Source organism: Pseudomonas sp. St386 (genome assembly GCF_018325865.1).
In the GTDB taxonomy this organism is placed as follows: domain Bacteria; phylum Pseudomonadota; class Gammaproteobacteria; order Pseudomonadales; family Pseudomonadaceae; genus Aquipseudomonas; species Aquipseudomonas brassicacearum.
Map to the genome: position 1 here is coordinate 2290242 of NZ_AP021900.1, position 113132 is coordinate 2403373.

The window sequence follows — 113132 nt, forward strand, 5'->3', positions numbered from 1 at the left end:
TAGGGCTGGTTGCCCGCCGCCCGCAGCGAATGCCGGCCCAGCCCGTCGACGATGTGCTGGGCGTATTCCTTGGCTTCGCCGAACAGCACGCCCGCTTCCAGGGCGCGCGGCTGGCCGTAGAACACCGGGGTGAAACTGTGGATGCCCACCACGCGCACCGGTCGGTTGGCGGCCAGGCGCTGATCGATCAACGCCTGCAACCGATCATGGAAGGGATGGAACAGGCGCTGCTGGCGATATTCGCGAGTGGCTTCGTCCAGGGCATGGTTACCCGGAACCTGGTAGATCTCGCTCTGGGCCGGAATGCTGTCGGGCACGTGCAGCGGGCGGTTGAGGTCGATCAACAGCCGTGAGTAATTAGCCGACAGCAACGTTGCGCCGAGGGTTTCGGACAGGCGTTCGGCCAAGGCCAGGGCACCGATGTCCCAGGCAATGTGCTCCTGGGAGGCCGTTTCATCCAGCCCCAGGTCGTTCAGCGCATCGGGAATGAAGCGGCTGGCGTGTTCGCACACCAGCAGCACCGGGTGTTCGGATTCCTCCCGGGCCAGTCGGTAGGGTGGCCTGGTGTAGAGGCCCGATTCAGCACACTCAATAGATTCGTGCATAGTGCTCACAACGCTCGGCAGGTGACAGCGCCTCGGTCAAGGCCAGCTCCTGGGCCTTCAAGGCGAAGTAGGTTTCAACCAGCGGGCCGGGCAGGGTCTCGACCAGCGCCCCGCTGTGGCGCAGGCAGTCCAGTGCCTGGGCCAGGGATGTCGGCAGCGCGATAATGCCACGGGCGTGCCGTTGTGCTTCATCCAGCTCATCGGGTATTTCATCAGTGACAGCGTTCAGGGCCAGTCGTTGCTGGATGCCCAGTCGCCCGGCGATCAACAGCGCTGCCATCGCCAGGTGCGGCGAAGCGGTGGCGTCCATGGCGCGGAACTCCAGGTTGTACTGGTTCGCCAGCGGTTTGCCGCTCAGGCTTACGGTCGGGCAGATGCGCAGCGCCGCTTCGCGGTTGCGCTGTCCCAGGCACGCATAGGACGCGCTCCAGTGATGAGGCTGCAGGCGTTCGTAGGACACCGGTGTCGGCGCGGTCAGCGCACACAGTGCAGGCAGATAGTGCAGCACACCAGCGGCCCAATGCTGGCCGAGGCTGGACAAGCCGTTGCTGCTGGCGGCGTCATGCAGCACCGGGTCCGCGCTCAGATCCTGCAGGCTCAGGTGCAAATGCACGCCGTTGCACACGGCGTTTTCCGCGGTCTTGGGGGCGAAGCTCAGGTCCAGGCCCATTTGCCGGGCGATCTCGCGGGTGATTTCCCGTACGTTCACGGCCCGGTCGGCGGCGGCTACGCCCAAAGTCGGGCGGCAGGTGATTTCGTATTGATGCTGGCCATATTCCGGCAGGAACATTTCCGGCTCGACACCGCCGGCCCTCAGGGCACTGAGCAACCATCCGGCGAATTCGGCCTGCTGGCGCTGGGCCTGGAGGCTGAAGGCCAGGCGATCAGGCTGCGCAGGCGTGGCAACCAGGTTGAATTCATGCTCGAACGCGGCGAAAACCTGCAAGCCCAGTTCGGCGCGATAACGCTCCACTTCGTTCTGCAACAGCGTGCGCGGGCAGGCGTTCCAGGGCCGGCCGTCGGTCTCGCGTACATCGCAATGGATAAAGTCGAGGACGGGCGCCTGGGCGTCGGGGCCGTTGTTGACGGTCACCCGGCTGGACAGGTCCGGCACCAGTCGCAGGTCGCCATAGGCGCCCCAGGGGTTGGTCGAAGCGATGATGTCCTGGGGCGTCAGCGCGCTGTTGGCCGGCACCCAGCCACAACCGGCGGTGACGTAGTGGGGCAATTCATCGCTGGGAAACGAGCGCCCACGGGTCACGCCGATCAGGTCGGTGGTCACCAGGGTCGTGACGGGCAACGGGGCGAGGACGGCGGCAGGATCGAGGCGGCTCATGGCTGCATCTCCTGCAAACGCGCGAGCACGGTGTCGGTATCGGTGATCCAGCAATAGCCCTTGATCGCGTTCAGGCACGCCAGGTGCCGTTGTTCGGTGTAGGTGGCGCAGGCATCTTCCACCAGCGTGACCAGGTAGCCGCGATCGGCGGCGTCGCGCACGGCCATGTCGACGCACTGGTCGGTGACGATGCCGGCGACGATCAAGTGGCGGGTCTGCAGGTTGCGCAGCACATAGTCGATGTTGGTGGAATTGAAAACCCCTGAGGAGGTCTTGGGCAGCACGATTTCGTTTTCCAGCGGCGCCAGTTCGGCGATGATCTGCGCCTCGGGGCTGCCCTTGGGCAGGTGCATGTCCGACAGTTTGTGATCCAGGGAACGGTCGCGGCCATCGGCGGTGAGGCTTTCGATGTGGGTGTGCAACACGTTGTGCTTCCCTTCGCGCATCGCGTTGAGCAAGCGCTGCTGGTTGGGGATGACCTGCTGGCGGGCCCGCTGGATGAAATACTCGGCCTCGCGGGTGTGCAGGTGGGCATCGAATTGCGGTTCCAGCCAGGCGCGTTGCATGTCCACCAGCAGCAAGGCGGTGTGCTGGCAGGTGAACGGCAAATCCCGGGGCGAGCGGTGGGGGAGCGAGAACATCCTTATTTTTCCTCCAACAGGTGCGTGTTGAATTCCGTGCGCAAGGTATCGATGCCTTCCAGGCGTTCGGCCAGCTCGGGGCATTGCAGGGTCAGGCAGGCAATCAGTGCCTCGACCTGGGCCAGCGCTGGCACCAGGCTGTCGAAGGCCGAGATCGATTCCACCGGGGCGCTGATGATCAGGTCGGCCAACTCGCGCAACGGCGAAGCGTAGACGTCGCTGAACAGCACGACGCGGGCGTGGCGCTCCTTGGCCGCGCTGGCCACACGCAGGGCCTGGGCCTGGTAGCGACGGTAATCGAAGATCAGCACCACATCCTGGCGCTGCACGTCGAACAGCCGGTCAGGCAGTTGGGCGTTGTCTTCCAGGGCGAAACAGCCGGCGCGCAACAGCCGCAAATGGTTGAGCAGGTAGTGGGCCAGGAAGCTGCTGAAGCGCCCACCGAAGCAATGCACCTGATGGCGGCTGTCGAGCAACCACTGCACGAGAATGCGCACGTCTTCGGGTTGAGTCAGGGCCTGGGTGTCGATGAGGTGGCGTTGACTGGCGGCCAGGTACTGGCTCCAGGTATCGCCTTGCTGCAATTTGGCCCGCGGTTTCAACAGGGTGCGGGGGGAGCGCAGGCGATGGTCCATGTCACTGAGCAGGGCATCCTGGAATTCGGCGTAACCGCCAAACCCGAGTTTTTTCACCAGCCGCACGATGGTCGGGTCGCTGACGCCGGCATGGTCTGCCAGGCGTGACATCGGGCCGAGGCCGTTGCGTGGGTAGTGATCGAGCAGGGCACGTACGACCTTGCGTTCCGACGGCGTCAAAACCAGGCCGGGATCGGTGATCAGGTCTCTGAGAGGTGGCATCCGTGCTCCTTGCCAGGATGGGTGTTGAATTTCTTTCATAACTCCTGAAAACAGTATTTATGTAGCTGGTGCTACATGTCCAGTGGTTTTTACGTTCCGTTTAAAATGCTCGAATATTGTGCGAAACCCTTGTAGGAGTTGGTCCCGGCTGAGTAGACCAGGTATGTCAGTCGATACTTCTGGCGATGTCGGACATAACGCCTTTTTGTCTCATTTATTTGATTTCGTATAAGGTGCTGTACAACTAAAAGCATGAATATCTCGCCCATGCGACCTTTTCGATTGCCTGAGAATCCAGTGTGCAAGCCACTCGTCTGACCTTGATCTGCCACGCCCGCACCGCCGCCCAGAAGCAGGCGCGCTTTGGCCTGGACGAATCGCTGGACGCCGACTGGCTGGCACGCCGCGCGCAGGTCGAGCATCGCTACCGAAATGTCCGGCAACTGCTGTGCGGGCCGGAACTGCGCACGCGCCAGACCGCCGCGTTGTTCGGCGCCGAGCCCGAGCAGGACCAGGCCCTGGCCGATTGCGATCTGGGACGCTGGCGCGGATTGTCCATCGATGACTTGCTTCAGGCTGAACCGCAAGCCCTGCAGAGCTGGCTCGACGATGCCGAGGCGGCTCCCCATGGTGGTGAATCTGTCGCCCAGTTGTGTCGCCGTGTCGGGGGTTGGCTGGCCAGTCTGGAAACCCGGCCAGGACATCTGCTGGCCGTCACCCACCCCTTCGTGATCCGCGCAGCCCTGGTGAATGTCTTGGGTTGCCCAGCCGCCACATTCAACCGGATCGACATTGAACCGTTGTCCTCCCTCGAATTGCGTTTCAACGGCGTATGGCGATTACGCACCCAGGGACCTGGCCAGGAGTCGCCGCGATGAAGAAATTGTCAGTCATCGGCATTGGGGCCGGCGATCCGGATCACCTGACGATGCAGGCAGTGAAAGCCTTGAACCGCTTGGAGGTGGTCTTTCTCATGGACAAGGGCCCGGCCAAGGACAAACTGTTGGACCTGCGGCGCGAAGTCTGTCGGCGCTACATCGTTGATCGCACCTACCGTTTCGTCGAAGCCTACAGCCCGGAACGCCAACGCGGCGACCTGGACTACAAGGACAGCGTCGAAGCGTTGAACCGCGCTAAACAGGCCACCTTCGAACGCTTGATCAATGAAGAGCTGTCCGACGGTCAACGGGGTGGTTTTCTGGTGTGGGGCGATCCGGCGCTGTACGACAGTACCGTGCGCATCCTGCAGGCGATCCTCGATGCGGGCCGCTGCACCTTCGAATTCGAGGTGATCCCCGGCATCACCAGCGTCCAGGCCTTGGCCGCCCGGCATAAAGTGCCTTTGAACAGCATTGGCGGTTCGCTGGAAATTACCACCGGACGCCGGTTGGCGGCGGGGCAGGTGGGTGATGCGGCGAGTGTGGTGGTGATGCTCGATGCCGAGGACGCCTATCGCCAGGTGAGCGATCCGGATACGCACATCTACTGGGGTGCCTATGTGGGGACGCCGGATGAAATCCTTATCGCCGGCCGCCTGGGGGACGTGGCCGACGACATCGAACGCACCCGTAAGGCCGCGCGCAAGGCCAATGGCTGGATCATGGATACTTATTTGTTGCGTAAACCTCAATGACGCTTGCACATCAACCTGTGGCGAGAGGGCATGTGGGAGCAAGGCTTGCCCGCGATACAGGCGATGCGGTCTTCCAGAAATCGAGGCGCTCATATCGCGAGCAAGCCTTGCTCCCACATATATGCCCTCACCACAGCAGCGTTCGACAGCTTCATCACCAGTAGGCTATTTACCCCCGCCCAAACCGCTCCCGATACACCGACGGCGCCAACCCGACGACGCTGCGAAACGCCACGCGAAAGCTTTCCACCGAGCGGTAGCCGCACAGTTGCGCGATGTTGTCGGTGTTGTCCCCGGTGCTTTCCAGCAACTCGCGGGCCCGGGCCAGGCGTTCATGTTGCAGCCAGGCCTTGGGCGACACGCCGCAGGCCTGGGTGAAATGGCGCAGGAAGGTGCGTTCGCTCATGGCCGCCTGGCTGGCCAGTTCGCGCACCCCGAGGGGTTCGTGCAGGCGTTCGCGGGCCCATTGCATGACACTCGACAGGTCGCTGCGTGGCGTGCGGCTGACCGGCGAGGGAATGAACTGCGCCTGCCCGCCCGTACGTTGCGGCGACATCACCAACCGGCGTGCCACGGCGTTGGCGACCTGGACGCCATAGTCCCGTGCCACCAGGTGCAGGCAGGCATCGATACCGGCGGCGCTGCCCGCCGAGGTGATGACCTGTCCTGAATCCACGTACAGCACATCCGGGTCTACCCGCACGGCCGGAAAGCTTGCGGCCAGTTCGTCGGCGTAGCGCCAATGAGTCGTGGCGCCCAGCCCGTCGAGCAACCCGGCGGCGGCGAGTACGAAGGCACCGGAGCAGATCGACAGCAGGCGCGCACCACGGGCGTGGGCCCTGCGCAGTGCTTCGAGCAACGCCTGGGACGGTGGTTCGCTGCGGTTGCGCCAGCCTGGCACGATGATGGTCCGGGCGGTTTCGAGCAGTTCCATACCGCCATCGGCCAATACCTGGAAGCCGCCCATGGCGCGCATCGGGCCGTCATCGACCGCGACGATCCGATGCGTGTACCAGGGGAAATCGAATTCCGGTCGCTCCAATCCGAAGATCTCGACGGCGACACCGAATTCGAACGTGCACAGGCCGTCGTAGGCAAGAATCGCGACCAGACCAGGGTTAGGCTGCATTTGGCGGAAAATTCCCACAGAGTGTCTTGTGCGCCACTGTAGCGGTAAGCATCGGGGGGATAAAGTCTCTTCACGCCTTATCTATCCTGGAGTACACGCCCATGACCAGCCTGGTTCGCGAAGTGCCTGCTGCCCCCTCCGATATCGCCCTGCAGCATTTCAGCCGTCGCCTGACATTCGAAACTGATTGTTCCGACGTTCACGCCAGCCAACAGGCCGGTGATATCGATTTTGTGCTGGTGGATGTACGCGGACCACTGGCCTACGAACGCGGCCACGTACCCGGGGCGATCAACCTGCCAACCCGCACGCTCACCGCCCAGGCGCTGGCCGCCTATGCCAAGACCACCCTGTTCGTGGTGTATTGCGCCGGCCCGCATTGCAATGGCGCGAACAAGGCGGCAGTGCGCCTGGCAACGTTGGGCTACCCGGTCAAGGAAATGATCGGCGGCGTCATGGGCTGGCTCGATGAAGGCTTTCGCCTGAGCGGCACTGTGGAGCGCATGGCGGACGAGGCGATCAGCTGCGACTGCTGAGACAGCGCAAACAGCTTTTTGTGGGAGCGAGCTTGCTCGCGATGACGGCGGCACATTCGGCATTGAGGCACGCTGACGCACCGCGATCGCGAGCAAGCTCGCTCCTACAGAACTTCGGCGTTACAACACGGCATTAGTGGCTTTTTATAAGTATTTGTCGCCTCAACATAATTCCCCTCCCGAGTGCCCCTCTAGACTCCCGGCCACTTCGGTTTTTGCTGACCGAACGCTGCTTACGAATCTGCCTATAACGATCAATAAAATACCTGCGCACTCAGGAGCGAAAATGAACAAGCTAGCCATGTTCGGTGCCCTGGCACTGTCCGTATTGTCCCTGTCGGCCGTGGCCGAAGAGGCCAAGCCGATCCGCCTCGGGATCGAAGCCGGTTACCCGCCTTTTTCGATGAAAACCCCGACGGCAAGCTGACCGGCTTCGATGTCGATATCGGCGACGCCCTCTGCGAGCAGATGAAGGTCAAGTGCACCTGGGTCGAGCAGGAGTTCGATGGCCTGATCCCCGCGCTGAAAGTGAAGAAGATCGATGCGATCCTGTCGTCCATGACCATCACCGACGATCGCAAGAAAAACGTCGATTTCACCATCAAGTACTACCACACCCCGGCGCGGTTCGTGATGAAGGAAGGCTCCGAGGTCAAGGACCCGCTGACCGAGCTCAAGGGCAAGAAAGTCGGTGTGCTGCGTGCCAGTACCCACGACCGTTTCGCCACTGAAGTGCTGGTGCCCGCCGGGATCAACCTGGTGCGCTACGGCTCCCAGCAGGAAGCCAACCTGGACATGGTTGCTGGTCGCCTCGACGCTATGCTGGCCGACTCGGTCAACCTCGACGACGGTTTCCTGAAGACCGATGCTGGCAAAGGCTTCGCCTTCGTGGGCCCGACCTATGAAGACGCGAAATACTTCGGCGGTGGCGCCGGCATTGCGGTGCGCAAGGGCGATAAGGTACTGGCCGACAAATTCAACGCCGCCATCAGCGAAATCCGCGCCAATGGCACGTACAAGAAAGTGCAGGACAAATACTTCGCCTTTGATGTCTACGGGCATTAATCGGTAAGAGTTGCTGTAGGAGCTGCCGAGCGAAGCGAGGCTGCGATCTTTCCACTGCCAGTTGAGTCCAGAGCGAAAGATCAAAAGATCGCAGCCTCGCTTCGCTCGACAGCTCCTACACAGCTCCTACGCCTAGTCATTCGGAGATTTCATGCAACGCATCGACCATACCCTGCCATGGAGCCACCTGGGCACCGAGCGTCGGCTCAGTGTGTTTCGTTACGGCCATGGCCCGCGCAAGGTTTATATCCAGGCCAGCCTGCACGCCGACGAACTGCCGGGCATGCGTACTGCCTGGGAGCTGAAGCAGCGGCTCAACGACCTCGAGGCGCAAGGCCTGCTCAAAGGGGTGATCGAGCTGGTGCCGGTGGCCAATCCCATCGGCCTGGATCAACATCTGCAAAGCGCCCACATGGGGCGTTTCGAACTGGGCAGTGGCAAGAATTTCAACCGCTCTTTCGTGGAGCTCAGTGCGCCGGTGGCGCAACGCATCGGTGATCGGCTGGGTGACGACCCGGCCGCCAACATCACCTTGATCCGCCAGACCATGGCCCAGGTTCTCGACGAGCTGCCGGCGCCGCTTTCGCAACTTGAAGCACTGCATCGCCTGCTGCTGCGCCATGCCTGCGACGCCGACATCACCCTGGACCTGCATTGCGATTTCGAGGCAGCGATCCACTTGTATGCCTTGCCGCAACAGTGGCCGCAATGGCGCTCCCTGGCCGCACGCTTGAAGGCCGGGGTGGCGTTGCTGAGTGAAGATTCCGGTGGCAGTTCGTTCGACGAGTCCTGCTCCTCACCCTGGTTGCGCCTGGCCAAAACCTTTCCGGCGGCGTCGATCCCAGCGGCGAACCTGGCGACGACGCTGGAGCTGGGCAGCATGGGCGACACTCGCGTGGAACAGGCCCAGGCCAATTGTGAAGCCATCCTCGGGTTTTTGGCCGAGCAGGGTTTTATCGCCGGGGACTGGCCATCCGCCCCCGCCGAATGCTGCGAAGGCTTTCCGTTCGAAGGCACCCAATACCTGTTCGCGCCGCACCATGGTGTGGTGAGCTTCCTGCGTGAGGCCGGTGAATGGGTGGAGCGCGGCGATCCGCTGTTCGAAGTGGTCGATCCGTTGAATGATCGGGTCACCACCGTGCGGGCTGGCACCAGTGGCGTGCTGTTTGCCCTGGACCGCGGGCGCTACACCCAGCCGGGCATCTGGCAGGCAAAAGTCGCCGGGCGTGAACCGATTCGTACGGGGAAATTGAGCAACGACTGATAAGTGCTGTCTACCTCACCGCACGCTTCTTGTCGTGCGGCTATCGAACGATGGAGGAAGATTGATGTTTAAAGCGCTCGCCCTGTTTCTATTGCTGGTCTCGTCCGGGTTGCAAGCCCAACCCTCGCTGCACACGGACTTGCCGCTCAACTACCTGGCCCAAGCCGATGAGCAAGCCGGCAACCGCCCGCTGGTGATCTTCCTGCACGGCTCCGGCAGCAACGAACAGGACCTGTTCGAACTCAAGAGCGAGTTGCCCCGGGATTACAACTACCTCTCGGTGCGGGCGCCGAAGAGCATGGAACAGGACCGTTATCAGTGGTTCGCGAAGACGGGCGACGGTGCCTACGACGGTGACACCTCGGACTTGAAGGCCAGCGGTCAGATGCTGCTGGACTTCATCGACAAGGCTCGGGCCAAGTACTCGACCGATGCGAGCAAGGTCTACCTGGTAGGGTTCAGCCAGGGCGCGATGATGAGCTACGAAGTGGCCCTGCGACACCCCGAAGCCGTCGGCGGTATTGCCGCAATGGGTGGGCGGGTCCTGTCAGTGCTGCGGGCGGAACTGACCCCAGATGAATCGCGCCGGACACTGGCGGTGTTCATCGGCCATGGCACGGCAGACCCGATCATTCCCTACCACGATGGTACCGAGGCCAACAGCTTCCTGAAGACCCTGGCGCTGGAACCGGAATTCCATGCCTACCCGGGCGTCGGCCACAGCATCAGCGCCCTGGAAGTGCAGGACCTGCGGGCCTGGCTGGAGCGGCTCAATCCCTGACTACCCTAAGCCCTTGTGGGGAAACCCTGTGGGAGCCGAGCTTGCTCGCGATAGCGGTGGGTCAGCTTGCGTCAATGCCAGGATGTGCCAACGCCATCGCGAGCAAGCTCGGCTCCCACATTCCCACATGTTCCGGGGCGCTTATTTACCGCTGGCGATCTGTTTCACCAACGCTTCATGACCGGCCTTGTCGCTGGCCCGGGAGATGATCTGCACCACGGCCATGTGCGTGCCGGAGGCACCCAGCAGCGTGGTGTCGAGGGTTGGCCCGCCGCCCTGGGTCGCGCTGGTGTCGAGCTGACGCAGGCCCAGGCCGGTGCCTTTTTGGGTCAGGCTTTTTTCGCTGAGGATCTTGGCGTCCGGCAGGGCCTTGATGCGTTGGGCGGCGAAGTCGGCCATGGTGGTGTCGAGGAATGCACCATCGTCGTCCTTCACATTCGTACCGTTGACGATGGTGTTCTCAGCGGCAATCACCACGGTCCTGCTGGTGGCATTGCTGTACATCGTCCCTGTCGCCCCAGCGGTGCCCTGGGCCACTTCACCAGCGGGTAGCGGCGTCGCCGTGAAGCCCTTGGGCAAGGTGAAGGTGAACTTGCCGCCGAGCATCGACACTTTCTGCGCCGGTGCATCGCCGGCAGGTTTGGCCGGGGCCGCTTGGGCGGATACCACGACCAGGCTGGCGATGGCCCCCAGCAACAGGGCGGCGGCTTGTTTACTCAGCAATGACATTGAAACGCTCCACAGATGGTCGTGCCTGGAGGCCGATCATCCCATGGGCGTCGCACCTGACTCCAGCGCCAGTGCAGAAGAGACCGTCATTTTGGCGAAAGGTGTGCGGTGTCGCCGGGCGGTGGCCGCACCAGCAGGCGTCGGGTCACCAGCAACATGGCCATCGACACCGCGACGCCCAAGGCAAAGGCGGGCATGCCCAGCACCGGCAGGGCGAGGGCCAGGGTCAGGCAGAAGGCGGCGAAGCAATACATGCCGGTGGCCGTCGCCCGCAGCAGCGCGGCGGTGAAGGCCGGTCCCCGGGTTTGTTGGGAGAACACCGCCATGACACTGCCCAACACCGGGAATACCGCCAGCAGCCCGCTCCAGCGCTCGCCCACGGTACTGGCCAGCAGCGTCACCGCCAGGGTCAACAGCGCGCCGGCGATCATGCGCAGCAGCAATTTGTCGGATTTGGCCGCCGGCCCGTTCATCACCGGTCGGACCGTCGGGAACAGATATGGCGCCGCCAGCAGCGCGACCAGGGCGATCAGGCTCGACAACGGCAGCGAAGCCGGTAGCCAGGACAGGATCAACGCCACCAAGGCCCAGACCCCTAGCGCGATGCCCAGCGCCCAGGGCCAGTTGCGATGCTGGGCGACCTGGGCGTACACCACGCAGAAAGCGATCATCGCGAACATCGCCGCCAGTGCCGCGGTCGCCGACTGCGCGGCAAACAGCTCGCCTTGTTCCACGGCCAGGAACAACAGGATCGGTCCCACTACGACGGGCAACCCCGAGAGCCAGCCGGCCACGCTCGCCCCCAACGCCTGCCCGCCCGGGAAATCAGCAGCAGGAACGTGGGAATCACCAGCAATTTGAGCAGCAGCACGCGGTCATCCTTGTCAGTCGTCGAGGCGCCACGTTAGCACCGCCCGCACCGCAAACCCACTGTGGGGGCGAGCTTGCTCGCGATGGCGGCCGCACTGGCACGAAAGACCCTAAGGCTCAACCCCACGCAGCACTGAAACGCCGCGCCAACCCCTCACGCTCGAAGTGTTCGGTGATGAAGTCGATAAAGGCGCGAGTCTTGGCCGGCAAGGACACGCTCGATCACCCGGCCTGAAGCACTCAGTCGGGTTCCACGTCCAATTGCAGGCTGTCGTCTGCCAGGCGTTTGGCTCGCCGGACAATGCCGCTGATGCGTCGGCCTTCGGCATTGAACACCACGAGCTGGGCCTTGTGCAGATCCTTCGGCAGCGGAGGTCGCACGTGCAGCGTGAACCATGGCGGTCTGCCGTCGTCAAGGCGTTTGACGTCGAACTCGCAGCTGACACTTGTGGTATTGCGACCAAACATCGTGTCGAGAGCGTAATCAAGATGAGTGCTGTCGGCAGCAGGGTCGAGGGACATCGGCGGTCTCCTGGATGGGTACGCACGGCTGATGTTCAAGTGATTCTTCCCGCAATGGAAAATTCCATTGAGTGATCTGTAGAGATTAGCCTCAATCTGTGGGAGCAAGGCTTGCCCGCGATGCAGGCGCCTCGGTTCACAAAGGACCGCGTCGACTTAATCGCGGGCAAGCCTTGCTCCACAGATCATTCCCTTCTCCCCAAGAGCCGGGCGGCTGTTGATCAAAGACCAGGCACGCCGTCTTTCCACGCCGACCAGTTTTTCACAATGTCCTGCACCAGCGGGTTGCCGGTGCGGAAGAGGTTTTCCAGCGCCGGGACGAACGCGCCCTGGTCGGCATATTTGAGCAGGTTGTCCACTTCGTTGCCGCCGGGCTCGGGGCGGTCGAAATCGGACCCGGCCCGCAGCACGGCCAGCCGGTTGATGTCCACCCGGCCTTCGCGGCTGGCCCGGAGCAGGGCCTCGTAGGTGGAGTTGTCTTCCTGTTGGGTGGTGCAGTAGACACCTTTGTTATCGGTGAGCAGGCGGGTCCAGACTTCGGCACGCTCGCTCAGGCGCGTACCGGAGAACCAGGTGTTGCCGGCCAGGGTGTCGCAGCGGGTCACCACCGGCGGCTGGTTGGCCGGGGCGTACGGATACTTCAAGCGCCAGGCCGCCGATTCCTTGCTTTCCGCCAAGCTCACCTTCTGGCTGAGGGCAAAGGCCTTGGCTTGCAGGGCCGGGTTGAGTTCGAAGACTTCCGTCTTGTAGTCCAGCGGCGGCTTTTCATTCGGCCCCTTGGTATTGATGCCCAGGTAGCCGGTGGGCCAGTCCTTGGGCACATCCCGCGAATCCAGCTCCCACTGGGTGCCGAACTCCACCAGGTAATGGGCCCAGGCCGTCGTGCCAAGCGTGCCGTGGTGCGGGTTGATGCCGGCGATCCCGGCCACCAGGAAATAGCTTTTACGCAGGTCGACGGTGGGGGAGAGCGCCAGGGCCAGTGTCGAGGCTGCAGCGTTGGTCTGGCCCATGCCGGTGATCAGCAGGCAGACCCGTTCGGCATTGCAGCGGATCGTCGGATACTCGGCGGACAGCCCCGGCACGCGGATTTCAGTCTTGAGTTCGAGGCGTTCGATCCAGTTCTGCGCCTCGGGGGCGAACATCGTGATCAGCATCACTTTGGGTTGAAGCGGCGGCGCGGCCCCGGCAGTCGAGCAGAACAGGGCCGTGCAGGCCAGGCCGATTGAAATAGACAGGCGATTGATCATGTATTCGTGACCTCCATGGATTCGAAGTGGTGCTTCTACGGTTTGCTCAGAATTGATAGCCAACCCCGGCGTAGTATCCCCAGCCATCGGAGCGGGCGCGGAAGTTGCCGTCGCCAAAGTTAAGCTCACTGCCGTCCTGCCAGTTGCCGCCGTTGTGAAAGTAGCGGCCCACCAGCGTAAAGCGCAGGTGCGTGAACGAATACAGCAGGACGTTGGTGGCGACCGTGGCGTTGGCGGTCCGGGCAGGGTTGTCCTTGTGCAGGTCCGAACCGAAATCGAAGTTGGTGAAGCCAATGTAAGTCAGGGATGCGCCGTTGCTGAACTGGCTGATCGGCACGATGTATTTGAGCTGGGCGCGGTAGCCGTCCCAGGAGTATTCATTGCTGGCGCCATAGTTTTCCCACTGATAACGACCATAGAAGTTGGCCGATAGGTTGACCCTCGAGTGGGTGTCGATGTCGGTGCCCAGGCCGCTGTACAAGGTGTTCGCACGATTGGCGCTGTTGCTGCCGTGATCGTAGATCCAGTCGAACGCCACATACCACTCCTTGAACGGACCGATGGCCAGGCTGCGACCGGCAAGGTAGTCGATGGAAATACGCGGTTCGTGCTCCATGAATACGGGGGAACCGTGGTCCCACACACCTTTGTCGTGACTGTTGCCAATGTTGAAAATCTTTGGAATGTCGACGTAGCCATAGAGCTCGAAGGGCCCTTTGCGTCCGAAGTATTCATATTCCAGATAGACATCGTCGACCGGTTGCGGGCCGAAGCTGATGTCCTTGCTGCCGATGAGCGTCAGGTCCTGGTTGTACCAGTCCGACAGGTAAGCGCCTTTTTTCGAGGGGGTAGCCTCGGGGCTGAGGGCTTCGCCCTGGGCGGACGCCTCGGCGGTTTGGGCTTGGGTCGTGGTGCTGAGTAGTCCGGTAACGGCGGTCAGTAGCAGGGCGGCTGCCAATACGCCGGGTGTAGCGCGACACCGGGAAGTGCAGTGCATGGAAAGTCCTTGTTCGTGCGGGCCGAAGCCCGGGTTCCGTGGTTGAAAAAAAGCCATCGATCCGCTAGGTAGGATCGATTGCGCAAACGTTTGCACATGTCGTACCAGTTTTTTGTATTGGCTTGAAATGCATGGGGTTCAGGCTTTTTTCCTGTCCTGTTGGTCAGGCTTGGTGCACCGAATTCGGCAGCGTCGTATGAAGTGGCACCAACGTGTTGCAGTAGCATGTGCTCGACGCGGCACTGAGTCGGTGGCGTTGCTGGTAGAATCGGCCATCTTGACTGACCAGAGGTATGCCCATGAGCGAGCCGATTCGCCTGACCCAGTACAGCCACGGCGCCGGCTGCGGCTGCAAGATTTCGCCCCAGGTACTGGAAGTGATCCTGGCCGGCAGCGGTGCGCAGAACCTTGATCCCAATTTGTGGGTCGGCAATGCGTCCCGGGACGATGCTGCGGTGTACGCCATCGACGAGGAGCGCGGGGTGGTCTCGACCACCGACTTCTTCATGCCGATTGTCGATGATCCTTTCGATTTCGGTCGCATCGCCGCCACCAATGCCATCAGCGATATCTACGCCATGGGCGGTGACCCGCTGATGGCCATTGCGATTCTCGGCTGGCCAGTCAACGTATTGGCCCCGGAAATTGCCCGGGAAGTGATTCGCGGCGGTCGCTCCGTGTGCGACGAGGCCGGTATTCCCCTGGCCGGCGGGCATTCGATCGACGCGCCTGAGCCGATTTTCGGCCTGGCGGTCACAGGCCTGGTACAAAAGCGCCATATGAAACGCAACGACACGGCCACCGCCGGTTGCCGCCTGTACCTGACCAAACCCCTGGGTATCGGCATCCTCACCACGGCGGAAAAGAAAGGCAAGCTGCGCGCCGCCGACGTCGGCCTGGCCCGTGACTGGATGTGCACCCTCAACAAACCTGGCAGCCGCTTCGGCAAGCTCGACGGCGTGACGGCGATGACCGACGTCACCGGGTTCGGCCTGCTCGGTCACCTGGTGGAAATGGCCGACGGCAGCCGACTGACCGCGCGCATCCGCTATGACGCGGTGCCGCGCCTGCCGGGTGTCGAGTACTACCTCGACCAGGGGTGTGTGCCGGGCGGTACGCTGCGCAACTACGACAGTTACGCCAGCAAGGTCGGTCGGGTCCAGGAACTGCACAAGCGCGTGCTGTGCGACCCGCAGACCAGCGGCGGCCTGCTGATTGCCGTCACCCCTGAAGGCGAGGCCGAGTTCCTGCGGGTTGCCGCTGAACTCGGGCTGGCGCTGGAACCTATCGGCGAACTGGTCGAGCGACAGAGTTACGCGGTCGAGGTGTCTTGATGAGCAATGACATCACCGATTACCGCGACATCTTCCTCAACGACCGGCCGATGATGGACACGCGCGCCCCGGTCGAATTCATCAAGGGGGCCTTCCCCGGCGTGATCAATTTGCCGTTGATGACCGACAGCGAACGGCAACGTGTCGGTACCTGCTACAAACAGCAGGGGCAACAGGCCGCCATTGTCCTGGGGCATCAACTGGTGTCCGGCGAAATCAAGGCCGAACGCATCCGGGCCTGGGCCGAGTTCGCCAAGACCCATCCTGACGGCGTGCTGTATTGCTTTCGCGGCGGCCTGCGTTCGCAGATCGTACAGCAATGGCTCAAGGATGAAGCGGGCATTGATTACCCCAGGGTAGGCGGCGGCTACAAGGCCATGCGCACCTTTTTGCTGGACACTGTCGAGCAGGCGGTAGCCCAATGCGACCTGGTGCTGCTGGGCGGCATGACCGGCACCGGCAAGACCGAAGCGCTGGGGCAACTGAGCAATAGCCTGGATCTGGAAGGTTATGCCAACCATCGCGGTTCCAGCTTCGGCAAACGCGCCACCGGCCAGCCTTCCAACATCGATTTTGAAAACCGCCTGGCCGTGGACGTACTGAAAAAACGCGCCAGTGGCATCGAACAATTCGTGCTTGAAGATGAGAGCCGTGCGGTCGGCAGTTGTGCCTTGCCGCTGCCCTTGTACCAGCGCATGCAACAGGTTCCGATGGTCTGGCTGGAAGACAGCCTGGAGCATCGGGTCGAGCGGATCCTGCAGGATTACGTCATCGACCTGTGCGCGGAATTTGTCGCCGTACATGGCGACGAAGGTTTCTCGTTGTTTTCCGAGCGGTTGCTGGCAAGCCTGGACAACATCCACAAGCGCCTGGGCGGTGACCGTCACCGGCGCCTGATGAACATCCTGGAAACCGCCCTGGCCGAGCAGGCCAACAGCGGCGCCGTCGACTTGCATCGCGGTTGGATCGAAGGCTTGCTGCGCGAGTATTACGACCCGATGTACGTGTTCCAACGGGAAAAGAAGGGGCTGCGGATCGAGTTCTCGGGGGAGCAGGCGGCGGTGCTGGAATATCTGCGGGAGCGTGTGGCCCGGGGAGGGTGACCACAGGTTTGATATCCACTGTCAATCCCTGTGGGAGCGGGCTTGCCCGCGATAGCGGTGTTTCAGTCACATCAATATCAATGGGTCTGACGCTATCGCGAGCAAGCTCGCTCCCACAAAGGGAATTAGCGACTGATCAAGTCGGACAGGCTTCCTTGCCATTGTCCAAGCCTTGCTTGTAGCTTTGGCTGGTGAGGCTGGCCTTGCCGTTGTGCCAGGTCAGGGTCAGCACATACAGCGAATCGAAGTCTCCCGAGGCCCAGTCTTCGGTAATGGTTTGCTCCTTGCCGACCGCCTCGCCGGCGACCTTGTTGATCAGCTCCGGCAGGTAGCCATGGGACCAGGCGGTATAGATGGTGGCGTTGTGGTACTTGTCGTGCAGCAGTTCGTCAGCCAGGTCGCTGGTGTCGTTGGCCGAATAATTGATGTTCACCGGCAACCCGAGCTTGATGGCGCTGGGGCTGATGGTCATCAGCGGGCGAATATAACTGTAGGAGTTGTCCTGCTCGCCCTCTTCGACATTGCGGGTCGGGTTGGCCGCGAACACGTAGTCGGCCTTGCCGAATTTTTCCGGCAGCAGGGTGGCCAGGTCGATGGCGCGGTTGAGGCCCTGGCAGTTGAGTTGGCCCAGGCCACCGGCGGGTTTCTCGGCGTGGCGCAGGAACACCAGGGTCTGCACGCCGTCGGCTGGTTGGGCCCGGCTGATGCTGGATTCCAGCGCCAATCCCAGGCCGCAGACCACAAGCAGCGTCGGCAGCAGTAGCCACGAACGGTGTTTGAAGCGTCTGGCGAAATTCAGTGGGTTCATCATCGAATAATTATTCTTCAGCACTCTTGAGTCAGGCTGACAAACCCTGGCAACACGAAGCGGCTGGCCTCGGGTGTTTTCCCTGTCGTTACGCCGCGTTGAATCCTCGGGGCATTGCTCAGAGTCCCTTCAAGCCCTTTGGTTCGATCCTGGCGGGTCCCGGTGCACTGTAAGGCCTCCTGTGGGGAGGTAGGGCGAATGTTAGCGACAGGATGTTGCGGATTTAAGAAGGGCCGATGTGAATTCCGTGACGGGCAGTGATGCCGTCCCGTACATCTTGGATTATCCTCGGGCTTTCCTTCATTTCCGAGCCGACCCCATGCCCGACTTGACCCCATTCCCCATCACCGAAAAGTGGCCTGCCCAGTACCCGGAGTGGATCCAGCTCTACTCCCTGCCCACCCCCAACGGCGTGAAGGTCTCGATCATGCTGGAAGAGATCGGCCTGCCGTACGAGCCCCACAAAGTGGACTTCGCCAGCAACGACCAGTTGTCGCCCGAGTTCCTTTCCCTGAACCCCAACAACAAGATCCCGGCGATTCTCGATCCCCATGGGCCGGGCGACCAGCCGTTGGCTTTGTTCGAGTCGGGGGCGATCCTGATTTATCTGGCGGACAAGAGCGGGCAGTTGCTGGCGCAGGAGTCGGCGGCGCGCTACGAGACGATCCAGTGGCTGATGTTCCAGATGGGCGGGATCGGGCCGATGTTCGGGCAACTGGGGTTCTTCAACAAGTTTGCTGGCAAGGACTACGAGGACAAGCGGCCGCGCGATCGCTACGTCGAGGAAAGCAAGCGCCTGCTCAAGGTGCTCGATGGTCGTCTGCAAGGGCGTGACTGGATCATGGGTGAGCGCTATACCATCGCGGATATCGCCACGTTCCCCTGGGTGCGCAATTTGATCGGATTTTACGAGGCCGGTGATTTGGTCGGTATCCAGAATTTCCCCAATGTGACGCGGGTGCTGGAGCGCTTCCTGGCTCGACCGGCTGTGGCGCGCGGGTTGAAGATTCCGGAATGAGTTAAACCCGACGACTCGCCGATTCGATTACAAGCCACCGGCTGACGTGCATCAATGGCTCGCTGACCTTGCGAGTAGATTATTGCCTGGCCGGTAACACTCTGTTTTCCACCCGCCGTTTGTGCCCTGGCCGGCCAGGGCATAAGCTTTGCTCTTTGTGATCGAGCACCCATTTCTGCCCAGGAGCCCCATGTCCAGCCAGTTCCCCGAAGCACGTCCACGCCGTCTGCGTCGCAATGCAAGCCTGCGCAGCTTGTTCCAGGAAACCGAGTTCACCTTGAACGACTTGGTGCTGCCGATTTTCGTCGAAGAAGAAATCGATGATTTTGTGCCGATCAAGAGCATGCCCGGCGTGGTACGCATTCCTGAATCGAAGCTGGCCGGCGAGATCGAGCGCTATGCCCGTGCCGGCATCAAGTCGGTGATGACCTTTGGTGTGTCCCATCACCTGGACAACGACGGCAGCGATACCTGGAGCGAGCGCGGCCTGGTGTCGCGCATGGCCGGGATCTGCAAAGACGCAGTGCCGGAGATGATCGTGATGTCCGACACCTGCTTCTGTGAATACACCGATCATGGTCACTGCGGTGTGCTCCACGGCGATGAAGTGGACAACGACCGGACCCTGGTCAACCTGGGCAAGCAGGCCGTGGCGGCGGCCCGCGCCGGTGCCGATGTGATCGCGCCATCGGCGGCCATGGACGGGCAGGTCCAGGCGATTCGCCGGGCCCTGGATGAAGCCGGCTTCAGCCAGACAGCAATCATGGCCTATTCCACCAAGTTCGCCTCGGCACTCTATGGCCCGTTCCGCGAGGCCGGCGGCAGCGCGTTGAAAGGCGACCGCAAGAGCTACCAGATGAACCCGATGAACCGCCGCGAAGCATTGCGCGAATCCTTGCTCGACGAGCAGGAGGGTGCCGATGCGCTGATGGTCAAGCCGGCCGGTGCCTACCTCGATATCATCCGCGACATTCGCCAGGCTTCGAACCTGCCGTTGTCGGCTTATCAGGTCAGTGGCGAATACGCGATGATCAAGTTCGCCGCCCAGGCTGGTGCCATCGACGAAGCCCGCGTGGTACGCGAGAGCCTTGGCGCCATCAAGCGGGCGGGGGCAGACCTGATCTTCACCTACTTTGCCATGGACCTGGCGCTGAGCGGGATCTGATCCTGCACTGCCCCCGGAGTTGGCTGTGAGTCCATGTTCACCGCCATTCCCACATGGTTTTAGATGATAGGAGATTCTAGGTACACCACCATTCTCCTGTGGGAGCGAGCTTGCTCGCGATAGCGGTGGGTCAGCTTGTATCAGTGTTGCCCGTGCCGCCGCCTTCGCGAGCAAGCTCGCTCCCACATTGGGCATAGCCCGCATCCACTTTTGATCGTATGGTTGCTCCGGAATAACGAACCCGATGGAGCACTATGCAATTCAACCGATTGATGATCAGCCTTGCTGCGCTGCTGGCCTTGGCCGGTTGTGGCAGCCGTCAGGCGCAGGAGCCTGAGCGTCAGCCTGCTGAGGTCAAGAAACAGATTGTGCAGTTGTTGCCGGCCAAGACTGTGGATCGCGAAGGCTGGGCGACTGACATCTACGTGGCCTTTGCAGCCCAGCAGATTCCCTCTACCACGCAGAACATCTGTGCTGTCCTGGCGGTGACCGAACAGGAGTCGACGTTCCAATCCGATCCGCCAGTGCCGGGGCTGGGCAAGATCGCTCGTCAGGAAATCAACCGCCGGGCGGCGAAGGTGCACATTCCGGAGCTGTTGGTCAGTGGCGCACTCCAGGTGCGTTCGTCCAACGGCAAAAGCTACAGCGATCGGCTCAATGCGGCGCGTAGCGAGAAGGAGCTGAGCGAGATTTTCGATGATTTCATCAGCATGGTGCCGCTGGGCAAGACACTGTTCGGCGGTTTCAATCCTGTGCACACCGGTGGACCGATGCAGGTCAGCATCGCGTTTGCCCAGGCCAATGCGCGCAATTATCCCTATACGGTGGAAGGCTCGATTCGTCGCGAAGTGTTCAGTCGTCGTGGCGGGATGTATTTCGGCATCGCGCATTTACTGGGCTATCCGGTGAGCTACACCGAGCCGTTGTATCGTTTTGCCGATTTCAATGCTGGCTGGTACGCCAGCCGCAACGCAGCTTTCCAGCATGCGGTGAGTGTGGCGTCGGGCATTTCCCTGGCGCTGGACGGCGATCTGATTGCCCATGATTCCATCATGCCAGGCAGTACGGAACTGGCGGTGCGCACGCTGGGCAAGTCGTTGGGAATGCGCAACCCGACCATTCGCGATCAATTGGAGCAGGGTGACAGCCTGGCGTTCGAGGACAGCAAGCTCTACAAGCGCGTGTTCGAACTGGCTGAAAAGGCCGAGGGCAAAGCGTTGCCACGGGCGGTATTGCCGGGGATCGTGCTCAAGAGCCCAAAGATCACGCGCAAGCTGACCACAGCGTGGTTTGCCAAGCGGGTGGATGAGCGTTATCAGCGATGCATGGCGCGAGCGTCGGGGCGTTAACCAGGCGTTGGCGCGTGAAAAAGCCCGGTGGATGAGGCCGGGCTTTTAGGGGGATGGGTTTGGTGCGGGATCAGTCTCAAGCGGTGTATCGGGTAGGCTGCCAGGCAACTCATGCGTGGTTTTCGATCAGGCGATCAGAGCCACCCTCAGCGACACGACGTTCCAGCAAGCGATCGGCACCACCTTCGGCGACGCGGTTTTCCATCAGGCGGTCGGAGCCACCTTCAGCGACACGACGTTCCAGCAGGCGATCGGCACCGCCTTCAGCGACGCGGTTTTCCATCAGGCGGTCGGAGCCACCCTCAGCGACACGACGTTCCAGCAAGCGATCGGCACCACCTTCGGCGACGCGGTTTTCGATCAGGCGATCAGAGCCACCCTCAGCGACACGACGTTCCAGCAAGCGATCGGCACCACCTTCGGCGACGCGGTTTTCGATCAGGCGATCAGAGCCACCCTCAGCGACACGACGTTCCAGCAAGCGATCGGCACCGCCTTCAGCGACGCGGTTTTCGATCAGGCGATCAGAACCGCCTTCGGCGACGACGGGTTGGGACGAGGCGGCAAATACGTTGGCGGCCAGTACAGAGAAAGCGAGGCTGAGGATGACTTGGCGTTTCATGATGGTGTGCTCCGGGGGTGCAGTGGTTTGTGTGGGGCCATTGTTGTCCCGGGCGATCATCAAGAGAACTTCATTGACATGATGGTGAACATCGACGGCAGTGATAGCTCGTTGGCCCGCTGCCGGTCAGCTTGATGGAACACTGACGGGCTCGCGGGCTCTATTGGCTAACGCTTATGCAGGAGGTGCTTTCATGTATCAGTTATTCGGTTGCAGGCAATCCGGCTCTTCGGCGGTGGAGGTTGCCCTGTGTCTCTGTGAGGTGGCTTATCAGCGGGTCGATGCCTATTCGACGCAAGACAACGATGCGGCGAAAGAGCTCGAGGCGCTCAATCCTCTGAAGCAGGTGCCGACCCTGCAGTTGCCAGATGGCTCGGTGCTGACCGAAGCGGCCGCAATCCTGATTCACCTCGGGTTGACCTTTCCCGCATCGAAGCTGCTCCCGCAAGACCCTGCCCAGCGCGCGCAAGCCATACGGGGCCTGGTCTACATCGCGGCCAATTGCTACACGCCCATCGGCATTATCGATTTTCCGGAACGCTGGCTGGACGAGGCGGACGAAGCGACTCGGCAGCGATTGATATCCGGCACGCAGCAACGGCTGTATCGCAATTGGGCGCGGTTTGCCGACCAGTTCCCGGCCCGACCTTTTCTAGGCGGTGACGAACCGGGGGCGCTGGATATCCTGGCGGCGGTGATCACGAAGTGGAGAAACACGCGGGAGGCGATGCTGAGCGCCCGCCCAGCGTTCCACGAGTTGTTGGAGCGCATCGACCACCATCCGCGCGTTGCGCCGGTGCTGTCGCTGCACTGGCCGTTGTAGGCGCTGCCGAGCGAATCGAGGCTGCGATCTTTCCCCTGACGCTTGCGTCTCAAGCGAAAGATCAAAAGATCGTCCGAACGCGGCCCGAGCCTTTGGCAGCGCCTACGGGGTCAAGGGCAGGCTTTGCGTGCAGCCGCCTGTTCAAGAAGGCCGGCAAATTGCCGGACATTTTCCTGATGCGCTGTCACCAGCTCGTCGATACTGGCGCCCGCTGGGGTTTGCAGGCTGCTGCGGCACGTGAGGGGGCGGGCGTCGTTGCCCAGGTTGCGCAGGCGCCATTGCACATCCATGCGGGCATAGCGGCCAGGGATCGAGTCGAAGCGTTGCACGTCTACCCGCAGCAATGATTTCGGTGCGCCAGGGTTGCTCAGTTGTTCGTCCAGGCTGCTGTGCAGTTCATCGGCCAGGCTGGCGCCCCACCATTCGGTTTCCAGGATCGCCAACCCGCTGTTGCCCTGGCGAATGACCATCTGGGTGCGATCCACTTGGGGTGGGACACTGACCTGTTCAATCTGGATGTCCACGCTGGAGCGCGATTGGCCTGCCGGTTGGGCCGGGCTCAGGGTGTGGTAGTGGATCGGATCGCTGCGGCAGGCGCCGAGCAGCAATGCCACGGCAACCAGGGTGAGTTTCAGCGTCAGTGGCATGGGGCGGGCTCCTGTGATCATTCTTTCACCGGCAATGTGAGGTTCTGCGCCGGTGCGTCCTTGGGACGGCCGCGAAGCAGCGATTCGGGATGGCGGCTCAGGTAGTCCGACAGTTCGCGCAGCGAGCGCGACATACGCCCCAGGTCGTCCAGGGTCTGGGTCAGTTGTTCGCGCTGCGGTGAGTCTTCAGCCAGGGTCGAGTTGGCTGATTGCAGGGTCTTGCTGACGTCTTGCAAGGTGCTTTGCACGCCCGGCAGGGTCTTGCTGTTGAACTGGGTCAGGCCTTTGCGCAGCTCCACCAGGTTGCCATCCAGGTTGCCGGCAATGCTCTCCAGTGGCAGTTTGTTGATCCGCTCGATCATCGCCTGCAGTTGTTCCTGCAGTTGCTGGAGACTGCCCGGAATGGTCGGGATACGCACGGGCCGGGCGCTTGGGTCGAAGGCGACTTTTTCCGCCTTGGGGTAGAAATCCAGCGAGATGTACAACTGCCCGGTCAGCAGGTTGCCGCTGCGGGCCTGGGCGCGCAGCCCTCGCTCGACGAAGCTGCCGATCAGGCGGGCGCCAGCGGCTTCGTCGTCTGGATTGTGATTGAGCGACTTGAGCAGTTTTTCATGGGCCTTGCCCAGGCGTTGCGGGTAGATCACCACGCCGACGTTGACCGGAAAGCTGCGCTGTTTCTCATCGAAATCCAGATGGATGGCCACCACCCTGCCGACTTCCACCCCGAGGAACTCCACCGGCGCACCGACGCGCAAGCCGCGCAGCGCCTGATCGAAGCGCAGGGCCAGGTATTGCGCCTTGCCATCAGGCGGGGCGAGGGCGCTCTGCTGGTCGGCAAACAGCTCATAGGTCTTGTCCTCGCTGGCGGGGACGTCGTTGGGGCTGTACTCCGGCGCCCGAAACGCGATGCCGCCCAGCAGCAAGGCCGAGAGCGATTCGGTCTTGACCGCGAAACCATTGGCGCCGACGTTCACGTCCACGCCGCTGACGTTCCAGAACCGGGTGTTTTCGGTGACATACACATCGTTGGGGGCGTTGACGAATACGTCGATGTTGACGCCTTTGCCCTCGGCGTCCAGGGCGTAGGACACCACTTGGCCCACCGGGATCTTGCGCAGATACACCGGCGAGCCGATGTCCAGCGAACCGAGGTCCTGGGAATGCAGGGTGAAGCGCTTGCCCGGTTCGCCGTAGGTGATGGGCGGCGGGTTCTCCAGGCCCGTGAAGGACTTGGCGCGCACTTTCGACTGGCCGGCGTCGGCGCCGATGAAATCCCCCGACAGCAAGGTGTCGATCCCCGAGATACCGCCGGCCCCGATGCGTGGCCGTACGACCCAGAACACCGAATCTTCGTGAGTGAAGGTGTCGGCTGTCTTGGCGAGCTTGACCGTGGCGGTGACGTTCTTCTGGTCCTCGCTCAGTTGCACGTCGGTGACCTGGCCGATGACCACGTTGCGATATTTGACCTGGGTCTTGTTGGCGGTCAGGCCTTGGCCGGTCTTGAAGGTGATGGTGATGGTCGGGCCTTCCTGCAGCCAGTTGTGGACCACCAGGGAAATGCCCACCAGCACCGCGATGATCGGCACGATCCACACCAGCGACACCGTCCAGCGGCGGGTGGTGACGTGGGCGCGGCCGGGGGCGGGTTGCTGCCCGTCAGTGGCTTGCGACTTCATCCATGACCTCCTCGGATGGTTGAGTGTCCCAGATCAGCCGGGGGTCGAAACTCATGGCCGACAGCATGGTGAACAGCACCACGAGGCCGAAGAACAGGATGCCCGGTCGTGGTTCGATGTCGCTCAATGCCTGGAACTTGACCAGGGCCGCCACCAGGGCAACCACCAGCACATCGAGCATCGACCAGTAGCCGATGACTTCCACCAGCCGGTACAGCTTCGCCCGCTGGACCTGGGCCCAGGTGCTGCGCCGCTGTGCGGTCACCAGCAACAGGGTCAGCACCACGAACTTGATGCCGGGCACCGCGATGCTGGCGATGAAGATAATCAGGGCGATGTCCCAGGCGCCACTTTGCCAGAACTCGATGACGCCGCTGATGATGGTGCTGTCGGCGCCTTCGCCGAGCATCTGGGTATTCATGACCGGCAGCAGGTTGGCCGGGATGTAGAACACCAGCGCGGCGAGCATGTAGGCCCAGGTGCGGGTGATGGCGTCGGGTTTGCGTCGATGCAGGGCGGCGTCGCAGCGGGGGCAGGTCTGGGGCTCGTCGGTCATGTCGCAGGCCAGGCCGCAACTGTGGCACAGGCACAGGTCCAGGTCGCGGGCCTCTGGCGGGGTGTCCAGCGGCTGGCCGTTCACAGGCTGTCCCACAGGTCGCGGACATCGCGCCCGGCAATGCGGATCATCAGCAGGCTCAGGGCCGCCAGGGCGAACAGGCCGATGCCCGGGAGCACGTCCAGCAGGCCGGCGAGCTTGATCACCGCCACCAGCGCGCCCAGCAGGCACACTTCCAGCATGCTCCAGGGCCGCAGGGTTTCCAGGCTGCGCATGCACAGGTTGAACCCCGGTGCCCGCCGCTGGAGGTAGGCATGGCCCAGTACCCAGAGCAGGAGCGCCAATTGAAAGGCCGGTGCGATGATGATCGCCACCGATGTCACCAGGGCGATGAAGGTGATCGGCCCATGGCTCAGCGCCACGATGGAATCCCATAACGTCGCGCTGTTGCTCAGGCCCTGGAGGCGGATGCTCATGATCGGGTAGATGTTGGCGAAGGCCCACAGCACCGCTGCCGTCACGCTCAAGGCCAGGCGCTGCTCGATGGTCAGGCCGTTGTAGCGCTGGATCACCGCGTGGCAGCGCACGCACGAAGCTTTCTGGTGCGCGACGAGCACCACCGGCTCGTACACCGCATCGCAATGTTCACAAATGATCAGTCGGTCGGTGTTGGCCATTGGGATGCTCGCAGGAACAACCCCTTCAATATAGAAGTGCCTTGAGAATGAGCAACCCGACCGAATGGATCATTCCCCGCGAATGTATTGCTCCAGTTGTTTGATCAGATCGGCCTGTTCGGCGATGGCTTCCTTGACCAGGTCGCCGATGGACAGCAGGCCGACCAGTTTGCCGTCCTCTACCACTGGTAAATGCCGCAGGTGTTTTTCGGTCATGATGCTCAGGCAGGTCTCGACGTTCTGGTGCGGGTCGATGGTGATCACGGGGGAGACCATGATGTCACTGACCTTCGTGCCCACCGATGAGCGCCCGCGCAAGACCATTTTGCGGGCATAGTCGCGCTCGCTGATGATCCCCAGCACTTCATCGTTCTTCACCACCAGCAACGCACCGACGTTCTTCTCGGCCATGCGCATCAGGGCCTGCAATACCATGTCGTCCGGTGAGATGGTGTGCACTTGCTGGTTCTTCTCGTCTTTTATCCGGAGCAACTGCGCGACGGTTTTCATGGGGGGCCTCGGGTGTTGTTTTTGCTGGTTGTTAAAGCATCGTAGACCCAACGGCGCAGAGCAAGCGGTAAAGCGGCGGCCAGTCGTCCAAAAGCGTCATTACCGGGGGATTTCCCACCGATGTGATGCCATCCAGCATTGTGGCGAGGGGCGTCCCTCTGTGGGAGCAAGCCTGTGGGAGCAAAGCTTGCTCGCGATGAACGATGACACGGTCTAGCAGTTGAACCGCATCGCGGGCAAGCCTTGCTCCCACAAAGGAATAAATCCCCTCGCCACAGGGTAGAATCGTCGCCTACGTAGAATTCGAGGTTGCAGCGGTGGATTTACAGCAGGGCTTCGTCCTGACCCGGCATTGGCGCGATACCCCGGCCGGCACCGAAGTCGAGTTCTGGCTGGCGACCGACGCCGGTCCCCAGCGCGTGCGCCTCCCAGTGCAAACGTCGGTGGCCTTTGTGCCGCAGATCCAGCGCGGCCAGCTCGAAGCCTTGCTGCAAGGGGAGAAGGAGGTAGAACTGCGCCCCCTGGACCTGCTGGATTTCGAGCATCGTCCGGTGCTGGGATTGTATTGCCAGCAGCATGCCCAACTGATGCGCCTGGACACCACCCTGCGCCGCGCCGGCGTGGAGGTGTTCGAAGCGGACATCCGGCCGCCGGAGCGCTACCTGATGGAGCGCTTCATCACCGCCCCGGTCTGGTTTGGCGGTACGCCGGCTGCCGATGGCCTGCTGGTCGATGCCCAGATGAAGCCGGCGCCCGAATACCGTCCACCGTTGCGCCTGGTGTCCCTGGACATCGAAACCACCGCCCAGGGCGAATTGTATTCCATCGCCCTGGAAGGCTGCGGCGAGCGCCAGGTCTACATGCTCGGGCCAGCCAATGGCGACGATACCGGCGTGGATTTCCAGCTGGAATACTGCGAATCGCGCACGGTGCTGCTGAAGAAACTCAACGATTGGTTCGCCCGTTTCGACCCTGACGCGATCATTGGCTGGAACCTGGTGCAATTCGACCTGCGAGTGCTGCATGAACACGCCCGGCGCCTGGCGGTGCCGTTGCGTCTGGGACGCGGTGGCGAAGAGATGCAATGGCGCGAGCACGGCGCGCGCAACAACCACTTCTTCGCCTCGGCCGCTGGCCGGCTGATCATCGACGGTATCGAGTCCCTGCGTTCGGCCACCTGGAGTTTCCCCTCGTTCAGCCTGGAAAACGTCGCCCAGACGCTGCTGGGGGAGGGCAAGTCCATCGATAACCCGTACCAGCGCATGGACGAGATCAATCGCATGTTCGCCGAGGACAAGCCGGCCCTGGCCCGCTACAACCTCAAGGACTGTGAACTGGTGACACGGATCTTCGCCAAGACCGAGTTGCTCAAGTTCCTCTTGGAGCGGGCCAGCGTCACCGGGCTGCCGGCGGACCGCAGCGGAGGTTCGGTGGCGGCCTTCACGCACCTGTACATGCCGCTGATGCATCGCCAAGGGTTTGTTGCACCCAACCTGGGCCAGCGTCCGCCCGAGGCCAGCCCGGGTGGTTTTGTCATGGACTCCCAACCGGGCCTCTACGAGTCGGTGCTGGTGCTGGACTACAAGAGCCTGTATCCATCGATCATCCGCACCTTCCTGATTGACCCGGTGGGTTTGATCGAAGGGTTGCGTCACCCGGATGACCAGGAATCGGTGCCAGGCTTTCGCGGGGCGCGCTTCTCCCGTACTCGACATTGCCTGCCAGCCATCGTGGCGCGGATCTCCGAAGGCCGGGAGACCGCCAAGCGCGAGCACAATGCGCCGCTGTCCCAAGCGTTGAAAATCATCATGAACGCCTTTTATGGCGTGCTCGGTTCCAGTGGCTGCCGTTTCTTCGACACACGCCTGGCCTCGTCCATCACCCTGCGCGGTCACGAGATCATGCAGCGCACCCGCCAGTTGATCGAAGCCCAGGGGCATGTGGTGATCTATGGCGATACCGATTCCACGTTCGTTTGGCTTCGTCGTGCCCATGGCCAGGAGGAAGCGGCCAGGATCGGTCGCGAGTTGGTGGCCCACGTCAACCAATGGTGGCGTGAGCAGGTGCGCGATGAGTTCGGGCTGGAGAGTGCGCTGGAGCTGCAGTTCGAAACGCATTTCAAGCGCTTTCTGATGCCGACTATCCGCGGCGCCGAGGAGGGCAGCAAGAAACGCTACGCCGGATTGGTAACCCGTGCCGATGGCAGCGACGAAATCGTCTACAAGGGCCTGGAAACCGTGCGCACCGACTGGTCGCCGCTGGCCCGGCAGTTCCAGCAGGAGCTGTACGGGCGGATTTTCCACCGCAAGCCCTATCAGGATTATGTGCGCGATTATGTGCGGCAGACCCTGGCCGGCGCGTTCGATGAACGGTTGGTCTACCGCAAGCGTCTGCGTCGGCCGCTGGAAGACTATGAACGCAACGTCCCACCCCATGTGCGGGCCGCGCGGCTGGCCGATGAGTTCAACCAGCGCCAGGGCCGTCCGCGGCAATACCAGAATGGCGGCTGGATCAGCTACGTCATCACCGTCGCCGGCCCCGAACCGCTGGAAATCCGCAGTGCGTCAATCGATTACGACCACTACGTGACCAAACAGCTACAGCCGGTGGCGGATGCGATCCTGCCGTTTGTGGATGATGATTTTTCGACGTTGGTGGGTGGACAGATGGGGTTGTTCTGAAACTCCGTGGTATTCAGGCCGAGCCCGTGGTCAGGGTTTATCCCCTGTGGGAGCAAGGCTTGCCCGCGATGCGGGCGCCTCGTTTTTCCTAGGACACCGTATCGCCTCCATCGCGGGCAAGCCTTGCTCCCACAGATGAACTCCCTCGCCACAAGTCAGTGTGAATCCCGAGGTTGAATGGGTCTTCAGACCATCGCCAAGCGCTGCTTGCGCTGGGGCTGGGGAAATATCAGGTCTAGGGCTGCCAGGTCTTGCGGTTCCAGCTTGAGGTTGGCCGCTTCGGCATTCAAACGCACATGCTCAGGTTTCACGGCCTTGGGAATGGCAATCACATTGTCCTGGCGCAACAGCCAGGCCAGTGCGATCTGCGCCGGTGTGGCGCGATGGCGTTCGGCGATCTGTCCCAGGGTGTGATCCTTGAGCAGGTGTCCGCCCTGGCCGACCGGGCAGTAGGCCATGACGGGCATGGACTGGCGCTGGCACCAGGGCAGCAGGTCGAATTCGATGCCGCGTTCCTGCAGGTTGTACAGCACTTGGTTGGTCGCGCAGGCCGGCGCGGCCAGTTCTTCAAGGTCCGCTACATCGAAGTTCGACACGCCCCAACGGCCGATCTTGCCTTCTTCGCGCAGCCGCTCGAAGGCTTCGACGGTTTCGTCCAGCGGGTACTGCCCGCGCCAGTGCAGCAGATAAAGGTCGATGTAATCGGTGTCGAGCCGCCGCAGACTGCGTTCGCAGGCCAGGGGAATGCCTTTGCGACTGGCGTTGTGAGGGTAGACTTTACTCACCAGGAAAACCTGGTCGCGCAGGCCGGTGATCGCTTCGCCAACGACGGTTTCGGCACCGCCTTCGGCATACATCTCCGCCGTGTCGATCAGGGTCATGCCCAATTCGATTCCCAACCGCAGGGCGGCCACTTCTTTCTTGTGATGAGACGGTTCCTCACCCATGCGCCAGGTGCCCTGGCCAATGACCGGTACGGACACACCCGCCAATTCCAGCGTCCTCATGCCTTTCTCCTGTTGTGCTGATCGATAATCCAATGGACAGCAGGATAGTCGTAGGAGCTGGCGAAGCCTGCGATCTTTTCGCTCCAAACTCAATTGTCTGGGGAAAGATCGCAGCTTCGCTTTGCTCGACAGCTCCTACGGGTGTGGTGCTTTTTTTTATTTCGCGGAGAACTTCAACACCATGGTCTGGGTGTAGGTCTGGCCCGGATCAAGCCGCGTCGAAGGGAAGTTCGGCTGGTTGGGCGAGTCGGGGTAGTGCTGGGTTTCCAGGGTGAACGCGCCCCAATGTGGATAGACCTTGCCTTGCTTGCCCTTGACGGTGCCGTCGAGGAAGTTGCTGGTGTAGAACTGCACGCCAGGCTCGGTGGTGTAGAGCTGCAGGCGTCGTCCGGAGTCCGTGTCATACACCTCGGCGGCCAGTTTGTTCACGTCGCCCTTGGCGTCCAGCGCCCAGTTGAAATCGAAGCCGCCTTGTTTCGGTTCGGCGAATTTGAGTTGTGGGTGATCGGCCTTGATATGGGTGCCGATGGCGGTGGGTTGGGTGAAGTCCATCGGTGTGCCGGCCACGGGGGCCAGTTCGCCAGTGGGAATGAGCTTGCCGGTGACCGGCGTGTAATGGGCCGCGTGCAGGGTCGCGACCTGCTCGAGTATGTCGCCGTTGCCTGCCCCGGCCAGGTTGAAATAGCTGTGGTTGGTCAGGTTCAGCACTGTGGGCTTGTCGGTGGTGGCTTTGTACTCGATGCGCAACTCGTTCTGTTCGTTGAGGCTGTAGGTGACGTCGGTCTTCAGTGCACCGGGGAAACCCATCTCGCCATCGGCTGACAAGTAGGTCAGGGTGACGCCCACCGAGTCCTTGGCATTATGGGGCTGGGCCTTCCAGACGCGCTTGTCGAACCCTTGCGGCCCGCCGTGCAAGGAATTGCCATGGTCGTTCTGCGGCACCTGGTAACGCTTGCCGTCCAGCTCGAAGGCGCCGTCGGCCAGGCGATTGCCGAAGCGGCCGATGGTCGCGCCGAAATACACGCTGCCGTTCTTCTGGTAACCCTGCACGTCGTCGAAGCCGAGCACGATGTCGGCGGCCTTGCCGTGTTTGTCCGGCACGCTCAATGACTGGAGGATGCCGCCGTAGGTGATGACCGTGGCCTCCATGCCGTGACTGTTGCGCAGCACGAATTTTTCCACCGCCGTGCCGTCGTCGGTTTTGCCGAACGCACCACGTTCGTTGGTCAGGCCGGCAGCGTGGGAAGCCGAGGTGGCGATCATCAGAGACACTCCGAGGGCCGTGAGCAGTTGTCTGGATTCAAGCATGGTATGACCTTCCTTCCTGTTGTTTTGTTGTTGTTTTGAACGCGGGGCGAGTCCGCTACTGGTCGGACAGCGCTGAAGGTTTTTCTGGTTAGTAGTCTTTCTATTTGAAGGGTGAGAAGGGATTTATAGCCATTAATAAGGATTTATCAATTAAAAAGTAATACTAATTGAGTGGGGGAGACGTTGCTGGAGACCGAAGGTTTGCTCCGGGTACTGCACTTTTGCGATTTTTGCCGCTCTATCCATGGCCTGGAAGCGACGACCCCCCATCGCTTCCCCATGCCCAGACCGAGATTCGATGGCCGGTGTTTTTTATTCTGTGACGAGATTGCGCCGTTGTTGCCTGGCATTGTTGGTCGGTGTGTCGATGCTGTTCAGCGGCGGCTGCAGCCATCAGCAGGGGCAGGACATGGTCACGCAGTTCAGCAACGCCAGGCCCCAGGAGTTCTTGCAGACCAGCGTCGATCGCATGGCCACGTTGTCGATGCACGACAACCTGCAAAGCCTCTATCTGCTGATGAACAAGCTGTACCTGCGCAACCCCGAGGAACTGCGCAAGTCCGGTTTTCTCGACGCCCGCACTGCGGAAAAACAGGTGCGCATGGCCATCGAGCAGCAACAGCCCTTGCCGACCCTGGGTGGCAAGAAGGATCTGGCAGCCCTGAGCTATGCCATGAGCCCGGAATTTCTCGGCGATCGGGTAGGGGCGTTCATCTATGCCATTGGCAGCATGCTGGTCACCGCGCACGGCAATCGCCTCGAGTTCTACATGACCGACACCATCGACCCGCGTTTTGTCAGCAACGCGGCGCGCAATATCGAAAAGGCCACCTGGCTGCTGAGCCAGCGGCAGAACAAGGACGGCAAGCTGTTGCTGTTTTCCAATGAGATTTCGGAGGAGGGCAGCAACCTGAGTTTCGCGGTGGAGTTCGGAAAAATCGTCGCCCGATTGGACCTGCTGACCCAGATGCTCGATGAGCGCTACCGACGGATCGGCTTGAATTACGCCCAGAGCCTGCTGTTCCTCAACTTCCTGCCGGTTCAGTGAAGCTATGGAAAAGGAATAAAGATAGATCACATCGATATAGGAGGTTATAAGAAAAATCGCTATGCTCGCGACCAGATTTTTCACGCGGTCGTGCTGAGACGGGTTTAATGGATTTCGGTAATGTCGGTTTAGTCGTTGCAGGCCTGGTGGTCGGTTTCATCGTTGGGATGACCGGCGTCGGCGGTGGTTCGCTGATGACCCCGATCCTGTTGTGGTTTGGTATCAACCCTGCGACGGCGGTAGGTACGGACCTGCTGTACGCGGCTATTACCAAGTCTGGTGGTGTCCTGGTTCATGCAAAAAATCGCAACATCGACTGGGCGATTACTGGCTGGCTGACGTTGGGCAGTGTGCCGGCGGTCGGCTTGACGCTGTGGTTCCTCAGCAGCCTGCACAGCTCCCCCGAGGCGATGAACGCGGTAATCAAGCAAGCCTTGGGCTTTGTGTTGTTCGCCACCGCCCTGGCGATCCTGTTCAAGAAGCGCCTGCTGCAATTTGCCCACGACCGCGCTGGCGGCCACTACAACCCCTCCGGTTCGCGCCTCAATGTGCTGACGGTCATCACTGGCCTCGTGCTGGGTGCGATGGTCGCCTTGACCTCCATCGGCGCTGGCGCCCTGGGCACTGTCGCGCTGTTCATCCTCTACCCGTTCCTGGTCACCAAGCGCCTGGTGGGCACCGAGATCGCCCACGCCGTACCGCTGACCCTGGTGGCTGGCCTGGGCCATGCGAGCATGGGCAACATGGACTGGCACATCCTGGGTTTCCTGCTGATCGGTTCGTTGCCGGGGATCTACCTGGGCAGTCATTTGTCGGGACGCATCTCCGACGAATTGCTGCGCCCGTGCCTGGCGGTGATGCTGGCGATGATCGGGTTCAAGCTGGCGTTCTAGAACAGTCAGCTCAAGTCCAATAGTGTGGGAGCGAGCTTGCTCGCGATAACGGTGTGTCAGTCGACTCGATGTTGGGCGTCATGACGCTATCGCGAGCAAGCTCGCTCCCACAATTAGTCTCTCCCGACTTCAGCGCTCTCCTTGCGGTTGCGCAATGAACCCCCTGGCCTAAGCTTCAAGTCAGGCAGGCGCAGTATTGAGCGACTCTCGCGGAACAATCGCCGCCCTGTGCAATCAGTACAGCGTAAATATCAAAAGGAGAGGCGCATGCTCATTCGGTCGTTGACCTTCGCTACCTTGCTGGCCATCGCCGGCCCACTGTTCGCTGCCGATGGCGACTCGCCGCTGTTGGCGGACGCAGGCAAGTCACGTCCCCTTGTCGTCATCGCGCCCAGCACGGTCGACCCTGCCTGGGTGAGCCTGAAAAAGGCCTTGGATGAACCGGCAGGCAAGCAGGGCTTTTCCGAGCGCAACATGGTGCTCTATACCGTGCTCAATACCATTGGGCAGCGCGATGGCAAGGATCTGGATCCGCAAAGCACCATGGCGTTGATTCGCTCGCTCAAGCTGGGAGCCGGAGCACAGACCAAGATCATCCTGGTGGGCAAGGACGGGGAAAAGAAGCTTGAGCATTCCGGGGCGATCGAACTGAAAGACCTCTTCGATGCCGTCGATAAACTGCCTGCGGCAGAGAAAGAAGCAACACCTCCAGCCCCACCACCCGCGCCAGAGCCTGCACCGACCAAGGATGCGAAAGGCGCCAAGCCTGGCAAGGCAGTCAAGCCGGCGGGGCCGGTGAAGCCGCTGGATGATTGATTTCCGCCGACAGACTCTTGTGGTGAGGGGATAAATCCCCTCGCCACAAGTGAGCCCAGCCGATTTATTTCACGTCCAGCGCAGCGAGGATCCGATGCGCCGCTTTCACCCGTTCTTCGATCGGGTAGTTCCTGTTCGCTAGCATGACGATCCCCATGTCCTTTCCGGGTACGAACGCCGCGTATGCGCCGAAACCGTTGGTAGATCCTGTCTTGTTGATCCAGGCGCCGTCCGGCGCTGGGCGAGGCGGGTTGAGAGGTTCGACTTTTTGTGGGGTCAGGGCCATTTGCGGTGTGTTGCCAGCGAGCAGGTCATCCAAGGTGAACGGAGCGGGGTAGAACTCCCAGCCCAGCCCCTGATTCATCCCGCCAACCCTGTAGAAACCTGTATGCGTCGTGGCGATCGCTTGCTTCAGATCCGCGTCCAGTTTTTCCGGTCGCAGGTTGGCCTCGAGGAAACGCATCAGGTCCGATGAGCTGGTTTTCACCCCGTAGGCCTCGGAGTCCAGGGCTCCCGGTCCGACCCGGACGGGCTTGCCGTCTTTTGCATAGCCTTGGGCGTATCGGCCCAACTGATCCTGCGGCACCCGCACATAGCTGTGCTGGAGGCCCAGCCCTGGCATCAGCGTGCGCTCCATCACCTCGTCAAACGGCCGCTCCAGGCTGCGGGCTGCCAGATAGCCGAACAGGCCGATGCTCGGGTTTGAATAGAGCCGCTGGGTGCCGGCCGGGTAGAGCGGCTTCCAGGTCGTGTAATAACTGAACATCCGGTCCGGATGGTCCGCCTCGGCGGGGAACTGCAACGGCAGGCCACCGGCGGTATAGGTGGCGAGGTTGAGCAGGCTGATGCCCTCGAAGGCACTGCCGCGCAGCTCGGGAGCAAAGCGACTGGCCGGGTCCGCCAGGGACAGCTTGCCCTGGGCCTGGGCATAGGCGCCAAGGGTGGCGGTGAAAGTCTTGCTGATCGAGCCGATTTCGAAGAGAGTCTGGTCGGTGACCGGCTTTTTCGTGTCCTTGGAGGCCACGCCGTAGTTGAAGTAATGGCGTTGACCGTTGTAGGTGATCGCCACGGCCATGCCGGCGATGTCCTGTTGCTTCATCAAGGGCTGGATCGTGGCATTGACAGCGTCTTCAATACGATCCTGGGCAAAGCCCGGAGCTGCCCCGCAGACCAGGAAAAAAGTGCCTGCGAGTATCGATTTAGCCATGTGCATGTCGGACCGTCTCCTTGGATGGCGGTGGTTCAAGCCGCTCTGCATCCAGCAGCTTTCGATGCCTGAGTGCATCTTGGGGTGGTCAATCTAGGAGGTTTTCGGTTGTTCGGCAATCGGTGCTCATCCGGCTCAAGGGCGCTTCGGAGTCGTCCGACTGGACCGCAGGAGTGTTCCTACGAAAATCTTCGGTCGCCGGCTTTTCGGTGTCGCATGGCAAACCACACAAACCCACGGCTGCCGGGTAAACTTGCGCTCTTTCTAAAGGAGTTCACATGAGTTACTACCAGCCCGGCATTCTCGCCACCCCTGTTCCGCCTCAGGCCCGTCATTTGTTTTTTGCCCTGGAATCGGTCGAGGCATTGCCGGCTGCGATAGACAAACTCCTGTTGCTGGTCGATGGGCGGGCCGTGGTCGGTTTTGGCGAATCGCTGGTCCAGGCGCTGGGCGCCCAGGTCGAAGGCTTGCGAGCCTTCCCAGCGTTGGCCGGCGTAGGCGTGGACAACCCCTCGACCCAACACGCGCTGTGGTGCTGGCTGCACGGCGAAGACCGCGGCGAGCTGATGCACCGCAGTCGCGCCATCGAGGCGGTGCTGGCCCCGGCGCTGCGCCTGGTGCAGATGAACGAAACCTTCCGCCATATGACCGGCCATGACCTGACCGGCTACGAAGACGGCACCGAAAACCCTCACGACGAAGCGGCCATCGCCGCCGCCCTGACCCAGGGTGTCGATGGGGTGCGCGGTGGCAGTTTCGCCGCGATCCAGCAATGGCAGCACGATCTGGATGGCTTCGCGGCGATGCAACCCCATGAGCGCGACAACATCATGGGCCGTCGCCTGAGCGACAACGAAGAACTCGACGACGCGCCGGAATCGGCCCACGTCAAGCGCACCGCCCAGGAAAGCTTCGCCCCGGAGGCGTTCGTGGTGCGTCGTTCCATGCCGTGGATCGAAGGCGACCGTGCGGGGCTGATGTTCCTGGCGTTCGGTTTCTCCCTCGATGCTTTCGAGGCACAACTGCGCCGCATGAGTGGCCTGGAAGACGGCATCACCGATGGCCTGTATCGCATGAGCCGGCCAATCACCGGCGGCTATTACTGGTGCCCGCCACTGTTGGACGGACGCCTGGATCTGCGCGCCCTGGCCCGGTAAGCGCAACGGTTTGTGCAAAGCGTGACGTGAACGCTATTCTTGGGCCGGATGTCTATCCGTGGAATGGGGGAAGCAAACGTGGATAAAGTCATCGTCATCACCGGTGGCGGCCGCGGAATCGGGGCGGCCACGGCGCTGTTGGCTGCCGAGTTGGGCTATCGGATCTGCATCAATTACCAGTCCGATGAGAGTGCTGCGCAGGAGGTGCTCGAACAGGTCCGGGCCAAGGGCGCGCAGGCGATTGCCGTGCGGGCCGACGTGAGCATCGAAGACGAAGTGATCGGCCTGTTCGACCGGGTGGACGCCGAGCTGGGCCGTGTCACCGCCCTGGTGAACAACGCCGGCACGGTCGCGCAGAAATCCCGGCTCGATGAAATGTCCGAATTCCGCATTCTCAAGATCATGAAGACCAACGTGCTGGGGCCGATTCTTTGCGCCAAGCACGCGGTGCTGCGCATGTCGCCCAGGCACGGCGGGCAGGGTGGCAGCATCGTCAACGTCTCGTCGGTGGCCGCGCGCTTGGGCGCACCGGGGGAGTACGTCGATTACGCGGCCTCCAAGGGCGCGCTGGACACCTTCACCATCGGCTTGTCCAAGGAAGTGGCCGGCGAAGGCATTCGCGTCAACGCGGTGCGCCCCGGCTACATCTACACCGATTTCCATGCCCTGAGCGGTGACCCGGACCGGGTCAGCAAGCTGGAATCAGCGATCCCCATGGCTCGGGGCGGGCGTCCGGATGAAGTGGCCGAAGCGATTATCTGGCTGTTGTCGGACAAGGCTTCGTATGCGACCGGGACGTTTGTGGATCTGGGGGGCGGGCGCTGAGTCCTGGGGTGTCTGTTTTGGCCCTATCGCGAGCAAGCTTTGCTCCCACAGGGGACAGTGTTCCGATGTGGGAGCAAAGCTTGCTCGCGATGGCGGTCTGACGGACAACCCGATATCAGAACGAGCGAATAATCCGCCCCAACGTCTCCATGGCCTTTTCCGAGGCCTCGGTCCACGGGCTGCCGTAATTCAAGCGGATGCAATTCCTGAAACGCCGGGTTGGTGAAAAGATCGGTCCCGGCGCGATGCTGATGCCCTGGGCCAGGGCCATCTGGAACAGCTTGAGCGAATCCATCTGCTCCGGCAGCTCCAGCCACAGGAAGTAGCCCCCCGCCGGCTGGCTGACCCGGGTCTGGGCGGGGAAGTAGCGGGCGATGGCGGCGAGCATCGCGCTTTGCTGTTCCTCCAGGGCATAGCGCAGTTTGCGCAGGTGACGGTCGTAGCCGCCGTGTTGCAGGTAGTCGGCGATGGCGGCCTGGGCCGGCATCGAGGCGCACAACGAGGTCATGAGCTTGAGCCGTTCGATCTTCTGCGCGTAGCGCCCGGCGGCGACCCAGCCGATGCGATAACCCGGTGCCAGGCTCTTGGCGAACGAACCGCAATGCATCACCAGGCCTTCGGTGTCGAACGCCTTGGCAGGCTTGGGGGCCTGCTGGCCGTAATAGAGTTCGGCGTACACGTCGTCCTCGATCAGCGGCACCTGATGGCGGCGCAGCAACTCTACCAACGCCTGTTTGCGCTCCTCGGGCATGGTCGCGCCCATGGGGTTCTGGAAGCTGGTCATGCACCAACAGGCCTTGATCGGATGGCGCTCCAGTGTCTGCGCCAGCACGTCCAGGTCGATGCCGTCGCGCGGGTGCACGGGAATTTCCACGGCCTTGAGCTTCAGGCGCTCCAGTACTTGCAGGCTGGCGTAGAACGCTGGCGCTTCGATCGCCACCAGATCGCCGGGCTCGGTCACGGCTTGCAGGCACAGGTTCAACGCTTCCAGGGCGCCGTTGGTGACCAATAGCTCCTCCATGGGCAGCATCAACCCGCCGACCATGTAGCGCAGGGCGATCTGTCGGCGCAGTTGCGGGTTGCCTGGCGACATGTCCGTGACCACCATTCGCGGGTCCATGTCCCGTGTTGCGCTGGACAGCGAACGGGACAGCCGTTGCAGTGGGAACAGCATCGGGCTGGGGAATGCCGAGCCGAACGGTACGGTGGCCGGGTCCTTGATCGAGTCGAGGACCGAAAATACCAGTTCACTGACGTCGACTTCGGTGGACTCGTGCACCTGGCTGCTGATCGCAGGCTCCGAAAACGGGCTCGGCGCATGGGTGTTGACGAAGTAGCCGGAGCGCGGCCGGGCCCGGATCATGCCGCGTCGTTCCAGCAGGTAATAGGCCTGGAACACGGTGGACGGGCTGACACCGTAGGTCTGGCTGGCGTAGCGTACCGACGGCACGCGCTGACCTGGCCCCAGCATGCCCGAGCGGATCAGTTCAGCGATGTCGTCGGCAAATTTCTCGTAGCGTTTCATGGTGGTGCCCAGTCTTGAATGACGCGTGGTTTGCGCTTTTTAAACTGTGGGAGATTCTGTGGGAGCAAAGCTTGCTCGCGACGCAGGCGACACGGATCAACAGTAAGGTCGCGTTATCGTTCTTCGCGAGCAAGCTTTGCTCCCACACGCTCGCTCCCACAGGTGCCCGGCATCTTAAAGCTTCAACGATTCATCGGTGCGACAAAACGGCTCTTGGCGATGCTGTAGATGCCTGGCTCGTCGCTGTCGGCGACCTTGAACGTCATTTCCTGGGAGCCTTTGCCGGGCCGTTCGCTGAGCATCGCCACCGACACCGGCACATCGACGATTTCCCCCGGGGCCAGGCTCAGTTGGGTCTTGCCATGCAGGATGAAGCCGTCGCCGTCCACCAGGGACAGATGGTAATCCTGGCGCTGTTGGGTCTTGTTGATGATTTTCAGGCTGTAGATGTTCTCGATCTGGCCTGCGCTGTTTTCCCGAAACAGGCCACGGTCCTTGCTGACGTCCAGCGACACCATGGGCCGTTGCATCAGCGCCACGACCAGCGCGCCGATCATCACCAGCAGCACGGCGGTATAGCCGATCAGCCGAGGTCGCAGCAGGTGAGTCTTGCCACCCTGCAGCTGATGTTCGGAGGTGTATTTGATCAGGCCGTGGGCGTAGCCCATCTTGTCCATGATCGAGTCGCAGGCATCAATGCAGGCCGCGCAGCCGATGCACTCCATCTGCAGGCCGTCGCGGATGTCGATGCCGGTGGGGCAGACCTGCACGCACATCTGGCAGTCGATGCAGTCGCCCAGACCAATATTGGCCGGGTTTGCCTCGCGTTTGCGTGGGCCGCGGATTTCACCGCGGGCCGCATCGTAGGAAATGGTCAGCGTGTCCTTGTCGAACATCACGCTCTGGAAGCGTGCATAGGGGCACATATGCATGCACACCGCTTCACGCAGCCAGCCGGCGTTGAGATAGGTGGCTGCGGTAAAGAAGAGCACCCAGAACAGACTCACGCCGGCCATTTGCAGGGTCAGCAGTTCTTCGGCCAAGGGGCGGATCGGTGTGAAGTACCCCACGAACGTCAGGCCGGTGAGCAGGCTGATGGCCAGCCACAGCGTGTGCTTGGCGCTGCGGCGCAAGAGTTTGTTCAGGCCCCAGGGCGCGGCCTGCAGTTTGATCCGCTGGTTGCGTTCGCCCTCGGTGATTTTCTCGCACCACATGAAGATCCAGGTCCAGGAACTCTGCGGGCAGGTGTACCCGCACCACACGCGGCCAGCAAACACGGTGATCGCAAACAGGCCGAAGGCGGCAATGATCAGCAAGGCCGACAGCAGGATGAAATCCTGGGGCCAGAAGGTCGCGCCAAAGATGTGGAATTTGCTTTCGGAAAGGTCCCAGAGCACCGCCTGGCGTCCGCCCCAGTTCAACCACACCGTGCCGAAGAACAGCAGGAACAGAACCCCCGCACCGCTGATGCGCAGGGTACGAAACAAACCGGTGAAGCTGCGGGTGTGGATCAGGTTGTCGGTGCTCCTGGCCTTTATCTTCGTTGGCGCAGGTTCGAACGTCTGTATCAACTGGACGGGGATTCTATCGCTCATGGTCGGTCGCTCATCAGCCTCTATCTGGCCGGGGCACTATGACCATGGAACTGTTTGCATAACAGACTCAGGTGTTTCGATAAAAACCGGATCAGATGCCGCGAAACCCAGGCCCTGCGACACTTTGATGCACCCGAGGACGAGCGAACATACCGTTGAGGCCAGGGGGTAGTGGGAGCAAAGCTTGCTCGCGATACAGACACCTCGGTTCAAGAAGTATCGTGTTGTTTTCATCGCGAGCAAGCTTTGCTCCCACGGATTGAACACCTCGCAGAGGCTTCAAGCCGTTCAGATCGCCGAGCCGCTGTCGCTGGCCTTCAGGTGCTTGCGCCCGTCGACTGCGCCGGCCACGGTCAGTGCATCGGCCTCGGCCTCGGTGATGTAGACCCGGTCGCCATTGAGCTCCACGACTGACATGGCCTTGTCCGGGTCGGTGATGATGGTCAGCTCGCTGGCAGGGCGCTGTTCGGTGCCATTGGGGGTTTCGAAATGGCAGGTCTGGTTGTCATCGATACGGACAGTCATGGTGTTGCTCCTTCTGGGGTCATGAACGTTAGGTCGCGCGGCCAAGCCAGGGTTCGTTGCGGCTGATCAGCGGTCGGGCGCACCTCTGGCGCCGCCTGCGGTCCATCGTTTATCGAATGAAAAAGAGGACGGTCCATGGACGCCTGGTGGCATGAAGTCTGGGTAACCCTGCAGGCGGAATTCGCCGACATCACCGATGCCCAGCAGATGACCCGGGTCACGGTGCGTCTGCTAATGGCCGCGCTGTTGGGCGGCATTTTGGGTTTCGAGCGCGAACACAAGGGCAAGGCTGCCGGCGTGCGGACCCACATGCTTGTGGCCCTGGGGGCGGCGCTGTTCGTATTGGTGCCACAGATGTCCGGGTCACAGGCCGACGCGATGAGTCGGGTGATACAAGGCGTGGTCGCCGGCATCGGTTTTCTCGGCGCCGGCACCATCCTGAAAAACACCGACGGCGACGAAGGTCACGTCAAGGGCCTGACCACGGCTGCGGGCCTCTGGATGACCGCCGCCATTGGCGTCGCCGCCGGGCTGGGCCGGGAGGCGACGGCGGTGCTCAGCACGGTGCTGGCGCTGGCGATCTTCAGTGTGATGCCGGTGATCGTCCGGGCGCTGGAGAAGGGCGGCAAGCCGTGAAGCGGCTATGAGCCTGCAAACACAACAGGTTTTTTATTACTACGCTTGAATCAAACCCGCTCCGGCGGCGCCTCGCTCGGCGGGTCGCCCAGCGGCGGTTGTGGGTCCAGTGGCGGGTCTTTCTCTGGAATCGGCTCGGGATCAGGGCCGGGCGGGGGCAAGGTGGGGTCGTCGATGTTCGGATCGGGTGTTTCGGCCGGGATGGGAATGTTCATCGGGACGGGTCTCCGTGACGCACATGGCTTGAGTCGTGCTTATTGTTGTTGACCACCTTGCACCGGCTTTGATCCCCGGGATGCATCGGGGTAAATCCCTCTGAACTTTTAGCCGCTGATCCGGTTCGGAGTTTAAGTGAGTTTTTTCAGGGACCCGTTGGGCCTTTACCGCCACAAGCGCGTCCATGGGGCGTAAAAGGAGCGATGCTCGATGACTGCCGAACACCCGACTGAACTGGCCTACAACCCGCATTTGCCGCTGTCCCAAGCTTTGCTGTTGCCGCGTATCGCTATTGAAAGCACCATGCCGGTGATCGACGGCGGGCAATTCGCCGCCAAGGCCGTGGCTGGGCAGGACGTGACAGTGACCAGCAAAGTCTTCGCCGATGGTCATGACAAGCTGGCCGTGCGCATTCGCTGGCGTGCGCTGCAGGATGAAGTGTGGAACAGCGAGGTCATGAGTGATCTGGGCAACAACGGCTGGCACGGCCAGTTCAACGTGCCGGAACAAGGCCGCTATGTGTTTTGTATCGAGGCCTGGATCGATCAGTTCGCCAGTTTTCGCTACGAGTTGGAGAAGAAATTCGGTGCAGGGGTGCCGATCAGCCTGGAGTTGCAGGAAGGGCGCAGCCAAGTGCAAATGGCCGTCGAGCGCAGCACGGGTGAACTGAGCGAGCAACTGGCGGCCTTGCACCATGAGCTCTCCGGCTTGTTGCCGACCGAGCAGGTGGCGCTGTTCCTGGCACCGCGCAGTGCCGATCTGATGTCCCGGGCCGATCATCGCCCGTACTTGAGCATCAGCCCCGAGTATCCGCTGGATGTGGAGCGCAAGCTGTCCGAGTTTGCCAGCTGGTATGAGCTGTTTCCCCGCTCGATCACCGACGATCCCCAGCGCCACGGCACTTTCAACGACGTGCATTCGCGCCTGGCGGTGATCCAGGACATGGGCTTCGACGTGCTGTACTTCCCGCCGATCCACCCCATCGGTCGCAGTTTCCGCAAAGGCCCGAACAATTCCCTCACTGCCGGTCCCGACGACCCGGGCAGTCCGTATGCCATTGGCAGCGAGGAGGGCGGGCACGAGGCCATTCACCCGCAATTGGGTAGCCGCGAGGACTTCCGGCGCCTGGTGGCGGCGGCCGCTGACCACGGCCTGGAGATCGCCCTGGACTTCGCGATCCAGTGTTCCCAGGATCACCCCTGGCTCAAGCAGCACCCGGGCTGGTTCAGCTGGCGGCCGGACGGCACGATCAAATATGCGGAAAACCCGCCGAAGAAATACCAGGACATCGTCAACGTTGATTTCTACGCGGCCGATGCGATTCCCAGCCTGTGGACGGAGCTGCGGGACATCGTGGTGGGCTGGGTCAAGGAAGGCGTGAAGATATTCCGCGTCGACAACCCTCACACTAAACCGTTGCCGTTCTGGCAATGGCTGATCGCCGATGTGCGGGCGCAATATCCTGAAGTGATCTTCCTGGCTGAAGCGTTCACTACGCCGGCCATGATGGCGCGGCTGGGCAAGGTCGGTTACTCCCAGAGCTACACCTATTTCACCTGGCGCAACACCAAGGCTGAGCTGGCGACCTACTTCAGTGAGCTCAATGAATCGCCGTGGCGTGAATGCTACCGGCCGAATTTTTTCGTCAACACGCCGGACATCAACCCGGCCTTTCTCCATGAGTCGGGGCGTGCCGGTTTTTTGATCCGCGCGGCCCTGGCAACCATGGGCTCAGGCCTGTGGGGCATGTATTCGGGCTTCGAGCTGTGTGAGTCGGCACCGGTGCCGGGCAAGGAGGAATACCTCGATTCGGAGAAATACGAGATCCGCCCCCGGGACTTCACCGCGCCGGGCAACATCATTGCCGAGATCGCCCAGCTCAACCGCATCCGCCGGCAGAACCCGGCGCTGCATACCCACTTGGGCCTGAAAATCTACAACGCCTGGAACGACAACATTCTCTATTTCGGCAAGCGCGCCGCCGACGGCAGCAATTTCATCCTGGTGGCGGTGAGCCTTGATCCGCACAACCCGCAGGAAGCCAGTTTTGAGTTGCCGCTGTGGGAGATGGGCCTGCCCGACGACGCCCAGACCCAGGGCGAGGATCTGATGAATGGACATCGCTGGACCTGGTACGGCAAGTACCAGTTCATGCGGATTGACCCGGCGTACCAGCCGTTCGGGATTTGGCGGATCAGCGTGGCGTGATGCTGTGGGAGCAAGGCTTGCCCGCGATGAAGAGGGCGCGGTCTCCCTGAGGAATCGAGGTGCCTGCATCGCGAGCAAGCTTTGCTCCCACAAAGCGCAGGCCTCACAACACAAAAAGACCTCACAAGCCTGTATCCCGCGGCTTTATTGAATTCATCAGGAGTTGCAAATGGCGAAGAAACCCCGGTCTGCCACCTTCATCAAAGACCCGCTCTGGTACAAGGACGCGGTGATCTATCAGGTCCATGTAAAATCCTATTTCGACTCCAATAACGACGGGATCGGTGACTTTCCCGGCCTGATCGAAAAGCTCGACTACATCGCCGATCTGGGCGTCAACACCATCTGGCTGCTGCCGTTCTATCCTTCACCCAGGCGCGACGACGGTTATGACATTGCCGAATACCGCGGCGTCAGCCCCGACTACGGCACCATGGCCGATGCGCGGCGGTTCATTGCCGAAGCCCACAAGCGCAACCTGCGGGTGATCACCGAGCTGGTCATCAACCACACCTCGGACCAGCACCCCTGGTTCCAGCGCGCGCGCAAGGCCAAGCCGGGTTCGAAGGCGCGGGACTTCTACGTCTGGTCCGATGACGACCACAAGTACGACGGCACGCGCATCATCTTCCTCGACACCGAGAAGTCCAACTGGACCTGGGACCCGGTGGCGGGCCAGTACTTCTGGCACCGCTTCTACTCCCACCAGCCCGACCTCAACTTCGATAACCCGCAGGTCCTCAAGGCCGTGTTGTCGGTGATGCGCTACTGGCTGGACATGGGCATCGACGGCCTGCGCCTGGACGCCATCCCGTACCTGATCGAGCGCGACGGCACCAACAACGAAAACCTGCCCGAGACCCATGACGTCCTGAAGCTGATCCGCGCCGAGATCGACGCCAACTACCCCGACCGCATGTTGCTGGCCGAAGCCAACCAGTGGCCGGAAGACACCCAGTTGTACTTCGGCGATGTCGACGCCCAAGGGATGAACGGTGACGAATGCCACATGGCCTTCCACTTCCCGCTGATGCCGCGCATGTACATGGCGCTGGCCCAGGAAGATCGCTTCCCTATCACCGACATCCTGCGCCAGACCCCGGAGATCCCCGCCAATTGCCAGTGGGCGATTTTCCTGCGCAACCATGATGAGTTGACCCTGGAGATGGTCACCGACAAGGAGCGTGACTACCTGTGGAACTACTACGCCGCCGACCGTCGGGCGCGTATCAACCTGGGCATTCGTCGGCGCCTGGCGCCGTTGGTGGAGCGCGACCGTCGTCGCGTCGAGTTGCTCAACAGCCTGCTGCTGTCGATGCCTGGCACGCCAACGCTGTACTACGGCGATGAAATCGGCATGGGCGACAACATCTACCTCGGCGACCGCGATGGCGTGCGTACGCCGATGCAGTGGTCCATCGACCGCAACGGCGGTTTCTCCCGTGCCGACCCGGCCAGCCTGGTGCTGCCGCCGATCATGGACCCGCAGTACGGCTACCAGTCGGTCAACGTCGAGACTCAGGCCGGCGACCCGCACTCGCTGCTCAACTGGACCCGGCGCATGCTGGCGGTGCGCAAGCAGTCCAAGGCCTTTGGCCGTGGCACGTTGAAGATGCTCTCGCCGAGCAATCGCCGGATCCTGGCCTATACCCGCGAATACACCGGGCCCGACGGCAAGCACGAAATCATCCTCTGCGTGGCCAACGTGTCCCGCAGCGCCCAGGCTGCTGAACTGGATCTGTCGACCTACGCCGGCATGGTCCCGGTGGAGATGCTCGGCGGCAATGCCTTTCCACCCATCGGCCAGTTGAACTTCCTGCTGACCTTGGCGCCGTACGGCTTCTATTGGTTTGCCCTGGCAACCGAGAACCAGATGCCGAGCTGGCACGTGGAGCCGGCCCAGAGCCTGCCGGACTTCACCACCCTGGTGCTGAAGAAACGCCTGGAAGAATTGCTCGAAGCGCCATCGCGCACCACGCTGGAGCAAACCATCCTGCCGAGCTGGTTGCAGAACCGGCGCTGGTTCGCCGGCAAGGACAGCGCGATCGAGAAGGTCGAGATAGTCTATGGCGTGCGCTTTGGTGACCCGCAGCACCCGGTGCTGCTCAGCGAAATCGATGTCACCAGTGGCGGCCAGACCCTGCGTTATCAGCTGCCGTTCGGCCTGCTCGCCGAAGACCAGGTCGGTGCGGCATTGCCGCAGCAACTGGCGTTGTCGCGGGTACGTCGGGTGCGTCAGGTGGGCTTGATCACCGATGCATTCAGCCTGGAAAGCTTCGTGCGCGCCGTGCTGCACAGCATGCAGGCCGCCACGGTGCTGCCGTTCGCCGAAGGTGAGTTGCGCTTCGAACCCACCGAAGGCCTGGCTGCGCTGAACCTGGGTGAAGAGCCGGAGGTGCGCTACCTGTCCGCCGAACAGTCCAACAGTTCGGTGGTGGTGGGCAGCAGCCTCGTGCTCAAGCTGATTCGCAAGGTCGCCTCGGGTGTGCACCCGGAACTGGAAATGAGCGCCTACTTGACCGCCGCCGGTTTCAGCAACATCTCACCGCTGCTGGGTTCGGTGGTTCGCCGCGACGCCCAGGGTGAAGATGCGCTGCTGATGATCGCCCAGGGCTACTTGAGCAATCAGGGCGATGCCTGGGAATGGACCCAGAACAACCTCGAACGCGCCCTGCGCGACGAGCTGGCGGACGCGGTGTCCGAACAGGAGCAGCATTACAACGCCCTGGGCGAACTGAAGGATTTCGCCGGCATGCTCGGCCAGCGCCTGGGGGAAATGCACCAGGTATTGGCCCAGGCCACCGACGACCCGGACTTCGCGCCGCAGGCTACCAACGCCAAGCAAGCCCAGGCCATCGGCAAGGACGTGGCCGCCCAAGTGGAAAACGCCTTGCGCCTGCTCAAGCAGAACCAGGGCCAATTGAACCCCGCGGACCAGGCCATGGTCGCACGTTTGCTGGAGCACAAGAAAACCGTCCTGGCCCATGTCCAGACGCTGGCCGGCAAGGCTGAGGGAGGCTTGCGCATTCGCGTCCACGGAGACCTGCACCTGGGGCAGGTGCTGGTGATCAAGGGCGACGCCTACCTGATCGACTTCGAAGGTGAGCCGGCGCGGCCATTGCATGAGCGACGGGGCAAGCACAGCCCCTATAAGGACGTCAGTGGCGTGTTGCGCTCCTTCGATTACGCGGCGGCCATGGCGATTCACTTGCACACCGTCGACAGCACGGCCGATGCCGATGCAGCGAGGCAAAGGGTCGCCGATCGTTATTTGAAAGAGGCCCGCCAGGCATTTGTCGAGGCATATCGGCTGGCGGCAGCTAGTCTTGCCCATGAGTGGAAGGATGCTGAAGGCGAAGACGCCGCACTGGCGTTGTTCGGCCTGGAGAAGGCGGCCTATGAAGTGGCCTATGAAGCCGAGAATCGCCCCACCTGGCTACCCGTGCCGTTGCACGGTCTGGTCGGGTTATTGAGTGGGCTGCAACCCTTTTCCGACGTAGCCGGACCGATTTAGTGGAGAGAATCATGAGTGTCTCGAACAAAGAACCACAGGGGCAGGCCAAGGAGTCGTTGCTGCCGGCGCCCCATGACATCGACGCGCTGGTGCGCGCCGAACACCACGACCCGTTTTCCATCCTGGGGCCTCATGGCGACGACGCCGGCGGCCAATTCATTCGCGCGTATCTGCCCGGAGCCCTGAGCGTGCATGTGCTGGCCCGCGATGGCGGCGACGAGCTGGGGGAGCTGCAACCCACCGCAACCCCGGGACTGTTCGTCGGCCATTTCGACCGTACCCAGGCGTACTTGCTGCGCACCCGTTGGGCCGGCGGCGAGCAGGTTGCCGAAGACCCCTACAGCTTCGGCCCGTTGCTGGGGGAGATGGACCTTTACCTGTTTGGCGAGGGCAATCACCGCGACCTCAGTTCCTGCCTCGGTGCGCAACTGACCACCGTCGATGGCATCGACGGCGTGCGGTTCGCTGTCTGGGCGCCGAACGCCCGACGCGTTTCGGTGGTCGGGGATTTCAACGTCTGGGACGGGCGTCGGCATCCGATGCGCATCCGTTATCCGTCCGGCGTGTGGGAGATATTCATCCCCAGGCTGGGTCCCGGCGAAGGTTACAAGTATGAAATCCTCGGCGCCCACGGCATCCTGCCGCTCAAGGCCGACCCGGTGGCCCTGGCCACGCAGATGCCGCCAGACACGGCGTCGAGAGTCGCCTCACCCCTGAAGATCGAGTGGCAGGACGACGAGTGGATGCAGCACCGTCGCGAGCGGCATCTCCCGGGTGCGCCGCTGTCGATCTATGAATTGCACGCCGGCTCCTGGCAGTGCGAAATCGACGAGGCGGGTGAGGTGGCCCGGCAGTACAACTGGCATGAAATGGCCGAGCGGCTGATCCCGTATGTCAAGGACCTGGGCTTCACCCACATCGAGCTGATGCCGATCATGGAGCACCCGTTCGGCGGCTCCTGGGGCTATCAGCCGCTGTCGCAATTTGCGCCGACGGCACGCTTCGGCTCGCCGGACGATTTCGCGGCGTTCGTCAACGCCTGCCACCAGGCCAATATCGGCGTCATCCTCGACTGGGTGCCGGCGCATTTTCCCACCGACACCCACGGCCTGGCCCAGTTCGACGGCACTGCGCTGTACGAATACGGCAACCCGCTGGAAGGCTTCCACCAGGATTGGGACACGCTGATCTACAACCTGGGCCGCACCGAAGTGCACGGTTTCATGCTGGCGTCGGCGCTGCACTGGCTCAAGCATTTCCACGTCGATGGCCTGCGGGTGGATGCCGTGGCCTCGATGTTGTACCGCGACTATTCGCGCAAGGCCGGCGAGTGGGTGCCCAACCGCCACGGCGGACGGGAAAACCTCGAAGCCATCGATTTCCTGCGGCACCTCAACGATGTGGTGGCGCTGGAAACCCCCGGTGCGCTGGTCATCGCCGAAGAATCCACGGCGTGGCCGGGCGTCAGCCAGAGCACCCAGCAGGGCGGCCTGGGTTTCGCCTACAAGTGGAACATGGGCTGGATGCACGATTCGCTGCACTACATCCAGCAAGACCCGGTGTACCGCGCCCATCACCACAACGAACTGAGCTTCGGCCTGGTGTATGCCTGGTCCGAGCGCTTCGTCCTGCCGATTTCCCATGACGAAGTGGTCCACGGCAAACGCTCGCTGATCGACAAGATGCCCGGTGACCGCTGGCAGAAATTCGCCAACCTGAGGGCCTACCTCAGCTTCATGTGGGGGCATCCCGGCAAGAAGCTGTTGTTCATGGGCTGTGAATTCGGCCAATGGCGCGAGTGGAACCACGACCAGCAGTTGGACTGGTACCTGCTGCAATACCCTGAGCACCGTGGTGTGCAGAAACTGGTCAGCGATCTGAACCGTCTGTATCGCGAAGAACCGGCGCTGCACGACCAGGATGATGCGCCCCAGGGGTTCCAGTGGTTGATTGGCGACGATGCGCTTAACAGCGTCTACGCCTGGCTGCGCTGGAGCAAGGAGGGCCGGCCGGTGCTGGTGGTCGCCAACTTCACGCCGGTGCCGCGCGAGGCCTACCGGGTCGGCGTGCCATTCGGCGGGCGCTGGGTCGAATTGCTCAACAGCGATGCCGACACCTACGCCGGTTCCAACTATGGCAATGGCGGTGGAGCCTCCACCGAAGAGGTGCCCAGCCATGGCCAGGCCCTGTCGCTGGAACTCAACTTGCCGCCGTTGGCGGTTTTGATCCTGCGGCCGGAGGGTTAGTCGCGAGTCTTGCCATGCAACCCTGTGGGAGCGAGCCTGCTCGCGATGCGGTCTGCCTGAGAAGGTGATGTGGATGTGCCGCCGTCATCGCGAGCAGGCTCGCGATGGCGGTGGATCAGTCACCTGGATAGAGGCTGACACTGCGCAATCGCGAGCAAGCTCGCTCCCACAAGGGATATTGCCCGCTTTAGCGAACCAGGCACGGCCGCTTGTTGTTGAACGTCCAGCCTGGAATCAGGAACTGCATCGCCACCGCATCGTCCCGCGCGCCAAGGCCCATGCCCTTGTACAACTCATGGGCCTTGGCCAGTTGGTCGGTGTCCAGCTCAATCCCCAGTCCCGGTTTTTTCGGCACTTGCACGCAGCCGCCCTGGATCTGCAACGGTGCCTTGGTCAGCCGCTGGCCGTCCTGCCAGATCCAATGGGTGTCGATGGCCGTGATGTCGCCCGGTGCGGCAGCGGCCACGTGGGTGAACATCGCCAGGGAAATGTCGAAGTGGTTGTTGGAGTGCGAGCCCCAGGTCAGGCCCCATTCATTGCACATCTGCGCCACCCGTACCGAACCCTGCATGGTCCAGAAGTGCGGATCGGCCAGGGGAATGTCCACGGACTGCAAGGTGATGGCGTGGCCCATCTCGCGCCAGTCGGTGGCGATCATGTTGGTGGCGGTCTTCAGGCCCGTGGCGCGGCGGAACTCGGCCATGACTTCGCGGCCGGAGTAGCCGTTCTCGGCACCGCAAGGGTCTTCGGCATAGGCCAGCACCTTGTGCTGATCGCGGCACAAACGGATGGCTTCCTTGAGTGACCAGGCGCCGTTCGGGTCCAGGGTAATGCGCGCCTGGGGAAAGCGCTCGGCCAGCGCCGTGACCGCTTCGATCTCCGCATCACCTTGCAGCACGCCGCCCTTGAGCTTGAAGTCCTGGAAACCATAGCGGGCGTGTGCCGCTTCGGCCAGGCGGACCACGGCGTCGGCGTCCAGGGCCTTCTCATGGCGTACGCGGAACCAGTCGTTGTCGGCGTCCGGCTCGCTGCGGTAGGGCAGGTCGGTCTGCTGGCGATCGCCGACGTAAAACAGATAGCCGAGCATCTTCACTTCATCGCGTTGCTGGCCTTCGCCAAGCAGGGCGGCGACCGGTACATCCAGGTGTTGGCCGAGCAGGTCCAGCAACGCCGCTTCCAGGCCGGTCACCGCGTGGATGGTGATGCGCAGGTCGAACGTTTGCAGGCCACGACCGCCGGCATCGCGGTCGGCAAAGGCTTGGCGCACGGTGTTGAGGATCTTCTGGTACGTGCCGATGGGGCTGCCGACCACCAGCGAACGGGCGTCTTCGAGGGTCTGGCGAATGCGCTCGCCACCGGGCACTTCGCCCACGCCGGTGTGGCCGGCGTTGTCTTTGAGGATGACGATGTTGCGGGTGAAGAACGGGCCGTGGGCGCCGCTGAGGTTCAGCAACATGCCGTCATGGCCGGCCACGGGCACGATCTGCATGCTGGTGATGATCGGGGCTTTGCTGGTTTCTGGGGTGCTCATCTGTACTTATCCTTGAACAATCGAATGATCAGACGTGGCTGGCGGCCGGGTCGGCTGGGGTTGTCACGGCTTTGGGCTTGGGCGTGTTGCGTGCGGCAAACACGATGATCGCGGCAATGATCGAGGTGGCCGCCAAGCCATAGAGGCCGCCCTGGATCGAGCCGGTGTTCTGTTCCAGCAGGCCGAACGTGGTTGGAGCGACGAACCCTCCGAGGTTGCCCACCGAGTTGATCAGGGCAATCACCCCAGCGGCGATCCGTGCGTCCAGGTAAGCCTGGGGAATTGGCCAGAACAGCGACGACGCCGACTTGAAGCCCAGGGCCGCGAAGCAGATGGCGACGAAGGCGAAGATCGGCCCGCCGGTGGTGGACATGAACATCCCGGCTGCCGCGATCAACAGGGCCGTGGCGACCCAGGCCTGCTGGAATTTCCACTTGGCCGACAGCGAGGCGAAGGCGTACATGCCGACGATCGACAACAGCCACGGGATCGAGTTGAACAGCCCGACCTGGATGTCGCTCAGTTCGCCCATTTTCTTGATGATGCTCGGCAGCCAGAACGTGGCGGCATAGATCGTCAATTGGATGAAGAAGTAGATCAGGCAAAACAGGATGATCTGGCGGTCCTTGAGCAACTGGCCGATGGACAGTTTGATCGGCGAGGCGGCTTCTCGTGCGCGCTGTTCATCGTCGATGGTTTTGACCAGCACATCTTGTTCTTCGCGGCTCAACCATTTGGCGTCGTGGGGCTTGGAGTCCAGCCAGAACCAGACGAAGACGCACAGGCCGACGGAAAACATCCCTTCGATGAAGTACATCCACTGCCAGCCGTGCATGCCCAGGCCATTGATTTGCAGCAGCAGCCCCGACAGCGGGCCGGAGATCAGCGACGCAATGGCCGAACCGCTGAGGAAGATGGCGATGGCTTTGCCGCGTTCGACACCCGGCAGCCAGCGAGTGAAGTAGTAGATCACCCCAGGGAAGAAGCCGGCTTCGGCCACGCCCAGCAGGAAACGCAGGATGTAGAAGTGGGTTTCGTTCTGGATGAAGGCCATGCCCGCGGCCACCAGGCCCCAGGTGAGCATGATGCGGGTCAGCCAGATACGGGCGCCGATTTTTTGCAAGAGGATGTTGGACGGGACTTCGAACAGCGCGTAGCCGATGAAGAACAGGCCGGCGCCAAAGCCGTAGGCCGCGGCACCGATGCCCAGGTCGTGCTCCATATGGGCGCGCACGAAGCCGATGTTCACGCGGTCGATGTAGTTGACGATAAACATGATGACGAACAGCGGCAGGATGTGGCGCTTGACCTTGGCGATGGCCGACAGCAGCACCGGATCCGCTCCGGCATTCGCCTTGAGGCTGGATGTGTTCACTGGTTTTTCTCCCACTCGTTATTTTTATGCGGGGCATCGTGCAGGTGCCGATGTTGATAGACATCATACAACCTGATTTTTTTGAGTGACAAGATATTTTTTAGCGTGATTGGATGGGCGGTCAGACTTTTTAATGCTGTATTTGTTGGGTGTAGTTGAAGTTTTTGACGGTGTGCAGGGCGCACGGTGCGATAGAAATCGAGCTTTTATGGGCGTTGATTTTCGAAGTCGATCGCCAGGTGCGGTGTGTTGTCATACAAGTTTGGCGTTCTGTAATGCTCACTCTCAAGCCTGCTGATGGTAGGATCGACCAGCCTGTTTTCGAGGAACCCTGGCGATGCAAGACACCGAAGCGCCGCTGCGCAAGCGTACCCATAACCTGGCCCATGACCTGGTGGCGAAGCTGAGCCAGAGCATCTTGCTGGGACAGTTGAAACCCGGCGAAAAACTGCCATCGGAAGGTGCCATCGTTCGCGAGCATGGCGTCAGCCGGACCGTGGTGCGCGAGGCGATTTCCAAGTTGCAGGCTTCGGGGCTGGTGGAGACCCGCCACGGCATCGGCACCTTTGTGCTGGCGCAAACCGGCGAGCCGGGGTTGCGGCTCAATGTCGACACTGCGGCAGGGGTGCGGGCAATCCTGGAGCTGCGCCTGGGCCTGGAAACCCAGGCGGTGGCATTGGCAGCCCAGCGCCGCAGCGAACACCAGTTGCAGCAGATGCGCCAGGCGCTGGATGACTATCAGCGGCTGTCCAGCAACAACGACAGCTGTGTCGAGGCCGACCGGCGGTTCCATCTGCTCATCGCCGAAGCCACGGACAACGCCTGTTTTGTCGAAATCATGCAGCACCTGGGCAGTGCGATGATCCCCAGGACCCGAGTGAACGTGGCCGAACGCGGCCAGGCGGACCTGGGCAAGCTGGCACAACTGGCCAACCTCGAGCATGAGGCGATCTTCAACGCCATCAAACGCCAGGACCCGGACGCCGCCCGCGCCGCCATGTGGCTGCACCTGACCAACAGCCGCGACCGGTTTGGCGCAGGTTCCTGACGGCTCATCGTCGCCTGACCCACCGCCATCGCGAGCAAGCTCGCTCCCACAGGGGATTGGCGGTGGGCACAGAATCCCAGAACACCACAGATCCACTGTGGGAGCGAGCCTGCTCGCGATGAGGTCGGTAGGCCATGCGCAAAACAGCAGGCAAAAAAAACCGGCGCAACCGAGATTGCGCCGGTGGTGGTGCCAGTGGTTGTGCGGATATTCGTGGGTCCGCGCAACCACCGTTGAACCTGTATCGGTTATGCCCGTTCCAGCGCCAGGGCCACGCCTTGGCCGCCGCCGATGCACAGTGTCGCGAGGCCTTTCTTGGCGTCGCGCTTGATCATTTCATGCAGCAGCGACACCAGGACTCGGCACCCCGATGCGCCGATAGGGTGGCCCAGGGCGATGGCGCCGCCGTTGACGTTGACCTTGTCCATGTCCCATTTCAGTTCCCGGGCCACGGCCAGCGATTGGGCGGCGAAGGCTTCGTTGGCTTCGACCAGGTCCAGTTGATCCAGCGACCAGCCAGCCTTGTCCAGGCAGCGGCGGGTGGCCGAGACCGGGCCTATGCCCATGATGGCCGGGTCGACGCCGGCATTGGCGTAGGCACTGATTTTCGCCAGCACGGGCAGGCCCAGGGCCTTGGCTTTTTCCGCGCTCATCAGGATCACGGCGGCGGCGCCATCATTCAGCGAAGACGCGTTGCCAGCGGTGACGCTGCCGTCCTTCTTGAAGGCGGGTTTGAGCTTGCCCAGGGATTCGGCGGTGGTGCCGGCGCGCGGTTGTTCGTCGGTGGCGAACGCCACAGGATCGCCTTTGCGCTGGGGAATCAGGATCGGCGTGATCTCATCGGCGAACCGACCGCCCTCGATGGCGGCGACAGCCTTCTGCTGGGACGCGGCAGAGAAAGCGTCCTGCTCCTCGCGGCTGATGCCGTACTTGTCCACCAGGTTCTCGGCGGTGATGCCCATGTGGTAATCGTTGAAGGCATCCCACAGGCCGTCGGTGATCATGCTGTCGATCATCTTCGCGTGGCCCATGCGCAGGCCGGTGCGGGCGGCCGGCAACACGTACGGGGCCAGGCTCATGTTCTCCATGCCGCCGGCGATGATGACGTCGGCGTCGCCACAGCGGATCGCCTGGGCGCCCAGGTGCAACGCCTTGAGTCCCGAACCGCAGACCTTGTTCAGGGTCAGCGCCGGCACCGCATGAGGCAGGCCGGCCAGGATCGCCGCCTGGCGAGCCGGGTTTTGTCCGGATCCTGCGGTCAGCACCTGGCCAAGAATCACTTCATCGACCTGTTCGCCCGACAAACCGGTCTGTTCCAGCAGGCGACGAATCACCGCGGCACCGAGTTCCGGCGCGGGAATGGAAGCCAGCGAACCCTGGAAGCTGCCGATGGCGGTACGGGTAGCGGCGACAATCACGACTTCTTGCATCGAATCTCTCCTCACTGGGCAGCGAACTGCATTTCAGGCACGTGGTCCGGCACGATCAATTTGCCGGCGGTCTTGGCGACGATTTCCTCGACGCTGACGCCCGGGGCACGTTCTTTCAGGATGAAGGCGCCGTCCTGGATTTCCAGGTAGGCCAGGTCGGTCAACACCCGCTTGATGCAACCGGCGCCGGTCAGCGGCAGGCTGCAACGCGGCAGCAGTTTCGACTCGCCGTCCTTGGACGCATGGGTCATGGTGACGATGATGTTCTCGGCACCGGCCACCAGGTCCATCGCGCCGCCCATGCCCTTGACCAGCTTGCCGGGGATCATCCACGAGGCAATATTGCCTTCCACGTCCACCTCGAACGCGCCGAGCACGGTCAGGTCGATATGCCCGCCACGGATCATGGCAAACGATTCGGCCGAAGAGAAGATCGACGCGCCAATGCGCGCGGTGACGGTCTGCTTGCCGGCGTTGATCATGTCGGCATCGACTTCGGCTTCGGTGGGAAACGCACCCATGCCGAGCAGGCCGTTTTCCGATTGCAGCATGACTTCCATGCCTTCGGGAATGTAGTTGGCGACCAGGGTCGGAATGCCGATGCCCAGGTTCACGTAGTAGCCGTCCTGCATTTCGCGGGCGACGCGTTGAGCCATTTGTTCGCGGGAAAGTGCCATGTTGTTATTCCTTCATTCGGGCCGGGGGCAGGGGATCACTTACGCACGGTGCGCTGTTCGATGCGTTTTTCGAACGTGCCGCAAATGACCCGGTCGACGTAGATGCCAGGGGTGTGGATCTGCGTCGGGTCCAGCTCGCCGGGTTCGACGATTTCTTCGACTTCCACCACCGTGATCTTGCCCGCCGTGGCGGCCAGTGGATTGAAGTTCTGGGCGGTGTGGCGATAGATCACGTTGCCGAAATGATCGGCCTTCCAGCCTTTGACGATGGCGAAGTCGCCGGTGATGGATTCTTCCATCAGGTACTGGCGACCATGGAATTCACGCACTTCCTTGCCTTCGGCCACCGGGGTGCCGACGCCGGTGGCGGTGAAGAACGCCGGGATGCCTGCGCCGCCGGCGCGCATTTTTTCCGCGAGGGTGCCTTGGGGGGTAAGTACGACTTCGATTTCACCGCTGAGCAGTTGCTTCTCGAACAGGGCGTTTTCGCCCACGTAGGAGGCGACCACCTTGCGGATCTGCCGGTCTTCCAGCAGCACGCCGAGGCCGAAGCCGTCGACGCCGCAGTTATTGGACACTACGGTGAGGTCGCGGATGCCCTTGCGCTTGATCTCGGCGATCAGGTTTTCCGGGATACCGCACAGGCCGAAGCCGCCGGCGATGACGGTCATGCCGTCCTTCAAGCCTTCCAGCGCTTCCTCATAAGAGCTCACGCGTTTGTCGAAACCTGCCATAGACACCTCTTTTATTCTTGATGGGGTCGCAATGGGATGCAGTGTTGCGCCAAGTCATATATTTGTTAAGTTGATTTTTAGGTTGGATTGATTGATAAAACTCAACAATAGACCTTGGAGCGTAGCGAGCATGACCCTCAAGCAAATCCGCGCCTTCCTCGCCGTGGCCCAGAGCCTGAGCTTTGCCGTGGCCTGCGAGCGGTTGCACCTGTCCCAGTCGGCCCTGAGCCTGACCATCAAGGCCCTGGAAGAAGGCCTCGGCGGTCGCTTGTTCAGCCGTAATACCCGTAACGTGGCGCTGACGCCCGAAGGCGAATCCTTGCTGCCACTGGCCCGACGGCTGATTGCCGACTGGGACAACGCCGAGGACGAAATGCGCCAGCGCTTCACCTTGCAGCGTGGCCGCGTGACGTTGGCGGCGATGCCGTCGTTTGCCGGCAACCTGCTGCCGCCGATCCTCAAGACCTTCCGCGCCCGCTATCCGAATGTCAACGTCACGGTCAACGACGTGATCAACGAGCAAGTACTGGAAATGGTCCGCGATCGTCATGTCGAATTGGGTGTGGCGTTCGAGCCGATGCAGGGTTCGTCATTGGCGTTCACGCCCTTGTATCTGGATCGCTTCGTCGCGGTAGTGCCGTTGGACTCACCGTTTGCCCTGCGCGACGAAATCCACTGGGAAACCCTGCTGGAACAGCCCTTCATCACGCTGCAACGGCCCTCCACCGTACGGGTGATGCTGGAGGAGCATCTGCGGGCCCGGGGCATGAAACTGCCTGTGGAGTTCGAGAGCCACCAATTGGCGACCGTCGGGCGGATGGTCGCCAGCGGGCTGGGGGTGAGTGCCGTGCCGGCGCTGTGCGTCGGGCAGATGCATGAGCTGGGCGCCCGCTGCATCACCTTGAGCGATCCGGTGATCGAACGGGCCATCGGGGTGCTGACCAAGCCGGGGCATGAACTGTCTGCGGCGGCGCAGGCGTTGTTCGATACGCTCAGGGATCAGGATTTGGGCACATTGACCGCAGGCTACCACTGATCCTGTGGGAGCGAGCAAGCTCGCTCCCACAGGGGTATGGCGTGGTGTCAGATCAACAGTGGCAACAGTTGCTCACACGGCTCTTCAAGCTTGAGGTCCAGCAGCTCATCGGCCCGGGTCTTGCCTCGGTTGATCGCCAGCAGCGGCTTGCCCTGGTCCTTGATGGCCCGGCACAGGCGAAACGCCGAATACGCCATCAGCGACGAGCCCACCACGAGCAGGCCGTCCGCTTGCTCGACGGCTTGCACGGCGCGGGTCGCGGTGAGGGGGGCGACGTTCTCGCCGAAAAACACTACGTCGGGTTTCAATCGCTCGCCGCCGCAATGAGGGCAGCGAGGCACTTGGAAGCGCGCCTCGAAGGCCGGGTCGAGCAGGGTGTCGCCATCGGGTGCCTGCACCGCATCGACACCGGCCAGGTAAGGGTTTTCGGTTTCCATCAACTGTTGAATCTGCTGTCGTTCGCTGCGCTGGCCGCAATCCAGGCACAGCACGCGATGCAGGCTGCCGTGCAGTTCGATGACGTCCTGGCTGCCGGCCTGGTCATGCAGGGTGTCGACATTCTGGGTAATCAGGCCGGTGATGCGCTGCCGTGCCTGCAATTGGGCCAAGGCCTCGTGAGCTGCGTTCGGCCTGGCCTGCCGCACCCGTGGCCAGCCCAGCATCGCCCGCGCCCAGTAGCGCCGTCTTGCCTCGGCCTGGGCGAGGAACTCCTGATACATCATCGGCTGTCGACCCCGGCGTACACCGTCGCTGTCGCGGTAGTCGGGGATGCCCGAAGGGGTGCTGATGCCAGCACCGGTGAGCACCAGGAAGCGGCGTCCGGCCAGGTACGCCTGCAACTGATCGAGCGGTTCGCGATGGAAATCGTCCGGCATGGGTGTTTCTCCGTGGGCCTGGATTCGTTGAGGGTAGCACTGTCGAGCACGGGGCCTGCGTCACGCCTTTCGTCGCTCAGCGGCGCTGTTCTGCAAACTTTCCTTGCAGGAGGGGCCTCCACACTTATGTGCGAAAGAGCAATCGGGTTGTTTCGGTCGCTCTGAACCTGTCGCAGGGGAGGCTTATGAAACAGACCATCGGTGAAGTACGGGCCATCAATCGACCGCGCGCAATGGTGGGTGTGTACGTGGGGCAGGAGCACGGCCATACCGTGCTAGCGCTGCGTTCGGCCAATGACATCGATATTGGCGACATCCTGGAGTGGGACAGCGGCACGGCCTTGGGCACTCAGTCCTATCACAACCAGACCAAGGGCTGGACCGCCGATGTGTATGTGGCAAACCACGGTGTGGCGACGGCCAACCTTGAGGTCCAGTTGATGGTGGGCTCTTCCTGACGGCGCCTTCGACTTATTACTTCGGGAGAAAGAGCATGAGCAAACTAAAGTGCGGTTGCCCCGATTGCCAATGCGAGGTGGATCCGCAACGGATGTTCAACCACGACGGCGAGGCTTATTGCAGCCAGGCGTGTGCCGAACAACATCCCAACGGTGAGCCGTGTCCGGCCCCCGACTGCCATTGCGAACGCAGTGGCAAGGTGGGTGAGCGGAATGTCACCGATAACCAACTGGACGACGCGCTGGAGGAAACGTTTCCGGCGAGCGATCCGATTTCACCCTGAGCATTCTTGAATCCGGGTATCGGCGACAGGGTATCCGGACGCCGCAAGCCGGTCAGTGCGGTGGTGCAGGACAACACCGGCAGCCCGCGAGTTTTGGCTTCCTGGAACGGCGCGAGGCCAGGGTGACGAGACCGGTGCAATGGGGTGCCGGCGCCACTTGGCCTTTGGCGGACAGCGTGGAAAGACACGCACTGTTTTCCCCATGTGGGAGCGAGCTTGCTCGCGATAGCGTTGGATCAGCCTTATTGATATCGACTGACACACCGCCATCGCGAGCAAGCTCGCTCCCACAGGAAGTTTCAGTCTCGACCTATTTAATAGCCTGATGCAATAAAGATCATGGCGGCGGCAATATAAATCGAGCATTGACCATTCGTCGCCGTTTACAACGTTTCCCTAAAACCTTGGCGGCGTCATGTTTTCCGAATAAGACGAGTCAGCAAGGCTCGTTGACATCAACTAAACGAGGTGAATGAAATGGCTAACACAGGAAGTAACAATCCTGGCAATTTCGCTAACGATCGTGAAAAGGCATCGGCAGCCGGGAAAAAGGGCGGCCATGCATCAGGGGGTAACTTCGCCAATAATCCTGAGCGTGCATCCGAGGCAGGGCGCAAGGGAGGGCAGGCATCGGGTGGTAATTTTGCCAACGACCCTGGGCGTGCCGCAGAAGCCGGCCGCAAAGGCGGGCAGGCCTCTGGCGGTAATTTTGCCAACGACCCTGAGCGGGCTTCGGAAGCCGGCCGCAAAGGTGGCCAGGCCTCGGGCGGCAACTTTGCCAACGACCGGGAGAAAGCCTCCGAAGCGGGTAGAAAAGGCGGTGAGAACAGCCGCGGCGGCGGCCGTGATTCATAATGCCCGCTGACATGGCAAGCCCCGTGCCCATGGCATGGGGCCCCATTGGTTTATATAGCCGAGTTTGCCGGGTTTAAACTACTGCCGGGCTTACAGTCTGTTCGCTTTGTTCGTTAAAAATATGGGTTAATTGGTGAGTTAATCACCGTTCGTCTCGTTTATTGAATAAAAGATAAATCATCCTGTTACTTCCTCCGACTATAAAAAACGGCGAGGGCGGCGCTTCCTTGCCTGGATATTATGTTTGATCGTTGCCACCGTTTAGGAGCACGATCAGCCATGTTTTGGTCAACACCCGTAAGGACCTTCGATGGACCAACCCACCTCCCGGAGTCGATCTCCCTGGCGCACCTGGCTCAACCCCGTGCAAGACAACCTGTTGCTGGGGTAACGTTCTGGCTCGGGCTGGCGTTGGTGGCCGCGTTGTTGCTCTACAGTGGCTACAACGCCCTGGTTGGCGCTAATCGTCAAAACCTGGGCTACGCAGTGCTGGGCGGTACCTCGGGCTTTGCCGCCACCGCCCTGGGTGCGTTGATGGCAGTGGTGCTGCGCGATATCGCCTCGCGTACCCAGGACATCATGCTGGGTTTTGCCGCCGGCATGATGCTCGCCGCCAGTTCGTTCTCATTGATCCTGCCGGGCATCGAAGCGGCACAGGTCATCTGCGGCAATCAGTTGCTTGCCGCGTTTGTCGTCGTGGTCGGCCTGGGCCTGGGCGTCGCCCTGATGATCGGCCTGGACCGTTTCGTGCCGCACGAGCACGAACTCAGTGGCCGGCGTGGGCCCCAGGCCGAACGTATCAATCGCGTCTGGCTGTTCGTGCTTGCCATCACCTTGCACAACTTGCCGGAGGGCATGGCCATCGGCGTCAGTTTTGCCGACGGCGACTTCAAGGTCGGCCTGCCCCTGACCACCGCCATCGCTATCCAGGACATCCCCGAAGGCCTGGCCATTGCCATGGCGCTGCGGGTTACCGGTATCAGCACCTTGCGTGCCGCGCTCATCGCGGTCGGCTCGGGGTTGATGGAGCCACTGGGCGCGGTGATTGGCCTGGGCATGTCATCGGGTGTCGCCGTCGCGTACCCCATCAGCCTGGGGTTGGCGGCGGGGGCGATGATTTTCGTGGTATCCCACGAAGTGATTCCCGAAACCCACCGCAACGGCCATGAAACACCGGCCACTCTGGGGCTGATGATGGGGTTTGCGGTGATGATGTTTCTCGACACGGCGCTGGGCTGAGCCCCCTGAACCGAATGCATGGTTTCAGCCGGTATTGACGGGACCGCCGTAGAACATGAACCAGGTACCTGCCAGTGTCGCTATCCAGGCCAGCACAATCAACACCGCCGCTAGCTTGTTCACCGGGCGCTGGCCATCGTTTTCCTGCCATTGTCGGGCCTTGGCTGCACATTCTGCCAGCACTGCGAGCGGCGTCAGGCGAAGCGCCAACCAAATCCCCAGGGGCAGCAAGATCACATCATCCAGATAACCCAATACCGGGATGAAATCCGGGATCAGGTCAATGGGGCTCAGGGCATACGCCACCACGATAACGGCGATCCATTTGGGCAGCCAGGGCGTCTGCGGATGGCGATAGCAGAACCACAGCGTCATGGTCTGGCGTTTCAGGGTCCTGGCCCATTGGCGAAGACGTTCGAGGAGCTTGGTCATCAAAGCCCTGCAAGGTCTAGGGATCGACAAAGGATACTCGCAAACTGCGAGATGAAACCTGTGGGAGCAAAGCTTGCTCGCGATAGGTGTATCAGCAGTATTGATGTCGGCTGATACACCGCTATCGCGAGCAAGCTTTGCTCCCACAGGTTTGCTCCCATAGGTTTTTGCCTCCACAGGTTTTACTGTTCTCGCGACCTATACTCAACCCCATGGGTGACCTGAATCCGGGGTGGCGCGATCGTGCTGCGTTCGCTGGTGCTGGCCGTTTTGCTCGTTCTGGCGGGGTGCGCCACGCCGCAGCGCGGTCAACAGGCTGCCACGGTGACGATTGACCAGGCCACTTGGCGACAGGTGGACCAGCAGATCATCGCAGCATCGAAAAGCGCTATCGAAAAGGCGGGGCTCTACGCCCGCGGGTCGATGGAGCATTGGCGTGTGTTGGTCTATGAGCGCACCGAGGCTGAGTTCATCCCCTGGTTCAGCAGCTATTGGACCCAGGAATGGCTGGCGGTGAAGGTCAGCTGGTATGCCGCCAGTGCCAAGGCTGAGGAGGATTCCTCGGCCAGGCGCCTGGCGGTTTACCTGCAAGAACAATATCGCGAGCAGGTACTGGAACCGGTGGCGGTGGAAATTGATCCCGAGGCGATCAGGGCTGCCGCGACGGACTACTACATACGTCAGCTCAATCAGCAGGTCCAGGTCATCGCCCTGCGGCATCGAATCCCGAACGAACTGATGAACCGGCGCCTGCACGGCATTCCTGCCATCAACCTGGGGCCGCCGGCGGCGCGTAACGCGTCGTTGTACGAGGTGGTGCATACCGAACCGCTGAACACGCTGCCGGCTTATGCAGCCCTGATCGACCACGTCAACAAGGCCGCTACCACAGGTGCCGGGCCCTCAGAGGCGGTGATCGCAACGGTGGCGCAACGCACCAGCGAAAAAATCGAGGCGCAATTTGCCACCCGAGGGGCGACCGGCGCGGCGGCGGCGGTCGCCGGGAAGGCGGCCGGGGCGTTGATCTCGGTGGGCGTGGCGGGTATTCGCGCGATCATCCACGAGGGCGAGCGGCCGGAAATGGAGGCAGAAATTCGCAAAAGCCTGAGCGCTGCGTTCGATGAGGCGTGGTTCAGGTCGCTCAAGCATCCCCTCAGCGGGGTGATGGCGCCGGTGTACTACCTGGACGAGGAAATAGAAGGCAACCTGGTGGAGGCGGAGCTGGCCAATCGCGCGGTGGCATTGCCGGACATCAAGCCGTGACGGGCTGGCTCATTCTGACCCGAGGGTGACGCGGCAACCCTTGCGCTGGCGGATCTGCTCGTCCGATGGGCGTTCCTTGATGAACTCGAAGCGCGGCTCGCCTTCGCTGTAGATCACCAGCCAGCCCCATTCCAGCTCGCTTTCATCCTGCCCGGGCTTGGGCGGCGAGGCCCACCAGGGTTCTTTTTGCATGATCTGGCGCATCGTCTGCTCCTGTCGATTGATCCTTTGAACTATAGACCGCTCGATTTTGTGACAAGCGCCTGTGAAAGCGCTTGCTCCCACAAAGTCTGCTTCCACAGATCCCCTTGCCGGAGGGTTGTGTGCCTGAAGCTTGATAATCAGTGTGCTCTGACCTCGCCCACCAGCGTCTAGCGTCTGTATCCCCGCACTCGAACGGGGAATGACTGGACCCCGCGCATATGCAAGCACTGTTGAACGAGATCCTCGATGCGGTTCGCCCCCTGATTGGTCAGGGCAAGGTGGCCGACTACATTCCGGCCCTGGGCACTGTGGCGCCCAACCAGTTGGGCATTGCCGTGTATGGCAACGACGGCGAGTTGTATTGCGCCGGCGACGCCGAAACAGCGTTTTCGGTGCAGAGTATTTCCAAGGTGTTCAGCCTGGTGCAGGCCATCGGGCATTCCGGCGAAGCGATCTGGGAGCGCCTGGGCCATGAGCCGTCCGGCCAACCGTTCAATTCCCTGGTGCAACTGGAATTCGAACGCGGTCGACCACGCAACCCGTTCATCAATGCCGGCGCGTTGGTGATCTGCGATATAAACCAGTCGCGTTTCGCCGCCCCGGCGCTGTCGATGCGCGATTTCGTACGCCGTCTGTCGGGTAACCCACAGGTGATGGTGGACGGCAAGGTCGCCGAATCGGAATACCAGCACCGCGCCCGCAACGCGGCGATGGCGTACCTGATGCAATCGTTCGGCAATTTCCATAACGATGTGGAAGCGGTACTGCGCAGTTACTTCAGCCACTGCGCCCTGCGGATGAGCTGTGTCGACCTGGCACGGGCATTCTGCTTCCTGGCCAACGACGGGTTCTGCAAGCACAGCGGCGAACAGATCCTCAGCGCCCGGCAAACCCAGCAGGTCAATTCCATCATGGCCACCAGCGGCTTGTACGATGAGGCCGGCAATTTCGCTTATCGCGTCGGCCTGCCGGGCAAGAGCGGGGTCGGTGGCGGGATTGTCGCCGTAGTGCCGGGGCGGTTCACGGTGTGCGTCTGGTCGCCTGAGCTCAACGTCGCCGGCAACTCCCTGGCCGGCATGGCGGCGCTGGAGTTGATGAGCCAGCGGATCGGCTGGTCGGTGTTCTAGAACCTGCCTCACAAAAAAAGGCCCGCTCCTGGATCAGGAGCGGGCCTTTTTGTGGAGTGGTTATCAGCAGAGGCGGTCGATGACCCGGACCTCAGAAGTGTTCTGCATCGACTGCCAGGCCTGGGTCAGCGTTTGCAACACGCGACCGATGAAGTCTTTGTCGGCCGCGGCCTTCTTGCCAACGTAGCCCTGGCCACGACGGTACATCTTCAGCCGGGCACCCAGCTCTTGCGTGTTCTTTTCGAACTCGTCTTCGCGGGTGTAGGGCGACAGGCAGTCCATATGCACCTGGCCAGTCTTGCTGATCCACAGGATATGGCTGTCGAGAGTGTCCTTGTGTGCTGCGAATATGCGAGCCAGTTCATCAATAGATGGTTGATTATTCAGATTCATGTGTAAGCCCCTTGACCATTTGGTTGATCTGTCTGGTGGTTCGCAAAAACTTCGCTACTCGGTAAGTACCTGCCTGCTACCGAAACCAGGCCGTCAGCATTCTTCCGTCGAACTTCGACAGGGTCGTGCATCGGTTGTGTAGTGTTATCGAAGGGCTGCTACGCAAATGCGCTACAACGAAGAGAAACAGCGAAGAATCTTCAGGCAGTGTCAACTTTCGAGGGTCGAACCACGCGCGTCATGAGGATTGATCGCCGGCGTTTCTCGTCCTTGTTACCGGACGGTCAGGCCAGGTCAGCACCTTCAATCTGCCTTGTGGGCAGTCCCTTATCCAAAAAACAGCTCGGCGGTCAGACGAGCTTGCTCAAACAGTTGCCTGTACTCCCGATCGGGGAGACGTCTGCATCATGCAAGGGCAAATCGGAGGCGTCAACGGTTTTGTAGTGATTATTTTTGCTCACTACATATTGTCGGACAAAACGGTTTGGGTATGAAAAATTGGCGAAGGCGCGGACTTATCTGTGGGAGCAAGGCTTGCCCGCGATGAAGATCACACGGTCGATCTGGAACCGAGTCGCCTGCTTCGCGGGCAAGCCTTGCTCCCACAGATCTTCTGCCACAGGTTCCATGTCTTCGGTGAGCCGCTGCTCAGGTCGCCTTGGCCTTGCTCGCCTTGCGCGGTGCGCCGCCAGCCTTGCGCTTGGCCGGCTTGCGTTTGTTTTTCCACGGCGTTGCGCCGCGCCCGGCGGGGCTGGCCGGGCCGCTGATGGTCAGGCTCATGCCCTGGCAGCGAGCGACGTGCTTGCTCATCCAGGCGGCTTGTCGGGTCACGAATTCCTCCAGGCTCATTTCGCCGCTTTGCACCATGTCCAGCGCCTGCTCCCAGATGGCCGTGGTGCCCGGGTCGGCGATGGCCCGGGGCACGGCGTCGATCAGGCTGAAGGCCGCCGGGGTGGCGGACAGCGCCTTGCCGTTTTTCACCAGGTAACCGCGGTCGAGCAGCCCCTGGATGATCGAGGCCCGGGTCGCTTCGGTGCCAATGCCGGTGGTGTCCTTGAGCTTTTGCTTGAGCAGCGGATCTTCTACCAGTTTGGCGACGTTCTTCATCGCCTTGATCAGGTCGCCTTCGGTGAACGGCTTGGGCGGTTGGGTCCACAGGTCCTTGGGTTTCACCTCGTCCACGGCGCAGTCGCGGCCTTCGGCCAGCGCCGGCAAGGTCTGCGGCGCCGGTGCTTCACGGCCCCTGGCCGGGGCCAGCGCTTCGGGCAGGGCGCGTTTCCAGCCGGGTTCGACGATCTGCTTGCCCACGGCCCGCAGCGCCTGGCCGGCACAGTCGAAGTCGGCCTGGGTCCGGTCGTATTCGTGGTTGGGCAGGAACTGCGCCAGGTAGCGCGCGCGAATCAGCGTGTAGACCGCGCGCTGCTTGCCGGCGAGTTTGTCGAGGTTCTTGGCGGCGGCGGTGGGAATGATGCCGTGGTGGGCGCTGACCTTGGCGTCGTTCCAGGCCCGGGACTTGCGTTGCGGCTGCAGGTGCTCGCGCAGCGGTGCAAGGCTTGGGTCGGCCTGGGCGAGGGCGGCCAGGATGGCTGGTGCTTCACTGTGCTGGCTCAAGGGCAGGAAACCGCAATCGCTGCGAGGGTAGGTGATGAGCTTGTAGGTCTCGTAGAGCGACTGGGCGATGTCCAGGGTTTCCTGGGCGCCGAGGCCGAGTTTCTTCGAGCAGACTTCCTGCAGCGTGCCCAGGTCGAAGGGCAAGGGTGCCGCTTCGCGCAGACGCTCGGTGCGCACTTTCAGCGTCCGGGCGCTGGCGGCGTTGCTCATGGCCATGGCCGCGTCTCGGGCCAGGGCCTGGTTCAGGCAGCGCTCCTGGTCGTCGCAGGCGTCCGGGTCGGCGCGCCACTGGGCGGTGAACGCCGTGCCTTCGTGGCTGAGCTGCACGTCGATGGCCCAATAGGCGATCGGTACGAAGTCGGCGATGCTGCGGTCGCGGTCCACCACCAGGCGCAGCGTGGGTGTCTGTACGCGGCCCACCGGCAACACGCCCTGGTAGCCGGACTGGCGCCCCAGCAGGGTGAACAGGCGACTCATGTTCATGCCGATCAGCCAGTCGGCCCGGGAACGGCCCAGCGCCGAGTGATACAGATTGAAGGTTTCGGCCCCCGGCTTGAGGGCGGCCAGGGCCTTGCGGATCGATGCTTCGTCCAGGGCCGACAGCCATAGCCGCCGGATCGGCCCGCGATAACGGCAATGTTCCACCAGCTCCCGGGCGATCATTTCGCCTTCGCGGTCGGCGTCGGTGGCGATCACCAATTCCTTCGCTTCCCCCAGCAGGCGCTTGACCGCCTTGTACTGGCTGGCGGTTTTCGGCTTGACGGTCATTTTCCATTGCGCCGGCACGATGGGCAGGTCGGCCAGTACCCAGCGCTTGTAGCGCGCGTCGTAGGCGTCGGGTGGGGCGGTTTCCAGCAGATGGCCGATGCACCAGGTGACCGTGATGCCAGGGCCCAGCCAGCAACCGTCGCCACGGCGCGTGGCACCGAGCACGGCGGCGATGTCCTTGGCCTGGGACGGTTTTTCACACAGGTACAGCTGCATAGCGCCCTTTTCCCGAGCAGATTTTCATGGGGCTGTAGCATGGTCATGGATGCGCGCCAGGGCAAGTTTTATCTGTATGGATATACAGATAAAAAGCGTTGCGCTGCGTTGCCAGGACGGCTCTGGCATGACATTCGGCGGCCTGTTGGCACACAGAATGAATTTCTCGCAGGGGGATTGCTCATAACTTCAAGGCGGTTGCTGCCGCAAAGAAGGTTTTATGAGGTCAAGGAGAGTCACTTTCATGAATTCGATGCCAAATGGCAACGGCCAGGCGACTACACGTTTGATTCTCGTTGTGGAAGATGATCCGACCATCCTGGAGTTCCTCTGTGAAATTCTCGAGGAGGAAGGGTTTGTCGTGGAGCCTCGGGAAAGCGCCGACGCGGCGTTGACGTTTCTCGAAGAGAGCGCCCATTACGTCGACCTGTTGCTCACGGATATCACCATGCCCGGAAAGATCGACGGCGCGGACCTGGCCAACCTGACCGGCGACCGCTGGCCGCAGATACCGCTGCTGATCATGTCCGGTTTCGAGACCCCGGAAAGCGCGGGAATCAAGCATCATGCTTCGTTCATCGCCAAGCCCTGGGCGCTGGGACAGATGCTGGACCTGGTGGAAAGCACGGTAAAAAGTCACTCCATGAACTGAGTCATTCCAGCGAGTGGGTGGTGGCCGGGCATGTTTGGGTTGCAAGCGGCGATAGGCTCCATGACAATGCGAGTCATTATCAGTCGCGAATTATTCCATTGCCATGTCTGCCAACGATCTGTCCCTACGCAGTGCTGTCGACGTTCTGTACAGTGATCATCATGGTTGGCTCCAGGGCTGGCTGCGCAAGCGTTTGGGCAACACCTTCGATGCCGCGGACCTTGCCCAGGATACGTTTGTGCGGGTCATCAAGGCGCGCACTGCGCTGGATATCCGTGAGCCACGACCGTACCTGTCGATGATCGCCAAAGGGCTGTTGATCGACCTGTTTCGCCGTCGCTCGCTGGAGCAATCCTACCTCGAAGTATTGGCGGCCATGCCGCAAGAGCAGCACCCCTCGCTGGAAGAGCAGGCAATCATGCTCCAGGCCCTGATGGAGATCGACCGCTTGCTCCTGGGGCTGGGGCCGCGGGTAAGGCAGGCGTTCATCCTGTCGCAGTTCGATGGCCTGACTTACCCGCAAATTGCCGAACGCCTGGGTGTCAGCGTACGCACGGTCAACAATCACATGGCCAAGGCCATGGAGCATTGCTGCCTGATGCAGATTCAACTGCAGCTTTCATGAACCTGCCCCCTGAAGAGTTGCACGCCATTCGCGTGGCGGCGCAGTGGTACGCCCGGCTGCATTCCGGTATCACCACCGACGCGGACCGGGCCGACTGGCGCGCCTGGCTGGCTGCCGATCCGCTGCACGGCCAAGCCTGGCAACGCATGGCGGCAGTGGCCGAGCAGATGGCAAGCGTACCGGGCGCCCTGGCCGCACCGACCTTGAGCGACGCCCACCATCGATCCCGCCGCCAGGTATTGCGTAGCGTTTTGCTGCTGACGTCCGCTGGCGGCCTGGGCTGGCTGGGCTGGCGCAGTCAGGCAAGCCAAAACCTGTTTTGCGATTACCGCACCGCCGTGGGCGAGCGTCGCGAGTTCCAACTGGCTGATGGCAGCACGGTCCTGCTCAACACCGATACCTCGATCAATGTTCGTTTCGATGGGAGGCAGCGGCTCGTGGAGTTGTTGCAGGGTGAGGTGCTTGTGACGACGGCGGTCGATCCCTTGCAGCGTCCGTTCAAAGTGGTGACGGGGCCGGTCGAGGTGCTTGCGCTGGGCACGCGGTTTATCGTCCGTGGTCAGGTGCGAGGCGGCGAAGTGGCGGTGCTGGAGAAAGCGGTCGAGGTGAGTCTGCCGGCGATGGGGTCAAGGAGGCGGGTCGAAGCCGGCCAGCGCCTGGATTTCAATGAGCGGTCGCTGGGCACGTTGCGGGGCAACGATGTGTCGGTCGGTGCCTGGCAGAAGGGCAGCATCATCGCCATTGACCGTCCCCTGGCGGCGCTGCTGGATGAACTGTCGCGCTATCGCCCCGGTGTGCTGCGCTGGGCCCCGGCGATTGGCGACTTGAAGGTCTCCGGTGTGTTTCCTGTCGATAACACTGACCTCGCCCTGGCGGCGTTGGAGAGCGGCTTTTCGTTGCGGGTGACGCGCTACAGCCGATTCTGGGTCCAGGTCGCAGGTGGCGAGCGGCGGTGACGCTGTGTAATAAAAATATCCGCCCCTGCACTTTTCAGCCTCATCGTTCGGCTCTTCCTCAGTGAGTTTTTATCGACCGTTTTGGGGAGGGGAAATATGCCTTGGGTAAGCGCGCCAGGCCGTCTGGTGTTTGCAGTGAAAATCGGCTTGCTGGCTGTCACCACCGCCGGCGCCACGGCCGTGAATGCCAACCCGGTTCCAGGCGCCTCGGTGCAGCAGCGTTCGGTGCAGGCCTACGATATCGGCGCCGGCAGCCTGGTGGATGTGCTGACCCGTTTCTCCAGCGCCGCCGGTGTCGCCCTTTCGTTTGATGCCCGGCAACTGGAGGATCTGCAATCGCCCGGCCTGAGAGGTTCTTTCGGCGTGGCTGACGGCTTCGCTCGCATTCTTGGCGGGAGCGGCTTGCAAGCTGAGCCCCAGGCCAACGGCACGTACGTGCTGCGCCGGTTGCCCGCCAACGGTTCGGTCATGGAACTGGGAGCAACCAGCATCGAGGCACAGATGCTCGGGGCGACCACCGAGAACAGTGGTTCCTACACGACGGGCGCGGTGACCATCGGCAAGGGCGAGCACTCCCTGCGCGAAACGCCGCAGTCGGTGACGGTGATCACCCGCAAGATGCTCGATGACCAGAACCTCAACACCATCGATCAAGTGATGGAAAAGACCCCCGGCATCACCGTCTACGACTCGACCATGGGCGGCAAGTATTTCTATTCCCGTGGGTTCCGGATGTCCGGTCAGTATCAATACGACGGCGTTCCGCTGGACATGGGCAACAGCTATGTCCAGGCCGACAGTTTCAGCAGCGACATGGCTTATTACGACCGGGTCGAAGTCCTGCGCGGTGCCGCAGGGATGATGAAAGGCGCGGGCGGTACTTCCGGTGGCGTCAATTTTGTCCGCAAGCGTGGCCAGGCCACGGCCCAGACCGAACTCAGCCTCTCGGGCGGCACTTGGGACAACTACCGCGGGCAGGTCGATACCGGTGGCCCGTTGAATGATTCCGGCACCGTGCGGGGCAGGGCGGTGATCGCCGAGCAGAGCCGGCATTATTTCTACGACGATGCCCGGCGCAAGGACCAGATTTATTACGGTGCCCTGGATTTCGATCTGTCGCCCGACACGACGCTCGGCGTGGGCGTTGCCTATGAAGACGTCGATGCAAGCCCTTGCTGGGGCGGGCTTCCTCGCTACCGCGACGGCAGCGATCTGAAACTCAGCCGTTCCACTTGCCTGGATCCGTCGTGGAACACTTGGCGCAGCCAACGGACCACGGTGTTCAGCGATCTCAAGCATCAGCTCAATGACGACTGGGCGGTGAAGGTAGCCGGTGTCTATACGAAAAATACCCAGGACATCAAATACGCCTTTGCATCGGGTTCGGTGGCGCCAGGCACCTCGACCACCAACCTGCTGGGCAGCATGTACGACTACGACCAGGTCGATTACGGCCTCGACGCCTACCTGGACGGCAAGTTCGACGCCCTGGGGCAGCAACATGAATTGATCGTTGGTTTCAACGCCAGTCGTTCGGACAAGGATGACTTCTTCTCGGTGGCACTGCTGCCACAGAAGCAGAACGTGTTCGATCCGGATCGACATATTCCCGAACCGGACGACAGTTACTTCATCGAAAACTCGACGCGCGGTGGCCCGGTCAAGACCGTTACCCAGCAGCAAGGCATGTATTCGACCCTGCGCCTGAAACTGGCGGACCCGCTGACCTTTGTCGTCGGCAGTCGGGTGAGCTGGTACCGCTCCAAGACCGACTCGGTGTTCCTCACGGGTGGTTCGGAGCACGCCAAGAGCACGGAGACCGGCCAGGTCACGCCGTTTGCCGCCGTGCTGCTGGACCTCAATGAGCACCTGACGGCCTATGCCAGTTATTCGGATATCTTCACGCCCCAGGGCAACTATCGCTCCGAAAGCGGCGCGGCGCTCAAGCCCCTGGTGGGCGAGAGTTATGAGTTGGGGATCAAGGGCGAGTGGTTCGAGGGACGCTTGAACAGTGCTTTCAACCTGTTCCGCACGCTGCAGAAAGACCAGGCCCAGACCGACTACAACTCAAGTTGTGCGTCCTCGGACGGTTACTGCTATGAGAACGCCGGCAAGGTTCGCGCCCAGGGCTTCGAAGCCGAGATCAGCGGTGAAGTCATCGAGCGCCTGCAACTGCTTGCCGGCTACACCTACACCCAGACCAAGACCCTCAGCGACATAGACACCAGCCTCAACGGTGGTTCGTTCAACAGTTATGTGCCGCGTCATGTGCTGCGCCTGTGGGGCGATTATGCCCTCGGCGGAGCGTTCGAACGGTTCAGTGTCGGTGCCGGGGTCAATGCCCAAAGCGACAACTTCCGGGTATCGCCAGCGACGGGCGAGAAGATCACCCAGGCCGGTTATGCCGTGTGGAATGGCCGCGTCGGCTACCGCATCGATGACACCTGGTCGTTGGCCCTCAATGGCAACAACCTGTTCGACAAGCGCTACTACACCACCATCGGTACCGAGGGTTTCGGTAACTATTACGGTGAGCCGCGCAACTTCACCATGACCGTGAAGGCGCGCTTCTGATCCGCTGGCGAGGGCGCCAGTGCCCTCGCCACGGTTTCGTCCTCAGTTTTTATCCAGGTCCACGTTCCGGGTTTCCCGCAGGCAGATCATGCCCACCACCAGGCTCACCCCGGTGATCACCACCGGGTACCACAGCCCATAGAAAATATCCCCGGTGTAGACCACCAGGGCGAACGAGACGGTGGGCAGGAAGCCGCCGAACCAACCGTTGCCGATGTGATAGGGCAGGGACATGGAGGTGTAGCGAATGCGGGTCGGGAACAGTTCGACCATCAACGCTGCCAGCGGTCCGTAGCACATCGCGGAGATGATGATCAGCGCCACGATCAAGGCCACGATCATCGGCCGGTTGATCTGCTGGGTATCGGCCTGTTGCGGGTAGCCTGCCAGGGTCACGGCGCCGCGCAGGGCGGCTTCGTCGTAACCTTCGAGTTTCACGTCACCGACGCTGACCTGCACCGTGCTGCCGGCCGGGGCCGCGACGCTGCTGTAGGGCAGGCCTTGCTTGACCAGGAAGGTCTTGACCTTGTCGCAAGGGCTGTCGAAACGCGCCTTGCCCACCGGGTCGAACTGGAAGGTACAGGTTGCCGGGTCGGCGATCACGGTGATCGGTGCCTGGCGGCTCGCCTGGTCGATGGCCGGGTTGGCGTAGTGGGCCAGGGTCTTGAAGATCGGGAAGTACAGCGCGGTGGCCAGCAGCAGGCCGATCATCAGCACCGGTTTGCGCCCGACCTTGTCCGACAGCCAGCCGAAAAAGATGAAGAACGGTGCGCCGATCACCACGCTGACAATCAGCAAGCTGTTGGCCAGGGCCGGGTCCATCTTCAGGAACTGGGTGAGGAAAAACAGCACGTAGAACTGCGCGGCATAGAAGGTCACCGCTTGCCCGGCGTTGATGCTGAACAGGGCGATCAGCACCACCTTGAGATTCTCCCATTTGCCGAAGGATTCGCGGATCGGCGCCTTGCAGCACTTGCCTTCTTCTTTCATTTTCAGGAAGGCCGGCGACTCATGCAGGCTCAGGCGAATCCAGGTGGAGATGCCCAGCAGCAGGATCGACAGCAGGAACGGAATGCGCCAGCCCCAGACTTCGAACTGATCGCCGGTGAAGTAGCGACAGCCCAACACCACCAGCAGCGACAGCAACAGCCCGAGGGTAGCGGTGGACTGAATCCAGCTGGTATGAAAACCGCGCTTGCCCATTGGCGCGTGCTCGGCAACGTAGGTCGCCGCGCCACCGTACTCACCGCCCAGGGCCAGGCCCTGGAGCATGCGCAACACCACCAGGATGATCGGCGCGGCGATGCCGATGCTGGCGTAGTTGGGCAGCAGGCCGACGCAGAACGTCGCCAGGCCCATGAGGATGATGGTCGCCAGGAAGGTGTATTTGCGCCCGATCATGTCCCCCAGCCGGCCGAACACCAGTGCCCCGAATGGCCGCACGATGAAGCCGGCGGCGAACGCCATCAGGGCGAAAATGAACGCGGTGGTGTCGTTGACCCCGGCAAAGAACTGCTTGCTGATCACCGCCGCCAGGGCGCCATAGAGGAAAAAGTCGTACCACTCGAACACCGTCCCCAAGGACGAGGCGAAGATGACTTTCTGGGTTTCCTGGCTGGTGCCGACGCTGCGCGTGGCTTCCAGGGACTGAACATGCTCGGACATAGCGGTATCCCTCACAGTGATTGTTTTTGTTGTTCCACTGCGACGCCGGGGTGGCGTCTCCTGATTTGACACACTTTCCTTGAATCGACCCATCCCCTTGTGGGAGCGAGCTTGCTCGCGATAGCGGCGGCACATTCAACCTATGCGTGGCAGACAGACCGCTATCGCGAGCAAGCTCGCTCCCACAGGGGGGCTCTGCTGTTTTTCAGACCGTGGCCGGCTCCTTCTGGGGCGTGGTGATTCTTGTGTCTGCCTCAAGCATCATCTGCGCCGCCTTCTCGGCAATCATCAAGGTCGGCGAGCAGGTGTTGCCCGAGGTGATGCGCGGCATGATCGAGGCGTCGGCGATGCGCAGGCCCTTGATGCCGTGGACACGCAGTTGCGCATCCACCACCGCGTCGCGATCCTGGCCCATGCGGCACGTGCCGACCGGGTGGAAAATCGTCGTGCCAATCCGGGCGGCGGCCTGGTGCAGCTCCTCTTCGGTTTGCAGGCTGGGGCCCGGCAGGTATTCCACCGGTTTGAACGCGCTCAGGGCCGGGGCCGCGACGATGCGTCGGGTCAGGCGGATGGCGTCGGCGGCGACCCGCAAGTCTTCGGGATGGCTCAGGTAATTGGGTTGGATCAGCGGTGCTTCGTGCGGGTCGGGCGAACGAATGTCCACCCGGCCACGGCTTTGCGGGCGCAGGTCGCAGACCGATGCGGTGAACGCCGGGAAGCTGTGCAGCGGTTCGCCGAAGCGTTCCAGGGACAACGGTTGTACGTGGTATTCGAGGTTGGCCGAGGCCTGTTCCGGGCCCGAGCGGGCGAATGCACCGAGCTGGCTGGGGGCCATGGACAGTGGGCCGCTGCGGTCGTACAGGTAGCGCAGGCCCATGCCCATCTTGCCCCACAGGGTGCCGGCGATCTGGTTCAGGGTGCGGGCGTTTTCCAACTGGTAGATCAGCCGCAGTTGCAGGTGGTCCTGCAAGTTGCCGCCGACACCGGGCAGTTCATGGGTCACACCGATGCCCAGGCGTTGCAGCAGGCTGCGCGGGCCGATCCCGGAACGTTGCAGGATGCCCGGCGAGCCAACGGCCCCGGCGCACAGGACAATTTCCTTGCGGGCCTTGAAGGTCATGCCCTTGCCTTGCCAGCGCGCGCTGACGGCGTGGGCGCGGTCGTCACGCAGCAACACGCGGTCGACCTCGACGTCGGTCAATACCGTGAGGTTGGCGCGGTGGCGAATCGGCTTGAGAAACGCCTTGGCCGCGTTCCAGCGTACCCCGGCTTTCTGGTTGACCTGGAAGTAGCCGCAGCCTTCGTTGTCGCCGCTGTTGAAGTCGTCGACGTTGGGGATGCCGCTCTGTTCGGCGGCGCTGCGGAAGGCATCGAGAATCGGCCATGACAAGCGCTGGCGTTCGACCCGCCATTCCCCAGCGGCGCCGTGGAATTCGGACGCGCCGGCAAAGTGGTTTTCACTCTGGCGGAACAGCGGCAGCACATCGTTCCAGGCCCAGCCGGAATTGCCCTCGGCGGCCCAGCTGTCGTAGTCCGTCGCCTGGCCGCGCATGTAGATCATGCCGTTGATGGAGGAGCAGCCACCCAGGACCTTGCCGCGAGGGTAGCTCAGGGCGCGCCCTTGCAGGCCTGGTTGTGCTTCGGTCTTGAAGCACCAGTCGGTGCGTGGGTTGCCGATGCAGAACAGGTAGCCGACCGGGATGTGAATCCACGGATAGTTGTCGCGCCCACCGGCTTCGAGCAGCAGCACCCGGTGTTGCGGATTGGCCGACAGCCGATTGGCCAGCAGGCATCCGGCAGGGCCGGCGCCCACGATCACGTAATCGTATTCATCGACGACAGGTTGCATTCGCGACCTCATTCTTGTTTTTGTGGGATCCATCCTAGTTGTTAGTTTTCGTCAAAAGAATGTTAGTTTTTGCGCAGCGGCTGTGCGTTTATAAACAGTCATGCCTTCAGGCGCGTTCAAGGATCGCTTCATGTTCGACTGGAATGACCTGCGTTATTTCCTGGAGCTGCAACGCAGCGGACGTCTGCTGACGGCTGCACGGCGGCTGAACACCACCCACGCCACCGTGGCCCGGCACATCGAGGCCATCGAAAAAAGCCTGGGCTCCGCGCTGTTTGTCCAGCATGCCCAGGGCTATGAACTGACCCCGGCCGGCGAGACGCTGCTCAAGCACGCCGAAGCCATGGAAAACGTGGCGTTGCTGGCCCAGGAGGACATCACCCAATCCAGTGCGCCCCTGGGCAAGATCCGCCTGGGGGTGACCGAAGGGCTGGGCATCATGTTCCTCGCCAGTCGCATGGACGGGCTGTTCCAGCGTTATCCGGGGCTGGAAGTGGAACTGGTGGCGGTGCCGCGCTTTGTCAGCATCCTCAACCGTGAGGCGGAAATCAGCATTCACCTCGAACGCCCGGCGGCCGACCTGCTGGTCACCCGCAAACTCACCGACTACAGCCTGGCGCTGTACGCCAGCCAGGCCTACCTGGACCGCTCGCCAGCACTGCGCAGCCGCGAGGACCTGGCCCGCCACGCCTGGATCGGGTATGTCGATGACCTGCTGTTCAGCCAGGAACTGATGTTCCTCAACAGCTTCTGCCGCAACCCTCGGGTGGTGTTCCACAGCACCAGCGTCATCGCTCAGCAACAGGCCGCGCGCTCGGGCCTGGGGATCGCCGTGCTGCCTTGCTACATGGTCAGCGGCGACCCGACGCTGGTGCCGTTGCTGCCGGACGAAACCATCCGCCGCAGCTACTGGATCAGCACTCGTCGCGAACTGCACAAATCCGTGCGATTGCGGGTGCTGTGGGATTACGTGGTGCAGTTGTGCGAGCGTGAGCAGGGGCTGCTGTTGCCCTGAGCAAGCTCCCTCGCCAGGGTGCATATGTCCTGGCCGCCCAAGCCCCCTTTTATGGCCCCCAATGACCTCAAGCCGATGCAGTGGCGTGCCTTAGTGTTGACCCACAACAAAAGCGCCGCCGAGAGGGCCTCTATGCCGGCTACCACGCCTTCAACCGTGTTCCACTCAGCCTTCATCGTGCTGCTCGGCACCCTGCTCACAGGGTGCGGCGAAGAGGCCAAGCCGCCCGCGCCCACGGTGTTCACGGCCATGCCCAGCGATGCGGCGCTGGCCCAGGTCTACGACAGCAGCTGCAAGCTCTGCCACGCCAACCCCGCTGCCGGGGCGCCGTTGACCGGCGATACGAACGCCTGGGCGCCACGGGTGGCCCAGGGCGCCGACACCCTGCTGGACCACGCGATCAACGGCTACAACGGCATGCCGCCGATGGGCCTGTGCATGCACTGTTCCGAAGAGCAGTTCCTGGCCCTGATCGCCTTCATGTCCGGCCAACACTTCCAATAATAACTACGGGTACTACGGCATGACGATGGACTCCTCACGGCGCCGGTTGCTGCAACAGGCCGGTGTTGTCGCAGCCTTTACGGCCCTGGGCAGCCAGGGCGCCCTGGCCGAGCTGATGCGCGCGCCGCGGCTGATTCCATGGCGCAACTGGTCCGGTGCGCAGAGTTGCCTGCCGGCGGCGCGCCTGGCCCCCAAGGACCTCGATGAACTGGTGAGCGTGGTGAGACGCGCCGAAGGGCGGATTCGTCCGGTGGGTTCCGGGCATTCCTTCAGTGCCCTGGTGCCCACTGACGGCACCTTGTTGTCGCTGAGTTTTTTCAGCGGCCTGTTGGCTCATGATGCAGCCAGCCTGCAAGCCGAGTTCGGCGGCGGCACGCCCATGTCCCGCATGGGCCCGGCGCTCAAGGCCATCGGCCAGGCACTGCCGAACATGGCCGACGTGGATTACCAGACCCTGGCCGGTGCCATCGCCACCTCGACCCACGGCACTGGCAAGGCCTTCGGCTCGTACGCGTCCCAAGTGGTCGGCCTGCAACTGGTGACGGCCAGCGGTGCGGTCCTCGATTGTGATGCCCAGCGTCATCCTGAAGTGTTCAAGGCCGCTCGGGTGTCCCTTGGCGCGCTGGGGCTGGTGACCCGCGTGCGCCTGCAGAACCGCGCCGCCTATCGCTTGCGCGAGCACCAATGGGTGGCGAAAACCGAGGAGTTGCTCGAAGACGTGGACACCAACACCCGGGACAACCAGCACTGGGAAATGCAGGTCGTCACCCATTCCGACTATGCGTTGTCGATCGCCCTGAACGAAACCACCGATCCGGCCACGCCGCCGATCAGCCCCGAGGAGGAGGGTGGCAACGAATTCGTCAGCCTGATCGAAAACCTCGACAAGTACGGCAGCGACTTTCCAGCGATCCGGCGAGCGCTGCTCAACAGCCTGCGGCTGGTGGCCGATTTCGACGACCGGGTCGGTGACTCCCATGACATCTATGCCAACGCTCGCACCGTGCGCTTCAACGAGATGGAGTACTCGGTGCCGGCCGAACACGGCCCGGCGTGCCTGCGGGAGATTCTGGCGCTGATCCGCGACAAGGACCTGCGCACCTGGTTTCCCATCGAATACCGCTACGTGAAGGCCGACGACATTGCCTTGAGCATGTTTGAAGGCCGGGACAGTTGCTCGATCTCGGTGCACCAGCATTACCAGATGGACCATCACAATTTCTTTGCCGCCATCGAGCCGATCTTCTGGAAATACCAGGGTCGTCCGCATTGGGGGAAATTGCATTCGCTGAACGCCAAGGCGCTCCAGGCGCTGTACCCGCGCTGGACGGAATTCACCGAGGTGCGCCAGGCGCTGGACCCCAGCGGCAAGTTCCTCAATGGGCATCTTTCATCGATTCTGGGTTTGAGCTGAAGGAAGAACCTGTGGGAGCGAGCCTGCTCGCGAAGCAGGCGACTCGGTCTTATGACAAAACAAGCGGTATGGCTGCATCCATTCAAAACGCAAACGGAATACTGACCTTGGCCCAGAGCATTTCGCCCTCGGTGCGGTTCTCCACTGCAAATTCCTTGGCCCAGCGGATTTCGGCGCTGGCGTACTTGAGGAAGGTCAGGTGCAGCGCCGGGCCGATGGCGAAGACCTGGCCGCGCACACCATCGTCGACGTCCTGCCCGGCGAATTGCACGGTGCGGCCGTACTGTTTGTCGTCGGTGGTCTGTTTGAGGTAGTAGCCGTTGAGCCCCAGCATCACGTTGTCGGTCAGGCGGTAGCTGGCGGAATAATCGAAGTGGAAAATCTGCCCCGAACGGTAGTCGGTGTCCTTGTTCTTGCGGTTGAAGCTGTAGGTGGTTTTCATCGACACCTCGGTGTTTTCCGTGGGCAGCCAGGTGAAGGAAAACAGCGGCTTGTAGGTGTAGAAATTGTTGCTGGTATTGGCCAGTCGATCGGTGCTGTATTCGCCGGTCGGCACGGTGATTTCCACCGCCGCGGCCAGGGTCAGGTTCTTGCCCATGTCCCAGAGCACGATGGGCGAAATCGTGGTGTCGCCCATGCCCTCGCGGGTGTCATGCAGGCCGAACACCGAGACTTCCTGCTTGAGCCACGGCTGGGCGATGTAGATCCCCAGGCGCCCACCGGCCACCCGCAACGGGCTCAAGTAATCGATGCGCGGGATCACCGCCGTGGATTCGATTTCGACATTCGGCACTTCGCCGCCCAACGAACTGATGTTGAGCTTCCGGGCCTTGTAGTGGTTGTAGTAGACGTTGAACGCAACCATGTTGTCCGGAAGGCTGTCGACCTCCAGCGGCAGCATGAAGAAGCCATCTGTACCGGGGCCGATGTTGTCGACCCCGGCTTCGGTAGCCAGGGCCGGCAAGGCACTGGCGCAGGCCAGGCCGAGGGTCAATTGCAAGGCGAGTGTCGTGCGGATCGGGTTCATGTGGGGGCTCATTATTATTGTTGGTGATGCACCGAAAGTCCGAGCCATACAAATAAGCCGTTCGCCGCCAACAGGGCAGGGTATTGGCGGCCATACAGGGGACTTGGGCGGCCAGATTTTTGTGCCCCTTGATCCGCTGGGGCATGCTAACTTTGTGAAACAACCGGTTACAAAAACGCCACCTAACGTGCTCCGGAACCCGCCCCATGCAGATGAAAGTCATCGACCCGACCTATGAATTGGCGCTGGTATCGCCATTCCTGCTGCAGACCCTGGCCGAAGTGGTGGCGGACAAAGGCTTCGATGCCGCCAGCCTGTGTCGCGGCCTGGGGTTCGGCCTCGATGATCTGCAAGATCCCGCCCAGCGCATTTCCTACCGCCAGGCCGTGGTCATGATTCAACGGGCGCTCAAGCTGTTACCCGACCAGGGGCTGGGGTTGTGGGTGGGCGACCGCAACGTGCTTGGCACCCTCGGCCTGTTGGGCCACGTCTTATCGCTGTGCGAAACCCTGCGCGATGCCTTTGCCCTGGGCGTCCGTTACCAGCACACTAGCGGCGGCATCGCCGTGGCCAGCGTCGAAGAAGCCACTGACCGCATCATGGTCGAGGCGATCTGCCGCCTGCCTTTCGCCGAGATCCAGGTGTTTGCCGTGGAAGAGTTCTTCGCCAGCCTGATGGTCTATGGCCGGGCGCTGGCGGGGCCCGACTTCAAGCCCCAGGCCGTGGAGTTCATGCACGCCGCGCCGTCCTATGCCCAGCAATACCAGCGGATTTTGGGACCGGATGTGCACTTCGGTTGCCGACACAATCGCATGCTGATCGACGTGCGCTGGCTGGATATGCGTTTGCCCAATCACCACCCGTTGGCCCTGCGCCAGGCATTGGCCTTGCTGGAGCAGGAGGCCACCGAGGTACACCAGAAAATCGATCTGATCCAGACCGTGGAACGGGCGATTGCCCGGGACCTGACCCGGGGCAGCCATATCGAGAAAATCGCCAGCGATCTCAACATGAGCAGCCGCACTCTGCGTCGGCGCCTGACCGAACACAACCTGACCTTCGAGGCCTTGCTCGAACAAGTGCGCCGTGGCCGGACCCTGAACCTGTTGGCCAACCCTGGACTGTCCATCGAGCGCATCACTGAAGAAGTCGGCTATAGCGATGTGCGCAGTTTTCGCCGGGCGTTCCGACGCTGGACAGGCATGAGCCCGAGCGCATTTCGCAACGAGAGCGCCGACGCCCGGCTCTAAGGATATGTCCAAACAGTATTTCTCAAGCCGTGTGAGAAGCGACCTGACAGTCGGCCTGGTTCTGCAGCCGTACCTCGATCCAACTGTGGGAGCAAAGCTTGCTCGCGATGGCGGTGGGTCAGCCTCCATGGATGTCGAATGGCCTGATGCCTTCGCGAGCAGGCTCGCTCCCACAAGGTAATGCTGTTCACTTGAGGAAAAGTGTTGATACCTGTGGCCAGAGATTGCTCCCGCTGTGAACTGACTGGCGGCGCTTGTCAGAAAAATCCTTAAAGAGTACAAATGTACTCCATGACGACTCTCACTCCCCGCCGTACCGCCATCCTGACTTTCATCCGCGAACGCATCGCCGATCAGGGCCAGCCTCCCAGCCTCGCTGAAATCAGCGAGGCGTTTGGTTTTGCCTCCCGCAGTGTGGCGCGCAAGCATGTGCTGGCGCTGACCGAAGCCGGTTTCATCGAGGTCAATCCGCACCAGGCCCGGGGCATTCGCTTGCTGAACCAGCCACCACGACCCGAGTTGCTGGACGTGCCGGTGCTGGGGCGAGTGGCCGCCGGGCTGCCGATTGGTGCCGATGCCGAGGTCCACAGCCGCCTGATGCTGGACCCGGCGATTTTTACCAAGGCGCCGGATTACCTGCTGCGGGTCCAGGGCGATTCGATGATCGAGGACGGCATTCTCGACGGTGACCTGGTGGGCGTGCAGCGCACACCGCAGGCCGCCAACGGCCAGATTGTCGTGGCGCGTCTGGACGGTGAAGTCACCATCAAGCGCTTCGAGCGCATTGGCGAGCGGGTGCGTTTGTTGCCGCGCAACCCGGCCTACCAGCCGATCATCGTCGAGGCCGATCAGGACCTGGCGATAGAAGGGGTGTTCTGTGGCTTGGTGAGGCAAGGCTGATGGGCGCCGTCGTTGCGCTGGACACGCTGTTCAACGGCGGCCAGGTCTGGAAGGGTCGGCCTGCGCCGCCAGCCGCCAGCCCGCAACCCACCGGCCATGCGGCGCTGGATGCGGCGTTGCCCAGTGGTGGCTGGCCGGAGGCGGCGTTGACGGAACTGCTTATCGCCGCGCCGGGCGTGGGTGAGTTGCAACTGGTGTGGCCGACCCTGGCGCGGCTGTCGGCGGCGGGGGAGCGGATCGTGCTGGTGGCGCCACCGTTCGTGCCCTATCCCCAGGCCTGGCAGAACGCTGGCGTCGACCTGCAACAGTTGTCGGTGATCCGCGCCGATGAGCGCGATGCCCTGTGGGCCACCGAACAGTGCTTGCGTTCGGGCAGTTGTGGCGCGGTCCTGTGCTGGCCCCGCCAGGCGGACGACCGGGCCTTGCGCCGTTTGCAAGTGGCGGCGGAAACCGGCCAGACCCTGGCATTCGCCTGGCGCTCGATCCAGGAGGCCATCAACCCGTCGCCGGCGGCGCTGCGCATCGCCATCGATACTCGGCCGGCGCAGTTGCGCGTGCTCAAATGCCGCGGCGGGGTGGCTCGTTCGGCGCCGATTGCCTTTGCCACGCTCGCCCCACAAACCGGGCATTGAGGTTGCGATGCGCTGGGTCTGTATTCTCTTCCCGCAATTGGCGCTGGACGCCGCGCTGCGTCAGCGCCCCGATCCCGACCAGCCCCTGGCATTGCTGACCGGTCCGGCACAGCGTCGGGTGCTGCAAGCGGTGAATGCGCCGGCACGGGCCCTGGGCTTGCGTCCCGGCCAGACCATGACCGCCGCCCAGGCCTTGAGCAAAGGCTTTGCCACCGCCGAATACGACGCGGCGCAAATCGAACACTGGCAACAGTTCCTGGCGGCCTGGGCCTACCGTTTCAGCTCCCAGGTCAGCGTGCATTACCCGCGTACGCTGCTGTTCGAGATCGAGTCGAGCCTGGGCCTGTTTGGCCCCTGGCCGGTGTTCGAGGCGCGCTTGCGGACCGAGCTGACCGAGCTGGGTTTTCGTCATCGCATCGTCGCCGCGCCCAATCCGGTGGCGGCGCGGGTGTTGGCCAATGCCTATGACGCCCTGGTGGTGCCCGACGCCGAGACCTTGCAACAATGCCTGGGAGACATGCCCGTGGAGCGGATCGGCCTGGAACCCGAGGTCGCCACGGCGCTGTCGCGCATGGGCCTGCGCCGTCTGAGCCAGGTCCAGGCCTTGCCCCGGCAGACCCTGGCTCGGCGCTTCGAGGCCCAGGTGCTCAAGCACCTCGACGCGCTGACGGGCAGTCGCACCCTGGCGCTGTCGTTCTACCTGCCGCCAGACCGTTTCGATGTGCGCATCGAACTCAACTACGACGTTCAGTCCCATCAGGCGCTGCTGTTTCCGTTGCGCCGGCTGACCGGTGACTTGTCGGCCTTCCTGTGCGGTCGCGACAGCGGCGTGCAGCGCTTCGACCTGCACCTGGAGCACGCCGGTTTGCCGGACACGCTGATCAAGGTCGGCTTGCTCAGCGCCGAACGGGACCCTGCGATGCTCTTCGAACTGGCCCGCGGTCGCTTGGAACAGGTGCAGGTCGCGGCCCCAGTGCGGGGTTTTCGCTTGTGTGCCGAGGACCTGCCGAGTTTCGTGCCCCAGCGCCTGGAGCTGTTCGACGAGCGCCCGCAACAGTCCTTGCCCTGGGAGCAACTGCGCGAACGCCTGCGGGCGCGGCTGGGGGATGACGCGGTGCAGGGCCTGGGGTTTCGCGATGACCATCGACCTGAATGCGCCTGGCAAATGACACCGCAACCCCGGCCCCAGGCCTGTCCGGTGCGCGCTGGCGTGCAGCGTCCCGGCTGGCTGCTGAATGAAGCCCAGCTGCTGCAGGACAGCCAGGCGCGAATCCTCATGGGCCCGGAACGCATCGAGACCGGTTGGTGGGACGGCGCCGACGTACGCCGTGACTACTACCTGATCGAAACCCGCAGCGGACAACGTGGCTGGGCCTATCGAACGGTGGGCGAGGGCGGGCCGTTGTGGCTGCAGGGCTGGTTCGCATGAGCGTCGAGTATGCAGAGCTGCATTGCCTGTCGAACTTCAGCTTCCAACGCGGCGCCTCCAGTGCCCTGGAGCTGTGTCGTCGGGCCAGGCAAGAGGGCTACCAGGCCCTGGCGATCACCGATGAATGCACACTGGCTGGAATCGTCCGGGCCTGGCAGGCGGCCAAGGAACTGGAACTGCAACTGATCGTCGGCAGCGAAATCCAGGTCGAGAACGGCCCGAAGCTGGTGTTGCTGGTGGAAAACCTGGAGGGCTATCAAGCCTTGTGCCGGCTGATCACCCGCGCCCGACGTCGCAGCGAGAAGGGTCACTATCGCATTGTGCGAGAGGACTTCGACCAGCCCTTGTCGGGGCTGCTGGCGTTGTGGATAGACGAGGGCAAAGACGCCGAGGAACATGGCCGTTGGCTCCAGTCGATCTTTGCCGGGCGCCTGTGGCTGACGGTCCAGTTGCATTGTGGACAGGACGACCGCCGTCGGTTGGCAGACTCGTTGGCGCTGGCCGAGCGCTTGGATCTTCCAGTTGTGGCCAGTGGTGATGTGCACATGCACGTGCGCGGCCGTCGTGCCCTGCAGGACACCATGACCGCCATCCGCCACCACGTCACGGTGGCCGAGGCTGGCCAGCGCCTGCACCCCAACGGCGAGCACCACCTGCGCAGCCGCAAGGATCTGGCCGATCTCTACCCGCTGGCCTTGCTCGACGAAACCCTGAACATCGCCCGGCGTTGCACCTTCGATCTTGGCCAACTGCGTTACCAATACCCCCGCGAGCTGGTGCCCGAGGGGCATGACCCGGCGTCCTGGCTGCGGGAACTGACTGAGCGCGGCATGCGCGAGCGGTGGAAGGATGGCGCGACAGACAAAGTGCGGGCACAGATCGACAAGGAGCTGAGCCTGATCGCCGAGCTGGGCTATGACAGTTATTTCCTCACCGTACAGGACATCGTCAGCTTCGCCCGCAGCCGCCATATCCTTTGCCAGGGGCGTGGTTCGGCGGCCAACTCGGCAGTGTGCTACGCCCTGGGTATCACCGAAATCGACCCCAGCCTTACCAGCCTGTTGTTTGAACGCTTCCTGTCCCGGGAGCGCAACGAGCCGCCGGACATTGACGTCGATTTTGAACACGATCGTCGCGAGGAAGTGCTGCAGTACGTGTTCCGGCGCTACGGTCGTCATCGTGCGGCATTGACGGCGGTGGTCAGCAGTTACCACGGCGCCGGCGCGGTGCGCGATGTGGCCAAGGCCCTGGGGCTGCCGCCGGACCAGGTCAGCGCCCTGGCCGATTGCTGTGGCCGCTGGAGCGACGAGGCGCCGCCAGTGGAGCGCCTGCGTGAAGGCGGCTTCGACCCGGACAGCCCGGTGTTGCGCCGGGTCCTGAGCCTGACCCGGCAATTGATCGGTTTCCCTCGGCATTTGTCCCAGCACCCTGGCGGCTTCGTGATTTCCGAGCAGCCCCTGGACACCCTGGTGCCGGTGGAAAACGCCGCCATGGCCGAACGCACCATCATCCAGTGGGACAAGGACGACCTGGATGCGGTCGGGCTGCTCAAGGTGGACATCCTGGCCCTGGGCATGCTCAGTGCGATTCGTCGCTGTTTCGATTTGATCGAGCACTACCGGGGCCAGCGCTACGCCCTGGCGTCGCTGCCCCAGAATGATCGAGCGACCTACGAAATGATCAGCCGCGCCGATACTATCGGTGTGTTCCAGATCGAGTCCCGGGCGCAGATGTCGATGTTGCCCCGGCTGAGGCCCAAGACGTTCTACGATTTGGTCATCGAAGTGGCGATTGTACGGCCCGGGCCGATCCAGGGTGGGATGGTGCATCCGTACCTGCGGCGCAGAAACAAAGAAGAGGCGGTGACTTATCCCTCTGAAGCGTTGAAGCAAGTGCTCAACCGCACCCTGGGTGTTCCCTTGTTCCAGGAGCAGGTCATGCAGATCGCCATCGTTGCGGCCGATTACACCCCGGGTGAAGCAGACCAATTGCGTCGCTCCATGGCTGCCTGGAAACGTCACGGTGGGTTGGAGCCCCATCGGGAACGCCTGGCGCAGGGGATGAAGAAAAACGGCTACACCGCTGAATTCGCCGCGCAAATCTTCGAACAGATCAAAGGCTTCGGCAATTACGGTTTTCCCGAATCCCATGCCGCCAGTTTCGCCTTGCTGACCTACGCCAGCAGTTGGCTCAAATGCCACGAACCGGCCGCGTTCGCTTGTGCCCTGATCAACAGTTGGCCCATGGGGTTCTACAGCCCGGACCAGATCCTCCAGGATGCCCGCCGGCATCAACTGTCGATCCGCCCGGTGGACGTGCGTGCCAGCGATTGGGATTGCAGCCTCGAGCCCATGGAAGGCCGACAACCGGCGATTCGCATGGGGCTGCGCATGGTCAAGGGCTTTCGCGAAGAGGATGCCCGCCGTATCGAAGCGGCCCGCCGGCATCGGCCCTTCAGCGACGTGGCCGACTTGGGCGAGCGCGCGCAGCTCGATGCCCGGGCCCTGGCGCAACTGGCCGACGCCGGTGCCTTGCAGGGTTTGGCCGGTGATCGCCATCGTGCCCGCTGGGAAGTGGCCGGGGTGCAGAAGCAACTGGGCTTGTTCGCCGGTTTGCCCAGTCAGGAGGAACCACCCGTGGCCCTGCCAAAACCCACGCTGGGGGAAAACCTGTTTGCCGATTACACCACGCTCGGCACGACACTGGGCCCTCATCCACTGGCCCTGCTGCGTCCCGAACTGCGCGCCCGGCGCTGCCGCAGTTCACGGGAGTTGCAGGATGTGGAGCATGGGCGCAATGTCAGCGTCGCCGGGTTGGTCACCGGCCGCCAACGCCCGGGCACGGCCAGCGGTGTAACCTTCGTCACCCTGGAAGATGAATTCGGCAACCTCAACGTGGTGGTCTGGCGCGACTTGGCCGAACGCCAGCGCAAGACCTTGGTGGGCTCGCAATTGCTCAGGGTCGACGGGCGCTGGGAAAGCGTCGGCGAGGTCCGCCACTTGATCGCCGGGCGCCTGAGCGACCTGACCGAGTTGTTGGCGGGTATCCAGGTGCATAGCCGTGATTTCCGCTGAATCCGCAAACAGGATCCTCCCATGAAACCAAACGCCAACCCAGCGCTCGAAGCACTGATCGCAAGGGATTTGTGTAATGCCGACTCCCTGCAGGCATTTTGAGGTTCAGAATCGACCATGCAGTTTCTATCCCAAAATCACGGGTGCCCTGGATGGGGCGGTGAAATGGCCGGGCGTATCCGGGCGTTCGATTGGAGCCGGACCGAGTTGGGCGCCATCGAGCACTGGTCCGCCAGCCTGCGCAGTGCCGTTCAGTTGTTGCTGGCTTCGCCCTTGCCGATGGTGATGTTGTGGGGCCGCCAGGGCTTCATGATCTACAACGATGCCTATGCCGAGTTCGCCGGTGGCCGTCATCCCTACCTGCTGGGGTGCGCGGTGGAGTTGGGTTGGCCGGAGGTCGCCGAATTCAATCGGCATGTGCTGGACGTCTGCCTGGCCGGCGGCACCTTGTCCTACCGCAGCAAAGAGTTGGTCCTGCTTCGCGATGGCAAGCCTGAAGATGTGTGGATGGACCTCTATTACAGCCCGGTGCCCGATGACGACCAGTCCCCGGCGGGCGTGCTGGCGATTGTGGTGGAGACCACCGAGCTCGTGTTGACCGAGCGCGCCCGGCAAGAGGCCGAACGCAGTTACCGGGCCGTCAATGAGCGCATACAGTTGGCCCTCTCGGCCGGACCATTGCTGGGGTCGTTCGTCTGGGATATCCAGGCCGACACCCTGTCGGGCGATGAGCGTTTCGCCCGTACCTTCAACTACCCGCCAGACTGTTCGCTGGACGCACTACCCATCGAAATTGCCCGCCAGCGCATCCACGCCGATGACCTCGAAGAGGTCAACCAGCGGGTCGAACTGACCTTGCTCACGGGCATCCCCTACAGCGCTGAATATCGAGTGCGCCGCGTGGGCGGTGATTACCTGTGGGTGCTGGCCAGCGGTCGCTGCGAATTCGATGCCACGGGCAAGCCCCTGCGTTTTCCAGGTGTGCTGATTGACATCAATGAACGCAAGACAGCCGAAGCTTCGCTGCTCAAATTCACCCGCGACCTGGAACAGCGGGTCGCCGATGAGGTGCAGGCGCGGCTGGCGGCAGAAGAGCAGTTGCGTCAGTCGCAAAAGCTCGAGGCCATTGGCGGTCTCACTGGCGGCGTGGCCCATGACTTCAACAACCTGCTGCAAGTGATTGCCGGCAACCTGCACTTGCTGGCCCGCCACGAGCGGGACAACCCAAACGTGCAACGGCGGGTCAGTGCCTCCATCGAAGCCGTGGAGCGGGGGGCCAAGTTGTCATCGCAGTTGCTGGCTTTTGCCCGGCGCCAGCCATTGTCACCGGCGGTCTACAACCCACGACGCATCTACGATGGCATGGGTGAACTGCTGCAGCGGGCCTTGGGCGAAACCATCCAGATTGAAGTGAGCCTGCCCCAGGAGCCCTGGTGCATCCACGTCGATCGCAATCAACTGGAAAACGCCCTGTTGAACCTGGCGATCAATGCTCGCGATGCCATGGGCGGCGAGGGCACCATCCGCCTGATCGGTGAGAACATCGGACTCGATGAAGCGTTCTGTGCCGGCAAGGGGATCCCGGCCGGCGACTACGTCCGGCTGTCGGTGATCGACCGCGGTGCCGGCATGCCGCCCGACATCCTGAAGCAGGTGTTCGAACCGTTTTTCACCACCAAGACCGATGGCCAGGGCACCGGGCTTGGACTGAGTATGGTGTTCGGGTTCGTCAAGCAAAGTGGCGGCCATATCGAGATCTCCAGCGACCTGGGCGAGGGCACGCGGGTACGGATGTATTTCCCTCGAAGCCTTGCGCCCGAAGCGGGGGAAACCGAGCAACACGACGTGCTTCAGTCCGGCAGGCAAGAGACGATCCTGGTGGTGGAGGACAACGAAGAGGTGCGCAGCGCGTCGGTGGAACTGTTGGAACAGTCTGGTTATCGGACCCTCACGGCCGCCAACGGTGATGAGGCGATGAAGCTGCTGTTGGAAGGCATCTCGGTCGACTTGATCTTCACCGACGTGGTCATGCCCGGCTTGATCAAGAGTTCCGACCTGGCCGCCTGGGCCAAGGTGCAGAACCCGCCGGTTCCGGTGCTGTTCACCTCGGGACACACCCGGGACATCATCTCCCGGAACCATCAACTGAGCCCCGATACCCATTTGTTGAGCAAACCCTACGGCCCGGACGCGCTGACCCGGATGGTGAGGAGTGTGCTGGGCGGCTGATCGCGGCGCTGCAAACAAATGGAACCGAAGCCGTCGCGTCACCTTCGAATGTTCAAGACCGGTCATCCATCCGGCCCTGCCATGAACGAGGTGCCCATGAACGACGATCCCGCAACCACCCAGCAACAAGGCCAGGCGCAGACACCGTCCCCCCGTAACGATCCGGCCATCGACCCCCAAGTCCCGGACAAGCCTGCGAGCGCCCAGCCAGTCAGCCCTGCCGGAACGGACCAGGCCCAAAGCGGCGCCACTGAGGTCGATCAGAAGCATCATCATCAGGACAATGACAACACCTTCAGTCCCGGCTTCAAGCCTGAACCGGATCGGCCGAAATCTGGCGAGGATACTGACGCTGATATCGACACCGATGGTGGCTAGCCCCTGAAGGATGTGCGACACCGAGCCATTGTGGGAGCGAGCTTGCTCGCGATGACTGTGGCAAATTCGCCATCCCTGTGACTGAAACACCGCTATCGCGAGCAAGCTCGCTCCCACAGGGGGGCGCTTCGAGAAAACGGCGCTTCCCTTCCAAGGGAGGCGCCGTTTTTCCTTGAGTGAGCAGTGTCTCGCTCTACTTGCTTGGATGCGCAGCCTGAAGTTTCTTGGCGGCATCCAGGTGATGTTGCAGGTCTGGCAGCATCTTCTGGGCGAATGCCTTGAGTTCGGTATTGCCAGCCTTCTTGTCGTCGGTAACGGTTTCGGCTTCTTTCTTGAACAGGGCGATGGTTTCTTCGTGGGCCTTGACCTGGTTGTTGGCGTAGGCCGCATCAAAAGACTCATCGCGCACGTCGAGAATCTTCGCCTTGGCTTTTTTCATCAGCGTGGTGTCGTCGGGTACTTCGATGTCATGTTTTTGCGCCAGGGCTTTCAGCTCTTCGTTGGCCTTGGTGTGGTCGGTGATCATCTTGTTGGCGAACGCCTTGATGTCCGCCGATTGGCTTTTTTCCAAGGCCAGTTTGCTGGTCTCGATTTCTGCAATGCCGCCGGCCGCCGCGTTGTCGACAAAGTCGTTGGAAGTCGCGGCCCATGCCATGCCCATGCTGGTACTCAGGGCAACTGCCAGGCCGAGTTGACGCAGGGTAAATCTGTCCATAGGTAAGTCTCCACACAAGTTGAACGAGCGACTCTTGTCGTCTCTGAGCAATGGAGGGTGGGGTACAGGCAAAGGTTTGATCGCCAAGCGATCCGGTACGACGAACGGTCACCGCTGGTCGGATTGGCGGTCGACAGAACCCTGTCGAGGAGGCCATCCTGATAATCGACGGGTGCCGCAAGGGCGCCTGCCACCGACCCATCGAAGGAGGTGTTCCATGCCGGTGTCCCACGATTTGTGCCAGGATCTCAAATGCACAAAAGACCACATCCAGCAAAAACGCAGCGAGAATCCAAGGCTCGACTCGTTAATTCAAAAATACTCCCAACTTGATGCAGAGGTGGTCGAAGCCGAGAAACCGTCCTCCGGCGCGCTGTCCGACGATGCTTTGGAGACGCTCAAGAAGAAGCGATTGCTGGTCAAGGACGAGATCGTGGCTCAGATGCAGCGCTAGCCTCGGGACCGAACCTGTGAAGGCCCTTCGTGTTGCGAAGGGCTTTTTGGGCGAGGCCCTTACTCTCATAAACTCAGGTCAATGGATTCCAGCGCTGCGACCAGTCGCTGCCGGTCTTGACGATCTCTCGCAACACCTCGAATGCCTGCTGCAACGCTGCTGAATCCCGATCGCGGGAGTAGACCAGGTAAGTGGGGTAGTTGAATTCCGGTGCCTTGGGCACCCGTTCCAGGATGCCGCTGTCCAGGTAGCTCTGCACGACCCGGGTGCGGAAGTAACCGCTGCCGCCGTTTTCCAGGATGTACTGCAAGGCCAGGGGACCGAGGTTGAAGGTCACGGCGGCCTTGGCCTTGTCCGGTAGCGCGGTGTCGTGTTGGCGGCGGAAGTCAGCACTCCAGTCGATGTACACGTAGGGTTCGGGACGGGCGGCCAGGCGTACCAGGATGAGTTTTTCTTCCAGCAGCTGTTCTACCTGCAGGCGCGGCCAGTATTCGGGTTGATACACCACCGCCGCGTCCAGCAGCCCCAGCTCCAGCTGTTGCAGCAGTTTCTCGCCGTCGCGGATGTCCATGCGCAGGGCATGGCCGGGAATTTTCTGGCGCAGTTCGCCGGCCCAGGCGAGCATCAAGGGATTGCACAGGCTGACCTCGCCTCCCAGGTGCAAGACGTTGCGATAACCCTCGGGCAGTGGCAGGTCCCGGCGGGCTGCTTCCCAGGTCTGCACGAGCTGGTTGGCGTAGACCACAAACGCCTCGCCGTCGCTGGTCAAGCGCGCGCCGGCACGGTTGCGCACGAACAGCGCGCAGCCGAGCTGGCTTTCGAGCTTCTGCACCCGGGCGGTGATCGCCGTCTGGGTCACGTGCAGCTTTTCGGCCGCAGCAGCGAGGCTGCCGTGGCGGACGATTTCCAGGAAGGTGCGGGCGAGGTCGATGTCCATGTTCAGGCCGATACGGGGGAAGCGGGCATTGTAAGAGCTGCCGCGCCTCGCCGATACCGGGCATTATTGGACGGCTTGGGCCTGTGCTGTTCGCGCCCAAGGGGCGACCAGGCGTTCTGGTGTGCGGCAGGCCATGTGCTTGAAGACGAACCCACGGCACTTGTCGGCGAAGCCGTGGCGATTGTCCACCATGTCATGTCGCATCTGCGCGAGTTCGCCATCGCGGCACGCCTGGATCGCTGACAGGCTCCGCTCGGCCTTGCGAATCCGGATGCTTTCATAGTTCGGATCGAGCAGCGCACTGTTGGCTCGCTGCAGCAGCCACAGGCCGAACTCGTCGGGGCAGCGTGGTCCGATCTCCTGGACCATGCCGTAGCGCAACGCCTGGAGGGCGCTGATCGGCAGGCAGTCCTGGGTGAGTTTCCAGGCCATGTCCGGGCCGACCGCGCGGGGCAGGCTGTAGGTCCAGTATTCGGAGCCGTACAGGCCCATGGTCGCGTAGTGCGGGTTGAGCACGATGTCACGGCGCGCCAGCACGATATCGGCCGCCAGAGCCAACATCACACCGCCGGCCCCGGCGTTACCCGTCAGGCCGCTGACCACCAGTTGCCGTGCGCTGAACAACTCAAGGCAAACGTCATCGATGGCCTGGATGTTGGCCCAGGCCTCCAGGCCGGGTTCGGCGGCGGCCTGGATAACGTTCAGGTGCACACCGTTGGAAAAGCTGCCGCGCCCGCCGCGGATCAACAGCACCTGGGTGTCCCGGGACTTGGCCCAGCGCAATGCCGCCACCAGCCGTTGGCATTGCTCAGTGCTCATCGCCCCGTTATAGAACTCGAACGTCAGCTCTCCCACATGGCCGCATTCCCGATAGCGAATGGGTTGGTAAGGCTCATCGCTGAACGGCTGGCGAGCCAGGGAACCGTCGAGCATCGGGACGCCTTCGAGCCGGTTCGACAATACGTGGCGCGCCGGACGCTTGAAGGTCTGTTCGCCGGGCTGCGGCTTGCGGCGCAGGGCGCCGATCCACAGGCTTGCATCCCCTGTCGCCACCAGCACCGCATCGTCACGCACGGCCAGCAGTTCGCCGGGCAGGCCGTGACGAACGTCCGGATGGGCGTCGTACAGGTAAAACTGCTCGCCGGCCAGGCTTGCCAGCACTCCGGGTTGACCGTCGGCGGCATCGATGCAGCGTTTGATGAAGCCGGTGCTGTCGTGCCAGCTGAAGGTGCGATGGGCCTGGGTCATGTTCGGTTGCAGGCGTCCGACCACGTCATGACGGTCATAGTCCAGTGGCACCGGGATGAAACCGTCGAGGTATTTTTCCACGACCTCGCGGATGCAACGAATGGCCGCATCGCTGACCGGGCCGTTATACAGCTCGGATTTGCGCAGGCCTTGGGGCAGGTCGAATTCGCAAGTGGCCCAGACTGGCCCGGCGTCCATTTCCTCTACCGCCTGCAACGCCGTGACACCCCAGCGTTCGGGCTGCCGAGTGATCGCCCAGTCCAGGGCGCTGGCGCCGCGGTCGCCGACAATTCCGGGATGAATGATCACCACCGGGCGCCGCGGGTTGCGCCATAACTGCTCGGGTACGCGGTCCTTGAGGAACGGGCAGATCACCAGGTGGGCGCCGCTTTCTTCGATTTGCCGGCAGACCGAGGCCGGATCGGTGAACAGCACGACGCTGGGGTGATAGCCGGCCTCGCGCAGATCCAGCCAGGCGCGTTGGGTCAGGCCGTTGAAGGCACTCGACAGCAAAATGATCTTCAGTGTGGGCATGAGTCTCTTCCGTGAGATGAGCAGGCGCCGGCTCCCGATGAGCCGTCCCTGGCTTGATGGAAGCGCTACGTTAGCGGCTGGGGGAAGAGCGACAACTGACAGGGATCAAGGTTGTGAGTGCAACGCGGGATCAGGGGAGGGCAAAAACACGAATCCCGCCACGGGGGCGGGATTCGTCTGCAATCAAAGGCCCGCGAAGAACGCGAGCGCAGTCTCAGCCTGGGAACAGCTCGGACAGTTTCATGGCCAGCATCATGTCGCCTTCGGCGCGCAGCTTGCCGCCCATGAACGCTTGCATGCCGTCGGTGCTGCCGTCGACGATGCCTTGCAGGGTTTCGCCGTCCATCACCAGGGTCACCTGGGCGTCCGGGTTTTCACCTTCCTGCAGTTCGCAGGTGCTGTCCTTGACGACCAGCGAGAAGTTCTTGGTATCGTCGATGCGGAAACCGAATACCAGGTCCAGGCCGGCAGCGGCGGCTGGGTTGAACTTGGCTTTCATGGCTTGTACGGCGTCGGCTACGGAGGTCATGGTTTCGATCCTTATTTGGGTGGTACAGCAAGGGTCTACAGTAATCCGGACTCAGCGAAAGGTGATGAGGTCCGGGGCCTTCAGCAGTTGCAGGTGGGCATGGCTGTTGAAGGAAGCCAGGGCCACCTCGCGGCCCCTGAATTTCAGGTGGTTGAGCGAGGTGTTGACGATTTGCCAGTTCAATTCGAAGGCCTGTCGGGCCGGTATCCGGGTGATCAGGTGGAGCAGGGCGGTGATGGTGCCGCCGGAGGTGAACACGGCGATTTTATGGGTGTTGTCGGCTTGCTCCAGGATGCGGTGCAGGCCCGCCTGGACCCGCTCGACAAAACCCAGCCAGCTTTCCAGGCCCGGCGGGTCATACTGGCCGCTGAGCCAGCGTTCGACGATCAGTGCGAAGATGCGCTGGAATTCGGCGCGGTTCTGCGCAGCGTTGCGCAGGATATGCAGCGCCTCGGGCTCTTGGGGAAGCATGTCCGGCAGCAGGGCGCGAATGACCGCGTCGGCATCGAACTCGTTGAACGCGGCGTCGATTTCCAGCTCGGGAACCGGCAACCCGGCGGCGGACATCTGGCCCAGCGCACCGATGGCGGTATCCTGTTGGCGACGCAGGTCACCCGAGAGGCAGCGATCGAATACGACACCGAGCTCCGCCAGGTGACCGCCGAGCACTTGCGCCTGGCGCACGCCATTGGGTGAAAGGACATCGTAGTCGTCCGCACCAAAGGAGGCCTGGCCATGTCGAATCAGATAGATACTGCCCACGTCCGCGTCATCCCGGTACGTTGAAGGTTTGGCGAGGTTATGGGGATGGCGGTGAGCTGTCAATGAAAAAACATACGCTTGTTTGAAATGCCCGTTGCAGCCTTGTCCTGCCTCGCTCGCGTTAAGGTAACCAGCGGTTTCATGACTGGTCGCGACGCAGGCGCATGGGTATGCTGGGACCGTTACGCGCCTGCGTTCAGTGGCGCATTGCATTTAAGGAGTTGCTGTGGAGTTTTTCATCGAGTACGCCGGTTTCCTGGCCAAGACCGTGACGTTGGTGATCGCCATCCTGGTGGTGCTGGCCAGTTTTGCGGCGCTGCGCAGCAAGGGGCGACGTAAGTCGACCGGCCAGTTGCAGGTGAGCAAACTCAACGATTTCTACAAGGGGCTGCGTGAGCGCCTGGAACAGACGCTGCTGGACAAGGATCAGCTCAAGGCCCTGCGCAAGGCCGAAGGCAAGGCTGAAAAGGCCGGGAAGAAAAACAAGGACAAGCCGGCGGCCAAGCCCCGGGTGTTCGTGCTGGATTTCGACGGTGACATCAAGGCCTCGGCCACCGAGAGCCTGCGTCATGAAATCACTGCGCTGCTGACCCTGGCGACGCCGAAGGATGAAGTGGTGCTGCGCCTGGAAAGTGGCGGCGGCATGGTCCACAGCTACGGCTTGGCCTCGTCGCAACTGGCGCGGATCCGTCAGGCCGGCGTGCCGTTGACAGTCTGCATCGACAAGGTCGCGGCCAGCGGCGGCTACATGATGGCGTGCATCGGCGAGAAGATCATCAGCGCTCCCTTCGCGATCCTGGGCTCCATCGGCGTCGTCGCGCAATTGCCCAACGTCAATCGGCTGCTGAAGAAACACGACATCGATTTCGAAGTGTTGACGGCCGGGGAATACAAACGCACGTTGACGGTGTTCGGCGAAAATACCGAGAAGGGCCGGGAGAAATTCCAGGAAGACCTGGACATCACCCATGAGCTGTTCAAGAACTTCGTGTCCAACTACCGCCCGCAACTGGCCATCGATGAAGTGGCGACCGGTGAGGTCTGGCTGGGTGTCGCGGCGCAGGGCAAGGGCTTGGTGGACGAGCTGAAAACCAGCGATGAATACCTGGCCGAACGCGCCAAGGGTGCCGAGCTGTACCACCTGCACTACGCCGAACGCAAAAGCCTGCAGGAACGCATCGGCATGGCGGCCAGCGGCTCGGTGGATCGCGTGCTGCTCAGTTGGTGGAGCCGCCTGACCCAGCAGCGGTTCTGGTAATTCGGGGGCAGAACCGCCAATTCCCTGTGGGAGCGAGCTTGCTCGCGATAGCGGCGGCACAGCCAACATCCTCTGTCCAGACACACCGCCATCGCGAGCAAGCTCGCTCCCACAGTGGTTCGGGGGGGAGCTGGGCATTGATCATTCAGAAACAAAAAAGCCCTGAACCGGTACACCCGGCTCAGGGCTTTTTCATAGGGCTTTCTCAGCGACGACGGAACAGCGGCAGCGGCTCGTCAGTGGCTGCCTGGTAGGTCACCGAGAAGTCCTTGAGGCTTTCGAGGGCTTCGTAGGGATCTTTGTCGGCGCGCAAGGCAAAGGCGTCGAAGCCGCAGCGGCGCATGTAGAACAACTGGTCGCGCAGTACGTCGCCAATCGCCCGCAATTCACCCTTGAAACCATAGCGGTCACGCAGCAGGCGGGCGTTGGAGTAGCTGCGCCCGTCGGTGAAGGCCGGGAAGTTCAAGGCGATGACCTGCAACTGGTTGGCGTCCTCGCCGATTTCCTCGGCTTCCTCGTCGGCGTCCAGCCACACGCCCAGGCCGCCGTCGCGGGCCTTGAGGGCGTGGGCATGATCGCGCCACAGGGCCAGGGGCACGATCAGGTCGTCACAGTTGGAGATGCCATCGAGGGTCGCGTCCTTGGGCAGCAGGTGCCAGGTTTCGTCGACAACCTCGTTGTTCTTAATGATTCGCTGCATAGACGCGTTCCTTGAAGAGGTCGATGCCAATACGTTGGTAAGTGTCGATGAAGCGCTCGTCTTCGGTACGTTGTTCGATGTACACGTCGATCAGCTTCTCGATCACGTCAGGCATGTCGTCCTGGGCAAACGACGGGCCGAGGATCTTGCCCAGGCTGGCGTCGCGGCTACCGCTGCCGCCCAGGGAGACCTGGTAGAACTCTTCGCCTTTCTTGTCCACGCCCAGGATGCCGATGTGGCCGACGTGGTGGTGACCACAGGCGTTCATGCAGCCGGAAATGTTCAGGTCCAGCTCGCCGATGTCGAACAGGTAGTCCAGGTCGTCGAAACGACGCTGGATCGATTCGGCGATAGGGATCGACTTGGCGTTGGCCAGCGAGCAGAAATCGCCGCCCGGGCAGCAGATCATGTCGGTCAGCAGGCCGATGTTCGGGGTGGCGAAACCTTGCTCGCGCAGCTCGCCCCACAGGGTGAACAACTGGCTCTGTTCAACGTCCGCCAGGATGATGTTCTGTTCGTGGGAGGTGCGCAGCTGGCCGAAGCTGTAGCGCTCGGCCAGGTCGGCCACGGCGTCCAGTTGCTTGTCGGTGATGTCGCCTGGCGCGACGCCGGTCGGCTTCAGGGACAGGGTCACCGCGACATAACCCGGCTTCTTGTGGGCCAGGGTGTTGCGGGTGCGCCAGCGGGCGAAGCCTGGGTGTTCCTTGTCGAGGGCTGCCAGTTCGGCGTCCTGATTACCCAGCGCCTTGTACTGCGGGTCGACAAAGTGCTTGGCGACGCGATGCACTTCGGCTTCGGTCAGGGTGGTCTGGCCGCCACGCAGGTGAGCCATCTCGGCTTCGACCTTCTCGGCGAACACTTCAGGCGTCAGGGCCTTGACCAGGATCTTGATCCGCGCCTTGTATTTGTTGTCGCGACGGCCGTAGCGGTTGTATACCCGCAGGATGGCGTCGAGGTAGCTCAGCAGGTCCTGCCACGGCAGGAACTCGTTGATGAACGCGCCGACCACCGGCGTACGCCCCAGGCCACCGCCGACCAGTACACGGAAGCCCAGCTCGCCGGCCGCGTTGTAGACCGTTTCCAGGCCGATGTCGTGGACTTCGATGGCCGCACGGTCCGAGGTCGAGCCGTTGATGGCGATCTTGAACTTGCGCGGCAGGTAGGCGAATTCCGGGTGGAAAGTCGTCCACTGGCGGACAATTTCGCACCACGGGCGCGGGTCGATCAACTCGTCGGCTGCGACACCGGCGAACTGGTCGGTGGTGACGTTGCGCAGGCAGTTACCGCTGGTCTGGATCGCGTGCATCTGCACGGTGGCCAGTTCGGCGAGGATCTCGGGCACATCTTCCAGGGCTGGCCAGTTGTACTGGACGTTCTGCCGGGTACTGATGTGGGCGTAGCCCTTGTCGTAGTCGCGGGCAATTTTCGCCAGCTTGCGCACCTGGCGCGAGGTCAGTTGGCCATAAGGCACAGCCACGCGCAGCATCGGGGCGAAGCGCTGGATATACAAGCCATTCTGCAAGCGCAGAGGGCGGAATTCTTCTTCGCTCAGCTCGCCTGCCAGATAGCGTCGGGTCTGATCACGGAACTGCTTGACGCGGTCCTCGATGATCCGCTGATCGTACTCGTCATATACGTACATATAAGTCTCGGTCTCAGGCTTGGGCCGATCAGAAACAGCTGCATGTTGGCTCGCTGGAATCGGGTTCTGCCTCGGCAATTCTGCGCGCACGGCCGCGCACTCCTAGAGGAGCCGGTGCAAGATACCTGTTTTGAGTTATGCGCAAAAGTGATGTTTGAGTATATGTAAAGAACCAAATCGACTAATGAGATTGATTATTGCCTAACCCACATTTGTCGTACGGGCAATCATCGTCTTAACTGTGGTCGAGTCCCTATGCAATCACCTACAAAACCGACAAGAGGCGATGCAATGAGCAATCCGACCAAAGCAAGGAAAAGCGACAGTACTGTTGATGCCTGGGCCATTTTGTTCCTGATTATCCTGGTGGTGGGCACCGCAGTGTTCTGGGTCAGTCATCAATAAGTTCGAGCCGTTGCAGGCCACATGAAGGTCGCGCGTTCATGTGCCCGTTCGCCACCCGGGTCGTTATACTGGGTGGCGTATTATTTGGGGCGGGCGGGATGTCGAAGTTTATCTGTAGGCTACTGGGGCTGTTATGCCTGTCATTCTGGGCCCAGGCCCAGGCCGCCCATGTGGTTTCTTCTTCGTCCGAGGCGTTGCCTGGCAGTTCGGCTGCTCCTTCAGTCGTGTTCCTTAACCCGGGGTACTCCACCGAGCCCTTCTGGGTCAGCTACACCGAATTCATGCAAGCGGCGGCAAGCAAACTGGGCTTGCGGCTGCGCGTGGAGTATGCCGAGCGCGATCCCCAGCGGATGATTCGCCAAGCGCGCGAGGCCGTCACGGCCAAGGACCGTCCGGACTATCTGGTGTTGGTCAACGAGCAGTATGTCGCCCCGCGGATCCTGCAGTTGGCGCAGGGCAGTGGGGTCAAGCTGTTCCTGGTGAACAACACGTTGACCAGCGATCAGACTCGCCTGCTGACAGAGAACGGTGCCCCACCTCCCGAGTTGCTCGGCAGCCTGGTGCCCAATGATGAGCGCAGCGGTTACCTGATGCTCAAGGAACTGTTGCGACAATACGGACCGTTGGCGCCTGGGCAGACGCTCGATCTGCTGGCTTTTTCCGGGAAGAAACTCACCCCTTCGGCGCAACTGCGCGAGAAAGGCCTGCTCCGGGCGCTGGCCGAGCACCCGCAAGTGCATCTGCGCCAGTTGGTCTATGGCGAGTGGAATCGCGAACGGGCTCATGAGCAGGCAAGCCAGTTGATCAAGCGCTATCCGCAGACCGCGCTGGTCTGGTCGGCCAATGATGAAATGGCCCTGGGCGCCATGCAGGCGTTCGAGGAGGCGGGTCGCCAACCGGGCAAGGATGTGTTGTTCAGCGCCATGAACAGCTCCAGGGCGGCGCTCCAGGCCCGCATCGACGGGCGCTTGAGCGTGCTGTTCACCGGGCATTTCAGCTTGGGAGGGTGGGCCATGGTGCTGCTCCATGATCACGCCCGGGGCGTCGACCTCGCGCGTCATGGCGGCTACAACCAGCAGATCGACCTGATGCAATCGCTCGATCCGGCCCGTGCCCGCGCGTGGTTGAACATGAATCCGGCCAAGGACTATCGCCTGGACTTCAAGCGCTTCAGCCTGGTGTCCCACCCGGATGGCGAGCGTTATGCCTTTTCGCTCGATGCACTGGGGCGGCGCTAGAGCGGCTCAGATCGAGATGGGCGATATGGCTGTTTCGGTTCGCAAGAGAGCTGTTTCCATACTGTGCAGACGTTCTATACGTCCGCAAAGTACAACACCAGATTGACGATCCCATACAACGTCAACCCGAAAATCACCGTAAACAGGATGCCGAGGATGATGAAGTGGCTCGGCTTGCCATGGGTGAAGTCGCGGGCGCGGTTTTTTCCGCTTTGCACGCCGAAGGCCGCCGCTCCCACGCTGTGGAGCATTTGCCAGAGGGTGGGCGGCTTATTTTCGGTTGGTTCGTCCATGATGCTCTCCATACACAAGGTCGTATGTAGAGAGCATAGCCAATTGCTGCGCACTCAGTTGTCGTAACCCAGGTTTGGCGACAGCCAGCGCTCCGTCACGCTCAGGTCCTGGCCCTTGCGGGCGGTGTAGCTCTGGACCTGGTCCTTGTCGATCTTGCCCACGGCGAAGTATTGCGCCTGGGGGTGGGCGAAATACCAGCCGCTGACCGCTGCTGCCGGGAACATGGCGTAGTGTTCGGTGAGGAACACACCGCTGCGCCCGGCCTTCAGTTCGCTGGCCTCGGGGTCGAGCAGGCGGAACAGGGTGGCCTTCTCGGTGTGGTCCGGGCAGGCCGGGTAGCCAGGGGCAGGGCGGATGCCGGTGTACTGCTCCTTGATCAGGGCGTCGTTGTCCAGGCTCTCGTCCTGGGCATAGCCCCAATAGTCTTTGCGCACCTGCTGGTGCAGCCATTCGGCACAAGCTTCGGCCAGTCGGTCGGCCAGGGCCTTGACCATGATCGAGTTGTAGTCGTCGCCGGCTTCCTGGTAGGCCTTGGCGACTTCTTCGGCACCGATGCCAGCAGTGGTAATGAAACCGCCGACGTAGTCGGTCACCCCGCTGTCCTTCGGCGCGACGAAGTCGGCCAGGGAGAAGTTCGGCTTGCCGTCGGTCTTGATGATCTGTTGGCGCAGGTGATGCAGGCGGGCCAGTGGCTTGCCATCGTCGCCGTAGACTTCCAGGTCATCGTCGTGCACCTGGTTGGCCGGCCAGAAACCGAACACGGCGCGGGCGCTGATGAGTTTCTCGTCGATCAGCTTGCGCAACATCGCCCAGGCATCGGCGTACAGCGCGGTGGCGGCTTCGCCGACCACTTCGTCGGTGAGGATGCGCGGGTATTTGCCGGCCAGGTCCCAGGAAATGAAGAATGGTGTCCAGTCGATGTATTCGGCCAGGACGTTCAGGTCGATGTTGTCCAGTACTTTGGCGCCCGTGAAGGTCGGCTTGACCGGCTGGTAGCTGCTCCAGTCGAACTGTGGCTTCTTGGCCACGGCGGCGGGGTAGCTCAGGCGTTCGGTGCGGGCGCTGCGGTTGGAAGTACGCTCGCGTACGTCGATGTAGTCCAGGCGGGTTTTCTCGACGAAAGCCGGCTTGAGCTCCTTGGACAGCAACTGGGTCGCCACGCCTACGGCGCGGGAGGCGTCGGTGACGTAGATCACCGCGTCGTTGCTGTACTTGGGCTCGATCTTCACCGCCGTGTGGGCCTTGGAGGTGGTGGCCCCGCCAATCATCAGCGGCAGGTGGAAGCCCTGGCGCTGCATCTCGCGCGCCACATGCACCATCTCATCCAGGGACGGGGTGATCAGCCCAGAGAGGCCGATAATGTCGCACTTCTGCTCCTTGGCCACCTGCAGGATCTTCTCCGCCGGCACCATCACGCCCAGGTCGACGATGTCATAGCCGTTGCAACCGAGCACCACGCCGACGATGTTCTTGCCGATGTCATGCACGTCGCCCTTGACCGTGGCCATCAGGATCTTGCCCTTGGCCTCCGGCTTGTCGCCTTTTTCCGCCTCGATGAACGGGATCAGGTGGGCCACGGCCTGCTTCATCACGCGGGCGGACTTGACCACCTGGGGCAGGAACATTTTGCCGGCGCCAAACAGGTCGCCGACGATGTTCATGCCGGCCATCAGCGGGCCTTCGATGACCTCGATCGGGCGGGCGAAAGACAGTCGCGATTCCTCGGTGTCTTCAACGATGTGGGTGGTGATGCCCTTGACCAGCGCATGCTCCAGGCGCTTGTTCACTTCCCAGCCGCGCCATTCCTCGGTTTCCGCTTCCTTGACGCTGCCGTCGCCCTTGTACTTGTCGGCGATGGCCAGCAGGGCGTCGGTGCCTTCGGGGGTGCGGTTGAGGATCACGTCTTCCACGGCGTCGCGCAGCTCCGCCGGGATCTGGTCGTAGATCTCCAGTTGGCCGGCGTTGACGATGCCCATGGTCAGGCCCGCGCGGATCGCATAGAGCAGGAACACCGAGTGGATTGCCTCGCGCACCGGGTTGTTGCCGCGGAACGAGAAGGACACGTTGGAGACCCCGCCCGAGGTCAGTGCGTAGGGCAGTTCGTCACGGATGTAGGCGCAGGCGTTGATGAAATCCACGGCATAGTTGTTGTGCTCTTCGATACCGGTGGCGACCGCGAAGATGTTCGGGTCGAAGATGATGTCTTCCGGTGGGAAGCCGACTTCATTGACCAGGATGTCGTAGGAGCGCTTGCAGATTTCCTTCTTGCGCGCCTCGGTGTCGGCCTGGCCGGCTTCGTCGAAGGCCATCACCACCACGGCGGCACCGTAGCGCTTGCACAACTTGGCGTGATGGATGAACTGCTCGACGCCTTCCTTCATGCTGATGGAGTTGACGATGCCCTTGCCCTGGATGCATTTGAGGCCGGCTTCGATCACTTCCCACTTGGAGGAGTCGATCATGATCGGCACGCGGGAGATGTCCGGTTCGCCGGCAATCAGATTGAGGAAGGTCACCATGGCCTTCTTCGAATCGAGCATGCCCTCGTCCATGTTGATGTCGATCACCTGGGCGCCGGCCTCGACCTGTTGCAGGGCCACTTCCAGGGCCTCGGTGTAGTTGTCCTCGCGGATCAGCCGGGCGAACTTGGCGGAACCGGTGATGTTGGTCCGCTCGCCGACGTTGACGAACAGCGAACTGCGATCGATGGTGAACGGTTCCAGGCCCGACAGGCGGCAGGCCCGCGGGATCTCCGGGATTGGCCGCGGCGCATAGCCGGCCACGGCCTTGGCGATGGCTTCGATGTGCGCCGGGGTGGTGCCGCAGCAGCCGCCGACAATGTTCAGGAAACCGCTCTGGGCGAACTCTTCGATGACCTTGGCCGTTTCGGCTGGCAGTTCGTCGTATTCACCGAATTCGTTGGGCAGGCCGGCGTTGGGGTGGGCCGATACGTGGGTGCTGGCCTTGTTCGACAGCTCCTCCAGGTACGGACGCAGTTCGCTGGCGCCGAGGGCGCAGTTCAGGCCCACGGAGATCGGCTTGGCGTGGGCCACCGAGTTCCAGAAAGCTTCGGTGGTCTGGCCCGAGAGGGTGCGGCCGGAGGCGTCGGTGATGGTGCCGGAGATCATGATCGGCAGTTCGACGCCCAGTTCTTCGTAGACCCCTTGCACGGCAAAGATCGCCGCCTTGGCGTTCAGCGTGTCGAAAATGGTTTCGATCAGGATCAGGTCGGCGCCGCCTTCGATCAGGCCCTTGGTGGCCTCGGTGTAGTTTTCCACCAGTTCGTCGAAGGTCACGTTGCGGTAGCCGGGGTTGTTCACATCCGGTGACAGCGAGCAGGTGCGGCTGGTCGGGCCGAGCACGCCGGCGACGAAGCGCGGCTTGTCCGGGGTTTCCAGGGTCTTGGCGTCGGCCACTTTACGGGCCAGGCGCGCGCCTTCCAGGTTCAGCTCGTAGGCCAGGCCCTGCATGCCGTAGTCGGCCTGGGACACCTGGGTGGCGTTGAAGGTGTTGGTCTCCAGGATGTCGGCGCCGGCATCCAGGTAGGCTTTTTCAATGGCACCGATCACGTCGGGGCGGCTGAGCACCAGCAAATCGTTGTTGCCCTTGACGTCGCTCGGCCAGTCGGCGAAGCGCTTGCCGCGGTAGTCCTGTTCTTCCAGCTTGTAGCTCTGGATCATCGTGCCCATGCCGCCGTCGAGGATCAGGATGCGTTCCTTGAGGGCTTGCTGGAGAAGATAAAGGCGAGCGCTGCGATCAGACATAGGACTACCTGGAAAAAAAGACCATTACGAAGGCCGGGATGATAGCAAACCTGTGCAGGATTTGATCATGAGGGGCTTTTGCATGAATATCGCTCATGTTTGCAAGGCGATGCTGGCCCGGTAGAATCGCCGGACTATCTCTTAGGGACCCGAGACATGCCGTACCGCGTCTTATTCGGCAGTCTGTTGCTGCTGTTGTGTTTTACCGCAGCCGCCGGGAGTCTCGCTCCCGCGATCTCCTACACCCGCGACATCCAGCCGATCTTCACGGAAAAATGCGTGGCCTGTCATGCCTGCTACGATTCCGCCTGCCAGTTGAACCTGGGCAGCGGCGAAGGCGCGGCACGGGGGGCGAGCAAGCTGTCGGTGTACGACGGCGAGCGGCGCCAGGCGGCCGATCCGACCCGTTTGTTCTATGACGCCTCCGGCCAGCGCGCCTGGCAGCGCAAGGGTTTCTATTCGGTGCTCGATGCACAAGGCAGCCAGGCTGCCCTGATGGCGCGCATGCTGGAGTTGGGCCACCGCACGCCGTTGCAGCCCAACGCCAAACTGCCGGAAGAGATCGTGCTGGGCCTCAATCGTGAAAACAGTTGCGCGATGCCCGATCAATTCAACGAATACGCCGGTGCCCATCCCAAGGAAGGCATGCCCCTGGCCGTCACCGGCCTGACCGACCAGCAATACCAGACCCTGCAACGCTGGCTGGCCGCAGGCGCCCCCATCGATCAGCAGGCCCTGGCCCCGAGTGCCGCCGAAGCCTTGCAGGTGGTGCAATGGGAAAACCTGCTCAATGCCCCTGGCGCCCGGGAAAGCCTGGTGGGCCGCTGGTTGTTCGAGCATTGGTTCCTGGCGCACATCTATTTCAAGGACGGTGAGCCGGGGCATTTCTTCCAGTGGGTCCGTTCGCGCACGCCCACCGGCCAGCCGATCGACCTGATCAATACCCGTCGTCCGAATGATGACCCCGGCACCAGCGTCTATTACCGGCTCTGGCCGGTGCAAGGGGTGATCGTACACAAGACCCACATCACCTACGGCTTGAGCGCTGCGAAGATGGCGCGCATCAAGAGCCTGTTCTACAGCGGCAAATGGCAGGTTTCCGCGTTGCCGGGCTACGGTCCGGAGCGCCGGGCCAATCCGTTCTCCACCTTCGAAGCTATCCCGGCCCAGGCTCGCTACCAGTTCATGCTCGATAACGCCGAGTATTTCGTGCGCACCTTCATTCGCGGGCCGGTGTGCCGGGGCCAGATTGCCACGGACGTGATCCGCGACAATTTCTGGGCGTTGTTCCAAGCGCCCGAACACGACCTGTACATCACCGATCCGAACTACCGCGGCCAGGCCACGCCGCTGCTGGCGATGCCGGGGCAGAACGACGATGTGGGCAGCGTCGTCAGCCTGTGGCTCGACTACCGGGACAAGCGCAACGAATACGAAGCCTTGCGCCGCGACGTCTATGCCGACGCTCCGGCGCCGAGTTGGTCGACGCTGTGGGCCGGGAACGACAATGCGTTGCTGAGCATTTTCCGGCACTTCGACAGCGCCTCGGTCAACAAGGGCCTGATCGGCGAAGTGCCGCAGACGATGTGGCTGTTCGACTTCCCATTGCTGGAGCGCACCTATTACCAATTGGCGGTGAACTTCGATGTATTCGGCAACGTGTCCCACCAGGCCCAGACCCGGCTGTATTTCGATCTGATCCGCAACGGTGCGGAGCAGAACTTCCTGCGCCTGATGCCGGCTGACTCCCGGGAAGGCTACCTTGACGACTGGTACCAGGCCGGCGGCAAATTCAAGATGTGGCTCGATTACGAGACCATCGACGATGACAAGCCGACCGCCCTCAAGCTCGACGAGCGCGACCCCAAGGGCGATTTCGCCCAGCAATTGCTGGCCCGTTACGGCGAGCTGAATGCGCGCCCCGATCCGATCAACCGCTGCGACGGGGCCTACTGCTCGCGCCCGAATATCGACCCGGCGCTGCAAAACGCCGAACAGGCCCTCAGTCGGCTGGTGTCACGCCCGGCGGCGGGGCTCAAGGTGATCGACCAACTGCCGGAAGCGACCCTGCTGCGCGTCGAAACCGCCAGCGGTCATCGTGAGGTCTACAGCCTGCTGCGCAACCGAGCCCACAGCAACGTGGCGTTCCTGCTGGGCGAGGAGGCGCGCTACCAGCCGGGGCTGGACACGCTGACGGTCTACCCGGGTGTGCTCAGCAGCTATCCGAACTTCATGTTCAACATTCCGGCCGAGCAAGTGCCGGCGTTCGTCGAGGCCATGCAAGGCGCCCAGGATGCATCGGCGTTCGAGCGGATTGTCGAGCGCTGGGGCATTCGCCGCAGTCACCCGCAGTTCTGGCACTACTTCCATGACCTGAGCCAGTACATCCAGGAGACGGAGCCCGTGGAAAACGGTGTGCTGGACATGAATCGCTACCAGAACCTCTGATCGACAGCACCGGTGGCAAACTCCGTGCCGCCGGGCTCTTTCCTGACAAAAATACTAGGACTTTGTCCGGCGCGATGATTGGCGTAAACTGCCGGCAAGCCTGCGAGGAGTTTCCATGACCGCCATTACCATTACCGATGCCGCCCACGATTACCTGGCCGACCTGCTGTCCAAGCAGAACACGCCTGGGATCGGGATCCGCATCTTCATCACCCAGCCCGGCACCCAGTACGCTGAGACGTGCATTGCCTACTGCAAGCCGGGGGAAGAAAAACCCGAAGACACCGCGCTGGGGCTCAAGAGCTTCACCGCGTACATCGACTCGTTCAGCGAAGCCTTCCTGGACGATGCGGTGGTCGACTACGCCACTGACCGCATGGGCGGCCAACTGACCATCAAGGCGCCAAACGCCAAGGTGCCGATGGTCAATGCCGACAGCCCGGTCAACGAGCGCATCAATTACTACCTGCAAACCGAAATCAACCCGGGACTGGCCAGCCACGGCGGCCAGGTTTCGCTGATCGACGTGGTGGAAGACGGCATCGCCGTACTCCAGTTCGGCGGCGGCTGCCAGGGCTGCGGCCAGGCTGACGTCACCTTGAAGGAAGGCATCGAGCGGACCTTGCTCGAGCGCATTCCGGAGCTCAAGGGCGTACGCGACGTGACCGACCACACGCAGAAAGAAAACGCCTACTACTGATTGTGGCAATACCATCTTGCGATCAGCTCGTAACCTGTGGGAGCGAGCTTGTGGGAGCAAGGCTTGCCCGCGATGCAAACACCTTGGTGTAGCGGATAGACCGAGACGACGCCTTCGCGGGCAAGCCTTGCTCCCACAGATTCGCTCCCGCAGGGGGATCCCGGTGGATTCTCTGGCGAGTCAGGGCCTGTAGAGATGCGCATGCCCGGCGCGGTACAGCGAAGACTCGCTGAACACATCGTTGCCCAGCACACGTCCCACCAGAATCAGCGCCGTGCGGCGAAAGCCCTTGGCGTGTACCTTTGCTGCGATATCGTCCAGCGTCCCCATCACCCAATCCTGATCCGGCCAGGTCGCCCGGTGGATCACGGCAATCGGGCAATCGGCGCCATAGTGGGGCCGCAGTTCGTCGACGATTTTTTCCAGATGATTGACCCCCAGGTGAATCGCCATGGTCGCCCCGTGCTGCGCCAGGCTGCCCAGTTCTTCCCCAGCGGGCATCGGGCTTTTGTCGGCGTAGCGGGTGAGGATCAGGCTTTGGGAAATGTCCGGCAAGGTCAGTTCGGCACCCAGCAGGGCGGCGCAGGCTGAGGTCGCTGTCACCCCCGGGATGATTTCGAAAGGGATGGCCAATTCCCGCAGGCAACGAATCTGCTCGCCGATGGCGCCGTACAGGCTCGGGTCGCCGGAATGCACCCGGGCCACGTCCTGGCCCTTGAGATGGGCGCTCTTGATCAATTCGATGATCTGTTCCAGATGCAGCTCGGCGCTGTTGATCACCTGTTCGGCACAATGGCCTTCAAGGACGGCGGTTGGCACCAGCGAGCCGGCGTAGATGATCACCGCGCACTGGCGGATCAGTCGCTGGCCTTTGACCGTGATGAGGTCCGGGTCGCCGGGGCCGGCGCCGATGAAGTAAACGGTCATGACCGGCTCCTGTGGAAGGTGGGTGAGCGTTGCCCAGATGAAGATCGCTCATGATCCTGGGCGCCGATTATCGGGATTTACGCCACGACCGCCAATGCCAACGTGCTCTTGGGGCCTTTTTGGCGAGTAATCAGTAGCGTCGCGGGCGATCTGCCCAACTGGTCGGCCAAGGCGAGGGCGGCGCTTTCGGCGATGCCGTAGCAACCGGTTCGCTCGAAGGCGATCTCGGAACGGTGACTGAGCCGCTGCTCGTAGCTGGCCAACTGTTCGACACTGAAGCAGGTCAGCGGCAGCGCCAGTTGCCCGGCCAGCTCCAGCAGCCCGGGCTCGTCACGCTTGAGGTCGATACTGGCCAGGGCCCGTACCCGATGAAGTTCGATGCCGTGGGCCAGCAGCGTCTGGTCGAGCAGGGCCCGCAGCGTGCTGGCCGGGCAACCACGCTGGCAGCCCAGGCCGATCACCAGGATCGGCTCGGCGCTCATGCGTCGTGGTGGGCTTGGCCGTCACGGCGAAACAGCCAGGCGCTGATCAGGCCCAGGGCCAGCCAGAACGCGACGTTGGTCAACTGCGAGGCAATCTTGAACTGGCTCTCCAGCGCTTCGGGCGCCAGCATCGAGTGGACTTCGGGCTGCGGCGCGCCGATGACGTGGGGCACCAGCAATGTTGCCACGCCCAGCACCTTGAGCAGCCAATGCTGGCCGAAGGCGATCAAGGCAATGCCCACCGCCGTGGACGCCGCGGTGCCGATCCACCACATCTGTCGTTGGGCCAGGTCGGCCGCTGCGGTGCCAGGCAATTCCGGGGGCAGGCCAAGCGTCGGCGCCAAGACGAAAGTGGCATAACCGGCCAGGCCCCAGAGCAGGCCCTGGGACGTGCGAGTCGGTGCGCGCAAGGTGTACAGGCCCGCCAGCATCAGGGCAAACCCCACGGCGACCACCAGGTTGCCGCCCGTGGTGGACAGCACGCGCTGCCAGCCGTCTTCCGGCTCCCAGGCCTCGGCATCATGGGTATGAGCCGCCCCGTCGGCGTGTTCATGGACCTCGGTCGCCGGGGCCTTCTCGAAGGTTTCCGCCTGGAGAATCAGCGGCGATACCCAGAAACTTTGCAGCAGGGTCAGCAGCAAGGCGGCCAGCAAGCCGCTGAAACCAGCGGTCTGCGCGATACGCTTGATCATGTCGTCAGTTCTCAATGGCACGGGAATGCGGCGCTGTGACGGGTATCGTGAGCAGCGTTGTGCACCGCTTCGATGTGGGAGAAACCGGCGAAATAGACCAGCCCCGCGCCGAGGATGGAAGCAAGGATCGCGGCGCTCAGGCGTTGGCTCAGGGTGGTGGTGCTGCTGGCGGTGCGGGCGGTGCTGCTGATGGTCGACATGGCGCTTCCCTCTGTTCTTGTTCAGTGGGCATTCGAGCGCGATGAAACCCCGGGCGAAAACCCGCCAAGGTTCGAACAGCGCCCGCCCACCGCGGGTTTGTTGATGCATGAGTCAAGGGCCGGTCTCCGGGCTCGCGAGGGGCGGGGCTTGCGCCTGGCCTGCAAGCGTCACCTTCCCATGTCCGGGGACACAGTGGTTCAGACGCTTCGCTCGCTTACCGTTGCGGGGGCAGCACCGGACTGACGTGGCTTTGGAGTAAAGCACACGATTCACCGGTTTCCCGTTTCACCCTGTGAAGGGCACCCGTAACTAGGCGTACAGGAGAGCATGGGCGGGGGCGGGGCGTCAATTGGCGTGGGTTCTCAGGCTGGCACCGAGTTGCGCCCATCGCGAGCAAGCTCGCTCCCACAATGAATCTCGCGGATCACAAAACTCATGTTCAACAAAGATCAACTGTGGGAGCGAGCCTGCTCGCGATGAGGCCCGGACATACACCGCAGAACACTCTGGCGATTGACCCGCCCCCACACCCTGCGTAGCCTTGCGCCTTCGAGGTTCTTCGGCACATGCCGGAGCTAAGAAGGGAACGCGGTCCAAGCCGCGGCTGCCCCCGCAACTGTGAACGGTGCTGTTTCTGCAAGGCCACTGTGCATGCCCTTTAAAACGGGCGCACGGGAAGGCGCAGCAATTGCCAGTCGAAAGATTGGCCCGCCGTCAGCCAGGAGACCTGCCTCGAGACAGATTCTCACTACAACCGGGCGGGGTGATCCGGTGGCGAAATCTTCCGCGCACGCCTGTGCCAGCGGTTGTCGTCCCGTTTGCCCGCCACCTTGCCAAAGGGCATCCGATGAAAACACTGGCCAAACTCCCCGTCACCATCGTCACCGGTTTCCTCGGCTCGGGTAAAACCACCTTGCTGCGGCACATGCTCGACAACGCCCAGGGCCGGCGCATCGCCGTGATCGTCAACGAATTCGGCGAGCTGGGCATCGACGGCGAAATCCTCAAGCAGTGCTCCATCGGTTGCACCGAAGAAGAAGCCAACGGCCGCGTCTATGAACTGGCCAACGGCTGCCTGTGCTGCACGGTGCAGGAAGAGTTCTTCCCGGTGATGCGCGAACTGGTGGCCCGGCGTGGCGACCTCGATCACATCCTCATCGAAACCTCCGGCCTGGCCCTGCCCAAGCCGCTGGTCCAGGCCTTCCAATGGCCGGAAATCCGCAGCGCCTGCACCGTCGATGCGGTAATCACCGTGGTCGACAGCCCGGCCGTGGCCGCGGGTACCTTTGCCGCGTTCCCCGACCAGGTCGATGCCCAGCGCAAACTCGACCCGAACCTGGACCACGAATCGCCGCTGCACGAACTGTTCGCCGACCAACTGGCGAGCGCCGACCTGGTGATCCTCAACAAGGCTGACCTGATCAGCCCTGAGGACCTGGCCAAAGTTCGCCTGGAAGTCGCCGAAGAGCTGCCACCGGCGGTCAAGGTCATCGAAGCCAGCAGCGGTCGCCTGCCGCTGGACGTATTGATCGGCCTGGGCGCTGGTTCCGAAGAACACATCGACGGCCGCCACAGCCATCACGACCATCACCACGATGGCGACGATGATGACCACGATCATGACGCCTTCGATTCCATTTCCATCGAACTGCCCCAGGCTGACGAAAGCCTGTTGCTCGACGCGCTGACGCAACTGGTGGTCCAGCACGGAGTATTGCGAGTCAAGGGTTTCGCGGCGATTCCGAACAAGCCGATGCGCCTGTTGATCCAGGGCGTCGGGACGCGTTTCGACAAGCATTTCGACCGCCAGTGGGGCGCTGAGGAAGCGCGGGTCACCCGCCTGGTGCTGATCGGCCAGGCGCTTGACGCCGCGCTGCTCGAAGCGCAGTTGCGCGCCGCCCTCGGGGCCTAAGCCATGCACCTGCTCAGGACCCAGCCCGGCGGTTTCGTGTCGGATGACAACATTGCCGACCTGGGGCAAACCCCCGCCGAACTGGTGATCCTGTGCAGCGGCGACTCCAGCCTGGCGCTGCTGGCCGAAGCGGCGAAGCAGTTGCCGGGTGACTACCCGCAGTTTCGCCTCGCCAACCCGATGCAGGTGCAGAACCACGCCTCGGTGGATCTGTATGTCGAAGACGTGCTGCAACACGCCAAGGTCATCCTGTTGTCGCTGCATGGCGGCATCGGCTATTGGCGCTACGGCATCGAGCGCCTGATGGAACTGGCGGGGCGCGGGGTGAAGCTGATCCTGGTGCCGGGGGATGATCGTCCAGACCCGGAACTCAGTGACCTGAGCAACGTGGCCGTTGAGGACCGCGACCGGCTCTGGCAGTTCTTGCGCCAGGGCGGGCTGGGCAATGCCCTCGACCTGTTTTACAACCTAGGCAGCCAATGGTTCGGCCGCGATTATCCGTGGGCCGAGCCGCAGGCCTTGCCACGCACGGCCATCTATCACCCGGCGAAAACCAGCGCCAACCTCGACGACTGGCAAGCCGACTGGAGCGCCGGGCAACCGGTGGCGGCGGTGCTGTTTTATCGCTCCCACCTGCAAGCGGCGAACACCGCGTTCATCGACGTGTTCTGCCAGCGCCTGCAAGCGGCGGGGCTCAATCCGCTGCCGATTGCCGTGGCAAGCCTCAAGGAGCCTGGTTGCCTCGCACTTGTAGAGGACTGGCTGGACGAGGTGCAGGCGGGGGTGATCCTCAACACCACCGGCTTCGCTCAATCCAGCCCCGAAGCTCCGCATTTGCGACCGTTTCGCCGCAACATCCCGGTGATCCAGGCGATCTGCGCCCAGGACAACGAACCCGGCTGGCGGGCCAGCGAGCAGGGCTTGGGACCGCGAGACCTGGCGATGCACATTGCCTTGCCGGAACTGGACGGACGGATCATCAGCCGCCCCATCAGTTTCAAGGACCTGGCCTGGCGCAGCGAGCGCAGCCAGAGCGATGTGGTCTGCTACCGGGCCGCGCCCGAGCGCATGGATTTTGTCGCCGAACTGGCCCGACGCTGGACCACCCTGGCGCGTTTGCCCAATGCCCAGAAGCGTGTGGCGCTGATCCTCGCCAACTACCCGACCCGCGACGGTCGCATCGGCAATGGCGTCGGCCTGGACACCCCGGCGTCGGCCTTGAATATCCTGCGGGCCCTGCAGGCCGAGGGCTATCCGTTGCCGTCCGAACTGCCGGCGAGCGGCACCGCGTTGATCCAGCAATTGCTCGGCGGGGTCAGTAATGACCTGGACAGCCTCGACCTGCGTCCCTGTCACCAGAGCCTGGCCCTCGCCGAGTACCAGGCCTTGTTCGACGCATTGCCCGAAGGCAATCGCCAAGCGGTGCTGGCGCGCTGGGGCTCGCCCGAGCAGGACCCGATGTTCCGCGACGGCCGTCTGATGGTCGCCGGTCTTCGGCTGGGCCTGACCTTCGTCGGTATCCAGCCGGCGCGGGGTTATCAGGTCGATCCGAGCGCGGTGTACCATGACCCGGACCTGGTACCGCCCCACGGTTACCTGGCGTTTTATTTCTGGTTGCGCCACACCTACGGCGTCCACGGGGTGATTCACGTCG

General features: G+C 62.2%; 99 protein-coding genes, 2 pseudogenes and 2 riboswitches (2 of these 103 cut by a window edge). Of the genes and pseudogenes, 51 read left to right on the forward strand and 50 right to left on the reverse strand.

The window, feature by feature from the left end; all coding sequences use genetic code 11:
• The 4 genes in view from KI235_RS10105 to KI235_RS10120 are tightly spaced (at most 2 nt apart) and all read right to left on the reverse strand, a layout consistent with a single transcriptional unit that may run on beyond the window.
• Nucleotides 1-605, reverse strand: partial view of an N-formylglutamate amidohydrolase gene (locus tag KI235_RS10105; protein WP_212795665.1) — the 5' portion only. It extends 148 nt beyond the left edge of the window; only the first 605 of its 753 coding nucleotides appear in the window; it begins with the start codon at nucleotides 603-605; the stop codon falls past the left edge of the window.
• Nucleotides 589-1941, reverse strand: a complete 1353-nt coding sequence (locus KI235_RS10110; protein WP_003200021.1) for a glutamine synthetase family protein — start codon at nucleotides 1939-1941, stop codon at nucleotides 589-591. Before KI235_RS10110 ends, KI235_RS10105 begins: the two co-directional genes overlap by 17 nt.
• Complete coding sequence (locus tag KI235_RS10115; protein WP_003200023.1) at nucleotides 1938-2582, reverse strand: isochorismatase family cysteine hydrolase; 645 nt, start codon at nucleotides 2580-2582, stop codon at nucleotides 1938-1940. Before KI235_RS10115 ends, KI235_RS10110 begins: the two co-directional genes overlap by 4 nt.
• Before the next feature lie 2 nt (nucleotides 2583-2584).
• The gene (locus KI235_RS10120) at nucleotides 2585-3439 is read right to left on the reverse strand and encodes a MurR/RpiR family transcriptional regulator (protein ID WP_013692673.1); all 855 of its coding nucleotides are present in this window, start codon (nucleotides 3437-3439) and stop codon (nucleotides 2585-2587) included.
• Between the two features lie 299 nt (nucleotides 3440-3738).
• On the opposite strand from KI235_RS10120, the gene KI235_RS10125 reads away from it, so the two are divergent.
• Both KI235_RS10125 and cobF read left to right on the forward strand, forming a co-directional pair.
• Nucleotides 3739-4317 carry a histidine phosphatase family protein gene (locus KI235_RS10125; RefSeq protein WP_027912585.1) on the forward strand — a complete coding sequence of 193 codons (579 nt, stop codon included), beginning with the start codon at nucleotides 3739-3741 and terminating at the stop codon, nucleotides 4315-4317.
• Entirely contained in the window at nucleotides 4314-5072 is a 759-nt protein-coding gene (cobF, locus tag KI235_RS10130; protein ID WP_027912584.1) for a precorrin-6A synthase (deacetylating), read from the forward strand. Before KI235_RS10125 ends, cobF begins: the two co-directional genes overlap by 4 nt.
• A gap of 169 nt (nucleotides 5073-5241) precedes the next feature.
• Here cobF and ftrA read toward each other — a convergent pair whose 3' ends face one another.
• Nucleotides 5242-6201 (reverse strand): transcriptional regulator FtrA, encoded by a 960-nt coding sequence (gene ftrA / locus KI235_RS10135; protein ID WP_013692675.1) that lies wholly within the window; start codon nucleotides 6199-6201, stop codon nucleotides 5242-5244.
• 101 nt (nucleotides 6202-6302) lie between these two features.
• Between ftrA and KI235_RS10140 the strand changes: the two genes are divergently transcribed.
• From KI235_RS10140 to KI235_RS10155, 4 genes and pseudogenes are all read left to right on the forward strand, one after another.
• Nucleotides 6303-6737 carry a rhodanese-like domain-containing protein gene (locus KI235_RS10140; protein WP_013692676.1) on the forward strand — a complete coding sequence of 145 codons (435 nt, stop codon included), beginning with the start codon at nucleotides 6303-6305 and terminating at the stop codon, nucleotides 6735-6737.
• Nucleotides 6738-7023: 286 nt separating this feature from the next.
• A pseudogene (locus KI235_RS10145) lies at nucleotides 7024-7802 on the forward strand (ABC transporter substrate-binding protein).
• Nucleotides 7803-7953: 151 nt separating this feature from the next.
• Nucleotides 7954-9066: a M14 family metallopeptidase gene (locus tag KI235_RS10150; RefSeq protein ID WP_003200038.1), complete on the forward strand. Its 1113-nt coding sequence runs from the start codon at nucleotides 7954-7956 to the stop codon at nucleotides 9064-9066.
• Nucleotides 9067-9130: 64 nt separating this feature from the next.
• Nucleotides 9131-9847 carry an alpha/beta fold hydrolase gene (locus tag KI235_RS10155; protein WP_003200040.1) on the forward strand — a complete coding sequence of 239 codons (717 nt, stop codon included), beginning with the start codon at nucleotides 9131-9133 and terminating at the stop codon, nucleotides 9845-9847.
• Nucleotides 9848-9988: 141 nt separating this feature from the next.
• Here KI235_RS10155 and KI235_RS10160 read toward each other — a convergent pair whose 3' ends face one another.
• The 5 genes and pseudogenes from KI235_RS10160 to KI235_RS10180 form a co-directional block, all read right to left on the reverse strand.
• On the reverse strand, nucleotides 9989-10576 hold the full coding sequence (locus tag KI235_RS10160; protein ID WP_003200042.1) for a hypothetical protein: 588 nt from the start codon (nucleotides 10574-10576) through the stop codon (nucleotides 9989-9991).
• An 86-nt stretch (nucleotides 10577-10662) separates the two neighbouring features.
• Nucleotides 10663-11447, reverse strand: a pseudogene (locus KI235_RS10165) (hypothetical protein).
• 239 nt (nucleotides 11448-11686) lie between these two features.
• Nucleotides 11687-11968, reverse strand: coding sequence for a hypothetical protein (locus KI235_RS10170; protein ID WP_003200045.1), 282 nt, complete (start codon nucleotides 11966-11968; stop codon nucleotides 11687-11689).
• A 221-nt stretch (nucleotides 11969-12189) separates the two neighbouring features.
• Nucleotides 12190-13215: a purine nucleoside permease gene (locus KI235_RS10175; protein ID WP_028237656.1), complete on the reverse strand. Its 1026-nt coding sequence runs from the start codon at nucleotides 13213-13215 to the stop codon at nucleotides 12190-12192.
• A 46-nt stretch (nucleotides 13216-13261) separates the two neighbouring features.
• Nucleotides 13262-14212, reverse strand: coding sequence for a nucleoside-specific channel-forming protein Tsx (locus KI235_RS10180; protein ID WP_003200049.1), 951 nt, complete (start codon nucleotides 14210-14212; stop codon nucleotides 13262-13264).
• A gap of 299 nt (nucleotides 14213-14511) precedes the next feature.
• On the opposite strand from KI235_RS10180, the gene selD reads away from it, so the two are divergent.
• Nucleotides 14512-15546, forward strand: a complete 1035-nt coding sequence (selD, locus tag KI235_RS10185; RefSeq protein ID WP_003200050.1) for a selenide, water dikinase SelD — start codon at nucleotides 14512-14514, stop codon at nucleotides 15544-15546.
• Nucleotides 15546-16649 carry a tRNA 2-selenouridine(34) synthase MnmH gene (gene mnmH / locus KI235_RS10190; protein WP_038856125.1) on the forward strand — a complete coding sequence of 368 codons (1104 nt, stop codon included), beginning with the start codon at nucleotides 15546-15548 and terminating at the stop codon, nucleotides 16647-16649. Before selD ends, mnmH begins: the two co-directional genes overlap by 1 nt.
• A gap of 136 nt (nucleotides 16650-16785) precedes the next feature.
• On the opposite strand, the gene KI235_RS10195 is transcribed toward mnmH, so the two are convergent.
• Nucleotides 16786-17460 (reverse strand): hypothetical protein, encoded by a 675-nt coding sequence (locus KI235_RS10195; protein WP_027912578.1) that lies wholly within the window; start codon nucleotides 17458-17460, stop codon nucleotides 16786-16788.
• Nucleotides 17461-17776: 316 nt separating this feature from the next.
• Between KI235_RS10195 and KI235_RS10200 the strand changes: the two genes are divergently transcribed.
• The 3 genes from KI235_RS10200 to KI235_RS10210 all read left to right on the forward strand — a co-directional run bounded on the left by KI235_RS10200 (nucleotide 17777) and on the right by KI235_RS10210 (nucleotide 20989).
• A complete protein-coding gene (locus KI235_RS10200) occupies nucleotides 17777-18475 on the forward strand; it encodes a glutathione binding-like protein (RefSeq protein ID WP_003200057.1) in 699 nt (232 codons plus the stop codon).
• 190 nt (nucleotides 18476-18665) lie between these two features.
• The gene (hemB, locus tag KI235_RS10205) at nucleotides 18666-19640 is read left to right on the forward strand and encodes a porphobilinogen synthase (RefSeq protein WP_003200059.1); all 975 of its coding nucleotides are present in this window, start codon (nucleotides 18666-18668) and stop codon (nucleotides 19638-19640) included.
• Between the two features lie 254 nt (nucleotides 19641-19894).
• Complete coding sequence (locus KI235_RS10210) at nucleotides 19895-20989, forward strand: DUF1615 domain-containing protein (RefSeq protein WP_003200061.1); 1095 nt, start codon at nucleotides 19895-19897, stop codon at nucleotides 20987-20989.
• 109 nt (nucleotides 20990-21098) lie between these two features.
• On the opposite strand, the gene KI235_RS30365 is transcribed toward KI235_RS10210, so the two are convergent.
• Nucleotides 21099-21611 (reverse strand): hypothetical protein, encoded by a 513-nt coding sequence (locus KI235_RS30365; RefSeq protein WP_033028182.1) that lies wholly within the window; start codon nucleotides 21609-21611, stop codon nucleotides 21099-21101.
• A gap of 193 nt (nucleotides 21612-21804) precedes the next feature.
• Here KI235_RS30365 and KI235_RS10220 point away from each other — a divergent pair, with 193 nt between their 5' ends.
• Entirely contained in the window at nucleotides 21805-22434 is a 630-nt protein-coding gene (locus KI235_RS10220) for a glutathione S-transferase family protein (RefSeq protein ID WP_003200064.1), read from the forward strand.
• A 110-nt stretch (nucleotides 22435-22544) separates the two neighbouring features.
• Here the strand turns inward: KI235_RS10220 and KI235_RS10225 are convergent, their stop codons facing one another.
• The 5 genes from KI235_RS10225 to KI235_RS10245 form a co-directional block, all read right to left on the reverse strand.
• Nucleotides 22545-23081, reverse strand: a complete 537-nt coding sequence (locus KI235_RS10225; RefSeq protein ID WP_212795666.1) for a PqiC family protein — start codon at nucleotides 23079-23081, stop codon at nucleotides 22545-22547.
• A gap of 17 nt (nucleotides 23082-23098) precedes the next feature.
• Nucleotides 23099-24757: an MlaD family protein gene (locus KI235_RS10230; protein ID WP_003200069.1), complete on the reverse strand. Its 1659-nt coding sequence runs from the start codon at nucleotides 24755-24757 to the stop codon at nucleotides 23099-23101.
• Entirely contained in the window at nucleotides 24738-25382 is a 645-nt protein-coding gene (locus tag KI235_RS10235; RefSeq protein WP_027912575.1) for a paraquat-inducible protein A, read from the reverse strand. The genes KI235_RS10230 and KI235_RS10235 overlap by 20 nt, the downstream gene beginning before the upstream one ends.
• 11 nt (nucleotides 25383-25393) lie before the next feature.
• On the reverse strand, nucleotides 25394-25990 hold the full coding sequence (locus KI235_RS10240; protein WP_043042070.1) for a paraquat-inducible protein A: 597 nt from the start codon (nucleotides 25988-25990) through the stop codon (nucleotides 25394-25396).
• Nucleotides 25991-26059: 69 nt separating this feature from the next.
• Nucleotides 26060-26500 (reverse strand): CBS domain-containing protein, encoded by a 441-nt coding sequence (locus KI235_RS10245; protein ID WP_003200075.1) that lies wholly within the window; start codon nucleotides 26498-26500, stop codon nucleotides 26060-26062.
• 317 nt (nucleotides 26501-26817) lie between these two features.
• Here KI235_RS10245 and KI235_RS10250 point away from each other — a divergent pair, with 317 nt between their 5' ends.
• Nucleotides 26818-29181: a DNA polymerase II gene (locus KI235_RS10250; protein WP_003200077.1), complete on the forward strand. Its 2364-nt coding sequence runs from the start codon at nucleotides 26818-26820 to the stop codon at nucleotides 29179-29181.
• 185 nt (nucleotides 29182-29366) lie between these two features.
• Here KI235_RS10250 and KI235_RS10255 read toward each other — a convergent pair whose 3' ends face one another.
• On the reverse strand, nucleotides 29367-30188 hold the full coding sequence (locus tag KI235_RS10255; protein WP_003200078.1) for an aldo/keto reductase: 822 nt from the start codon (nucleotides 30186-30188) through the stop codon (nucleotides 29367-29369).
• Nucleotides 30189-30344: 156 nt separating this feature from the next.
• Nucleotides 30345-31496, reverse strand: a complete 1152-nt coding sequence (locus tag KI235_RS10260) for an aldose epimerase family protein (RefSeq protein ID WP_003200080.1) — start codon at nucleotides 31494-31496, stop codon at nucleotides 30345-30347.
• 298 nt (nucleotides 31497-31794) lie between these two features.
• Between KI235_RS10260 and KI235_RS10265 the strand changes: the two genes are divergently transcribed.
• The 3 genes from KI235_RS10265 (at nucleotide 31795) to KI235_RS10275 (ending at nucleotide 34253) form a co-directional block, all read left to right on the forward strand.
• Nucleotides 31795-32544, forward strand: coding sequence for a hypothetical protein (locus KI235_RS10265; RefSeq protein WP_003200082.1), 750 nt, complete (start codon nucleotides 31795-31797; stop codon nucleotides 32542-32544).
• A 107-nt stretch (nucleotides 32545-32651) separates the two neighbouring features.
• Nucleotides 32652-33437, forward strand: coding sequence for a sulfite exporter TauE/SafE family protein (locus KI235_RS10270; protein WP_003200084.1), 786 nt, complete (start codon nucleotides 32652-32654; stop codon nucleotides 33435-33437).
• Nucleotides 33438-33704: 267 nt separating this feature from the next.
• Nucleotides 33705-34253 carry a DUF4174 domain-containing protein gene (locus tag KI235_RS10275; RefSeq protein WP_003200085.1) on the forward strand — a complete coding sequence of 183 codons (549 nt, stop codon included), beginning with the start codon at nucleotides 33705-33707 and terminating at the stop codon, nucleotides 34251-34253.
• A gap of 64 nt (nucleotides 34254-34317) precedes the next feature.
• Here KI235_RS10275 and ampC read toward each other — a convergent pair whose 3' ends face one another.
• Nucleotides 34318-35466, reverse strand: a complete 1149-nt coding sequence (ampC, locus tag KI235_RS10280) for a class C beta-lactamase (protein WP_003200087.1) — start codon at nucleotides 35464-35466, stop codon at nucleotides 34318-34320.
• Nucleotides 35467-35738: 272 nt separating this feature from the next.
• On the opposite strand from ampC, the gene KI235_RS10285 reads away from it, so the two are divergent.
• Nucleotides 35739-36617, forward strand: a complete 879-nt coding sequence (locus KI235_RS10285) for a Dyp-type peroxidase (protein ID WP_003200089.1) — start codon at nucleotides 35739-35741, stop codon at nucleotides 36615-36617.
• A 78-nt stretch (nucleotides 36618-36695) separates the two neighbouring features.
• Nucleotides 36696-37442, forward strand: a complete 747-nt coding sequence (locus KI235_RS10290) for an SDR family oxidoreductase (RefSeq protein ID WP_003200090.1) — start codon at nucleotides 36696-36698, stop codon at nucleotides 37440-37442.
• Nucleotides 37443-37557: 115 nt separating this feature from the next.
• On the opposite strand, the gene mapR is transcribed toward KI235_RS10290, so the two are convergent.
• The 3 genes from mapR to KI235_RS10305 all read right to left on the reverse strand — a co-directional run bounded on the left by mapR (nucleotide 37558) and on the right by KI235_RS10305 (nucleotide 41087).
• The gene (gene mapR / locus KI235_RS10295; protein WP_003200093.1) at nucleotides 37558-38967 is read right to left on the reverse strand and encodes a GntR family transcriptional regulator MpaR; all 1410 of its coding nucleotides are present in this window, start codon (nucleotides 38965-38967) and stop codon (nucleotides 37558-37560) included.
• A gap of 182 nt (nucleotides 38968-39149) precedes the next feature.
• Complete coding sequence (ccoG, locus tag KI235_RS10300) at nucleotides 39150-40562, reverse strand: cytochrome c oxidase accessory protein CcoG (RefSeq protein ID WP_212795667.1); 1413 nt, start codon at nucleotides 40560-40562, stop codon at nucleotides 39150-39152.
• A 288-nt stretch (nucleotides 40563-40850) separates the two neighbouring features.
• Nucleotides 40851-41087 (reverse strand): DUF3203 family protein, encoded by a 237-nt coding sequence (locus KI235_RS10305; protein WP_003200097.1) that lies wholly within the window; start codon nucleotides 41085-41087, stop codon nucleotides 40851-40853.
• Between the two features lie 135 nt (nucleotides 41088-41222).
• Here KI235_RS10305 and KI235_RS10310 point away from each other — a divergent pair, with 135 nt between their 5' ends.
• Entirely contained in the window at nucleotides 41223-41723 is a 501-nt protein-coding gene (locus tag KI235_RS10310; RefSeq protein WP_003200100.1) for an MgtC/SapB family protein, read from the forward strand.
• 50 nt (nucleotides 41724-41773) lie between these two features.
• On the opposite strand, the gene KI235_RS10315 is transcribed toward KI235_RS10310, so the two are convergent.
• Entirely contained in the window at nucleotides 41774-41938 is a 165-nt protein-coding gene (locus KI235_RS10315) for a hypothetical protein (RefSeq protein ID WP_013692690.1), read from the reverse strand.
• Between the two features lie 211 nt (nucleotides 41939-42149).
• Here KI235_RS10315 and KI235_RS10320 point away from each other — a divergent pair, with 211 nt between their 5' ends.
• The 3 genes from KI235_RS10320 (at nucleotide 42150) to glgB (ending at nucleotide 49907) form a co-directional block, all read left to right on the forward strand.
• Entirely contained in the window at nucleotides 42150-44147 is a 1998-nt protein-coding gene (locus KI235_RS10320) for an alpha-1,4-glucan--maltose-1-phosphate maltosyltransferase (RefSeq protein WP_003200102.1), read from the forward strand.
• Nucleotides 44148-44316: 169 nt separating this feature from the next.
• Nucleotides 44317-47661, forward strand: coding sequence for a maltose alpha-D-glucosyltransferase (gene treS, locus KI235_RS10325; RefSeq protein ID WP_027912573.1), 3345 nt, complete (start codon nucleotides 44317-44319; stop codon nucleotides 47659-47661).
• An 11-nt stretch (nucleotides 47662-47672) separates the two neighbouring features.
• A complete protein-coding gene (glgB, locus tag KI235_RS10330; protein ID WP_053162248.1) occupies nucleotides 47673-49907 on the forward strand; it encodes a 1,4-alpha-glucan branching protein GlgB in 2235 nt (744 codons plus the stop codon).
• Between the two features lie 187 nt (nucleotides 49908-50094).
• On the opposite strand, the gene gudD is transcribed toward glgB, so the two are convergent.
• Together gudD and KI235_RS10340 are read right to left on the reverse strand one after the other, a co-directional pair.
• Nucleotides 50095-51438: a glucarate dehydratase gene (gudD, locus tag KI235_RS10335; protein ID WP_003200108.1), complete on the reverse strand. Its 1344-nt coding sequence runs from the start codon at nucleotides 51436-51438 to the stop codon at nucleotides 50095-50097.
• Between the two features lie 28 nt (nucleotides 51439-51466).
• Nucleotides 51467-52813 (reverse strand): MFS transporter, encoded by a 1347-nt coding sequence (locus tag KI235_RS10340; protein WP_003200111.1) that lies wholly within the window; start codon nucleotides 52811-52813, stop codon nucleotides 51467-51469.
• A 337-nt stretch (nucleotides 52814-53150) separates the two neighbouring features.
• On the opposite strand from KI235_RS10340, the gene KI235_RS10345 reads away from it, so the two are divergent.
• Entirely contained in the window at nucleotides 53151-53861 is a 711-nt protein-coding gene (locus tag KI235_RS10345) for a FadR/GntR family transcriptional regulator (RefSeq protein ID WP_003200113.1), read from the forward strand.
• A 248-nt stretch (nucleotides 53862-54109) separates the two neighbouring features.
• Here the strand turns inward: KI235_RS10345 and KI235_RS10350 are convergent, their stop codons facing one another.
• The 3 genes from KI235_RS10350 to KI235_RS10360 are packed head-to-tail and all read right to left on the reverse strand — an operon-like array spanning nucleotide 54110 to nucleotide 56702.
• Nucleotides 54110-55291 carry an acetyl-CoA C-acetyltransferase gene (locus tag KI235_RS10350; protein ID WP_003200115.1) on the reverse strand — a complete coding sequence of 394 codons (1182 nt, stop codon included), beginning with the start codon at nucleotides 55289-55291 and terminating at the stop codon, nucleotides 54110-54112.
• An 11-nt stretch (nucleotides 55292-55302) separates the two neighbouring features.
• Complete coding sequence (locus KI235_RS10355) at nucleotides 55303-55968, reverse strand: CoA transferase subunit B (RefSeq protein ID WP_003180355.1); 666 nt, start codon at nucleotides 55966-55968, stop codon at nucleotides 55303-55305.
• Nucleotides 55969-56003: 35 nt separating this feature from the next.
• Nucleotides 56004-56702 (reverse strand): CoA transferase subunit A, encoded by a 699-nt coding sequence (locus KI235_RS10360; protein ID WP_003200117.1) that lies wholly within the window; start codon nucleotides 56700-56702, stop codon nucleotides 56004-56006.
• Between the two features lie 130 nt (nucleotides 56703-56832).
• Here KI235_RS10360 and KI235_RS10365 point away from each other — a divergent pair, with 130 nt between their 5' ends.
• Nucleotides 56833-57738, forward strand: coding sequence for a LysR family transcriptional regulator (locus tag KI235_RS10365; protein WP_003200120.1), 906 nt, complete (start codon nucleotides 56833-56835; stop codon nucleotides 57736-57738).
• 47 nt (nucleotides 57739-57785) lie between these two features.
• On the opposite strand, the gene KI235_RS10370 is transcribed toward KI235_RS10365, so the two are convergent.
• Nucleotides 57786-58613, reverse strand: a complete 828-nt coding sequence (locus KI235_RS10370) for an NAD-dependent protein deacetylase (protein ID WP_003200121.1) — start codon at nucleotides 58611-58613, stop codon at nucleotides 57786-57788.
• Nucleotides 58614-58798: 185 nt separating this feature from the next.
• Between KI235_RS10370 and KI235_RS10375 the strand changes: the two genes are divergently transcribed.
• The 4 genes from KI235_RS10375 (at nucleotide 58799) to KI235_RS10390 (ending at nucleotide 61449) form a co-directional block, all read left to right on the forward strand.
• Nucleotides 58799-59071 carry a hypothetical protein gene (locus KI235_RS10375; RefSeq protein WP_003200123.1) on the forward strand — a complete coding sequence of 91 codons (273 nt, stop codon included), beginning with the start codon at nucleotides 58799-58801 and terminating at the stop codon, nucleotides 59069-59071.
• 35 nt (nucleotides 59072-59106) lie between these two features.
• Entirely contained in the window at nucleotides 59107-59355 is a 249-nt protein-coding gene (locus tag KI235_RS10380; protein ID WP_013692693.1) for a metallothionein, read from the forward strand.
• Nucleotides 59356-59832: 477 nt separating this feature from the next.
• Complete coding sequence (locus tag KI235_RS10385) at nucleotides 59833-60210, forward strand: general stress protein (RefSeq protein WP_032833229.1); 378 nt, start codon at nucleotides 59833-59835, stop codon at nucleotides 60208-60210.
• A gap of 279 nt (nucleotides 60211-60489) precedes the next feature.
• A complete protein-coding gene (locus tag KI235_RS10390; RefSeq protein WP_212795668.1) occupies nucleotides 60490-61449 on the forward strand; it encodes a ZIP family metal transporter in 960 nt (319 codons plus the stop codon).
• A gap of 24 nt (nucleotides 61450-61473) precedes the next feature.
• Here the strand turns inward: KI235_RS10390 and KI235_RS10395 are convergent, their stop codons facing one another.
• Entirely contained in the window at nucleotides 61474-61881 is a 408-nt protein-coding gene (locus tag KI235_RS10395; protein ID WP_212795669.1) for a YkvA family protein, read from the reverse strand.
• Nucleotides 61882-62124: 243 nt separating this feature from the next.
• On the opposite strand from KI235_RS10395, the gene KI235_RS10400 reads away from it, so the two are divergent.
• Nucleotides 62125-63144 (forward strand): hypothetical protein, encoded by a 1020-nt coding sequence (locus tag KI235_RS10400; RefSeq protein WP_038856110.1) that lies wholly within the window; start codon nucleotides 62125-62127, stop codon nucleotides 63142-63144.
• A gap of 9 nt (nucleotides 63145-63153) precedes the next feature.
• On the opposite strand, the gene KI235_RS10405 is transcribed toward KI235_RS10400, so the two are convergent.
• Nucleotides 63154-63348: a hypothetical protein gene (locus KI235_RS10405; RefSeq protein ID WP_003200134.1), complete on the reverse strand. Its 195-nt coding sequence runs from the start codon at nucleotides 63346-63348 to the stop codon at nucleotides 63154-63156.
• 218 nt (nucleotides 63349-63566) lie between these two features.
• Between KI235_RS10405 and glsB the strand changes: the two genes are divergently transcribed.
• On the forward strand, nucleotides 63567-64475 hold the full coding sequence (glsB, locus tag KI235_RS10410) for a glutaminase B (protein WP_003200136.1): 909 nt from the start codon (nucleotides 63567-63569) through the stop codon (nucleotides 64473-64475).
• A 63-nt stretch (nucleotides 64476-64538) separates the two neighbouring features.
• Here glsB and KI235_RS10415 read toward each other — a convergent pair whose 3' ends face one another.
• Both KI235_RS10415 and KI235_RS10420 read right to left on the reverse strand, forming a co-directional pair.
• Nucleotides 64539-64868, reverse strand: coding sequence for a hypothetical protein (locus KI235_RS10415; RefSeq protein ID WP_003200138.1), 330 nt, complete (start codon nucleotides 64866-64868; stop codon nucleotides 64539-64541).
• A 648-nt stretch (nucleotides 64869-65516) separates the two neighbouring features.
• On the reverse strand, nucleotides 65517-67463 hold the full coding sequence (locus tag KI235_RS10420) for a DNA topoisomerase III (RefSeq protein ID WP_027912566.1): 1947 nt from the start codon (nucleotides 67461-67463) through the stop codon (nucleotides 65517-65519).
• Nucleotides 67464-67707: 244 nt separating this feature from the next.
• Here KI235_RS10420 and KI235_RS10425 point away from each other — a divergent pair, with 244 nt between their 5' ends.
• From KI235_RS10425 to KI235_RS10440, 4 genes are all read left to right on the forward strand, one after another.
• Nucleotides 67708-68115 carry a response regulator gene (locus KI235_RS10425; RefSeq protein ID WP_003200142.1) on the forward strand — a complete coding sequence of 136 codons (408 nt, stop codon included), beginning with the start codon at nucleotides 67708-67710 and terminating at the stop codon, nucleotides 68113-68115.
• 103 nt (nucleotides 68116-68218) lie between these two features.
• Nucleotides 68219-68740, forward strand: coding sequence for a sigma-70 family RNA polymerase sigma factor (locus KI235_RS10430; RefSeq protein WP_003200143.1), 522 nt, complete (start codon nucleotides 68219-68221; stop codon nucleotides 68738-68740).
• Nucleotides 68737-69696, forward strand: coding sequence for a FecR domain-containing protein (locus tag KI235_RS10435; protein WP_027912565.1), 960 nt, complete (start codon nucleotides 68737-68739; stop codon nucleotides 69694-69696). Before KI235_RS10430 ends, KI235_RS10435 begins: the two co-directional genes overlap by 4 nt.
• A 96-nt stretch (nucleotides 69697-69792) precedes the next feature.
• A complete protein-coding gene (locus KI235_RS10440; RefSeq protein WP_039011172.1) occupies nucleotides 69793-72270 on the forward strand; it encodes a TonB-dependent receptor in 2478 nt (825 codons plus the stop codon).
• A 42-nt stretch (nucleotides 72271-72312) separates the two neighbouring features.
• Here KI235_RS10440 and KI235_RS10445 read toward each other — a convergent pair whose 3' ends face one another.
• Together KI235_RS10445 and KI235_RS10450 are read right to left on the reverse strand one after the other, a co-directional pair.
• A complete protein-coding gene (locus KI235_RS10445) occupies nucleotides 72313-73935 on the reverse strand; it encodes an MFS transporter (protein ID WP_003200149.1) in 1623 nt (540 codons plus the stop codon).
• Between the two features lie 205 nt (nucleotides 73936-74140).
• Nucleotides 74141-75784, reverse strand: coding sequence for a GMC family oxidoreductase N-terminal domain-containing protein (locus tag KI235_RS10450; RefSeq protein WP_028237271.1), 1644 nt, complete (start codon nucleotides 75782-75784; stop codon nucleotides 74141-74143).
• 130 nt (nucleotides 75785-75914) lie between these two features.
• On the opposite strand from KI235_RS10450, the gene KI235_RS10455 reads away from it, so the two are divergent.
• From KI235_RS10455 to KI235_RS10465, 3 genes are all read left to right on the forward strand, one after another.
• A complete protein-coding gene (locus KI235_RS10455; RefSeq protein WP_039011177.1) occupies nucleotides 75915-76799 on the forward strand; it encodes a LysR family transcriptional regulator in 885 nt (294 codons plus the stop codon).
• A gap of 132 nt (nucleotides 76800-76931) precedes the next feature.
• Nucleotides 76932-77303 carry a c-type cytochrome gene (locus KI235_RS10460; protein WP_003200154.1) on the forward strand — a complete coding sequence of 124 codons (372 nt, stop codon included), beginning with the start codon at nucleotides 76932-76934 and terminating at the stop codon, nucleotides 77301-77303.
• A gap of 115 nt (nucleotides 77304-77418) precedes the next feature.
• Entirely contained in the window at nucleotides 77419-78717 is a 1299-nt protein-coding gene (locus KI235_RS10465; RefSeq protein WP_161796648.1) for a D-arabinono-1,4-lactone oxidase, read from the forward strand.
• Between the two features lie 82 nt (nucleotides 78718-78799).
• On the opposite strand, the gene KI235_RS10470 is transcribed toward KI235_RS10465, so the two are convergent.
• The gene (locus KI235_RS10470; protein WP_003200158.1) at nucleotides 78800-79744 is read right to left on the reverse strand and encodes a transporter; all 945 of its coding nucleotides are present in this window, start codon (nucleotides 79742-79744) and stop codon (nucleotides 78800-78802) included.
• Between the two features lie 206 nt (nucleotides 79745-79950).
• Here KI235_RS10470 and KI235_RS10475 point away from each other — a divergent pair, with 206 nt between their 5' ends.
• From KI235_RS10475 to KI235_RS10505, 7 genes are all read left to right on the forward strand, one after another.
• A complete protein-coding gene (locus tag KI235_RS10475; protein ID WP_003200160.1) occupies nucleotides 79951-80994 on the forward strand; it encodes an AraC family transcriptional regulator in 1044 nt (347 codons plus the stop codon).
• A gap of 282 nt (nucleotides 80995-81276) precedes the next feature.
• Nucleotides 81277-81894 (forward strand): transcriptional repressor LexA, encoded by a 618-nt coding sequence (lexA, locus tag KI235_RS10480; RefSeq protein ID WP_013692700.1) that lies wholly within the window; start codon nucleotides 81277-81279, stop codon nucleotides 81892-81894.
• The gene (gene imuA, locus KI235_RS10485) at nucleotides 81894-82526 is read left to right on the forward strand and encodes a translesion DNA synthesis-associated protein ImuA (protein WP_003200164.1); all 633 of its coding nucleotides are present in this window, start codon (nucleotides 81894-81896) and stop codon (nucleotides 82524-82526) included. The genes lexA and imuA overlap by 1 nt, the downstream gene beginning before the upstream one ends.
• 7 nt (nucleotides 82527-82533) lie before the next feature.
• Nucleotides 82534-83955 carry a DNA polymerase Y family protein gene (locus tag KI235_RS10490; protein WP_003200166.1) on the forward strand — a complete coding sequence of 474 codons (1422 nt, stop codon included), beginning with the start codon at nucleotides 82534-82536 and terminating at the stop codon, nucleotides 83953-83955.
• Nucleotides 83931-87029, forward strand: a complete 3099-nt coding sequence (locus KI235_RS10495) for an error-prone DNA polymerase (protein WP_212795670.1) — start codon at nucleotides 83931-83933, stop codon at nucleotides 87027-87029. Before KI235_RS10490 ends, KI235_RS10495 begins: the two co-directional genes overlap by 25 nt.
• Before the next feature lie 117 nt (nucleotides 87030-87146).
• The gene (locus KI235_RS10500) at nucleotides 87147-89258 is read left to right on the forward strand and encodes a PAS domain-containing hybrid sensor histidine kinase/response regulator (RefSeq protein ID WP_114731163.1); all 2112 of its coding nucleotides are present in this window, start codon (nucleotides 87147-87149) and stop codon (nucleotides 89256-89258) included.
• 96 nt (nucleotides 89259-89354) lie between these two features.
• Nucleotides 89355-89636, forward strand: a complete 282-nt coding sequence (locus KI235_RS10505; protein ID WP_027912559.1) for a hypothetical protein — start codon at nucleotides 89355-89357, stop codon at nucleotides 89634-89636.
• Between the two features lie 193 nt (nucleotides 89637-89829).
• Here KI235_RS10505 and KI235_RS10510 read toward each other — a convergent pair whose 3' ends face one another.
• The gene (locus tag KI235_RS10510) at nucleotides 89830-90351 is read right to left on the reverse strand and encodes a DUF4142 domain-containing protein (RefSeq protein WP_003200174.1); all 522 of its coding nucleotides are present in this window, start codon (nucleotides 90349-90351) and stop codon (nucleotides 89830-89832) included.
• A 217-nt stretch (nucleotides 90352-90568) separates the two neighbouring features.
• Between KI235_RS10510 and KI235_RS10515 the strand changes: the two genes are divergently transcribed.
• Entirely contained in the window at nucleotides 90569-90805 is a 237-nt protein-coding gene (locus tag KI235_RS10515; RefSeq protein WP_003200175.1) for a YdcH family protein, read from the forward strand.
• 73 nt (nucleotides 90806-90878) lie between these two features.
• Here the strand turns inward: KI235_RS10515 and KI235_RS10520 are convergent, their stop codons facing one another.
• The 4 genes from KI235_RS10520 to KI235_RS10535 all read right to left on the reverse strand — a co-directional run bounded on the left by KI235_RS10520 (nucleotide 90879) and on the right by KI235_RS10535 (nucleotide 94815).
• Nucleotides 90879-91742 carry a LysR family transcriptional regulator gene (locus tag KI235_RS10520; RefSeq protein ID WP_212795671.1) on the reverse strand — a complete coding sequence of 288 codons (864 nt, stop codon included), beginning with the start codon at nucleotides 91740-91742 and terminating at the stop codon, nucleotides 90879-90881.
• 63 nt (nucleotides 91743-91805) lie between these two features.
• Nucleotides 91806-93524 carry a hydrogenase maturation protein gene (locus KI235_RS10525; protein ID WP_212795672.1) on the reverse strand — a complete coding sequence of 573 codons (1719 nt, stop codon included), beginning with the start codon at nucleotides 93522-93524 and terminating at the stop codon, nucleotides 91806-91808.
• 214 nt (nucleotides 93525-93738) lie between these two features.
• Nucleotides 93739-94053, reverse strand: a complete 315-nt coding sequence (locus KI235_RS10530; protein ID WP_003200180.1) for an SCP2 sterol-binding domain-containing protein — start codon at nucleotides 94051-94053, stop codon at nucleotides 93739-93741.
• A gap of 51 nt (nucleotides 94054-94104) precedes the next feature.
• On the reverse strand, nucleotides 94105-94815 hold the full coding sequence (locus KI235_RS10535) for a histidine phosphatase family protein (RefSeq protein ID WP_003200182.1): 711 nt from the start codon (nucleotides 94813-94815) through the stop codon (nucleotides 94105-94107).
• Nucleotides 94816-95041: 226 nt separating this feature from the next.
• Here KI235_RS10535 and sohB point away from each other — a divergent pair, with 226 nt between their 5' ends.
• On the forward strand, nucleotides 95042-96073 hold the full coding sequence (gene sohB / locus KI235_RS10540; protein ID WP_003200184.1) for a protease SohB: 1032 nt from the start codon (nucleotides 95042-95044) through the stop codon (nucleotides 96071-96073).
• Between the two features lie 205 nt (nucleotides 96074-96278).
• Here the strand turns inward: sohB and KI235_RS10545 are convergent, their stop codons facing one another.
• Both KI235_RS10545 and KI235_RS10550 read right to left on the reverse strand, forming a co-directional pair.
• Nucleotides 96279-96773 (reverse strand): DUF934 domain-containing protein, encoded by a 495-nt coding sequence (locus KI235_RS10545; protein ID WP_003200186.1) that lies wholly within the window; start codon nucleotides 96771-96773, stop codon nucleotides 96279-96281.
• Complete coding sequence (locus tag KI235_RS10550; RefSeq protein WP_003200188.1) at nucleotides 96757-98415, reverse strand: nitrite/sulfite reductase; 1659 nt, start codon at nucleotides 98413-98415, stop codon at nucleotides 96757-96759. Before KI235_RS10550 ends, KI235_RS10545 begins: the two co-directional genes overlap by 17 nt.
• Before the next feature lie 503 nt (nucleotides 98416-98918).
• On the opposite strand from KI235_RS10550, the gene KI235_RS10555 reads away from it, so the two are divergent.
• Nucleotides 98919-100058, forward strand: coding sequence for an ABC transporter substrate-binding protein (locus KI235_RS10555; protein WP_003200192.1), 1140 nt, complete (start codon nucleotides 98919-98921; stop codon nucleotides 100056-100058).
• 74 nt (nucleotides 100059-100132) lie between these two features.
• On the opposite strand, the gene KI235_RS10560 is transcribed toward KI235_RS10555, so the two are convergent.
• A complete protein-coding gene (locus KI235_RS10560; RefSeq protein ID WP_003200193.1) occupies nucleotides 100133-100351 on the reverse strand; it encodes a DUF2970 domain-containing protein in 219 nt (72 codons plus the stop codon).
• A 54-nt stretch (nucleotides 100352-100405) separates the two neighbouring features.
• Nucleotides 100406-104116 (reverse strand): methionine synthase, encoded by a 3711-nt coding sequence (metH, locus tag KI235_RS10565; protein ID WP_212795673.1) that lies wholly within the window; start codon nucleotides 104114-104116, stop codon nucleotides 100406-100408.
• Nucleotides 104117-104272: 156 nt separating this feature from the next.
• On the opposite strand from metH, the gene KI235_RS10570 reads away from it, so the two are divergent.
• Both KI235_RS10570 and nfuA read left to right on the forward strand, forming a co-directional pair.
• The gene (locus KI235_RS10570) at nucleotides 104273-106564 is read left to right on the forward strand and encodes a fatty acid cis/trans isomerase (protein ID WP_027912556.1); all 2292 of its coding nucleotides are present in this window, start codon (nucleotides 104273-104275) and stop codon (nucleotides 106562-106564) included.
• Nucleotides 106565-106679: 115 nt separating this feature from the next.
• Nucleotides 106680-107264: a Fe-S biogenesis protein NfuA gene (gene nfuA / locus KI235_RS10575; protein ID WP_003182850.1), complete on the forward strand. Its 585-nt coding sequence runs from the start codon at nucleotides 106680-106682 to the stop codon at nucleotides 107262-107264.
• A 180-nt stretch (nucleotides 107265-107444) separates the two neighbouring features.
• Here the strand turns inward: nfuA and cobM are convergent, their stop codons facing one another.
• The 4 genes from cobM to KI235_RS10595 all read right to left on the reverse strand — a co-directional run bounded on the left by cobM (nucleotide 107445) and on the right by KI235_RS10595 (nucleotide 109565).
• Nucleotides 107445-108191 (reverse strand): precorrin-4 C(11)-methyltransferase, encoded by a 747-nt coding sequence (cobM, locus tag KI235_RS10580; protein ID WP_003200200.1) that lies wholly within the window; start codon nucleotides 108189-108191, stop codon nucleotides 107445-107447.
• A gap of 77 nt (nucleotides 108192-108268) precedes the next feature.
• Nucleotides 108269-108673: a cobalamin biosynthesis protein gene (locus tag KI235_RS10585; RefSeq protein WP_003200202.1), complete on the reverse strand. Its 405-nt coding sequence runs from the start codon at nucleotides 108671-108673 to the stop codon at nucleotides 108269-108271.
• Entirely contained in the window at nucleotides 108670-109365 is a 696-nt protein-coding gene (locus KI235_RS10590; RefSeq protein WP_003200205.1) for a CbtA family protein, read from the reverse strand. Before KI235_RS10590 ends, KI235_RS10585 begins: the two co-directional genes overlap by 4 nt.
• Nucleotides 109366-109376: 11 nt before the next feature.
• Nucleotides 109377-109565 carry a CbtB-domain containing protein gene (locus KI235_RS10595; protein WP_014338677.1) on the reverse strand — a complete coding sequence of 63 codons (189 nt, stop codon included), beginning with the start codon at nucleotides 109563-109565 and terminating at the stop codon, nucleotides 109377-109379.
• Between the two features lie 99 nt (nucleotides 109566-109664).
• A riboswitch (cobalamin riboswitch) is annotated at nucleotides 109665-109888 on the reverse strand.
• 213 nt (nucleotides 109889-110101) lie between these two features.
• A riboswitch (cobalamin riboswitch) is annotated at nucleotides 110102-110316 on the forward strand.
• Between the two features lie 97 nt (nucleotides 110317-110413).
• Between KI235_RS10595 and cobW the strand changes: the two genes are divergently transcribed.
• Together cobW and cobN are read left to right on the forward strand one after the other, a co-directional pair.
• Complete coding sequence (cobW, locus tag KI235_RS10600; RefSeq protein ID WP_003200209.1) at nucleotides 110414-111478, forward strand: cobalamin biosynthesis protein CobW; 1065 nt, start codon at nucleotides 110414-110416, stop codon at nucleotides 111476-111478.
• Nucleotides 111479-111481: 3 nt separating this feature from the next.
• Nucleotides 111482-113132 carry the start of a cobaltochelatase subunit CobN gene (gene cobN, locus KI235_RS10605; RefSeq protein ID WP_039011195.1) on the forward strand. The gene runs 2123 nt beyond the window's last position, so the window shows 1651 of its 3774 coding nt (coding positions 1-1651); its start codon is at nucleotides 111482-111484; its stop codon lies off the right edge, out of view.

What these genes read in the sequence shown, in the direction of transcription:
- KI235_RS10110 (WP_003200021.1), bottom strand. Translation starts at nt 1,941, where the DNA reads ATGAGCCGCCTCGATCCTGCCGCCGTCCTCGCCCCGTTGCCCGTCACG.
- KI235_RS10115 (WP_003200023.1), bottom strand. Translation starts at nt 2,582, where the DNA reads ATGTTCTCGCTCCCCCACCGCTCGCCCCGGGATTTGCCGTTCACCTGC.
- KI235_RS10120 (WP_013692673.1), bottom strand. Translation starts at nt 3,439, where the DNA reads ATGCCACCTCTCAGAGACCTGATCACCGATCCCGGCCTGGTTTTGACG.
- cobF (WP_027912584.1), top strand. Translation starts at nt 4,314, where the DNA reads ATGAAGAAATTGTCAGTCATCGGCATTGGGGCCGGCGATCCGGATCAC.
- ftrA (WP_013692675.1), bottom strand. Translation starts at nt 6,201, where the DNA reads ATGCAGCCTAACCCTGGTCTGGTCGCGATTCTTGCCTACGACGGCCTG.
- KI235_RS10140 (WP_013692676.1), top strand. Translation starts at nt 6,303, where the DNA reads ATGACCAGCCTGGTTCGCGAAGTGCCTGCTGCCCCCTCCGATATCGCC.
- KI235_RS10150 (WP_003200038.1), top strand. Translation starts at nt 7,954, where the DNA reads ATGCAACGCATCGACCATACCCTGCCATGGAGCCACCTGGGCACCGAG.
- KI235_RS10155 (WP_003200040.1), top strand. Translation starts at nt 9,131, where the DNA reads ATGTTTAAAGCGCTCGCCCTGTTTCTATTGCTGGTCTCGTCCGGGTTG.
- KI235_RS10160 (WP_003200042.1), bottom strand. Translation starts at nt 10,576, where the DNA reads ATGTCATTGCTGAGTAAACAAGCCGCCGCCCTGTTGCTGGGGGCCATC.
- KI235_RS10170 (WP_003200045.1), bottom strand. Translation starts at nt 11,968, where the DNA reads ATGTCCCTCGACCCTGCTGCCGACAGCACTCATCTTGATTACGCTCTC.
- KI235_RS10175 (WP_028237656.1), bottom strand. Translation starts at nt 13,215, where the DNA reads ATGATCAATCGCCTGTCTATTTCAATCGGCCTGGCCTGCACGGCCCTG.
- KI235_RS10180 (WP_003200049.1), bottom strand. Translation starts at nt 14,212, where the DNA reads ATGCACTGCACTTCCCGGTGTCGCGCTACACCCGGCGTATTGGCAGCC.
- selD (WP_003200050.1), top strand. Translation starts at nt 14,512, where the DNA reads ATGAGCGAGCCGATTCGCCTGACCCAGTACAGCCACGGCGCCGGCTGC.
- mnmH (WP_038856125.1), top strand. Translation starts at nt 15,546, where the DNA reads ATGAGCAATGACATCACCGATTACCGCGACATCTTCCTCAACGACCGG.
- KI235_RS10195 (WP_027912578.1), bottom strand. Translation starts at nt 17,460, where the DNA reads ATGATGAACCCACTGAATTTCGCCAGACGCTTCAAACACCGTTCGTGG.
- KI235_RS10200 (WP_003200057.1), top strand. Translation starts at nt 17,777, where the DNA reads ATGCCCGACTTGACCCCATTCCCCATCACCGAAAAGTGGCCTGCCCAG.
- hemB (WP_003200059.1), top strand. Translation starts at nt 18,666, where the DNA reads ATGTCCAGCCAGTTCCCCGAAGCACGTCCACGCCGTCTGCGTCGCAAT.
- KI235_RS10210 (WP_003200061.1), top strand. Translation starts at nt 19,895, where the DNA reads ATGCAATTCAACCGATTGATGATCAGCCTTGCTGCGCTGCTGGCCTTG.
- KI235_RS30365 (WP_033028182.1), bottom strand. Translation starts at nt 21,611, where the DNA reads ATGAAACGCCAAGTCATCCTCAGCCTCGCTTTCTCTGTACTGGCCGCC.
- KI235_RS10220 (WP_003200064.1), top strand. Translation starts at nt 21,805, where the DNA reads ATGTATCAGTTATTCGGTTGCAGGCAATCCGGCTCTTCGGCGGTGGAG.
- KI235_RS10225 (WP_212795666.1), bottom strand. Translation starts at nt 23,081, where the DNA reads ATGCCACTGACGCTGAAACTCACCCTGGTTGCCGTGGCATTGCTGCTC.
- KI235_RS10230 (WP_003200069.1), bottom strand. Translation starts at nt 24,757, where the DNA reads ATGAAGTCGCAAGCCACTGACGGGCAGCAACCCGCCCCCGGCCGCGCC.
- KI235_RS10240 (WP_043042070.1), bottom strand. Translation starts at nt 25,990, where the DNA reads ATGGCCAACACCGACCGACTGATCATTTGTGAACATTGCGATGCGGTG.
- KI235_RS10245 (WP_003200075.1), bottom strand. Translation starts at nt 26,500, where the DNA reads ATGAAAACCGTCGCGCAGTTGCTCCGGATAAAAGACGAGAAGAACCAG.
- KI235_RS10255 (WP_003200078.1), bottom strand. Translation starts at nt 30,188, where the DNA reads ATGAGGACGCTGGAATTGGCGGGTGTGTCCGTACCGGTCATTGGCCAG.
- KI235_RS10260 (WP_003200080.1), bottom strand. Translation starts at nt 31,496, where the DNA reads ATGCTTGAATCCAGACAACTGCTCACGGCCCTCGGAGTGTCTCTGATG.
- KI235_RS10265 (WP_003200082.1), top strand. Translation starts at nt 31,795, where the DNA reads ATGGCCGGTGTTTTTTATTCTGTGACGAGATTGCGCCGTTGTTGCCTG.
- KI235_RS10270 (WP_003200084.1), top strand. Translation starts at nt 32,652, where the DNA reads ATGGATTTCGGTAATGTCGGTTTAGTCGTTGCAGGCCTGGTGGTCGGT.
- KI235_RS10275 (WP_003200085.1), top strand. Translation starts at nt 33,705, where the DNA reads ATGCTCATTCGGTCGTTGACCTTCGCTACCTTGCTGGCCATCGCCGGC.
- ampC (WP_003200087.1), bottom strand. Translation starts at nt 35,466, where the DNA reads ATGCACATGGCTAAATCGATACTCGCAGGCACTTTTTTCCTGGTCTGC.
- KI235_RS10285 (WP_003200089.1), top strand. Translation starts at nt 35,739, where the DNA reads ATGAGTTACTACCAGCCCGGCATTCTCGCCACCCCTGTTCCGCCTCAG.
- mapR (WP_003200093.1), bottom strand. Translation starts at nt 38,967, where the DNA reads ATGAAACGCTACGAGAAATTTGCCGACGACATCGCTGAACTGATCCGC.
- ccoG (WP_212795667.1), bottom strand. Translation starts at nt 40,562, where the DNA reads ATGAGCGATAGAATCCCCGTCCAGTTGATACAGACGTTCGAACCTGCG.
- KI235_RS10305 (WP_003200097.1), bottom strand. Translation starts at nt 41,087, where the DNA reads ATGACTGTCCGTATCGATGACAACCAGACCTGCCATTTCGAAACCCCC.
- KI235_RS10310 (WP_003200100.1), top strand. Translation starts at nt 41,223, where the DNA reads ATGGACGCCTGGTGGCATGAAGTCTGGGTAACCCTGCAGGCGGAATTC.
- KI235_RS10315 (WP_013692690.1), bottom strand. Translation starts at nt 41,938, where the DNA reads ATGAACATTCCCATCCCGGCCGAAACACCCGATCCGAACATCGACGAC.
- KI235_RS10320 (WP_003200102.1), top strand. Translation starts at nt 42,150, where the DNA reads ATGACTGCCGAACACCCGACTGAACTGGCCTACAACCCGCATTTGCCG.
- treS (WP_027912573.1), top strand. Translation starts at nt 44,317, where the DNA reads ATGGCGAAGAAACCCCGGTCTGCCACCTTCATCAAAGACCCGCTCTGG.
- glgB (WP_053162248.1), top strand. Translation starts at nt 47,673, where the DNA reads ATGAGTGTCTCGAACAAAGAACCACAGGGGCAGGCCAAGGAGTCGTTG.
- gudD (WP_003200108.1), bottom strand. Translation starts at nt 51,438, where the DNA reads ATGAGCACCCCAGAAACCAGCAAAGCCCCGATCATCACCAGCATGCAG.
- KI235_RS10345 (WP_003200113.1), top strand. Translation starts at nt 53,151, where the DNA reads ATGCAAGACACCGAAGCGCCGCTGCGCAAGCGTACCCATAACCTGGCC.
- KI235_RS10350 (WP_003200115.1), bottom strand. Translation starts at nt 55,291, where the DNA reads ATGCAAGAAGTCGTGATTGTCGCCGCTACCCGTACCGCCATCGGCAGC.
- KI235_RS10355 (WP_003180355.1), bottom strand. Translation starts at nt 55,968, where the DNA reads ATGGCACTTTCCCGCGAACAAATGGCTCAACGCGTCGCCCGCGAAATG.
- KI235_RS10360 (WP_003200117.1), bottom strand. Translation starts at nt 56,702, where the DNA reads ATGGCAGGTTTCGACAAACGCGTGAGCTCTTATGAGGAAGCGCTGGAA.
- KI235_RS10365 (WP_003200120.1), top strand. Translation starts at nt 56,833, where the DNA reads ATGACCCTCAAGCAAATCCGCGCCTTCCTCGCCGTGGCCCAGAGCCTG.
- KI235_RS10370 (WP_003200121.1), bottom strand. Translation starts at nt 58,613, where the DNA reads ATGCCGGACGATTTCCATCGCGAACCGCTCGATCAGTTGCAGGCGTAC.
- KI235_RS10375 (WP_003200123.1), top strand. Translation starts at nt 58,799, where the DNA reads ATGAAACAGACCATCGGTGAAGTACGGGCCATCAATCGACCGCGCGCA.
- KI235_RS10380 (WP_013692693.1), top strand. Translation starts at nt 59,107, where the DNA reads ATGAGCAAACTAAAGTGCGGTTGCCCCGATTGCCAATGCGAGGTGGAT.
- KI235_RS10385 (WP_032833229.1), top strand. Translation starts at nt 59,833, where the DNA reads ATGGCTAACACAGGAAGTAACAATCCTGGCAATTTCGCTAACGATCGT.
- KI235_RS10390 (WP_212795668.1), top strand. Translation starts at nt 60,490, where the DNA reads ATGTTTTGGTCAACACCCGTAAGGACCTTCGATGGACCAACCCACCTC.
- KI235_RS10395 (WP_212795669.1), bottom strand. Translation starts at nt 61,881, where the DNA reads ATGACCAAGCTCCTCGAACGTCTTCGCCAATGGGCCAGGACCCTGAAA.
- KI235_RS10405 (WP_003200134.1), bottom strand. Translation starts at nt 63,348, where the DNA reads ATGCGCCAGATCATGCAAAAAGAACCCTGGTGGGCCTCGCCGCCCAAG.
- glsB (WP_003200136.1), top strand. Translation starts at nt 63,567, where the DNA reads ATGCAAGCACTGTTGAACGAGATCCTCGATGCGGTTCGCCCCCTGATT.
- KI235_RS10415 (WP_003200138.1), bottom strand. Translation starts at nt 64,868, where the DNA reads ATGAATCTGAATAATCAACCATCTATTGATGAACTGGCTCGCATATTC.
- KI235_RS10420 (WP_027912566.1), bottom strand. Translation starts at nt 67,463, where the DNA reads ATGCAGCTGTACCTGTGTGAAAAACCGTCCCAGGCCAAGGACATCGCC.
- KI235_RS10425 (WP_003200142.1), top strand. Translation starts at nt 67,708, where the DNA reads ATGAATTCGATGCCAAATGGCAACGGCCAGGCGACTACACGTTTGATT.
- KI235_RS10430 (WP_003200143.1), top strand. Translation starts at nt 68,219, where the DNA reads ATGTCTGCCAACGATCTGTCCCTACGCAGTGCTGTCGACGTTCTGTAC.
- KI235_RS10435 (WP_027912565.1), top strand. Translation starts at nt 68,737, where the DNA reads ATGAACCTGCCCCCTGAAGAGTTGCACGCCATTCGCGTGGCGGCGCAG.
- KI235_RS10440 (WP_039011172.1), top strand. Translation starts at nt 69,793, where the DNA reads ATGCCTTGGGTAAGCGCGCCAGGCCGTCTGGTGTTTGCAGTGAAAATC.
- KI235_RS10445 (WP_003200149.1), bottom strand. Translation starts at nt 73,935, where the DNA reads ATGTCCGAGCATGTTCAGTCCCTGGAAGCCACGCGCAGCGTCGGCACC.
- KI235_RS10450 (WP_028237271.1), bottom strand. Translation starts at nt 75,784, where the DNA reads ATGCAACCTGTCGTCGATGAATACGATTACGTGATCGTGGGCGCCGGC.
- KI235_RS10455 (WP_039011177.1), top strand. Translation starts at nt 75,915, where the DNA reads ATGTTCGACTGGAATGACCTGCGTTATTTCCTGGAGCTGCAACGCAGC.
- KI235_RS10460 (WP_003200154.1), top strand. Translation starts at nt 76,932, where the DNA reads ATGCCGGCTACCACGCCTTCAACCGTGTTCCACTCAGCCTTCATCGTG.
- KI235_RS10465 (WP_161796648.1), top strand. Translation starts at nt 77,419, where the DNA reads ATGCGCGCGCCGCGGCTGATTCCATGGCGCAACTGGTCCGGTGCGCAG.
- KI235_RS10470 (WP_003200158.1), bottom strand. Translation starts at nt 79,744, where the DNA reads ATGAACCCGATCCGCACGACACTCGCCTTGCAATTGACCCTCGGCCTG.
- KI235_RS10475 (WP_003200160.1), top strand. Translation starts at nt 79,951, where the DNA reads ATGCAGATGAAAGTCATCGACCCGACCTATGAATTGGCGCTGGTATCG.
- lexA (WP_013692700.1), top strand. Translation starts at nt 81,277, where the DNA reads ATGTACTCCATGACGACTCTCACTCCCCGCCGTACCGCCATCCTGACT.
- imuA (WP_003200164.1), top strand. Translation starts at nt 81,894, where the DNA reads ATGGGCGCCGTCGTTGCGCTGGACACGCTGTTCAACGGCGGCCAGGTC.
- KI235_RS10490 (WP_003200166.1), top strand. Translation starts at nt 82,534, where the DNA reads ATGCGCTGGGTCTGTATTCTCTTCCCGCAATTGGCGCTGGACGCCGCG.
- KI235_RS10500 (WP_114731163.1), top strand. Translation starts at nt 87,147, where the DNA reads ATGCAGTTTCTATCCCAAAATCACGGGTGCCCTGGATGGGGCGGTGAA.
- KI235_RS10505 (WP_027912559.1), top strand. Translation starts at nt 89,355, where the DNA reads ATGAACGACGATCCCGCAACCACCCAGCAACAAGGCCAGGCGCAGACA.
- KI235_RS10510 (WP_003200174.1), bottom strand. Translation starts at nt 90,351, where the DNA reads ATGGACAGATTTACCCTGCGTCAACTCGGCCTGGCAGTTGCCCTGAGT.
- KI235_RS10515 (WP_003200175.1), top strand. Translation starts at nt 90,569, where the DNA reads ATGCCGGTGTCCCACGATTTGTGCCAGGATCTCAAATGCACAAAAGAC.
- KI235_RS10520 (WP_212795671.1), bottom strand. Translation starts at nt 91,742, where the DNA reads ATGGACATCGACCTCGCCCGCACCTTCCTGGAAATCGTCCGCCACGGC.
- KI235_RS10525 (WP_212795672.1), bottom strand. Translation starts at nt 93,524, where the DNA reads ATGCCCACACTGAAGATCATTTTGCTGTCGAGTGCCTTCAACGGCCTG.
- KI235_RS10530 (WP_003200180.1), bottom strand. Translation starts at nt 94,053, where the DNA reads ATGACCTCCGTAGCCGACGCCGTACAAGCCATGAAAGCCAAGTTCAAC.
- KI235_RS10545 (WP_003200186.1), bottom strand. Translation starts at nt 96,773, where the DNA reads ATGCAGCGAATCATTAAGAACAACGAGGTTGTCGACGAAACCTGGCAC.
- KI235_RS10550 (WP_003200188.1), bottom strand. Translation starts at nt 98,415, where the DNA reads ATGTACGTATATGACGAGTACGATCAGCGGATCATCGAGGACCGCGTC.
- KI235_RS10555 (WP_003200192.1), top strand. Translation starts at nt 98,919, where the DNA reads ATGTCGAAGTTTATCTGTAGGCTACTGGGGCTGTTATGCCTGTCATTC.
- KI235_RS10560 (WP_003200193.1), bottom strand. Translation starts at nt 100,351, where the DNA reads ATGGACGAACCAACCGAAAATAAGCCGCCCACCCTCTGGCAAATGCTC.
- metH (WP_212795673.1), bottom strand. Translation starts at nt 104,116, where the DNA reads ATGTCTGATCGCAGCGCTCGCCTTTATCTTCTCCAGCAAGCCCTCAAG.
- KI235_RS10570 (WP_027912556.1), top strand. Translation starts at nt 104,273, where the DNA reads ATGCCGTACCGCGTCTTATTCGGCAGTCTGTTGCTGCTGTTGTGTTTT.
- nfuA (WP_003182850.1), top strand. Translation starts at nt 106,680, where the DNA reads ATGACCGCCATTACCATTACCGATGCCGCCCACGATTACCTGGCCGAC.
- cobM (WP_003200200.1), bottom strand. Translation starts at nt 108,191, where the DNA reads ATGACCGTTTACTTCATCGGCGCCGGCCCCGGCGACCCGGACCTCATC.
- KI235_RS10585 (WP_003200202.1), bottom strand. Translation starts at nt 108,673, where the DNA reads ATGAGCGCCGAGCCGATCCTGGTGATCGGCCTGGGCTGCCAGCGTGGT.
- KI235_RS10590 (WP_003200205.1), bottom strand. Translation starts at nt 109,365, where the DNA reads ATGATCAAGCGTATCGCGCAGACCGCTGGTTTCAGCGGCTTGCTGGCC.
- KI235_RS10595 (WP_014338677.1), bottom strand. Translation starts at nt 109,565, where the DNA reads ATGTCGACCATCAGCAGCACCGCCCGCACCGCCAGCAGCACCACCACC.
- cobW (WP_003200209.1), top strand. Translation starts at nt 110,414, where the DNA reads ATGAAAACACTGGCCAAACTCCCCGTCACCATCGTCACCGGTTTCCTC.